Raw genomic sequence first — 115,343 nt, 5'->3', positions numbered from 1 at the left:
AAGGCCATTCGTTCTCCGATTCACTATCACAATTTCCAGTTATTTTTAATTCACTATACAGATCTATGATTGCTGCAGGTGAACTATCAGGTTATTTAGGTTTAGTACTATCTAAGCTTGCCGATCATATAGAACAGGCATATAAAGTGAAAAATAAAATAGCTCAAGCGCTAGTCTATCCTGCTATTTTAATTTTAATATCTATCGGAGTTATAATAACACTGTTATCTGTAGTAGTCCCTAATATAATTGAACAGTTTGTTTCTTATGATAAAGTATTACCATTGTCTACTAGAGTCCTAATAATGACGACTCATTGGCTTGAAGATAATATATTATTAATTACTATACTTTTTATTATTGTTTTTTGGGGAGGGTGTGGATTATCAAAAATAAAAATGATAAACATGTTCTTTGCATCTTTTTATTTGAAAACCCCGTTTTTAGGTAAGGTAATATTTATTTTAAATATATCTAGGTATTTAAGACTGATGACAATTTTGAGTTCTAATGGTGTTAATTTGATCAAGTCGATGGAAATTAGCAGTTCTGTGGTAACTAACTTATATATAAAGCAGGGGTTAGAAAATGCTGCAAAATTAGTTAGCGAAGGTGGGAGTTTGTCATCGTCTCTAGCTAATAGTAATGGATTCTCCCCTATGATTTTACATATGATTATATCTGGTGAGCGTAGCGGGACGTTAGATATTATTTTGGAAAAAATAACAGATATTCAAGAGCAGGAATTAATTGATAATATAAATATATTTGTAATATTACTAGAGCCAGTAATAATGATTTTAATGGCCGGGTTTATATTTTTTATTGTTTTGGCAATTTTTCAACCAATACTGGAAATGAATAGTTTGATTTTATAATTACTGTCTAAGGAGAACTATGAATAATATTAAATATAATGGTTTTACATTATTAGAAATGATGGTGATCGTTATTATTTTAGGCTTGCTTGCTAGTTTGACAGTACCCAGCCTAATGGAAAATAAAAATAGAGCTGACCAGCAAAAAGCATTAAGTGATATTGCGGCGATAGAGAATGCACTAGATATGTATAAGTTGGATAATGGTCATTATCCAACTGAGTCACAAGGGGTTATTTCATTAGTTATCAAACCAACAGACCTACCGATTCCACGTACTTACCCTAATAGTGGATATATTAGACGATTACCAAAAGACCCATGGGGTAACTCATATCAGATGAATAATCCCGGCCGATATGAAGATATTGATATATTCTCATCTGGACCAGATAGAGAAGTAGGGACTGAAGATGATATAGGCAATTGGTTAACATCATTAGTAAAAAATGACACGAACAACGATTTATAAATTATGGAATTTTTAGGGTTTAATAGGTGATGACTTGCGATATTATTCGGGTTTCACATTGCTAGAATCCATGCTCTCAATGGCGATTTTTTCTGTTGTTGGTATCGGAATCATGGCCATTATTAGTGAGCAATTACTATGGGTCAAAACACTTGAAAATAGGGTCTCGGCTTCTTGGGTTGCGGAGAATACTTTAGCTGAAATTAAATTGAAAAGAATAGAGCAAACTGAAAGTTGGATAAAAGGAAGCGATTTTGTTGTTAACAAATTATGGTATTGGCAATCAAGAGAAATAATAAATGAAACTATAGGTATTGTGACGGTTGAAGTCCGTAGCCAAGAAAATAGTAAAGTTCCTATATTTATCCTGGAAGGATATCGTGTTATTAATGAATAAACGTCCCACTCAAGGTTTTACATTATTAGAGGTTTTATTGGCTGTAATCATTTTCACTTTGATAAGTTTAACTGTTTACCAAGCTATGACTGTTGTTAGCAAAGGAAGTAGTGCAGTTAATAAAAAGTCAAAACAAGTTAATAAATTGCAGAGGGTAGTAAATACACTAGATCATCAACTTTCACATACAATGATATATGCTTATTCACACCATAATAAAAAACTTAATAATGGTATTAGGGTTGGTAAATTTTTATTGGGTAGTGATGACTTTGGCATTTACTTTTCGTGTGACATTGGCGTTAATACTAGCTTCACCTATCACATGGAATCACAAATTTTAGGGTATAGGTTAAGGAGTAATATTTTGGAAAAACTATCGTATCACTTAAATGAAGATCAACCGACAGTATCAAAAATTCTAGATGGTGTGACAGAATTTCGCATTAGAGTCTTTCATGAAAATAAATGGATAAATGAGTGGGACGAAATAGCCATTTTACCTGAAGGAATTGAGTTGATTATTGAGCTGGAAAATATAGGCACTATAAGAAAAGTTATTGTTTTATTAAATAATAATATATAACTAAGGATAATAGAGTGAAACAACGTGGTGTTGCTTTATTACTCGTTTTATCTGTCACTCTACTGATGAGTACAATGGTTTTTACTGCCTATTTTTATCTAAATGATACATTTTATTTTGTGGCTAATAGTGAACGTAATAAATCTGAAAAAAATTTACTGCTGGGTTCTGAAGGTTTTTTTCTAAAAAATATAATTGAAAAAATGCCAACTAAATTACATTTTGAAGCTATCTCATCGCTATTATTAACATCGAAATCAGTTATAAAAATAAATAATAGAGATGTGCGTTATAAGCTAATTGATAGAACAAACTGTTTTAATGTAAACACTCTTCGCTACAATAATAGTTATATTAATAAGGATGACTATATCTATCATTGGTTAGTGTTAAAGTATCTTTTTCAACTAAATAATATTACTTCGACAGTGCTCAATGAGTTAATAATGGATTTCAACCATGCTAGTCAAGACAATTCAAAACAGAACAATATAAATAATGAACATAGCTATTCCATATTAGCTATAAGGAATGCTCTCTTAGTGGGTGACTCAATAGGCGATCTACTTAATATTAATGATGAGGATTTTTTGAAGATAATTCCATTTCTTTGCTATAGAAATGACACTAAATTATTAATCAATGTAAACATGCTTGACGTTAATCATATCCAGTTATTACAAGCAATATTTATGAATGAAATTAGTGAAAGCGATATTACCAAAGCGATATCATTTAAATATAATAATGAATTTGAAAATGTTGAGTCTTTCTTTGATTTTCTTGTAAATAATGCAACTGTTAATATAGATAAGATTAATGAAATAAGAAATATTGACGGATTGAGTTTTTTGCATAATGAATATTATTTTTCATCTATCTTTAGGTTAGAAAGCAAAGGGGGGGGGAATCAGTTAATGAGTCTTTTTCATGTAAATGAGAAAGATATTATCGTATTACAACGGAGACTGAGTTTTAGTGAAGAATATCAAGAGAGTAGATTCCCCTCGAACAACACTAGTTATTAGATTAGGAAGTCATGCAAGTGATCCCATTTACTGGTATGCCAAGATAGAAGGGGCGGAAAATGTAAAATATGGAAAACTAGATCATCATACTGAATTGAAAAGTATTTCTCTATGGTTTAATAGTGATGTGAGAATATTAATACCCGCTAGTTTTGTGATTTTTAGGCGAGTTAGAATAAAAAATAAAGAAATATTAAATAATAAAAAATCCCTTGCATTCTCTATTGAACGTTCAATTATTAGTAATATAGATGATTTCCATATAGTGACACTAAAAGTAGATAGTGCTTTTTGTTACATAGCAGCTATTGAGCATGAGTTAATGAATGTTTGGCTAGGCTGGTTAAAGGATGCGGGCATATCTGCAACGGCTATGATACCGGATGTACTAACATTACCATTTAGTGATGAAGAGTGGTTTTCAATAAAGCTGGGTAATGAATGGTTAATAAGAAACGGTGATATGTCTGGTTTTTCAATCAAGGAAGATATATTTGAAGTTTTATACCGGTCAAAGTCATTATCTCTCCCTGAAAATTTACTTAGTCACCCTGATGTTCAAACTCTTAGCTCTCATTCAACACATTATTGCGAAGTGTTACGCATTATGGCTAATAATCTTGAACATAATAATGTTAATTTATTGAGTGGAAGATACTATCGGCATAGAAAAAAAATTGCTCATAATACACCTGTGTTAAGAACTGGTTACTTGTGCTTTTTATTATCTATCGTAATGTGTTTAAATTCTTGGCTTCATAATATTGATATATTACGGGATATTCATATGTTAAATGTAGTTTTGCAGGATTTTTATACTCAATACCCAGTAATAAAAAAATATGAAAACACAGAAAGCATTAATGTTCATAAGGGAATATATAATATTCATATGATAGATCATGACTTTATTGGTTTTTTGCATATGTCGAGTGAAGTCTTTGGCAAGACTGATGTCGCTATAAATAGCCTTGTTTTTGATAAAGAGAAAAATAAAATTAGCTTTAATGTAACTGCACCTAAGGGGCGAGAGATAAATTTGGCATTAAACGAAGTAGATGATGAAAATAAAAGGTTTAGTATATCTAAAGTTATTAATGATAATGGAACTAACGATATAACATTTGAATGTTGTTTATGAATTTTAAAAAAAATATTTTATATTTATTGTTGTTCAAACCGAGTTTTGTTTTTTTTATGGCATTTATTCTATTTTGTTTTGCTATAAAATCAATGTTGGAAAATGAAATTTATTTACAACAATATGATATATTAAATGATAATGTTATTAATCTATCATCTCTTGCTGAAAGGCTAAAGATGAAAAGAAATTCAAATACTGTATTTAGTAGCCATTCTAGTGGAGGTTTTAAGGATGGGTTAATAACATTGCTTAATGAAAACGCTATCGCATTCAAAATTACTGACTTACAAAAAGAATCTATTTTAGTGAACATTGAAAGTGCTGATTCTTATCAATTTCTGAATGTATTTCTTATGTTATCACAAGATGAAAGGATTGAAGTAAGTAACGTGAATATAACTATTGATAAAGATGGCGATTATATTACTGGCGATATTGTTTTGTTAAATAAACTATAGAAAGGTATAGAATACAATTATGACTGATATGCATTTTTTGCCCTGGCTTTCACTTTATATTTTTCTTGGATTATGTGTGGGAAGTTTTTTAAATGTTATTATTTATCGTCTTCCTATTATGCTTCTGAGTTGTGTTCCTGAAGATACTATAGACAAAAAAAATTCTGATATCTTTAAATGTGGATTTAATCTGTGTCTCCCTCGATCCTTTTGTTCACATTGTTATAGCCCTTTGCCGCTTAGATATAATATCCCCATATTAGGTTGGTTATTTTTGCAAGGAGTGACTAAATGTTGTAACCGAAGAATAAATCCTCGATACATTATCGTCGAACTGTTGACTGCATTCCTAACACCTATTATTGGTTTTATTTTTCAAGATACTTATTTAGTCTTTTGTAGTTTGTTATTAGTTTGGGCTCTTATTGTTCTGACCTTTATTGATCTTAGTTACTATATTCTTCCTGACTGTATTACAATGCCATTACTCTGGTGTGGGCTTATTTTAAATATAAATGATACCTTTTCACCATTGTCATTTTCTGTTTTTGGTGCAGTAATAGGATATTTATTTTTATGGTCGCCTTATTGGATATTTAAGCTATTAAAAGATATTGATAGTATGGGACATGGTGATTTTAAGTTAATGGCAGCCTTGGGGGCTTGGTTTGGTATAACTGCTATACCCTTTCTAGTTTTAATTTCTTCTAGCCTGGGGATCATTGCCTATATACTTATTGATGTTTTTTCAAATGAGAAAAGAAAGTTTATTGCATTTGGACCTTATATTTCGTTATCTGGCATTGGGTATATTTTTTGGGGTGAGTATATTACGAGCTTACTATTTTAATAAATCGTTTAAGAATGCTTTCAAGTTCATGGCATTTTTTTTTGTCATCTGTTTTATGTGATTTTATTTCTTCATATCTGATCTTAGTTAGAGTTGCTATTTTAGTCTTAAACTCACGATTGTTTACCGCTTTATCTTTTTTTAGTGCCTTAATTGCTATATTGACTATTTCATTTTCATTGGGTAGGTTTTTTCTATCACATATTTCTTTTAGGAAGTGGATACCCGATGTCAGGGCCGTTACTTTTCCTATTACATCCCTATCAAATGAGTTTTTTTTATTATGTGATTCACATCCAAAAATAGTTGGTATGATTAATAAAATGACTTTGTATTTTTTTGTTTTCATATATGCCTTCTATAGAGTAAGTTTATTTTTATTACTACTTTATAAATTGTATCTTAAAGTCTATGTCTAAATAATTTACATTTTTTATTAATAATGGTTTTTTTTTGATAGATTGATAAAATCAAGTAACCGATTTTTTTTATGACTATTTGATTTTTATTGAAATTATTGTATTTGATTTTTTTATTTTCTTCAGTTAAGGCCTAATGTTGTCATTTCTGTTACTTTCTTAAGTTATATTTAAAAGTGTGAGAAATGAAATGGATGAAATAATTCTTGGTGATATTGTTTTTACTCCGAGAAAGAGAATTATTAATAATAGAGGGTGTATTACAAAAATAAGAAACAAAGAGTCTGAAGTTTTGTCTTTGTTGTGTTCTCACTATCCGGAGGCTATTTCTCGTGAGGATATCGAGAAGAAAATATGGCTAGGAAGTTATGTTACTGACAATACATTAACTCAAACTATTAGTAACTTACGGAATGCTTTGGATGATAAAAAACATGAGTTGGTTACCACAATTCCTAAAAAAGGATATAGTATTGGTATTAAACCTGATTTTACTGCCAATAATCTTGCGCCAAACTTATTAATTACTGAGGTTGATTCTGTCGATCACCTTAAAGATAAAAGTATCTATTCACCCTCGGAGTCTATTGGTTTTACTTGCAAAATTATTATTTTTATTACTTTTTGTTTTTTTTTATTGGTTTCATTCAATATGACATCTAACTATTATCAAGTGAAACTTATTGATGTGAAAAAACTGCCTATATTAGTGAATTTAGATGAAGTTCGCGATAAAGATTTTTTGTTTTCCTATAATAAAGAACCCTATGTATTTTTAAAAAAACAAAAAAATGGTGATTACACTATCTGCAAATGTCAGAGTATGGGGCTAGTATGCGAAAAAAAATAACGAAAATATTATATCTTGGAATTTTATTTAGTATTGGATTAGGATATGTATTTGGACGTTTTTACTCCTGCTTTCATCCCATGAAAGATATAGAAGGCTACTGGACAGTCAATCATGATTTTAATAATCTAACAGAGAATTATCATGTTTGTTCAAGGGTTAGTATTATTGGACGAGAGGTTAAATCATCTGCGGATGTGTATGGTAGTGATGGTTATGTAAAAGCAAGAAGAAATATTGCTTTTAATGTGGTAGATGTTAAGGCTAATATTTTTATCGGTAAAATATTATCTCTAACAATTATAGAGGGTGAGAATCGTTATCTGGATGACCTTCTGAATACGCCCTATGCGGTAAGTCACCCTATCTTCTATCGACTGAACGAAGATATGATGTTGATAGAACAGTCCGAAGGGCATCCTGTTAATAATTTACGTTTACTGACTCGTAATGATATATAAATATATCTTTCTATTTATTGAGATATATCTGTCCTACTTGATGGGTAATATTGTTATGCCAATCATCGTTAACTGTAATAAAAATATTCTCTCGCATTATATCGCCAGCCAAGGTGGAGCATGATGTCGAGCGTGGTGAGTTCGATGGCTGATATTTCTGCGGGTTCGCAGGCGATAGCTGAGGTTATCACCTTGATTGAATCAGTTGCTTTCCAAACCAATATTCTGGCTTTAAATGCTGCTCATGCAGGTGAACACGGGCGGCGATCCTCCATTATTGCATGGGAAGTGGGGATGTTAGCGCACTGGTCATTCAGCACTGAATATTAAGCGCCTTATTGGGAACTCTTCAACTTACATTCCAGCAGGGGCCGGTTTGGTGGGTCGCTCTGGTGACAACTTACGCGCTTTTATTGACGTGGTTATAAAAGTGATGGATTTGATGATAGAAATATCTGCTGTATCACATGCACAAAGTAAAGGTATTGAGGATATAACTGCGCGGGTAGGGGCGATTAATGAAGTTACAAAACTAAATGCTGAATTAGTCGGCCAATCTACTCGCGCCTCTGAGGTTTTACAGCAACAAACTTTTCAACTCAATTAATCTGTGGCTCGCTTTTGTTTGCCAGCCACAGTACAACCTCCTCACCATATTAATAAGGCGGTCGCAGTTAGTTTTTAATGTGCCGTAATACTTTTTAACAACTCACCCCAGCCAGACGGATTTCCATAATATTCATTTGCGGGCAGGGGCGTTATTTTCCCTTGTTCGTCTTCCAGTGCAAAAGTAGGGAAGCCGTGTCCATGTACTTTAGCCAGTAATGCGCGGCTTTCAGCAATATGCTGGCTGGATGTTGTTAAAGCGCTATTGTAGGCGTTTATAAATGAATCCTTATCTAGCCCAAGTTCCACAGCAAGTTCCGTTAACACAGGAGTATCTGCAATGCGGCGGCCTTCAACATAATGAGCGTGTTGGATGCGGTGCAGTAGTTCTGCACCCCGGCCTGCAAATGCCTCCGATGCCAGAATAGCGGCGATCGGCGGTGTGGAATCCATAATAACTGAAGTATCTTTCAGTAAATTATTAAAGTAATCATCACCAAAAATTTGCCCGGTTAGCTGTGAAATGCGTTGGTCATGGGGCATAACATAGCTACGCCATTGGCTATCTATTTGGCGACGATTAGCTCCTGACATCATTCCACCACCGTGCAATACCAGAGTGAGATTAGGAATATTTTGTGCAGCTTGTACCAGCGGCGCGGCACCATAACACCAGCCACATAATGGATCAAAAATGTAATGTAACTTTGTACCGGCCATTGTGTTTTCCTAAAATTATATTTTCTGATGAGCTTATTCAGTGACAATTAATGTTAATGGCTTTTATTGCGGCCATTTCATTTCGTTTTTAAGCACCTTGGCACTTAATTCCAAACTAGATTCATCTTTCAGTTCAGGGTAATGTTTTTTCATCGCTGCAATGAGTTCAGCTGAGTCTTTTGCTTTAGGAATTTCTGCATTTAACGTCGTTAAATAACGTTGAGTAAAGGTCACTGATTCTAATGTTTGTGGTGCGTTATCAAGATAATGCCCTGGAACCACGGTGACTGGTTTCAATGCTTTGATTTTATCTAGTGTTGTCAGCCAGTTTTGGCGTGACTCAGTTGTTTGAGTATCAGCGACCCATAAATGAATATTACCCGAGACGGCAACACCACCGACGACCGCTTTTAATGATGGGATCCAGACAAATGTTTTTTCTGGCGATGGCCCATCTAAGCCTTCAATATTAATTTCCTGTCCATCAACCGTAAAACTTTTGCCTTGCAGCTCTTGCGGGACAATGACACGGGTAGGGGCATTTTCTTTCAAAATCGGGCCCCAATAGGCCATTTTCCCGTCTTTGGTGGCTTTAATTTCTTCAATGGTTTGCGGGGTTGCGATCACTTTAGCTTGTGGAAAAGCCTTGGTAATCACATCCAGGCCGAAATAGAAGTCAGGATCTGCCTGGCTGATATAAATAGTGGTCAGTTTCTTACCACTTTGCTGAATTTTCTTCACCAGAGCTTCGGCATCATTGCGCTGAAATTGAGTATCAATCAGCACCACTTCAGTTTTTCCGCTGATAATTTCAGACGATACCGGGAAGATGCTTTTTTCACCGGGGTTATAAACTTCCATTTTGAGCTGTTCAGCTGCATTAGCCGTTGATACAGCAGCGAAAGTTGTCAGGCCAGCAAAGGCCATTTGTAATAGAGTTTTATTTAACATGTTCATTTTCCTGAGAGTGACTGGGGTATGGGCTAGATAATAGATTGCTTATATCGATAGAAAAACCCGATAATAGGCAATTGTTTGTTGCTTAAATCGAGCTAATAATGGATAGGATTACCGCAGCAGAGGTGTTTGTCGCTATTGTTGAGCGGGGCAGTATGATTGCCGCTGCCGAGACTTTGGATATGTCGCGGGCCATGGTGACACGCTATTTGGCGCAGATGGAGCAATGGGCCGGAGCACGTTTATTGCACCGCACAACTCGAAAATTGAGTCTGACTCATGCTGGGGAGTCCACACTCACGCGTTGCCGACATATGCTTGAATTTGCTAAAGATATGGATTTAGTTGAGGGGCAAGAAAATGATGAACTGCGCGGTTTGTTGCGTATCAGTTGCTCTCAATCGCTAGGACAAAGTGCAGTGGCGATCGCCGTTACTGAGTATTTACGCCGTCATCCTCAGGTCGCAGTGGATTTACAAATGAATAACCGAACTGTCAATCTGGTGGAGGAACGTATTGATTTGGCACTGCGTATTACCAATGATTTAGATCCCAATTTAATCGCTCGTCCGCTCTCCATTTGCCATTCAGTGGTTTGCGCTTCGCCGAGTTATTTATCTGCTAAAGGAACGCCGAAAATCCCATCTGACTTGGCAGTTCACAACTGCCTGACCTATTCCTATTTTGGTAAAAGTTTATGGCATTTTGATCAACAAGGAATTAAATCATCTGTTGCGGTCGGGGGGAATCTCAGTGCCAATGAATCGGTCGTTTTGCTCAGCGCAGCATTAGAAGGTGCCGGTATCACTTTGCAACCCTGCTACTCCGCCGCGCCTTATATTGCCCGTGGTGAGCTAATAAGATTATTGCCAGATTATCAACCACAGGCGATGGGAATTTATGGAATCTATACCTCACGTCGGCAAATGCCAGCGACATTAAGGTCGATGTTGGACTTTTTGGTGGAGTGGTTTGCCACTCACCCCCTGCCTATTTGAAACCGCAGCGGTGTTAGCTGCATTCACTCACCCGAATCACTGACTTGAGTCAGCTCATCGAGATTCGTTTATTTGCTGCCTTGCTGCGTCTTCAATTAGTTTGTGGGCCTGCCTATTTGAAACCGCAGCGGTGTTAGCTGCGCGGTTACATTCTCAAACATATTTTTATTGTTGGCGATGTGTCTAAATCATTATTTATTTCATTTGGTTATCGCTAAAAATGATAAATTATTACTTATCAGGCTAGTTATAACTCTGTTCATTACTGGTCATCATTCCTCAACTCATGTTATTTCTATCTATGCCTGTCATGTTGAAGTTGATTGGGTATGGCAAGTTGAGAAATTAAACAATTATAAATAATAGGGTTATTGCTGCATTATTCGGCAATTGGCCGCTTTCTTTTGCCTTTTTTCTACTTACTGCTACATGTCGGTTAATTATTACTGGCAACAATTTGATCTGCCTGTGACCTACGACGGGGAGATATTATCTGACTGGGAGCTTTGATTATGCCTGTTGCGCTCTTGGCATTAGCACTGAGTGCTTTTGCTATTGGTACCACTGAATTTGTCATTATGGGATTGTTGCCGCAGGTGGCGGGTGATTTGCACATCTCGATTCCAACTGCAGGTTGGTTAATCAGTGGCTATGCGCTGGGGGTGGCTATCGGCGCACCTATCATGGCGGTTTTGACGGCTAAGTTACCGCGTAAAAAGACATTATTGTTATTAATGGTTATCTTTATCATTGGTAACCTGATGTGTGCACTGGCATACAGTTATGATTTCCTGATGTTAGCCAGGGTCATTACCGCGCTGAGCCACGGGGCCTTTTTTGGTATTGGTGCTGTGGTGGCTTCTAATCTGGTGGCCCCCAATAGACGGGCGTCTGCGGTGGCGCTGATGTTTACCGGCCTGACACTGGCGAATGTGTTGGGCGTCCCCTTGGGAACCGCTTTGGGGCAAGCTTTCGGCTGGCGTTCGACATTTTGGGTCGTCTCGGTCATCGGCTTATTCTCACTGGCAACACTTTATAGCAAGCTGCCTTCTTCTCAGGAGGAAGCGCCGACCGAGTTACGCAAAGAGATTGCGGCGCTGCGCGGTGGCGGCATCTGGTTATCTTTGCTGATGACGGTCTTTTTTGCTGCGGCGATGTTCGCCCTCTTTACTTATATCGCGCCAATTCTAACTGAAGTGACTCAGGTTTCTGAGCACGGTATCAGTTGGACATTGTTGTTGATGGGGGTGGGTCTGACATTGGGCAATATTGTTGGTGGGCGGTTAGCTGATTGGCGATTATCGGTGAGTCTGACCATGACGTTCTTGCTCATCGCGATTTTTTCAGCCCTCTTTAGCTGGACAAGTAACTCATTCTTGGCGGCGGAAGTGACCTTATTCTTGTGGTCAGCTGCGGCATTCTCAGCCGTGCCAGCTTTGCAAATTAACGTCGTCACTTACGGCAAAAAAGCCCCTAATTTGGTATCAACCCTCAATATTGCGGCCTTTAATGTCGGTAATGCTTTAGGGGCGTGGGTTGGGGGCGTGGTGATCGCCAAAGGGCTGGGATTGACGGCCGTTCCGCTGGCCGCCGCCGGACTCGCAGTGATTGGTTTGCTGCTGTGTCTGTTTACTTTCTCTCGGGCGCGCGCCAGTAAGGTCACAGCCGTTTAATTAACCGCTTAATACTGTTGGGCAATCACCGCGGCCAGACGTTGTTGGAAGGTGATTGCCTGTTGTTTCAGATGCTCGATAAAGGTCTCCACCAGAGTTGATGATGGGCGATGCATTGGCTGTATCAAACTGATAGTAAAGGGAATCTCAACACTGAATGGCCGTATGCAAACGCCGTCAGCGGCCCCTTTGCCGATATAATCCAGCGCGGTTAATGGGTTAACAATGGAGACCCCCACCCCCTCCCGCACCATGGCGCAAACTGATGCCGCGCTGTGAGTTTCCAAAACTAATCTTCGATTAATACCTTGTTCCGTAAAGAGATTGTCCAACAATTGGCGATAACTGTCGGTGACTGACAGGCTGATAAAATTCTCGCCCTGGAAATCTTGCGGTGTGAGAACCCTTTTTTCCCGCAACGGGTGATCATTGGGTAATACACAAACTTCATTCACCGTCATCAGCGCATGACGCACCGTGCCTGCTGGGGTCTGCGTATTTTCTGTCAGGCCGAGGTCGTGCCGCTGGGCTGAAAGCCATTCTTCCAATAAAGGTGATTCTTGCGGAATAACACTGAGGCTAACTTCCGGATAGCGGTCAATAAAGGGTTTGCACACTGCCGGTAGCAGTGATTGAGAAAATACCGGCAGGCAAGCAATAGAAAGCTGTGCATGCTGGAATTGGCGGATTCCCTCGGCGGCTTGTTTAATACGATCAAGCCCATAATAAGAGCGCTGAACCTCTTCAAATAAGCGCAAACCTTGCACTGTGGGATACAACCGCCCGCGCACTCGATCAAACAGCTTTAACTGGACTAATTGCTCAAAACGAGCCAATTCACGGCTGACGGTCGGTTGTGATGTCTGGAGCAATAATGCGGCTTCAGTCAGATTACCGGTGGTCATAACAGCATGAAAAATTTCTATTTGTCGTAGAGAAATAGCGGGCATCACAGCGCTCCGGCGGTGGTGTAAAAATCATCTAATCCATATCATAAATGAATAGACTAAGGGTAAATAGATATTTTCCTCACCGCCACTCTGTCGTTAATAATAAGTCATCCGCGAAATCCTTATTTTCGCCCCTATATTGACCATCCATTATTAGGACATACCTATGCCGCGCGCACTTAACGATATTTCTACGGCACTGACTGCCCAAAATCTGATTGCTTTACCAGAGCGTTTTGGTTGCCCGGTTTGGGCCTATGATGGTGAAATCATTACTCAAAAAATCAATCAATTGCGTCATTTTGATGTCATTCGTTTTGCTCAGAAAGCCTGTTCAAATATTCATATTTTGCGGTTGATGCGTGAGCAAGGGGTCAAAGTTGACTCGGTATCACTGGGCGAGATAGAACGCGCATTACAGGCTGGTTTCCAGCCGGGACAGGAACCCGCTGAGATTGTCTTTACTGCCGATTTGCTGGATCAGGCCACATTATTGCGAGTGACGGAATTAAACATCCCGGTGAATGCTGGCTCCATCGATATGCTTGATCAACTGGGGCAGCATGCGCCCGGCCACCCTGTCTGGCTGCGGGTCAATCCGGGGTTCGGCCATGGACACAGTCAGAAAACCAATACCGGCGGTGAAAACAGCAAACACGGTATTTGGCATGAGGATTTGCCGCAAGCCATTGATAAAATTCAGCAATATGGTTTAACGCTGGTGGGCATTCATATGCATATTGGCTCCGGTGTTGATTATCAGCATTTGGAACAAGTTTGTGATGCTATGGTGCAGCAAGTTATCGCGCTTGGGCAAGATATCAGCGCTATTTCGGCTGGTGGCGGGTTATCTATTCCGTACCAATTTGGTGATGATGAGATTGATACCGAACATTATTATGGTTTATGGAATCGCGCTCGCGAGAAAATTGCCGCCCATTTGGGCCATGCTGTCAGTCTTGAAATTGAACCCGGCCGCTTCCTGGTGGCAGAGTCCGGTGTGCTAATCGCGCAAGTTCGGGCGGTGAAAAATATGGGCCGCCGACACTATGTTTTGGTGGATGCGGGCTTTAATGATTTGATGCGGCCGGCCATGTATGGCAGTTACCATCATATTTCGTTGCTACCTGCCGATGGGCGCTCACTAGCGGGCGAGCCACTGCTTGATACTGTGGTCGCTGGCCCGCTTTGCGAGTCTGGGGATGTGTTTACTCAAGAAGCCGGTGGTGGGTTAGAAACCCGTGCATTACCTACCGCCAAAATTGGCGACTATTTGGTATTCCATGATACCGGGGCTTATGGCGCATCAATGTCTTCTAACTACAATAGTCGCCCATTATTACCAGAAGTTTTGTTCGAGCAGGGGCAGCCGCGTTTAATTCGCCGCCGCCAAACCATCGAAGAACTTATTGCATTAGAGCTGATTTAATCATAGTGACCCAATGCTTCACTCATCTGCCAGTGGGGAGTTAATATTAGTTTGTGGGCTAGCGACTGAATGGCGGCGCACCAGTGTTGGGCTGAACATATTAGTGATTTCGGGCAGTGGCGTGTTATTGGCGAGCGCCAATGCTAATTCTGCCGCCTGAGTTGCCATCGCTACCACCGGATAGCGAATGGTGGTCAGGCGAGGGCGCAAATAACGCGAGATCAACACATCGTCAAAACCGATCAGTGAGATCTCTTGCGGCACCTCGATACTGTTATCACTGAGCACGGATAATGCTCCAGCCGCCATCGAATCATTGTAACAGGTGACCGCGGTGAAGTGTTTGCCGCGGCCAAGTAGCTCGGTCATGGCTTGCTCACCGCCGATTTCATCTGGCGTACTGTAGGAGATTAAGCGGTCGTCAACCGGCAGACCAAACTCTTCCAGTGCATCCAGATAACCTTGCAGCCGATCAATAGCATCTGAAATCTGATGATTGGAGCAAATAATCGCAATCCGTTTATGACCTTGTTGAATCAGATGGCGGGTTGCCAGCCAGGCACCGTAACGATCATCCAATGCGACACAGCGAGCTTCAAAACCGGGTAAAGTGCGGTTAATCAACACCATACCGGGAATTTGCTGCATTAATGATGTCAATTCTTCATCGGATAATTTTTTGGCATGGACGACCAGCGCGGCACAGCGATGGCGGATCAGTTGTTCGATAGCCTGGCGCTCTTTTTCCTCTTCATGGTAACCGTTTCCAATCAATAGAAAATTACCGGTGGCATAAGCCACTTGCTCGACGGCTTTGACCATTGAGCCAAAGAAGGGGTCGGATACATCAGAGACAATCATACCGACGGTTTCTGTTGATTGTTGCGCCAGCGCCCGAGCATTGGCATTCGGGTGATATTGCAACTGCTCCATAGCGTCACATACCGCTTTTCTTGATGTTTCACTGGCCTTGGGCGAATTATTGATAACACGAGATACCGTCGCGACGGAAACACCCGCCAGCTTGGCAACATCCTTAATAGTGGCCATTTTTCTTCCAGAAATTTTCAGGGTAATCGCTTACATCACCCAGTTTTGCGGAAAACAGGGCGCTCCGCAAGGGGGGATGATCGCAACTTAGTGAGAAAAAAGCGCAGCATCGAAAATTAGGAACATTACCCCCGGATGGGCGACAAAAAAAGTCACACCGCCAGACAGCGAACAAAAAAACATCAGTACCTGCTTAGTCCAAAACATTTAGGTTTAGTCAAAATTGTGCTTTGGGTTTACTGCTGGGTAAATGTTACTTTTATGATCTATTTAATTGTTTGAGATAGCTATGTCCATCACCCGTTACCCCCAGCTTGCCCACTGGGGCGCATACACCGCCGTCGTTGAGGATGGCAAATTAATTCGCTGCGAACCTTTTGCCGATGACTCCAATCCGTCACCCTTGCTGGATTCCATTGTCCCAATGGTCTATTCCGACAAACGTATCCGCAAACCCGCAGTACGTCGCTCGTGGTTACAGCACCGGGAAAAAAGTGACCGCACTTTGCGTGGACGGGAAGATTTTGTTGAGGTGGACTGGGATGTTGCACTGGATTTAGTCGCAGCAGAGAATCGCCGTGTGAGGGATAAATATGGCCCATCAGGGCTATTTACCGGCTCCTATGGCTGGTCTTCTGCTGGGCGTTTACATCACGCTCGCTCATTAGTTCGGCGTTTCTATTTCGGTGGCGGTGGGGGGGTTGATCAACTTGGTAACTACAGTTGGGGTTCGGCGCAGTTTTTCTTACCCTATGTGATAGGGACTTTTAGCCCACTGACCGGCAGAGTGACGTCTTGGCCGAGTGTGGTCGAGCACTGCGAGCTGTTTATCGCCTTTGGTGGATTAGCCTTGAAAAATGCTCAGGTATCCTCTGGCGGTTCAGCGGAGCACTCATTAAAACCCTGGCTGGAGAAATTGGCAAAAAAAGGGACGCCGGTGATTAACATCAGCCCGATGCGCGATGACTGCCCAGACTTTGTTAATGCGGAATGGATACCCATTCGCCCGAATACCGATGTGGCATTGATGCTGGCGCTGGCATATGAAATTCAGCGGGTTGGGGGAGAAGACCGTGCTTTTCTGGCTAGCCACTGTGTGGGCTATGAGCAATTAGCCGATTACATTCGTGGAGTGAGTGATGGCGTCGCGAAAACGCCAGACTGGGCCAGTGAAATCACCGGTATTCCGGCGGCAAGAATAAGTCAGTTAGCACAGCAACTTATTGGTGTGCGTAGCTTTATGACTTGCTCCTATTCAGTTCAGCGCGCACACCGTGGTGAACAACCTTACTGGATGGTAATCGCGTTATCCGCCATGTTAGGGCAAGTGGGCTTGCCTGGTGGCGGTTTCTCATTTGGTCACGGCTCAATGAATGGCGTGGGTAACCCCAGAATTGATACCCCAGGGCCAACTATGTCGGTGGGGAAAAATCCATCTGGGCTGGCGATCCCGGTGGCGCGGATTTGTGACATGTTGCTGCAACCGGGGCAACCTTATCAATTTCAGGGCGAAACTCATACCTACCCCGACATTCATCTGGTGCACTGGGCGGGTGGCAACCCTTTCCATCATCATCAGCAATTAAACCGGCTGGTGGAGGGCTGGCAAAAGCCGGATACTGTGATTGTGCAGGATATCTGGTGGACACCCGCGGCTAAAATGGCCGATATCGTGTTGCCGGTGACCAGTTCGCTGGAGCGCAATGATATTGGTGGCTCGTCTCGAGACCGCTATGTCTTGGCGATGCATCAGGCCACTGCCCCGCAGCATCAAGCCCGGCACGATTTCGATATTTTTGCTGATTTGGCTGAGCGGCTCGGTTATCGCGACACCTTTACTGAGGGGCGCGATGAAATGACGTGGATCAAGCATATCTATCAAGAATGTGGTGCCGCGCAACAGCCTCATGGGGTGGAATGGCCTGATTTCGATACTTTCTGGCAACGGGGGCATGTGGATTTACCGGCTCCACAGAAAGAGTTTGTTTTCTTTGATGCTTTCCGATCTGATCCGCAGGTTAATCCACTGCAGACGCCGAGTGGTAAAATTGAGCTATTCAGTGAAAAAATCGCCAGTTATCAATATGATGATTTTGCTCCGCATGCACAATGGAAGCCCCCTATTGAATGGCTGGGCGCACCGCAGGCGGAACAATGGCCGCTGCATTTGATCTCTATCCAGCCGAGTGACCGCTTGCACAGCCAGCTTGATCCGGCCCCTTTGGCGCAGGGGAATAAAACTGCAGGGCGCGAAACTCTTTATATGCATCCGCAGGATGCGGCCAGCCGTGCAATAACTGAGGGCAGCCAGGTGAAAGTGAGTAACTTACGCGGTAATTGTCTGGCGGGGGTGCGCATTACTGATGGTGTGACTCGTGGCGTAGTGCTGATGGCTACAGGGGCATGGTTTGACCCCGGCTTTGGTAGTCAGCAACCTATTGATAGTCAACAACATCAGGTTGAGCAATCCGGTAACCCGAATGTCCTGACATTGGATATTGGGACTTCTCGTTTGACGCAAGGCCCGAATGCGATGAGTTGCCTGGTTGAGGTGGCGCTGTACTAATGCGCAGAATGTACCCTAATGAATTACAAAACTTTTCGGCTTACTCACAATGTTCACTCCTGGTTACACTTTGCACGTAAATGTTGCGATTGCTTGCTGGCTGAGGGTTCGCAGAAACAGATACAGTAGTGATCCCAGAGGTATTAATTGGTGAATAATCAACATACGCTGTATGTTAAAGCCAGTTTTTTATTTGCACCGACCTACGCAGATGCGTAGGTTTTTTTTTATTTGTTCTTTCACCGCGTATTTCCAGCCTCCTCTTACAGATAAATCAGCCACTATTATAGTATTCTCTTCTTATCATATTCATCGAGTTATAGAGAAACAGATATGGCTTATCGCTTGTTACGTGCTCTTTTTCGTGGGTTGTTTCGCGTCACCATCGAGGGTATTACTGACCAGTTTTCACACCAAAAGCTGATTATTACCCCTAATCATGTCTCTTTCCTTGATGGTGCGTTGTTAGCGCTGTTTCTCCCAATAAAACCAGTATTTGCGGTCTATTCCAACATCACTGAAAGCTGGTATATGCGCTGGTTGCGGCCCTATGTGGATTTTGTCGCGCTTGATCCGACCAAGCCGATGGCCATCAAACACTTGGTCAGAATGGTCGAGCAGGGCAGGCCGGTGGTGGTATTCCCTGAGGGCCGAATTACCGTGACCGGCTCATTGATGAAAATTTATGATGGCGCTGCATTTGTGGCCGCGAAATCAGGCGCTATGGTGGTTCCTATCCGTTTAGAAGGCCCGGAATTTACTCATTTTGGCCGATTGGGCGACGTGCTAAAAGTCCGTTGGTTGCCAAAAATCAGTATTCATGTGTTGCCCGCAACCCCCTTACCCATGCCGCAAGCTCTGCGTGCTCGTGACCGCCGAGTGTTGGCGGGTGAGCGTTTACACACCATTATGATGGCGGCGCGTATGGCTATTGTGCCGCGCGAAACGCTATTCGAAGCGCTGCTATCCGCACAAACGCGCTATGGGCGCTTTAAACCCTGCATCGAAGACATTTCCTTTAAAGAAGATAGCTATCAAACACTGCTAAAGAAAATCTTAGGTGTCAGCCGTATTCTGCAACGTTTTACCGCGCAGGGAGAGCATGTTGGGATGCTTTTGCCCAATGCCACAATCACGGCTGCGGCGATTTTCGGCGCTACTTTGCGGGGCCGTATCCCAGCGCTGCTCAACTACACTTCCGGCGCTAAAGGCCTAAAAAGCGCCATTACCGCAGCTTCATTGAAGACTATCGTCACTTCGCGCCAGTTTTTGGAAAAGGGCAAACTGACACATTTGCCTGAGCAGGTAACAGAGGCTAATTGGGTCTATCTGGAAGATTTAAAAGACACTGTGACTCTGGCCGATAAGCTATGGATTTTATTCCATTTATGTTGCCCTCGTCGGGCGATGGTGCCACAGCAGGCTGACGATAGCGCCTTGATTTTATTCACCTCCGGCTCAGAGGGTAATCCTAAAGGTGTGGTGCATTCGCATGCCAGTTTATTGGCAAACGTCGAGCAGATCCGCACCATCGCAGACTTCACACCGCGTGATCGTTTTATGTCGTCACTGCCGCTGTTCCATGCTTTTGGCCTGACGGTTGGTTTATTCACCCCGTTAATGACCGGCAGCCGTGTATTCCTCTACCCCAGCCCGCTGCATTATCGGGTAGTACCTGAACTGGTGTATGACCGCAACTGTACCGTGCTGTTTGGCACGTCCACATTCTTGGGCAATTATGCCCGCTTTGCCCATCCTTATGATTTTGCCCGCTTGCGTTATGTGGTGGCTGGCGCTGAAAAGTTAGCCGATAGCACCAAACAGATTTGGCAGGATAAATTTGGTATTCGTATTTTGGAAGGTTATGGCGTCACGGAATGTGCGCCAGTGGTGGCCATTAATGTGCCGATGGCGGCCAAAGTGAATACTGTGGGCCGCATTCTACCCGCGATGGAATCCCGCGTGATTCCGGTCCCCGGTATTGAGCAGGGCGGGCGTTTACAATTGCGTGGCCCGAATATTATGCGCGGCTATCTGCGGGTAGAAAACCCAGGGGTGCTGGAGCAACCCACAGCCGAAAATGCTCAGGGTGAGCAGGAAGCCGGTTGGTATGACACCGGGGATATTGTGGCAATTGATGAACAAGGATTTTGTGCCATTCGTGGCCGGATGAAGCGCTTTGCTAAATTAGCCGGAGAAATGGTCTCACTGGAGAGTGTCGAGCAGCTTGCACTGCGAATTTCACCGGCTGAGCAACATGCAGCAGCCACGAAAACAGACAGCGCCAAAGGGGAAGCCTTGGTGCTGTTTACCACCGACAGTGAAATAACTCGCGAGAAACTACTCAAAGCAGCACGGGAAAACGGGGTTCCTGAACTGGCCGTCCCGCGTGATATTCGGCTGGTGAATGCCTTGCCCTTGCTGGGGAGCGGCAAACCTGACTTTGTGACATTAACTAAAATGGCGGAAGATCCGGAGATGAGCGCATGAGTCAGCAAGCATTAGCAGATAAGCCACTGTTATCAAAAGGGATGGTCGCGGTTCTCTGCGCACAGTTTTTCTCGGCTTTTGGCGATAACGCACTGCTTTTCGCCACATTGGCATTAATTAAGCAGCAGCTATACCCCGACTGGAGCCAGCCAATTTTACAAATGGCATTCGTCGCGACCTATATCATTCTAGCGCCGTTTGTCGGGCAATTTGCCGATAGCTTTGCCAAAGGGCGGGTGATGATGGTGGCGAACGGCTTGAAACTGGCCGGTGCGTTGGTTATCTGCTTTGGCTTTAATCCGTTTTTGGGATATAGCCTGGTGGGCGTGGGGGCTGCGGCCTATTCACCCGCTAAATATGGGATTTTGGGAGAAATTACCTCCGGAGAACAGTTGGTTAAAGCCAACGGCATGATGGAAGCTTCCACCATCGCCGCCATTTTACTCGGCTCGGTTGCCGGGGGCGTGCTGGCTGATTGGCATCTGGGGGCGGCATTGGGGGTGTGTGCGCTGGTTTATGCTATTGCGGTGGTCGCGAATATGTTTATCCCAAGGCTAGCCGCCGCTCGCTCCGGTAGCTCATGGCGGCCGCGGGCAATGACTGGCAACTTCTTTGCGGCTTGCCGGATTTTATGGCGCGATGGCGAAACCCGTTTTTCACTGGCGGGAACCAGCTTGTTTTGGGGCGCGGGGGTCACATTGCGTTTCCTGTTGGTGCTCTGGGTGCCTATTGCGCTAGGGATTACCGATAACGCGACTCCGACACTACTCAATGCCATGGTGGCGATTGGTATTGTTGTCGGGGCGGGGGCTGCGGCTCGTTTTATCACATTGAAAACGGTGAAACGCTGCTTACCGGCCGGGGTATTGATTGGTGTGGCAGTCGCGATTTTTGCTCTGCAACACAGCATGGCAATGGCTTATCTGCTGTTGATTATCATCGGGATTTTAGGCGGATTCTTTGTGGTTCCGCTCAATGCTTTATTGCAGGAGCGCGGTAAAAATAGTGTCGGTGCGGGCAATGCCATTGCGGTGCAAAATCTTGGTGAAAACACCGCGATGCTGCTGATGCTGGGCTTGTTCTCGGTGGTGGTGAAACTCGGCGTGCCAGTGGTGGCGGTAGGGGTTGGTTTCGGCGTGATATTTGCACTGGCGATAGCGCTGCTCTGGGGTTGGCAGTGGCGGCAACAGCGGCGCAAAGCGGTGTAATAACTTAAACCTACTTATCACCCTGTAATAGAAGGATTTACCGCACCTAGGGCACTTCGGTGGCTTACGCCACTACGACCCCAACGGCACGATTCTCCTTCATTTTACTTTGTCAGCAATCTGAAGGCCGCCTAAGCGGCCTTTTTGCTATTTGGACTGCGCTGATATTAAGGTGCAGGGAAGGTAAAGCGGGTATGAATCTCTTCCAATGCATCCAATACTTCCTGACTCAACACCACATTTTGGCTATCAATATTACTTTTCAGTTGTTCCAGAGTGGTTGCGCCCAACAATGTGCTGGCAACAAAAGGTTGCTGGCGCACGAAAGCCAGTGCCATTTGCGCGGGATCCAGCCCATGATGTTTGGCTAGCGCCACATATTCAGCTATTGCTAACTGAGCTTGTGGCCCGGTATAGCGGGTGAATCGGCTGAATAAAGTATTACGCGCCCCAGCAGGTTGTGCGCCATTCAGGTATTTACCGCTCAGAGTGCCAAACGCCAAACTAGAATAAGCCAGCAGCTCCACACCTTCGTGTTGGCTTATCTCGGCTAAACCCACTTCAAAGCTGCGGTTAAGCAAACTGTAGGGGTTTTGAATCGACACGATACGCGGTAAATCATGTTTTTCAGCCAGTTGCAGATAACGCATCACACCCCAAGGTGTTTCATTCGACACGCCGATATAACGGATTTTACCGGCGCGCACCTGTTCGTTCAGGGCTTCCAGTGTCTCGAGCAAGGTGACAACCGCGGTTTGTTCACTGTAACGATAATTCAACTTACCAAAGCAGTTGGTTTCTCGCTGCGGCCAATGTAACTGATAGATATCAAGATAATCGGTATTGAGGCGTCGGAGGCTATCTTCCAACGCGACACGAATATTTTTCCGATCCAGCGCCATATTGGGGCGAATGGGTTTATCGCTCCCACGTGATGGCCCGGAGACTTTGCTGGCTAAAATGATTTTGTCTCGGCTACCGCGAGCTTTTATCCAGCTACCAATGTATTGCTCAGTTAACCCTTGGGTTTCTGGCTTTGGGGGGACCGGGTACATTTCTGCGGTATCAATCAAGTTAATACCGGCTGCAACGGCGTAATCCAGTTGAGCATGGGCATCGGCTTCACTGTTTTGTTCACCAAAAGTCATGGTGCCCAGACCCAGCAGGCTTACTTCTAATGAACTGTGGGGAATACGATGATATTGCATTGCCGACCTTCCTTTGTGTCTGAAGTTATCAGGCTAAGTCAAACCCGCCTTATCCGACTATAACTAAGCACTGCGGCAGGGGGAAGAGGACAAGGAGAAAGTGCAGAAAATAGTGGGAAACGGGGGCGACGAATCGCACCCCCGATATTTTTATTTCGTTGGCTTATTTTTCTTCCCGCGCATGAGATTAAGGGTTTCAACACCCATCGAGAAGAACATGGCGAAATAGATATAACCTTTCGGAATGTGAATCTGAAAACTTTCCAACATCAGGGTAAACCCGACCAGAATCAGGAAAGACAAGGCCAGCATTTTGACGGATGGGTGACGGTTAACAAACTCACCAATCGGCCGGGCGGCAAACATCATCACGCCCACGGCGATAACAACAGCAGCCATCATAATAAATAAATGGTCTGACAGCCCCACCGCGGTTATCACTGAGTCCAGGCTAAAGATGATATCCAACAGCATGATTTGCACGATAGCCGCAAAGAAAGAGCTGACATTGCTGCTGTGCTCTGTATCACTGCCCTCAATGGTTTCATGAATTTCTTTGCTAGCTTTCCAAATCAGGAATAAGCCACCCAGCAGCAAAATGAGATCTCGCATGGAAATGCTATGGCCGGCCACTGTAAACAACGGCTCCGTCAGGCGGATCACCCAAGCAATAGAAGCAAGTAATGCCAAACGCATTAACATTGCTCCGGCCAAACCAATTCGGCGAGCTTTGTTTTGCTGCGCTTTAGGTAATTTTGCGACCACTAAAGAAAGGAAAATAATATTGTCTATACCGAGAACGATCTCGAGGATAGTCAGTGTGCCTAGCGCCAACCAAGCATTTGGATCGGCAATCCATTCAAACATTGTGCCTTACACCTTACGGAAATTACGGAAACACAAAGATACAATTATATACCTTTCTTACATGAAGTTGCAGGGGGTTAGCTATGTTTACTCACCCGAATCACTGACTTGTCGTTGACCTTATATAAGTAAGCTCATCGGGATTAATGAGCCTCATCCTTGAGGCTCACCCTACGGCTAGCATAAATGCTGTTCAAATCGGTTCCCGACCGATTTGTTATTCACTTGCTGCCTACCTGCAACACCATGTTCTTTGGCTATTCTCGTTTATTCATTAAGCGGAATAATCAGATTCGTCTGTTAAAGCAAAAAGTGTCGGGCGAGCATCGGGCCGGTAAAGGTTTTTTTCAGGTAAAAACCACGAGGTAACGTCATGATAGGCTGCCCATGTTCGCCGATGGCTTCAGTCAATGCACGGCTGTTGGCCGCTTTCGGACGCAACTGCAATACTTCGCCATGACGAGCGGTGATGGTTTCCACTTTGCCCAAAACGATGAGATCCATTAACTCTTCCCAATCGCACCGCAGTAATTCTTCCTCTTCCTCATTAGGGCTCCACAATAAAGGCGCGCCCACACGGCGTTGCGCTAACGGAATTTGCCGCTCCCCTTCGACAGGCACCCACAACACGCGGGCGAGCTTGTGCCGCACGTGGCTGCTTTCCCAGGTGATACCGCTATTACCGGTCAGTGGGGCGACGCAGACGAAAGTGGTCTCCAGCGGCTTGCCTTGGGCATTGATAGGAATGGTTTTCAGCTCGATACCAATATCGGCAAAATCCTGTTCAGGTTTACTGCCCGCACTGGCCCCCAGATAGAATTCTAACAACATACCCACCCAGCCTTTGACGCGTTTTAAATCAGCTGGAATGTTCCAACCCGCTCTGATAGCCAATTCGCCGAGGGTAAAACCTGATAATGCCTCAGCACGTTGAAAAAGTTGATGTTCATCAGTGGGTGGTGCCGGGGGCAGTGAATAAACAGACATAGAGTGGAAACCTGCTAAAGTCGGTTAAAAAACAAGCTGAAATAAAAGTGACCGTAGATGTATTGTTATCCAGTCCAGCAGAAATGAATAATAGCATGATTTAACGGAAGTTTTCTTTCCATCCTTCCTGAAAATACTTTTATTTTGGCTATCTTGTACACCTGCTAACAGGAATAATGAACAGGATCTTACACCTATTTATCCACAGATTTATTGGATAACCCCAATAAATCATGATCACTGGTTCAATTTACAGCCTTGACGACAGGTTTATTTGCGAGTTTTGCTCTTTTTTGCACAACTTTGCCTCATTATCTGTGGATAAAAACTGCATTGATGGATCTTTAGCCAGCCTCAGATCTAAAGCGGATAAAGATCACATTTCTGGGGTATGTATACCTGTGGGAAACCTGTTATTTCATTGAAATTAATCACTTATTTTTTTGAATATTTTTAGCGTATAATTGCGTTAAAATGAGTTGTACCTGCTTTTCCCTAGAGTTCTGCACACCTATATCCACAGAAAAAGTGAATAAAATAGCGAGTGTAGACCCTAGGGTGTTTATAACTTTGCCAATATCTGTGAGTTATCCCAGAGTTATCAGGTTTCGCTGGCGGATAAGCAGTGGTTTACCGCCTGTTGCTAGTGTGAAACAATCAGAGCATCTTTGAGTTTTAAGCTTATCGAGGTAGTCCGGTGATCGATGATGATGGCTACCGCCCGAACGTGGGTATCGTAATTTGTAATCGGCAGGGAGAAGTGTTGTGGGCCAGACGTTACGGTCAGCACTCTTGGCAGTTTCCTCAAGGCGGGATAAATCCCGGTGAAACACCAGAGCAGGCAATGTATCGTGAACTTTTTGAAGAGGTAGGACTTAACAAAAAGGATGTCCGAATTCTGGCTTCAACCCGTAACTGGTTACGTTACAAATTACCAAAACGTTTGGTGCGTTGGGATACAAAGCCGGTGTGCATCGGCCAAAAACAGCGATGGTTTCTACTACAGTTAATGTGTAATGAAGCCGATATCAACATGCAGCGCAGCAGCACCCCGGAGTTTGATGGCTGGCGATGGGTCAGTTATTGGTATCCGGTGCGTCAGGTGGTGTCTTTTAAACGGGATGTTTATCGCCGCGTGATGAAAGAGTTTGCACCTACTGTAATGCCTGTGCAGGAGATTGCTCCGCCACGGGTACCGCCCGCTTATCGCCGTAAAAGAGGTTAAGTTAAGCCGATCATGCTCACGCGTTTGCGAGAAATAGTTGAGAAAGTGGCGATGGCAACCAGCCTAACGGATGCGTTAGAGCTGTTGGTCAATGAAACCTGTCTGGCGATGGACACGGAAGTTTGCTCGATTTATCTGGCAGACAATGACCGCCGTTGTTATTACCTAATGGCGACACGAGGTTTGAAAAAACCTCGTGGCCGCACTATTACGCTGGCCTTTGACGAAGGCATCGTCGGGCTGGTCGGGCGTCTGGCCGAGCCAATCAACCTGGCAGATGCTCAGAGCCACCCCAGTTTTAAATATGTTCCCCAAGTCAAAGAGGACCGCTTCCGGGCGTTTCTCGGGGTTCCTATTATTTATCGCCGTCAATTGCTCGGTGTGCTGGTGGTTCAGCAACGTGAGCATCGTCAGTTTGATGAGAGCGAAGAGTCGTTCATGGTCACGCTGGCAATGCAACTGGCGGGCATCCTTTCTCAATCTCAGCTAAATGCTATTTTTGGCCAATATCGCCAGACGCGGATCCGCGCACTCGCTGCGGCTCCGGGAGTCGCGGTAGCTGAGGGGTGGCAGGATACTTCGCAGCCTTCGCTGGATTTGGTTTATGAAGCCTCGACACTCGATACCGCCCAAGAACGCGAACGTCTAACCCAAGCGCTGGAAGAGGCTGCGGCTGAATTCCGCCGTTTCAGTAAGCGCTTTGCCGCCAGCTCACAAAAAGAGAGCGCGGCGATTTTCGATCTCTATTCCCACTTACTTAATGATGCCCGCCTAAAGCGCGAGCTTTTTGCTCAAATTGATGCCGGATCTGTGGCGGAATGGGCCGTTAAGCAAGTGGTCGAACAATTTGCTGCACAGTTTGCCAGCTTGCAAGACACTTATATGCGCGAGCGCGCCAGTGATCTGCGAGCATTAGGTCAGCGCTTGCTATTTCATCTCGACGACAGCACCTCTGGGGCCAGCCAGTGGCCTGAGCGTTTTATTCTGGTGGCTGATGAGCTAACCGCCACACTTCTGGCCGAAGTACCACAGGATCGCCTCGCCGGTGTTGTGGTGCGTGATGGCGCGGCTAACTCTCATGCCGCCATTTTAGTGCGCGCCATGGGGATCCCGACAGTCATGGGCGCGGATATTCAACCCGCGTTACTGAATCAGCGGTTACTGATTGTTGATGGTTATCGTGGCGAAGTGCTGGTTGATCCTGAGCCGGTGCTGGTCAAAGAGTATCAACGGCTGGTCACGGAAGAGATTGAACTTAGCAAACTGGCTGAAGATGAGGTTGAACAACCTGCCGCCCTGAGAAGTGGTGAGCGGGTTCAGGTGATGCTGAATGCGGGTCTTAGCCCGGAACATGAGCAACTACTGGGGGGACGAGTGGATGGCGTGGGCCTATATCGCACCGAAATCCCATTTATGCTGCAAAGCGGCTTCCCATCAGAGGAAGAGCAAGTGGCGCAGTATCAGGGCATGTTGCAGCTTTACCCGAACAAACCGGTAACACTCAGAACACTGGACATTGGTGCGGATAAACAGCTTCCTTACATGCCTATCAGTGAAGAGAACCCCTGTCTGGGCTGGCGCGGCATTCGTGTCACTCTCGATCAGCCCGAGATCTTTTTGATCCAAGTCAGAGCGATGCTTAGAGCCAATGCTGGAACCGGTAATCTGGGGATTTTATTGCCGATGATCACCAGTTTGGAAGAAGTCGACGAAGCAAAACGCCTGATTGATCGTGCGGGTCGTGAAGTTCAAGAACTTCTGGGCCATGAATTACCTCAGCCAAAACTGGGCGTGATGGTTGAAGTGCCAGCCATGATATTTATGCTGCCGTATCTGAAGTCGCGGGTCGATTTTATCTCGGTCGGCACCAACGACTTGACCCAATATTTGCTGGCGGTAGACCGCAATAATACCCGCGTGGCTTCACTGTATGACAGTTTACATCCCGCGATGCTACAGGTGCTTAGCCACATCTTGGCGCAGGCGACCCAATCTGGCCTGCAAGTGAGTTTGTGTGGTGAAATGGCCGGTGATCCGATGGGCGCTTTATTGCTGGTCGGGTTGGGTTATCGCAATCTCAGCATGAATGGCCGCAGTGTTGCGCGCATTAAATACCTGCTACGGAATATCGATTTAGTGGATGCGCAAGCTCTGGCCGAGCGGGTATTAAGCGCGCAAATGACCACTGATGTGCGTCATTTAACCGCGGCATTTATGGAGCGTAAAGGGCTAGGGGGCCTGATTCGCGGGGGTAAATAACTGTCGCGATGGTAAATAACTGTCGCGATGATAAATAGCATCGGCCGGGTTTACAGAACTTTTCTGTTTGGTGCAGCCCAGACCCCCCCAGCCCTATGCTATTATGCGCTACCTGTCGCCCTAACCGGGCAAGAACATTAATTTTCTCAAAATATGAGATATTTCGTGGTGATAGATGAGCAATAGCTATCTGGCGTTTCCTAAATTTGATCCGGTCATTTTCTCCATTGGCCCGGTTTCCCTGCATTGGTATGGCCTGATGTATTTGGTGGGCTTTGTCTTCGCGATGTGGTTGGCAGTCCGTCGGGCCAATAAACCGGGTAGTGGCTGGACTAAAGAAGAAGTCGAGAATCTACTTTACGCCGGTTTCCTCGGGGTGTTTGTTGGTGGCCGTGTCGGTTATGTTTTGTTCTATAACCTGCCGATGTTCCTCGATAATCCATTGTATCTGTTTAAGGTATGGGATGGCGGCATGTCATTCCACGGTGGTCTGATTGGTGTTATCTGTGTGATGCTGTGGTTTGCTCGCCGCACCAAACGCCATTTCTTCCAAGTTGCTGATTTTATGGCTCCATTGATTCCATTTGGTTTAGGTGCCGGCCGTTTGGGTAACTTTATCAATGGCGAGCTGTGGGGCCGAGTCACGACAGATACTCCATGGGCAATGCTGTTCCCGACCTCTCGGGGCGAAGATATTGCGATTGTTGCCGCCGACCCAGCTAAATGGCAGGCGATTTTCAATCAATACGGTGTATTGCCGCGCCACCCTTCGCAATTGTATGAAATGATTCTGGAAGGGGTGGTGCTGTTTATCATCCTGAACTTGTTTATCCGTAAGCCGCGCCCTATGGGCAGTGTTTCCGGCCTGTTCCTGATTGGTTATGGCGCGTTCCGTATTATTGTTGAATGTTTCCGCCAGCCAGATGCCCAGCTCGGCTTGTTCGACGGCGTGATCAGCATGGGGCAGATTCTTTCTGTGCCTATGATTCTGGCCGGTATCATTATGATGATTTGGGCGTATCGCCGTCCTGCGCAACAACTTTCGTGAGGTAACATGAAACAGTATCTGGATTTGATGAAAAAAGTGCTGGAAGAAGGCACTCCTAAAGATGACCGCACCGGTACCGGAACGGTGTCAATTTTTGGGCATCAGATGCGTTTCAATTTACAAGATGGTTTCCCACTGGTGACCACCAAGCGCTGCCATTTACGTTCCATCATCCATGAGCTGTTATGGTTCCTCAATGGCGATACCAATATTGCTTATCTGAAGGAAAATAATGTCTCAATCTGGGATGAATGGGCGGATGAAAACGGCGACCTTGGCCCGGTTTATGGTAAGCAATGGCGCGCTTGGGGCGCTGCTGATGGCCGCCAGATTGACCAATTGAGTAAAGTGGTGCAACAGCTCAAGCAAGACCCAAACTCCCGCCGAATCATTGTTTCTGCATGGAATGTCGGTGAATTGGATCAAATGGCTTTGGCGCCGTGCCATGCTTTCTTCCAGTTCTATGTGGCTGATGGCAAGCTGTCTTGCCAGCTATATCAACGTTCTTGCGATGTGTTCCTCGGCTTGCCATTTAACATCGCCAGCTACGCATTATTGGTGCATATGATGGCGCAACAATGTGATTTGGAAGTGGGTGATTTTGTCTGGACGGGTGGTGATACACACTTATACAGCAACCATATTGAACAGACACATCTGCAATTGAGCCGCGAACCACGGGCATTACCGAAACTGATTATCAAACGTAAACCTGATTCATTGTTTGACTATCGTTTCGAAGATTTTGAAATTGAAGGGTATGACCCTCACCCTGGCATTAAAGCGCCGATTGCTATTTAACTATCTCGCCTGCTGACCGGAGCTATTACGGCTCCGGTCAGGTTGATGTCAAATCTATCCTCTCCTCTCCATTACCATCATTCTCTCAATTACCATCATTCTCCCTGCTGTAAAAATGCGAGCTGTGCCGCACCCCTTTTTGTATCTCTGTCGCCACTAAAAAAATTTTGCGCACCTCTTCCAGCCTGAGTAAACAGCTACTGGATATCAAAATTTCACGACGTAAACTCACCTCATGAAAACCAATCTACGGCTCAATATACTGCGATGTATAAAAACAATTTTCTTAAAAAACAAAATGGTATCAGTCTTATTGAACTGCTATTGGTCATTGCCTTAGCCGGTATTATGGCCGTGTGGGGGACGCAAAATTGGCATCATTATCGGCAACGGGAGAGGCTCGCGGACAGTGCTCGCCAGTTACTTGCCTTTCTTACTCATTTACAGGCCAAAACTAATCGCAGTAACAGCACGGCATGGTTATGGATACAGCAAGAAGGTCAGGGGTGTTTAGGCAGTGGTGATAAGCCCGTGATGCCCTGTTCACCATTAGATAATTCAGTGTTTATTCCACCTTATCCCGATGTTTCTATTGCGATTCCTTTGAAGAAAAAAATGGGTTTCTTTGGTGTAAGAAATACAGCACAAGCAGGAAATATAATGCTCAATAATCCGGCTGGGCGTATTCGGCTAATTATCTCCAGCCGCGGGCGAATGAGGCTATGCAGCGATGAGCAATCAATATCGGGTATTCATTTATGCTAGCAATGATAAAAAAACCAGAGGTTGCTGTATCAGATTACTTTTTACATAAATGTATTACGGGGTTTACCCTGCCAGAAATGATGCTGGCGCTGAGTGTTGGTAGTTTGATTATTATGGCTGCTACCCAGACCTTCCCCCGTTTACACAAGCAAATAGCAACATTACAGCAGCACTATCATCTGGAGTTAGCGCTGAGCCAGACTATGGCTGCACTGGAAAAAGACCTGAGGCGGGCTGGATTTTGTCACGGTGAGTGTCAGGGCAACGCGATTGCTACACAACATTATCCAGGGGAAGTGGCAAACTCTTGCTTGATTGTTGCTTATGACCTCAACCGCAATGGTCGGTGGGAAGGGGAGAAACATCAGGAATCTGAATACTTTGGTTACCGGCTACGCAATAAAGCATTAGAAGGTCAGCGCGGCGAGCTGAATTGTTCTGGCAGTGGTTGGGAAAAACTGTTTGATCCACACAACATCACCATAACGCATTTTTCTGTTACGCCATTACCGCAGCAAGCTCCGGGCCAGGTTTATAGCGTGCAACTGGCGGGGCAAAACGCCAGGAACCCGGCAATATATCGGCAACTGAATTATACCATCCGTGGGAATAATTTATGAAATGTGACCATCAACGGGGAACAAGTACCTTGGCGGCTGTTGCTACCCTTTTTTCTCTGGGGCTATTTCTGTTATCAGCTTTACACCGGCAATTGGATAATATTCAGCATATTACAGCGGAGGAACAACACCATTTACGGGCCTTTAATCAGGCGGCGTCATCACTGAGTTGGGGGATGGGGCAGAGGTGGTTATTCAGTATGCCGTGGCTGGCCAGTTCAACATGGCATTGCAATGAGCACCTGCAATATGGCTTAAAAGCCTGTCTTAAACCAGCCTCGCTGCCCGGTTTTTTTATCCTCAAGGGGGAGAGTCAATCTTCCGAAACACTATCGCCGCTGATGCTTTATCAACGTGTCAAACTACACTCCAGTCAGGGGGCTAGAGGAGAACATCGGTTGGTTAAGGTTGCTCATGGTTGGTCAGATTTTTGCCCGGATAAGGATGCGAAATTTTGTCTTTAGCCAGATATCGCTATACCAAAAAGTTAGGGGGTTCCCATTCTCAACAAGGGTTTAGTCTCCCAGAGGCCTTAATTGCGGCACTTTTTTTCTCAGTCTCACTTCTGGGGTTACTGCAATACCATCAGGCACTTTTGCAGGGTTTTTCCTCTCTGTGGCAGCAACGTCAGGCATGGTCTTTGCTTAATCAACATATTGAAAGTAGCGGCGGCGAACCCACCAAAGCGCTTACCTTAGGAATGAAGCCTAACTGGCAATATCACCAGCTTATAAATCGAATTGATGGTGAGTGTACGGAGTTTACATTCATCCTAAAAATGCAATCTACACAGCAGGCAGAATTAAGTCGGTGGTTTTGCATTGTGAGTGAGGGCGGCTAACCGCGCAGCTATAAATATGATAATGAAGATAACCTATTGCACTCACTCATTATCAAGTTAGAGTATTAAACTTCAGGATTTATCCGCAAGTGGTGGTCAGTTGGTTTAATCATTTATGGATATTCTTCATAGAGTTTTAAGGGAGCCACCATGTTCACGGTTTATCATTCTAATCAATTGGATTTACTCAAAGCGCTAACGACTGCGCTGATAGAACGAGAACCGTTGGATAATCCTTTCCAGCAAGAAGTTGTGCTTGTTCAAAGCCCAGGTATGGCTCAATGGCTGCAAATGCAATTGGCTCAACAATTTAGTATTGCAGCCAATATTGAGTTTCCACTGCCCGCTACCTTTATCTGGGACATGTTTACCCGTGTGTTACCCGGCATCCCGAAAGAAAGCGCATTTAGCAAAGATGCAATGACATGGAAACTCATGTGGTTATTACCAGAATTACTGGAAAACCCGGTATTTTCTGCGATGAAACGCTATTTAAGTGACGATAGCGATAAACGTAAGATTCACCAACTGGCGGCACGAGTCGCCGACCTTTTTGACCAATATTTGGTGTATCGCCCAGAATGGCTGGAGAGTTGGGAACGAGGCCAACTGATTGATAATTTGGACGATGCTCAGCAGTGGCAAGCTTTACTGTGGGTCGAATTAACTCGCTATACTCGCCAGTTAGAACAACCTGAATGGCATCGCGCCAATCTCTATCAGCGTTTTATCCGCACACTTCTTGAATCAGACTTTTGCCCGGCAGGATTGCCCAAACGAGTATTTATTTGCGGCATATCTGCATTACCCCCAATCTATTTACAAGCTTTGCAAGCTCTGGGTAAACACATTGATATTCACTTGATGTTTACTAATCCATGCCGCTATTTTTGGGGAGATATTCAGGATTATACATTTTTAGCTAAATTACAAAGCCGCAAACGCAGGCATTACCGTGAATCGGCTGAAAGTGCGTCGATGGAAGTAAAACTCTTTCGTCGCCCTGAACAGGCCGAACAGCTATTTAATGATGATGGTGAGCAAAATCTTAGTAATCCGCTGTTAGCCTCATGGGGCCGGCTTGGTCGTGACCACATGTATTTATTATCTCAGGTTGATGAGATCCAAGAGGTTCATGCTTTTGTTGATATTGAGCCGGATAATCTCTTACATGGTATTCAGCATGACATGCTGGAGCTGGAAGACCACGCTATTATTGGCATCACTCCAGAAACCTTAGCTCATAGTCACCAAAAGCGTGTTTTGGAACTCACGGACCGCTCCCTTAGCTTGCATGTGTGCCACAGCCCGCAACGCGAAGTGGAAGTTTTACAAGATAACTTGCTGAAATTACTGGAGGACTCACCGGAGCTGACTCCGCGCGACATTATTGTGATGGTCGCGGATATTGACAGCTACACTCCTTATATTCAGGCGACATTTGGTAATGCTACCGGGGAGCGTTATTTACCTTTCGCCATTTCAGACCGTAAGGCTAGCCAGGCTCATCCCGCACTTCAGGCTTTTATTACTCTGCTTGATTTACCCCAGAGTCGTTTTACTTCTGAGCAGGTATTAGCACTGCTGGAAGTGCCCGCTTTAGCCAATAAATTTGGTATTAGCGAAGATGGATTGCGCCGTTTGCGGCAATGGGTTGGCGAGTCTGGTATCCGTTGGGGATTAGATGATGACAATGTGCGCGAATTATCTCTGCCCGCCACCGGCCAACATACCTGGCATTTTGGCATAACCCGCATGCTACTTGGCTATGCTATGGATAGCGCCGCCGGTGATTGGCAAGGGGTTCTGCCCTATGATGAGTCCAGTGGTCTGGCTGCTGAACTTGCCGGACAATTAGCTGAAATGTTGATGCAATTGAGCCAGTGGCGGCAGCAATTAAGAGAATCCCGTTCACTCAGTGAATGGCTGCCATTGTGTCGCCAATTATTAGATACTTTCTTTGAACCCGATAACGATACGGAAGCAGTGCTGGTACTGATTGAACAGCAATGGCAGAAGGTCATCAGCTATGGCATTGCTGCCCAATATCCGGATATCGTGCCACTGAGTCTTCTACGGGATGAACTGGCTTCGCGCCTGGATAATGAGCGCATTAGTCAGCGTTTTCTCGCAGGGCCTATCAATTTCTGTACGCTAATGCCTATGCGCTCCATCCCGTTTAAAGTGGTGTGTTTATTGGGAATGAATGATGGTGTTTATCCACGAACCTTACCGCCGTTGGGCTTTGACTTAATGGCTAAACAGGTTCGCCGTGGTGACCGCAGCCGCCGTGATGATGACCGCTACCTATTCCTGGAGGCATTACTCTCTGCCCAGCAACAGCTTTATATCAGTTATATCGGGCGCTCGATTCAAGACAACAGTAAACGCTATCCTTCGGTGCTGGTTAGTGAGTTGATTGAATACATTTCGCAAAGTTATCACTTACCTGGTGATGAAGAACTCAGTGCTGATGACAGTGCCAAACGGGTTATTGAACATTTGCTATGTTGGCATCCACGTATGCCGTTTTCAGCAGAAAACTTTATTCAAAACAGTGAGCTACAGAGTTACGCCGCTGAATGGCTGCCTTCTGCGGAATCCAAGGGACTGGCACACCCAGAATTTAATCAACCTTTACCACCCGAACCTTTGCCTGAAATCACTCTTGATGAATTAATCCGTTTCTATCGCCATCCTGTGAGGGCATTTTTCCAACGTCGGCTGGGGGTAAATTTCGTTATTGAAGAAACGGAGTTACCGGATGAAGAACCTTTTACCTTAGATAACCTCAACCGCTATCAGTTTAATACTCAACTACTGAATGCGCTGATAGAAGAAAGTGATATTAATACAGTATTCAGTCGTGCCCGTGCGGCGGGTAACCTTCCTTATGGTTCTTTCGGCGAGCTTTACTGGGAAAGTCAGCAAGAGGAAATGGTGCCATTAGCTGAACAAATTCGTGCTGAACGTAAAGAGAGCCACAGTATTGAGCTGAATATTGAGTTTGGAGATACCACGCTAACAGGATGGATTCATCAGATTCAGGAGGACGGCTTAATTCGTTGGCGGCCAGCGGCATTAACTGCGGTCGATGGGCTTTTGTTGTGGGTTGAGCATTTGGTGTATTGCGTCGCCGGCGGTGAGGGTGAAAGCAGAATGTATGGACGTAAAGGAACGGCATGGCGTTATGCCCCATTGGATTGTGACGAAGCACGGCAATATTTACAGCAGCTAATTAGTGGCTATCAGCAAGGTATGTGCGAACCTTTATTATTGTTGAGTAAAAGTGGCTGGGCTTGGTTGAGTCAGTGTTTTGATAGCGAATCTGGTCAAATTTTGTGGGATGAAGAAACACAAACCAAAGCTCGAATGAAACTTTTACAGGTTTGGCAAGGTGACCAACGGATTGCCGGGGAAGGTGAGGATAACTATATACAAAGAGTATTCCGCCTGATGGATAATCAACATCTCGATATGATATTACACGAAACTGAACGTTATTTATTACCAATAGCCCGCCATAATAAGGCGTGATAGCTGCACATGACTAAACAAGATTTTCATACATATTGTATACAAGAAGCCGGATACACGTTTTAGCGGCAACTTTAAGGGGTTAGGGGAGAAACGGAATGCATAAACAGTTTGCCCGCATTATTGGCATATTTTTCTTATTAGGTTTGCTGGCCCCACTGAGTTGGGCTGACACTCCTGCATGGCAACCACTGGCAGAAGCTATTCATAAAAGTGAACACGACCTGCGCAAATATCAGGCAATAAAATTGCCTAATGGTATGACCGTGTTGTTGGTTTCTGATGAGCAAGCACCCAAATCCTTAGCTGCCTTGGCATTGCCTGTTGGATCTTTGGAAGACCCTAATAATCAATTGGGATTAGCTCATTATTTAGAACATATGTTATTGATGGGCTCTAAACGTTTCCCTGAACCCGGCAGTTTCTCTGAATTCTTGAAAAAGCATGGTGGTAGCCATAACGCTAGCACGGCTTCTTATCGAACCGCTTATTATCTTGAAATTGAAAATGATGCATTGGCCTCGGCGGTTGACCGTTTGGCTGATGCAATTGCTGAGCCGCTGTTAGACCCCATTAATGCCGACCGTGAACGTAATGCGGTAAATGCTGAATTGACGATGGCCCGCTCCCGCGATGGTATGCGTATGGCGCAAGTGAATGCGGAAACCTTAAACCCGGCTCACCCCAGTGCGCGTTTTTCCGGCGGAAATCTGGACACACTGAAAGATAAACCTGACGGAAAATTACATGATGAGCTACTGAGTTTCTATCACCATTATTACTCAGCTAACCTGATGGTGGGCGTGCTGTATAGCAATCAGTCCTTAGAAAAGTTGGCACAATTAGCCGCTGATACCTTTGGTCGAATCCCTAATCGGGACGCAAAAGTACCCGCGATTACAGTACCTGCGGTCACTCCGGATCAAACCGGCATTATTATTCATTATGTTCCAGCCCAACCTCGCAAGCAGCTAAAAGTAGAATTCCGCATTGAGAATAATAGTGCAGAATTCCGCAGTAAAACAGATACCTACATTAGTTATTTGATAGGAAATCGTAGCAAAGATACTTTGTCTGACTGGTTGCAAAAACAAGGGTTGGCTGATGCCATCAATGCCGGGGCTGACCCGATGGTGGATAGAAATGGTGGTGTATTCTCTATTTCTGTATCACTTACCGATAAAGGTCTGGCAAACCGTGATGTCGTGGTGGCCGCTATTTTTGATTACATCAACATGCTACACAAAGACGGCATTAAAAAGAGCTATTTCGATGAAATTGCTCATGTATTGAATTTGGATTTCCGCTACCCTTCAATCACTCGGGATATGGATTACATCGAGTGGCTGGTAGATATGATGTTGCGGGTACCTGTTGCACATGTACTGGATGCACCTTATCTGGCTGATCACTATGATCCGAAAGCCATTGCTGCGCGACTGGCTGAGATGACACCGGAAAATGCGCGTATTTGGTTTGTCAGCCCAGAAGAACCCCACAATAAAGTCGCCTATTTTGTTGATGCCCCTTATCAGGTCAATAAAATCAGCCCACAAGAGATGCAAGAATGGCAAAAGTTGGGGAAAGACATCACGCTGAGTTTACCAGCACTTAACCCCTATATTCCGGATGATTTCTCTTTAATCAAAGCTGATAAAAATATCACCCGACCACAGCAAGTGGCAGAGCAACCGGGACTGCGGGTGTTCTATATGCCAAGTCAGTATTTTGCTGACGAACCGAAAGCCGATATCTCTGTTGCTTTCCGTAACCCACATGCTCTGGATACTGCTCGTCATCAGGTTCTTTTTGCTTTGACTGATTACCTGGCAGGACTATCACTTGATGAGCTGAGTTATCAGGCCTCAATCGGTGGGATTAGCTTCTCTACTACGCCGAATAATGGTTTGTATGTCAGTGCGAATGGCTTCACACAGCGGATGCCGCAGTTGCTGACTTCTTTGGTGGAGGGTTACTCCAGTTTCACTCCGACAAAAGATCAATTGGCACAGGCTAAGTCTTGGTATCGTGAACAACTGGAAGTTGCCGAGAAAGGCAAAGCTTATGAGTTGGCAATTCAGCCAGCCAAGTTACTGTCTAATGTTCCTTATTCAGAACGTAGCGAGCGGCGTAAGTTACTAGACACCATCAGTGTGCAAGATGTCATAACCTATCGCGATGATTTGCTCAAACAGTCTGCGGTAGAAGTATTGGCGGTGGGTAATATGACAGCCCAGCAGGTAACTTCCTTGGCCGAGTCATTGAAAAAACAACTCAATTTGACTGGGACAATCTGGTGGACTGGTGAGGATGTTATTGTTGATAAAGCTCAGCTTGCCAACATGGAACGGATTAGCAGTAGCTCAGATGCGGCGCTGGCTGCCGTCTATGTGCCGACCGGCTATACAGAAATTGAGGGCATGGCGCGCAGTGCTTTGCTGGGGCAGATTGTTCAACCGTGGTTCTATGACCAGCTTCGTACAGCAGAGCAACTCGGCTACGCGGTATTTGCCTTCCCAATGTCAGTTGGGCGTCAATGGGGCTTAGGTTTCTTACTGCAAAGTAATAGCAAACAGCCTGATTATCTTTACCAGCGCTATCTTGCGTTCTATCCGCAAGCTGAGAAGCGGTTGCGTGAAATGAAACCGGCTGATTTTGAACAATACAAACAGGCACTTATTAACCAATTACTGCAACGTCCACAAACGCTGGATGAAGAAGCCAGCCGTTATAGTAATGATTTTAATCGCAATAATTTTGCCTTTGATAGCCGCGAGAAAATGATTACTCAAGTGAAGCAGCTGACAAACCCTGCATTGGCGGATTTCTTCCAGCAAGCTGTTATTAAACCACAAGGTTTGGCGCTGCTTTCTCAGGTTAAAGGCCAAGGGCAAACTGAGGGAGGATATGCGGTGCTTAAAGGATGGACGACCTACCCAACAACTTCAGCCTTGCAAGCAACCTTGCCGCAGAAGGTATTGGCTCCATGACATCAATGACTCCTCAGCGGCTGGAACCGCTAACGCTACCCTTGTATGGCGAGAGGCTAATTGAGGCCTCAGCCGGTACAGGTAAGACTTTTACCATTGGGGTTCTTTATCTCAGATTGCTGCTTGGATTAGGTGGAGAGGCGGCGTTTCGTCGCCCTCTCATGGTCGAAGAGATCTTGGTAGTGACCTTTACCGAGGCGGCAACTGAAGAATTGAGAGGGCGAATTCGTGACAATATCCATGAGTTGCGTATCGCCTGCGTACGGGGAGTCAGCTATGACCCAATGCATCAGGCTTTATTAGCTGAAATCATTGATCTGAGTGAGGCCGCAGCACAATTGCTGGCGGCTGAGCGCCAGATGGATGAAGCCGCAATTTATACTATTCACGGTTTTTGTCAGCGTATGTTGGCTAACAATGCTTTTGAATCTGGCATCTTATTTGAGCAAACTTTGGTGCAGGATGAACTGCCATTACGCCGGCAAGCTTGCGCCGATTTCTGGCGGCGTCATTGTTATCCGCTGCCTCTGGCTATCGCCAGGGCGGTTAGTCAAGAGTGGAGCGGGCCAGAGGCCTTACTCAAGGATCTTTCTGCTTATTTACAGGGGGAAACGCCAAAATTTCGGCAAGCCCCTGGTGATGATGAAACGATACTCAGTCGACATCAGCAGATAGTGGAACAAATTGATGCAGTCAAAGCACAATGGCGCGCAGTGGCCCCGGAGTTAGAGGCGCTGATTAGCGGATCTGGTGTCGATAAACGCAGTTACAGTGCCCGATATTTACCTAACTGGTTGGAAAAGGTTGGTATCTGGGCGGAACAAGAAACCGGCGATTACCAGTTACCTAAAGAGTTAGAGAAATTTCGGCAGTCAGTATTATTTGAAAAAACCAAAAAAGGGGAAGCTCCTCAGCACGATATATTCAATGCTATAGACCGTATATTCGAGCAACCTCTGACACTCAGAGATCTGATTTTAGCCAGAGCGATCAGTGAAATACGAGCCTCTGTACAGCAAGAGAAACGGCAGCGGGCAGAATTAGGTTTTGATGACCTGCTCAGTAAATTGGATGCAGCATTGCAGCAACCGGGCGGAGAATTGTTGGCTCAATCTATTCGCATTCGTTATCCCGTCGCAATGATTGATGAGTTTCAAGATACTGACCCACAGCAATACCGTATTTTCCACACACTTTATGGTGGGCAAGGAGAGTGCGGCCTATTGTTGATTGGGGATCCTAAACAAGCTATTTATGCTTTCCGTGGTGCTGATATTTTCACTTATATTCGGGCTCGCTCGGAAGTAAGTGCACACTACACACTAGAGACTAACTGGCGCTCATCTTTCCCGATGGTGCAATCAGTCAATCGGCTTTTTAGTTTGGTCGACATTCCTTTTTTGTTTAAGCAAATTCCCTTTATAAATGTGGCTCCCGCGCAAAAAAATAAACAGTTATCATTTGAAATAAAAGGGAAAAAACAGCCAGCGATGTCTTTCTGGTTGCAGCCGGGCGAGGGCGTTGGGGTTAGTGAGTACCAACAACTAATGGCGCGGCAGTGTGCTGCCCAAATCCGTGACTGGCTCACCTCGGGCCAGCAGGGATTAGCTCAATTAGTGACGGCCACAAGCTCAAGACCGGTTCAGGCATCAGATATCACGATATTAGTGCGTAGCCGGGCAGAGGCGGCATTAGTGCGCGATGCTTTGAGTGCATTGGCTATCCCATCTGTTTATTTATCTAATCGTGACAGCGTATTTGATACTGCAGAGGCCAAAGATCTACTGTGGCTATTGCAGGCCGTTCTGGCTCCTGAACAGGAACGGGCATTACGCAGTGCCATGGCGACAGGTATGCTGGGGCTAGATGCACAAATGCTGGATGGATTGAACCATGATGAGCGGGCTTGGGATGCTTTGGTTGATGAGTTCGATGGCTACCGCCAACATTGGCAGCGCCGTGGCGTGCTCCCGATGCTACGGGAGATTATGGCTCATCGCCATTTAGCTGAAAACTTGTTAGCAACTCAGGGCGGTGAACGGCGGCTGACAGATTTGCTGCATTTGGGAGAGTTATTACAAGAAGCCGCATCGCAGCTTGATAGTGAGCACGCACTAATCCGTTGGTTGGCACAACAAATAGCCCAGCCGAATCATCAGTCTGATAACCAACAATTACGTTTGGAAAGTGATCGTCATTTGGTGCGGGTGATAACTATCCATAAATCGAAAGGGCTGGAATACCCGCTGGTATGGTTACCTTTTGTGGGTAATTTCCGCCAACAGCAAGACGTTCTTTACCATGATCGTCACAGTTTTGAGGCCTTACTTGACCTGAACGCCGATGAAGAGAGTCAGGCTTTGGCAGAGGAAGAGCGGCTGGCAGAAGACTTACGGTTATTATATGTCGCACTCACCCGTGCGGTTTATCATTGCAGCATAGGTATTGCTCCGCTGATTAAAGGCGGGCGAAAAAAACAGGGTGAAAGTGACATGCATCTCAGCGCGCTAGGCTATTTGGTGCAACAAGGCCATGCGGGAGATGCGCAGTATCTTGCTGACAAACTCGCAGAGTTAGCAACCCTAGCCGGTGGGGATATTTCTGTTTCGCAAGCTGGGCAACTGGACGAAACGCCTTGGCATCCACTGCGGGAAGAGTTACCAGCCCTTGCTGCCCGTCAGTTTAGCCGTCAAATACACGATTTTTGGCGAGTCACCAGCTATTCCGGTCTACAGCAGCATGGTTCGAGTAAAAGTGGGGTATCACCAGCACTGAATGTGCCATTACAGGAGTTATTACCACGGCTGGACACTGACGCCGTTGGTGAGCAAGCATCAACTAGCGAGAGCCAGTTAACCCCTCATACTTTCCCTCGCGGCGCGGCCCCTGGGACTTTTCTGCATGATTTACTCGAACCCTTGGATTTTAGCCAGCCTATTGAGCAAGACGGGTTGACGGAGCAACTTCAGCAACAAGGTTTTGGCGAGCAGTGGTCACCTATGCTGTATCAGTGGCTAAATGACATTGTACAAACTCCTCTGAATGAAACCGGCGTGACATTGGCGGGATTGACCCCACAGAGTAAGCAGGCCGAGTTGCAATTTTATTTGCCGATAGATGCGCTGTTGCAAGCCCGAGAGTTAGATACCTTAATCAAGCAGTATGACCCACTTTCCCGTCAATGCCCTGCGTTGGATTTTCAGCAAGTCCGAGGGATGCTCAAAGGATTTATTGACCTGGTTTTCTGTTGGCAGGGGAAATATTACTTGTTGGATTATAAGTCTAACTGGTTGGGGGAAGACAGCAGCGCTTATACCAATGAGGCGATGGCCCAAGCAATGGCAGAGCATCGCTATGACTTGCAATATCAGCTTTATACCTTGGCATTACATCGCTATTTACGTCATCGGCTGGGTAATTATGACTATCAGCGCGACTTTGGTGGTGTCATTTATCTCTTCCTGCGCGGCATTGATAGCCAACATCCTGGAAATGGTATTTTTAGTTGCCGCCCTGAATGGGCGCTGATCGAAAAAATGGACTGTTTATTCAGTGGTCGTGAGGTAGAGCCGTACATTAGTGATAAAAGTGGAATTGTTATAACCGGTGAGGGCACATCAATATGATGACGTTACTGGAGCAGGCGGTTCGTGACCACTTACTACGTCCGCTGGATGTTCAGTTCTCACGAATGATAGCCGGTGATAATGACCCCATGATGCAATTGGCAGCGGCTGTTCTCAGTGCTGAAGCTGGTGCTGGGCATGTATGTCTGCCACTCAATTATTTGCAGCCAGAAAAGCTATTTGGCGGGCGACAGCCAGCGCTAGCGCTAGCGCTGTGGCAGGTAATTGGTGCACCGGATCAATTACAGTGGATGCAAACACTCAATAACTCTCCAGCAGTAAGTGATGGCACACAGCCCACACCATTAGTTTTGCAAAATGACCGTTTGTATCTACAACGGATGTGGCAATACGAAGGGGATGTGGTGCGTTTTATGGCCAGCGACAATACGGCGTCGCTTATCAAGGAAGACAGTGACGGCAACGAAGCTAGAGACGTCAACGAAACATTATTAAGAGAGACGCTCGATCGCCTATTTGGGCCAGCAGGCACTGAGGTCGACTGGCAAAAGTTGGCTGCTGCTGTTGCAGCTACCCGCCGTATCTCCGTCATTTCCGGTGGCCCAGGGACAGGTAAAACGACCACCGTTGCCAAATTATTGACTGCGCTGATACAACTTAGCCAAGGGCAACGATTGCGTATTCAACTTGCCGCACCCACCGGTAAAGCGGCTGCGCGCTTGACGGAATCACTGGGCAAAGCCATTCGCCAACTCTCACTGACTGACGATGAACGCAAGTTATTCCCCGACCAGGCATCCACATTGCACCGTTTGTTGGGCGCGCAACCTAATAGTCAGCGCCTACGTTATCACCGTGGTAACCCCCTAAACCTTGATGTGTTGGTGGTCGATGAAGCATCAATGGTGGATTTGCCTATGATGGCGCGGCTAATTGCAGCATTGCCAGCCAAAGCCCAGGTGATTTTTCTCGGTGACCGTGATCAATTGGCTTCGGTAGAAGCAGGGGCCGTGCTGGGTGATATATGCCGCTTTGCTGAGTTGGGTTACAGTGGATCACGAGCAGAGCAGCTAACTCGCTTAACAGGATGCATATTGGTGGGAAACATCCCGATTGGTGATGTGCAGACAGATACAGTCAATGTCCGTGATAGCTTGTGTTTACTGCGTAAAAGCTACCGCTTCGATGAGAAATCGGGGATTGGACAGCTTGCTTTAGCAGTTAATGCCGGAAAGTATCGGGATGCATTATCTGTTCTAAATGGCACATATTCCGATATTGAAAATTTCTCTCTGGCAGATTCAGATGATTATCAGGTATTGCTGGAAGACTGTGTTGCGGGCTATCAGCACTATCTTGAACTGGCCGCCGCAGGTGCTCATGCGGTTGAGGTGCTGGCTGCATTTGGGCGCTATCAACTACTGTGTGCATTACGGTCTGGGCCATTTGGTGTCAGTGGCTTAAATGAGCGCATTGAGCAGCTACTGCACCGCAAGCGGTTAATTGAGCGAGCACCAGGGCCGTCGGGGCGTTGGTATGTTGGCAGGCCGGTGATGATAGGGCTGAATGACAGTGCGCTGGGTTTATTCAACGGCGATATTGGCATTGCTTTGTATGATAGTGAGGGGGAGCTACGGGTACATTTCCAATTGCCAGACGGCAATATAAAATCTGTGCAGCCGAGCCGTCTTCCCAGCCATGAAACCGCTTATGCTATGACGGTACATAAATCTCAAGGTTCGGAATTTGAACATACGGCATTGGTTTTACCCAATACGTTCATGCCAGTGTTAACTCGCGAATTGGTCTATACCGCCATTACCCGTGCCCGTCAGCGTTTGACATTGTATTGCAGTGATACAGTATTGAGCCACGCGATCCGGACACCTACGCTTCGTGTTAGCGGATTGGTAGAACGTCTGAATCAATTGACCTGAAAATATTGAAGGGGCGAATGCCCCTTCAGATTACAAATCTGCCAGCAGAATTTTTGAGCGGCGTTGATAGTTATACAATTCTTGCTTCTGAATCGGTAACACATCAACTTCGGCGGGAGTAAAACCGCGCTCTTGGAACCAGTGAATACTGCGGGTAGTCAATACAAACAGCTTTTTAAGGCCCATTTGCCGCGCTTGATTGGCCACCCGTTTTAACAGCATTTCCCCTCGGGATGAACTGCGATAATCCGGATGTACCGCGACACAGGCCATTTCACCGATTTGTTCTTCGGGGAAAGGATAAAGCGCGGCGCAAGCAATGGTCAAATTATCCCGCTCGATAATGGTGAACTTGTCTATCTCCATTTCAAGCTGCTCACGTGAACGGCGCACCAAAATACCTTGTTGCTCCAGCGGGCGAATCAGCTCCAATATGCCGCCAATATCATTAATGGTTGCGCGACGAACTTGTTCCGCACTCTCCATCACAATCTGGGTACCGATACCATCACGGGAGAACAGTTCTTGCACCAGCGCCCCATCTTCCTGATAACTCAGTAAATGGCTGCGGCGTACCCCACTGCGGCAAGCTTTCACTGCCCCACGCAGAAAACGGACCGTCCCCGAGTTGTAATCACCCTCTTGCTCCAGATCTTCAATCCGTTTTTGCGCATCATTCGGGAACAGTTCTGAAATAATATTGCCTTCGTTATCTGTCACCCCTTGGGATGAGCAAAAACCAATCATTTTTTCAGCTTTCAGTTTGATAGCTAGCTGAGTCGCCACTTCTTCTGAGGTCAGATTAAAGCTCTCGCCGGTGACTGACACCGCAACTGGCCCCAGCAACACAATCGCGCCATTGTCTAATTGGCGATGAATTGCTTCTTCATCAATCCGGCGGATACGGCCACTGTGGCAATAATCTACACCATCATCTACACCCAAGGGCTGAGCAATAATAAAGTTGCCGCTGACCACATTGATATGCGCGCCTTGGAGCGGAGTATTATTCAAACTCATTGATAATCTTGCGGTGATATCTAATTGCAATAAACCCGCTGCCTGCTTGACCATTTCCAACGTCCGGGCATCAGTGACTCGGGTATGCTTGTGATAAATAGGTTCGTAGTGATGCTGTGCCAGATTGCTGTCGATTTGTGGACGAGCGCCATATACCACAACCAGCCTGATCCCAAGGCTATGCAATAAGCCTATATCGTTAACGATACTAGAAAAGTTTTCATGCTCAATCGCCTCGCCACCCAGCATGACAACAAATGTCTTGCCGCGGTGCGCATTGATATAGGGAACTGAGTGACGAAATCCCTGGACCAGTTCTGTACTACGTTCCTTCACGGCAGATCCTCTTTGAATTTTTATTCGGTATTTTTGTATTTTTATTCTTTTTTGACCAAGATGGCAAGCAAGAAATTGCTATTAAATGCATATGTATGGCGTATTTGTATTAATGAGTTGAATCACATAAAAATGTTTTTCTAATGACAGCATGGGATCGATTCGTTAAAGTTTTTCCTCGTGATTTTTTTTGTTCTATTTTTATTCATATTTTGGTCGTTACTTTGGAGTTACATGGCAGATTCAAATCATAATTCTGGGCGTCGCCGTCTACTACACGGGGCTGCTGCAGCATGGCTACTGAGTGTCAGCCGGGTTGGATTTGCTGCTTCTTCACATATTATTGCCGTCAGGATTTGGCCCTCTTCAACCTATACCCGGGTAACGCTGGAATCCAATACACCACTTAAGTATCGTCAATTTGCGTTGACGAATCCGGACCGGATTGTGGTTGATATTGAAGGCGTGCATCTCAATAGCGTACTAAAAGAGATTACCAAGCAAGTTCAGTCTGGTGACCCTTACCTCAAGCAGGCGCGGGTAGGGCAGTTTGATAAAAATACTGTTCGGCTGGTTTTGGAGTTGAAGCAAAGTATTAGCCCACAACTTTTTACTCTTAAACCTTTTGCTGAGTTTAGGAATCGTTTGGTGGTGGATCTTTATCCGCAAGAGGGGAAAACCTCGGCTGAAGATGATCCGTTGCTGGCACTATTAGAAGATTACAATAAAGGCAATGTGGAGCGCACTTTACCTGTAGAAGCACCCAAAGCAGGTAAAGCAGGGCGAGATAGGCCGATTGTTATCATGTTAGACCCAGGGCACGGCGGGGAAGATCCTGGGGCTATTGGCTATAATAAAACCCGTGAGAAAGATATTGTGTTGCAAATTGCCCGCAGATTGCAGGCTTTAATAAAGAAAGAATCGAATATGCGGGTATTTATGACTCGCAATGAAGATGTCTTTATTCCCTTGAAAGTGCGGGTGGCTAAAGCCCGTAAGCTCCGTGCGGATTTATTCATTTCAATCCATGCCGATGCCTTTACCAACCGGGCCGCTAAAGGTTCGTCGGTTTTTGCGTTATCGACCAAAGGGGCAACCAGTACCGCTGCGCGTTTTCTGGCGCAAACGCAGAATGAGTCAGACCAGATTGGTGGGGTGAGCAAGAGTGGTGATCGCTATCTTGACCATACCATGATTGATTTGCTGCAAACCGCAACTATCAATGACAGTCTGAAATTTGGTAAAGAAGTGCTGAATCGTATGGGGAAAATTAATAAACTCCACAAAAACCGTGTTGATCAAGCGGGTTTTGCCGTCTTGAAAGCGCCTGATATTCCATCAATTTTGGTGGAAACGGCATTTATCAGCAATTTGGAAGAAGAGAGAAAGTTACGAACCAGCCATTTTCAGCAGCAAGTGGCTGAGTCCATCTTTGCCGGTATCAAAGCTTATTTTGCTAATGGTGGGGCGATGGCCCGACTTTAATGCACCCGTCATACTTCAAGCTGCATGTGCGTTGGCTGTCTTCGTTCACCCCAGTCACTTACTTGTGTAAGCTCTTGGGGATTCGCTCAGTTACCGCCTTCCTGCAACTCGAACTATTTAGGGTGTAGATCATTAATTGATAAGCAGCAGATGAGTATACAGCAGGGGCTGAATAGCTCTTGCTTTGGGGCATTCAAATACTAGAAACAAAAAAACACCCTTAAGGGTGTCTGATGGCGATATGAAATGATTAAGAATTGGTTGCGGGGGCCGGATTTGAACCGACGACCTTCGGGTTATGAGCCCGACGAGCTACCAGGCTGCTCCACCCCGCGTCCGTCTTAATACTTTTCTATCTGACTTAATCATGTAATTGGTTGCGGGGGCCGGATTTGAACCGACGACCTTCGGGTTATGAGCCCGACGAGCTACCAGGCTGCTCCACCCCGCGTCCGTCATTACATTTTTACTGCTTTACTACTTAACTAGCATTCTACCTAATTCATCTTAACTTTCAAGACTATCGGACAATGATTGATACTGCTGGTAGCCAGTATCGTTTGGTTGCGGGGGCCGGATTTGAACCGACGACCTTCGGGTTATGAGCCCGACGAGCTACCAGGCTGCTCCACCCCGCGTCCGATTGAGCGCACTATACTCTGGATGAGATCTGTTGCAAGTAGTTTTGCCACTTAATTAGGGTAAATAGGTTTTTTCGATTAATTTATCAACTATCTGTTTCCTTTTTCCCCACAATGGTGTCAGGGGATTTTTTTCTGCATGCTGATTCCTTTATCTATAGGCGTTTGTTATCGTTCGCCGGTAGATAAAATCCGGTAGATAAAAGTAAGTAAGAGAAGAGAAGGCGTGAAATGACAAGTCGTTGGGGCAAATACCTACTGAGTGGAATAATGATTGCTGTTTTGGCTGGTTGCCAATCCCGGCCAACCGATCGTGGGCAGCAATATAAAGATGGGCGTCTGGAGCATCCACTAGAGTTGGTGAATGAACCACACGCAACAGGTAAGCCAGTCAACGCCAAAGATTTTTCTGATCAGGTGAAAGTGATTAACCAATCTTCACCAGGTCTGTATAACCGCAACAGCAGCACCTTTAATGCGGTTGAAAACTGGATGTTAGCCGGGGCAGATACCAGTAAGTTAAGTCTGTTTGGTCTGAATGCCTATCAGATGGAAGGGGTGGATAATTTCGGTAATGTACAATTTACCGGTTACTACACGCCGGTACTGCAAGCCCGCTATACACGACAAGGCGAATTCCGCCATCCACTTTATCGTATGCCTGCTAAAGGAAAGCGCCGTCTACCCGATCGCGCGGCGATATATTCAGGTGCATTGGATAACAACAATTTAATTATCGCGTACACCAATTCGTTGGTAGATAATTTTATGATGGAAGTGCAGGGGAGCGGTTATATTGACTATGGTGATGGGCGGCCACTGACTTTCTTCGGGTATGCGGGTAAAAATGGGCATGCTTACCGCAGCATTGGCAAAGTGCTGATTGACCGCGGTGAAGTCGCCAGAGCGGATATGTCGATGCAAGCTATCCGCCATTGGGCTGAAACTCACAGCGAAGCTGAGGTCAGAGAGTTATTAGAGCAGAATCCGTCCTTTGTCTTCTTCAAACCGGAAATGTATGCGCCGGTGAAAGGGGCCAGTGCGGTTCCATTGATTGCCAAAGCTTCGGTTGCCTCTGATCGTTCACTGATTCCACCGGGTACCACACTGTTAGCGGAAGTCCCCTTATTGGATAATCAAGGTAAATTCACTGGCCACTATCAGATGCGTTTGATGGTGGCGCTGGATGTGGGTGGCGCAATTAAAGGCCAGCATTTTGATATCTATCAAGGGATTGGGCATGAAGCCGGTCAAGCCGCTGGTTTCTACAACCATTATGGACGTGTTTGGGTGTTAAAAAATGCGCAAAGTAATGGGCCGCTATTTACCGCTTATCAAGGGGAGAAAACGGCCTCTCCATCCGGTAATGGCTCTTCGCTGTTAGTGAAGAATCAGGGCCAATAAGCTAGCGGTGATGTAACCTATTCAACCCTTTCTCTGGCGGCCAATTGGCCGCTTTTGTATTCGTATTATTTTTCCAGGCTATAAAGGTAATAAGTTATGAAGGTAACAAGTCGATGAGCACCGCCTATTCAGAAGCTTACCAACAGCGATTTGGTGGTATTGCTCGCCTTTATGGGCAGCAGGCACTCACACTTTTTTCGCAGGCGCATATTTGTGTCATCGGTATTGGCGGCGTGGGTTCATGGGCGGCCGAAGCACTGGCGCGTACTGGGATTGGTGCGATTACATTAATTGATATGGATGATGTTTGCGTCACGAATACCAATCGCCAGATTCATGCTTTACGGAGCAATGTCGGACAGGCTAAAACAGAAGTCATGGCTGAACGTATTCTGGCTATCAATCCTGAATGCAAAGTGACGTGTGTTGATGATTTTATTACTGCGGATAATGTTGCGGAGCTTTTAGATAAAAACTTTAGCTATGTTATTGATGCCATTGATAGTGTTCGCCCCAAAGCCGCGCTGCTATCTTATTGTCGTCGGTATAAAATCCCGGTGGTGACGACGGGTGGCGCTGGTGGACAGATAGATCCAACTCGCATTGAGGTAGTGGATTTGGCGAAAACAATTCAAGACCCTTTAGCCGCGAAGTTACGTGAAAGACTGAAAAGTGATTTTAACGTGGTGAAAAACAGCAAAGGTAAGCTGGGGATTGACTGTGTTTTCTCCAGCGAACCCTTAGTTTACCCGCAGAGTGATGGTTCGGTGTGTGCATCGCGCAGCACTGCCGAGGGGCCAAAAAAGATGGATTGCACATCAGGTTTCGGCTCGGCCACCATGGTCACCGCGACTTTTGGTTTTGTTGCGGTGTCCCATGCATTGAAGAAAATGATGGCGAAAGCTGCCCGTCAGGGGCAGTCACTATCATGACACGTATTTAGCTGCAATCGCCTGCACACCTTGCGCCAGTGCTTGTAAACCGCTGGCGCGAGAGGTACTTAATTGTTGCCGTAACCCCAATTGGTCAAACAGGGCCAGGGGATTTTCTGCCAATATTTGTAGCGGCGTTTTACCTTCCACAGCTGTCAGAATAACAGCCAGCAACCCACGAACAATGCGCCCCTCGCTGTCACCGTAGAAATGTAAGCGCCCATCCGGCAAACACTCATGCCCCAACCACACCCGGTTTTCACATCCTGTCAATTCCAACTCATTTTGCTTTAATGATTCTGGTAATGGCGGGAGCTGCTTCGCCAGCAAGATTAACTGGCGGTAGCGATCTTCCCACTGTTGATGAGCACTGAATGTCTCAAGCAGAGTAGAGGCCGTAATATCGTGACCAAAGGGGTGTGGAGCAATCATTATTTTTTTCTCTTATTAGCGAAATTATCATCTACCAGTCGTTAATCTTGTAATAATTCCAGCGCCTTGGCGATCGCTGAACACAGCACTTCAACATCGTTTTCGGTATTATAAGGCGCAAATGAAGCACGCAAACTACCACTTACTGCCAGCGCCGCCATTAACGGTTGTGCGCAATGTTGGCCAGCCCGCAGCGCGATCCCTTGTTCGGCCAATAACGTCACTAAATCACTGTGGTGAACACCATCAAAAGTGAATGCTAGCAAGCTTGATTGCTGGCAACGAAAGCTACGGAAACCCGGTAATTGAGCCAGTTTATTCTCCGCTAAAGTCGCCAGTTTTTGGCTGTAAATTTCGGCCTCGTCCAGATCAATCTGTTCCAGCCAACTCAATACCGCCGATAAACCAATCACCCCCGCAATATTAGGTGTACCGGCTTCAAAGCGGTAAGGCACTTCATGGGGTATAAAACCGCCGAATGAGGCATGAGTTAGCATTTTACCGCCACCTTGCCAGGCGGGCATTTCTTTCAGCAGTTCAGATTTGCCATACAACACGCCAATACCGGTGGGGCCATATAGCTTGTGAGCAGAAAAAGCATAAAAATCAATATCAAGCGCTTGAACATCTGCCGGGCTATGAACAATTCCTTGTGCACCATCGACCATCACGATGCAGTCATGTTGATGGGCGAGTTCAATGGCTTCTGCTAATTGCGGGCTACCGCCTGTCACATTAGACATCTGGCCTAGCGCCAATATGCGGGTTTTATTGCTGAATAACTGAGGTAATAGTTGTAAGTCGGGCAGATGGTCGAGGCCGATGGGTAATTTAATGATTCTGGCACCCGTTTGTTCAGCAACCATAAGCCAGGGTATTAAATTGGCATGATGTTCTGCTTCGCTGACAATAATTTCATCCCCAGTCTGTAGGCGAGGGCGAGCATAACTTTGCGCTACCAGATTAATGGCTTCGGTTGTGCCGCGTGTCCAAACAATATTTTCTGCGTCCGGCGCATTAATAAAGTCGGCTACCTGCTGGCGGGTTTCTTCAAAACGAGCGGTCAATGACAATGCAGATTGATGTTGGCTGCGATGCACTGTCGCGGAATCTTGCTGATAAAACAACTGGGTAGCGTCAATCATGGCGCGCGGTTTCAGGGCCGTCGCTGCACTGTCCAGATAGATTATTTCATCGTTAATTGCCGGGAATTCCTGGCGAAAATCCGTTGGATTAAAAGACTTCATTCTGTTGTTTGTATCCTTTGGGTCACTTCGGAACTGTCTCATTTTAGCCACAACTAGCCGACTAATGGCCCTGATGGCTGGCAATATGACTCAAGAGGGTTATGCTAAATAATAACGGACATAACCATTTGTCTGGTAATGGAAACGATTTTTTTAGCATTTTAATCTGCAAGGAGTCACCCATGAAAAAGACAGCTGCCGTAATTTCTGCACTTATGCTCACTTTTACCTTAGCAGCCTGTTCAAGCAACTATGTTATGCACACTAATGATGGTCGCACTATCGTTGCTGATGGTAAACCTAAAGTAGATGATGACACTGGGATGATAAGCTACACCGATGCCAATGGCACCGAACAGCAAATTAATCGCTCAGAAGTCAAAGAAATGGCTGAGGGCAAGTAGTTAAGCCGCCAAGTTATTTTCGACAGAAATCTGATATGTCCTGGAGTCCTCTGCAACAACTTAAATTTAAGCTTAACTCTGCGCAATACAAAGTGGCGCTTACATTTAGGTTATTAACTTACATTTAGGTTCTTAAAAAGAAGTCAGTGCTGGGAATGGAGCAAAAAAAAGCACCGCAAAAATTGCGGTGCTGCATAAAATCACTATGGACAGACAGGGTAAATGTACAGGAAGTGAAAAAAAACAGTAGCTTAGCTACTATGTCTGGCACACCAGACCATTTGCAAACACAACATCACAACCACAAAGCCAAAAGCAATTCGGTACCTGGATACTAAATCTACTTTTCGTTCCGGCTTGGGAAGTGCCAACACTATAGGTATTTGCTGGCGCATCATCAACGGACAATTTATAATGTCTCGGATTACAAAAACTAATAAGTAAACAAAGGGTTTCATCTGAAGATGAGCCGTTATAAAAAAGTATCCAATTCATGTCAAAACGATTACCACCACTGAATGCCTTGCGGGTCTTTGATGCGGCCGCGCGTCACCTGAGTTTTACTAAAGCTGCTGATGAATTATTTGTCACGCAAGCGGCGGTTAGTCACCAGATAAAGTCACTGGAGGATTTCCTCGGGCTAAAACTGTTTCGTCGGCGTAACCGCTCTTTGCTGCTGACAGAAGAAGGACAGAGTTATTACCTCGACATCAAAGAGATTTTCACCTCCATCAATGAAGCCACTCGCAAATTGCAGGCACGCAGCGCCAAAGGTGCTCTGACTGTCAGTCTTCCCCCTAGTTTTGCTATTCAATGGTTGGTTCCCCGCCTTTCTGGATTCAATGCTGCTTATCCGGGTATTGATGTCAGGATCCAGGCAGTGGATCGGGAAGAGGATAAACTGGCTGATGATGTAGATGTGGCGATATTTTATGGTCGGGGAAATTGGACCGGTTTGCGCACTGAACGTCTGTATGCCGAATTCTTGCTTCCTGTTTGTGCGCCTAGCCTATTAATGGGCGATAATGGATTAAAAGTACCAGCAGATCTGGCTAATCATACCTTGTTGCATGATACTTCCCGCCGAGATTGGATGGCGTATACCCGTCAATTGGGTGTACCGCAGATTAATGTGCAGCAAGGCCCAATATTTAGTCACAGTGTAATGGTGGTTCAGGCCGCTGTTCATGGTCAAGGTATTGCGCTGGTGAATAATGTTATGGCGCAATCTGAGATTGAAGCCGGGCGGTTGGTGTGCCCGTTTAATGAAGTGCTGGTAAGTAAAAATGCTTTTTATCTGGTTTGTCATGACAGTCAGGCAGAACTGGGTAAAATAGCCGCCTTTCGTCAGTGGATACTGGCAAGAGCAGCTAGCGAACAGGAAAAGCTCCGTTTTCGCTACGACAACTAATTTTAATTATTACCAGGCGATATTAATTTAAGGTTAATGACGATGAATGGTCGTTTAATGCTGATATTTGCCGCTCTGAGCGGTTTTTTCTATGTTGCTTTCGGTGCCTTTGGGGCTCATGTATTGAGTGCCTCTTTGGGGGCGAATGAAATGGCTTGGATTCATACCGGGCTGGAGTATCAGGGGTTCCATACATTGGCTATCCTGGCACTCGCGGTTGCAATGCAACGGCAGATTAGTATTTGGTTTTACTGGAGTGGAGCCTTGTTAGCGCTCGGAACGCTACTCTTTAGTGGCAGTTTATACTGCCTGGCTCTATCACACCTGAAACTGTGGGTATATATCACGCCAGTGGGCGGAGTATGTTTTCTGGCGGGATGGATTTTGATGTTGATTGGCGCGCTGCGTCTAAGAAAAAGGGCAGAACGCCATGAATAATAAAATTGCTTTATATTGCCGCTCAGGTTTTGAGAAAGAGTGTGCGGCGGAAATTACCGCCAAAGCAGCACAGCTTGAAATCTTTGGTTTCGCGCGAGTAAAAGACAATAGCGGTTATGTGCTATTTGAATGCTATCAGTTAGAAGATGCAGATCGTCTGATTCGTGAAGTACCATTCCGCGAATTGATTTTCGCCCGTCAAATGATGGTCGTGGGCGAGTTATTGAAAGATTTACCGCCGGAAGATCGGGTATCGCCTATTGTTGGCATGTTGGTCGGTGTTGTCGAAAAAGCCGGTGAACTGCGAGTTGAAGTTGCTGACACTAATGAAAGCAAAGAGTTACTTAAGTTTTGCCGTAAGTTGACAGTGCCGCTGCGTAGCGCAATGCGTGAACAAAAAATTCTGTCTGTCCGCGAGAATGCACACCGGCCAGTGGTGCATGTGTTCTTTATTGCATCGGGCTGTTGTTATGTCGGTTATTCTTACAGTAACAATAACTCCCCGTTCTATATGGGGATTCCGCGCCTTAAGTTCCCATCAGACGCACCAAGTCGCTCAACTTTAAAGCTGGAAGAAGCTTTCCATGTATTTATTCCACAAGATGAATGGGAAGAGCGATTGGCCAGTGGTATGCATGCTGTTGATTTAGGTGCTTGCCCCGGAGGTTGGACTTATCAGCTAGTGCAACGCAGCATGATGGTTCAGGCCATTGATAATGGCTTGATGGCACAAAGTTTGATGGATACCGGGCAGGTTACGCATCATCGTGTTGATGGTTTTAAATATGAACCAACGCGCAGCAATATTTACTGGTTAGTGTGCGATATGGTGGAGAAACCGGCTAAAGTCACCCAACTTATTATCAAATGGTTGGTTAATGGTTGGTGCCGTGAGGCGATTTTTAACCTGAAATTACCGATGAAAAAACGTTTTGAAGTTGTTTCGGAGAATCTGGAAATGATTGATGAGCAGCTAAAAGAAAATGGCATCAATGCCCATATTCAGGCCAAACAACTCTATCATGACCGTGAAGAAGTGACGGTACATGTGCGCCGTATCTGGTCTGGCGCGCCGGGCCGCCGTGATGAGCGTTTTTAAATTTTAGTGATAGACCTGTATGTATTATGCACAAGGGGCCAATTGGCCCCTTTGTTTTTATGCTGATATCATCGATTCAAACGTAATTGCTGCAAATTGCCGCTTAATGGCAAATCAGTTTTTAGTGTCGCAATTTGCTTACAAATAAAAGCCATCTCTTGGTGCTGTTGCAACTTTTTGTGCCATTTCTCCGGCACTGAATCTAGCTCTTGATAGAGTTCTTCCAGATTACTGATTTGCTGCAATAACAGCGCGGCAGTTTTTGCTCCAATGCCGGCGACACCCGGAATTTTACTACTGCTGACCCCAGCAAGTCCCCAGTAATCAGGCAATTGGTGCGGTAACACACCAAATTCTTGTTTTACGAACGGCATATCCAGCCAGCGTTTTTGAAAGTAATCACGAATTTGTACATTCGGTGCTAACAGCTGGCAATAGCCTTTGTCGGTTGAAACAATAGTCACTTGATGCCCAGCCCCACCGATTTTTGTCGCCAATGTCGCAGCAAGGTCATCAGCTTCATTGCCCGGAGAGCTCCAGCAATCAACACCCAATGAATGGAATGCTTCACGGATTAGCGGCATTTCTTGTTGCAGATTGTCTGGCATCGGTGAGCGGCCCGCTTTGTAATCGGGCAAGAGTTGATGCCGCCAACTATCCGAGCGGTCATCTTCATCAAAAACGGCGACGGCGTGAGTTGGTTGGCTATGTGAAATCAGCTGTTGCAGTGCATGCTGACAAGCATTCACACAAGGTGAACCTTGCACCGCGTGAATGCGGCGAATCAGGTTAAGGGCGTCGACGATAAGAAGGTGAATTTGCATGGACTGTCTTAAAACCTATCCCGTGAGGGCTATTTTATTGGCCATTCTTTACTATAAAGAGCGAACCTGCAGGGATTCAAATAACTTTCAGGTAGCGCCAGCCGGGGGATCCTGCTCGCACTACCGGTGAAAGTTACTTATTTTTTAACTACAGATTTCATAGCAAGGTGTGTAGTCACTGCCCGGTAGCTTCATCCGTTGCTGGATAATAAAGCTTTGCAGCAATTGATCCATTTGCTTCATCAGTAGCGGGTCACCGTGCAATTTGAATGGCCCATGAGCTTCAATTGCATGAATCCCGACCTCTTTGACGTTACCCGCCACAATACCGGAGAAAGCACGGCGTAATGCTGCCGCTAGCTTCTCTGGGGCTTGATTATGGGATAAGTCCAGATTCGCCATATTTTCATGGTTTGGCTCGAAAGGATGCTGTAAATCTGGCTCGATACGAATAGACCAGTTAAAGCTATAAGCATCCCCGGTATTACGGCGATTCTCTTTCACCAATGGCATTGCTTTCTTCATTTGACGCGCGACTTCATCGGGGTCATCAATAATTATTTGGTAGTATTTACGTGCTTCATCACCCAGCGTGTTCATGATGAACTCGTCCACGACCCTGAAATAATCCGCACTCTCTTTAGGCCCCGTCAGGATCAGGGGTAAAACCTGCTCCTTATTATGCGGGTTCATCAGAATACCTAATAAATAAAGCAATTCTTCTGCTGTCCCCACACCGCCAGGGAAAATAATAATGCCATGGGCGATACGGACGAAAGCTTCTAGCCGTTTTTCAATGTCTGGCATGATAATCAGCTCATTGACTAATGGGTTTGGCGGCTCTGCAGCAATGATTGACGGCTCGGTCATCCCGATAAAGCGGCCTTGTCTGTAGCGTTGTTGGGCATGGCCAACAGCGGCGCCTTTCATCGGTGCTTCCATCGCCCCTGGCCCACAGCCGGTGCAGATATTCAATTCACGCAAACCCAATTGGCTGCCAACTTTACGGGCATACAAGTATTCGGTTTCATTGATTGAATGGCCGCCCCAGCACACAATCATATTTGGATCTTCATCAAGATGTAGGGCACGGGCATTACGCAAAATTGAAAAGACCAGGTTGGTCAAATGGCTGGAGCTTTCCATATTGAGATGTTGGAAACGCCCAGCATTGACGATTTGACCATTCACAAACAAGATGTCACGCAACACCGCAAACAGGTTTGCTTGCAAAGAGCGGATAATTTTACCATCAACAAAAGCATGCTCTGGTGGGTTAACCAGTTCGAGTTTTACACCGCGTTCGCGGCGAAGCACATTGATATCAAAGGTTTCATAGCGAGATAAAAGCTCTTTGCTGTTATCGGTCAGGCTGCCTGAATTGAGAACAGCTAATGAGCAATTGCGAAATAAACGGTACAGATCACTGCTGGCTGTACGCTTGAGCATATCCACTTCGAGCTGTGATAACAGATCCATTGAACCGAGTGGACTGACATGTGTAATCAAAGTTACTCCTTTACACCCTTGAGGGTGGTAGTGCCTGTGTATCAGAGTGTTGCTTTCTGTTTTCCGTGGAATATCAGAGGCCACTAAGTATTCATTACTGATTCTTATACTAAAAATAGCATGAGGAACCTATAAATAACCTTAACGTTGTCGCTCATTTTTTGCCAATACTAACGTACAACCGGTGATAAAGTTGCGCATCTGTACGCATTTATTGCCGTGCCAGGCGGCCAGTTGATGGCACAAAATCAGTATTGGAACGCCAGGGATTAATATCCAGCCCGCCGCGACGGGTATAGCGCGCATAAACTGATAATGTTTCTGGCTGACAGAAATGCATAATGTCATTGAAAATACGCTCGACGCACTGTTCGTGGAACTCATTATGATGGCGGAAAGAGACCAGATAGCGCAGTAGGGCTTCCCGGTTAATCTGTGGGCCGCTGTAGCTGATTTGGACTGAACCCCAATCTGGTTGGTGGGTTATCAAGCAGTTGGACTTAAGCAAGTGGCTGACCAGGTTTTCTTCCACGTGGTTTTTACCCGCTGCACCTTGCAGATAATCGGCACTGAACTCATAGCTATCAATGCGAATATCTTGCTCGTCCAGACATTCCCCCGTGAAATTGGCAATCGGTTGATGTGTTATTTCATCTAGCCGGTATAGCCTGACATTCACATCTCCTTGAGCACAGGCGGATAAATCCTGTTGCAAAGTTGTTCGTACATTTTCCCAGTCAGTAAACGTGGTTTGGTTAAAACTGTTGAGATAAAGTTTGAAACTCTTTGATTCAATGAGATTAACGCTATCAGCATTTAGGCTAATTTCACCCACAGCAACTTGTGGTAAGCCCTTACTGTTTAGCCACGACAGCTCATACAATGTCCAGATATCCGCGCCATGAAAGGGCAGATTATCAGGATATAAACCGAGGGGTTCGCGGTTCATACTGCGTGGTACGGCCTGCAATAAGGTTACGTCATAGTGGTCGCGATATGCAGTAGGTTTGCCTAGCGTCAGTTCCGCCAGAGCTTCGTGGTCTTGATATGAAGACATGCTGTTCCCATGATGAGAGAAAGGTACAATAGCTGTAGTTTATCAATTAATGCCGCGTTTAACTGCATTTCTGAGTGAGAGCTATGCCCTCCAGGGTGCAGAGCAAGCCGCCGCGATACAGAGAATAATAATGGACCAGAACGTTTCAACGGCACTCAAGGGTTTTACCCAGCGCTATATTGATTTATGGCAGCAGCAAACTGGGCGGCCACCTGCCAGTGAGGAACTTTATGGGGTTCCTTCTCCGTGTAATATAGAAACTGAGGATAATCAGGTATTTTGGTTACCACAGCCTTTTGTCACGGGTGCTAATCTCGCTAATATTGAACGGGCACTGGAGATTCAACTTCATCCCGATATTCATGAGTTTTATACCCAGCAATATGCCGGAGATATGAAAGCAGATTTAGGTGATCACCGCTTTACCTTGCTGCAAGTTTGGAGTGAAGATGACTTTATCCGTTTACAGGAGAATCTCATTGGTCATTTGGTGACACAAAAAAGGCTAAAACTCTCACCGACACTGTTTTTGGCGACAACAGAATCGGAAATGACCATGGCCTCATTGTGTAATGTTACTGGCAATGTGGTGTTAGAGGAGTTTGGTAGCGGAAAACGGACATTGTTGGCATCGACTCTCACTCATTTTCTGGATGCATTACGACCAGTATTTCCTGAATAAATAAATGGTTATTGTTTTTTCCAATACAGCCCGTGTGCGAGATCTCGCACACGGGCTGTGAGACATCACTTCTATTCATTTTATGTGAAATTATTGTGTCGGGTTTATCTTCAATAAAATCATTTCGTTATAAACATTCATTTTTTTATATATAAAAGCATCTCCTCATTATTCTGACGGTACCTTGTCTCTCTTTGTTGATTAAGCGATCCTTTACTTGCTGGATAGGATCTGGTCGAGAAGGACGGTATCGGGATGATGCCACTTCAGGATGAAGAATACAGGGACTGCTTAGGATGAGTGAAGGGATGTTTCAGGACGAAACAAAGGACACCTCCAGGATGGAGATTGAGAGCCAGTTCAGGATGATTGGTGGGTTAGGATAACTTCAGGATTAGCGCCGGGATGGTGTAGGACAACGCGACGGATTGCTGGTTAGGATAACCGCACGGAAAAGTTTTCAAGGATTGAGCAGGGAGCATCACTTTTAGCTGGATTGCTATGAAACGAATAGAGGGGTACTGGTAAAACAGTACCCCTTTTTTTATCTGTATCTTGTTCAACCTATTCCTATCGTTTAGGGGGTATTTGGGCATCTTCTTCTTCAATGGTATGCTTGGCCGCCGTTGAACCAGCCCGGTGAATAGTTATTTTTTGGTTGAGAGCATAATCATGAATACAGAAAATCAGGTGCGCCAGAGCCTACAAAATATCGAGCTTGCCATGCGGGCAATTGACCTTTGGCAATCTGTTCCACCGTTAGTCGAGGCTTTTGAAAGTAATGAGCCTTTCAGCATTGATACCATGGATGCTGAGCAGTGGTTGCAATGGGTACTTATTCCTCGGATGTATGCATTGCTGGAATCGAAAGGGCCACTCCCTACTCGTTTTGCCATTACACCCTACTTTGAAGAGGCGCTGAGTGGTGAGGGCCGTCCAGATTGCACCTTACTGCTGGTTGAATTACAGCGCCTCGATGACCTGCTGAATAAAGAAAGTCACTAATGTTGGAAATACTTTATCAAGATGAACATATAGTTGCGGTCAATAAACCGGCTGGCTGGCTTGTCCACCGCAGTTGGTTGGATAGCAACGAAACTGTATTTGTAATGCAAACAGTACGCGACCAGATTGGCCAGCATGTTTATACCGTCCATCGACTGGATCGCCCGACATCAGGTGTGTTGCTGATGGCGCTGTCCAGTGATGTGGCCCGTGCCCTTTCATTACAATTTGAGCAGCATCAAATTCAGAAAACATATCATGCGGTTGTACGTGGATATGTACTGGAAGATGGCACGATTGATTACGAGATGACCGAAGAGTTAGACAAAATTGCGGATAAATTTGCCCGGCCAGATAAAGCCCCGCAGCCTTCGGTTACCCATTATCACGCACTGGCTCAAGTGGAAGTTCCCATTGCCATTGGGCGCTATGACACTGCGCGCTTTAGTTTAATGGAATTAAAGCCAGAAACAGGGCGTAAACACCAGCTACGGCGGCATATGGCGCACATTCGCCACCCTATCATCGGTGACAGCACCCATGGCGATTTACGCCAAAATCGTGGAATTGCTGAGCATTTTGATTGTTCACGGCTCATGCTTCATGCCAGCCATTTGCATCTGAATCACCCTGTCACCGGAGAGCCACTCAATTTGACCGCGCGTTGGGATGATTCCTGGCAACAGCTGATGTCACATTTTGGCTGGCGGGGTATTACCCCTCATCTTGAAAGGGTTGAGTTTCCAGCAACTGCAGGTCAGGATAGTGCGTAATTTTTCTCGTTAAAAGGAAATATTTTTTATGGCTCAGGTCGGGATTTTTGTCGGCACGGTCTACGGTAACGCGCTATTAGTTGCGGAAGAAGCTGAAAATATACTGAAAAAACAGGGGCATGAGGTCAAAGTGTTCGATGAGGGCACTTTAGAGGCCTGGCAGTATTATCGTCAACATTATGCGCTGGTGGTGACCTCGACAACCGGGCAGGGGGATTTCCCTGACAGTATTGCTTCGCTCTTTGCCGCTGTGCGCGATCAAGTTGGCTTCCAGCCAGAGTTACGCTATGGCGTGATTGCGTTGGGTGACAGCAGCTATGATAGCTTCTGTGGTGCCGGGCGTGCATTTGATGAATTGCTGCAAGAGCAGGGTGCTACGAGAATTGGCGAAAGGCTGGAGATTGATGCCACCGAACACCCAGAGCCAGAGGTGGTTTCAGCTTCGTGGGTAGAGCAGTGGGGCCGCCTACTTCAATAACTATTTATTTCAATAACTATACCCGCCATACTTCAAGCTGCATGTGCGTTGGCCGCTTTTCCGCAACTCGAATTATTTAGGGTATATATCTCTATCCGTGAAATTGCAGGTGAGAGCGATGTTTATTCACCTGCAACTCCAGTGACTTTAGCAATATTAAAAACCAGATTTAGCGGCCGTTGGTCAGTTTTTCCAGGTCAGCTTCAATTTCAGCAATCTTATTGGTCACTACACTCTCTAAATGACGCAAGTCATCTAGAATTTTACGTTTCAAATCAACTTCAACTTGATCGCGCTTGCACAGTTGATCAAGCTCATCAATGACATAGCGTAGATTTGGGTTGATTTCATTGATTTCTTTATAGCCATGACCAGCATTATCAGCAACCACAGTTTTGCGCTGGCGTGGGTATTTGAACTTCACACTCTTAGCAAAAAATTCACCTTTATCTTTGCGGAAGTAAATTTTCAGAATGTCGTTATTGGCCTCCTGACGCAGGCTATAGCGATCGACATCTTCTGGTTGTGTGATTCCTAAGCTTTTCAGATTGTCATACATAGCGCCACCTTTTTAGTTTTATCCCTTTCATATTTGGAATTGCTGGGGATTAGCTTGCGGTCTCCCTGTAAATGCCAATTACTTTAGGTCTATATTCCACAGATTATGATTATGACGGTAATTTTCGCCAAAAAATGTGATTAACTCACCAGGCAAAAAAATAGCGGGTAATTAGCCCGCTATCTTCAATCTTAGTCGATAGTGCGTAATAACTCATTAATGCCGACTTTTCCACGGGTTTTCGCATCGACTTTCTTCACGATGACCGCGCAGTACAGGCTGTAGCTACCGTCTTTTGATGGGAGATTACCTGAAACGACGACAGAGCCAGCGGGAACACGACCATAATGGATTTCGCCAGTTTCGCGGTCATAAATACGGGTGCTTTGACCAATGAAAACGCCCATAGAAATAACCGAGCCTTCTTCAACAATAACCCCTTCGACCACTTCTGAACGCGCGCCGACAAAGCAGTTGTCCTCGATAATGGTTGGGTTAGCTTGCAGTGGCTCCAATACGCCGCCAATGCCAACGCCGCCAGACAGATGAACATTCTTACCGATTTGTGCGCAAGAACCTACTGTTGCCCATGTGTCGACCATGGTGCCCTCATCAACAAAAGCACCGATATTAACGTAGGAAGGCATCAGTACAGTATTACGCGCAATGTATGCGCCTTTACGCACGGTTGCCGGAGGTACAACACGGAAACCTTCACGTTGGAAACGGGCTTCGTCATAGCCTGCAAACTTCATCGGGACTTTATCGTAGTAACGCGTTTCTGCGCCTTCCATGACTTGGTTGTCATTGATGCGGAAAGACAGCAGCACGGCTTTTTTTAGCCATTGGTGAGTGACCCACTGGCCATCAATCTTTTCTGCCACCCGCAGCGCGCCGGTATCCAGCAGATCAATCACGTGGTTAATCGCTTCGCGCGTTACGGTGTCAACATTTGCCGGGGTGATATCTGCACGGCGCTCGAAAGCGGTTTCAATAACGTTCTGTAGTTGCTGCATCCTGTTTTTTCCCATCGTAAGAAAAATTAATGACTAAAAAGATATTTGTATCACAGTTTATCGTTCGGATTGAGGGTATCTGTCAACCGTTGTGCTAATTCACGACGAGTTTCAATGCTTAAAGCACGGCGATCCTTATCTGCTAACACAAACAAATCCTCCACCCGCTCGCCGATTGTGGTGATACGCGCACTATGCAGTGATAGCCCTAAATCAGCAAAAATGTCACCAACACGCGCCAGTAAGCCCGGCTGGTCGAGCGCAATGAGTTCCAGATATGTCCGGCGTTCATTGTGCGTTGGCAAGAAGTTGGTTTCAGTCGGTACGCTGAAATGCCGTAATTTGGGTGATAACCGCCTGACACGTGGATGTTGGTAGTTTTGTCGCGTCATTGCTTGCTGCAAAGCATGGATGATAATAGGGTGTCGGTCTTGTGCCAATGGGCTGCCATCCGGCTCCAACACAATAAAAGTATCCATCGCCATGCCATCTCGATTAGTAAAAATCTGTGCGTCATGGACACTTAGGTTTCGGCGATCCAACTCACCGACAACAGCGGCAAACAATGACGGGCGATCAGGGCACCAAATAAAGATTTCAGTCCCACCCCGTGTGGCCTGACGGCTGACCAGCACCAGTGGTTTGGTTGAGTCATGCTCCAGTAAATGGCGGGCATGCCAGGCTAATTGATTGGGTGAATGGCGCAGGAAGTAATCTGCTCTACAGCGGCTCCAGATACGGTGCAGCGCTTCTTCATCAATATTATCCATGCGCAGCAATGCCAGCGCTTGTAGCCGATGATGGCGGACGCGCTCGCGTAAATCTGGGCTGTTTTGCATGCCGCGGCGCAGTTGCTTCTCTGTGGCGAAATAAAGTTCGCGCAACAAACTTTGTTTCCAGCTATTCCACAGGTTTTCATTGGTGGCACAAATATCGGCCACAGTCAGGCTGACTAAATAACGCAGGCGGGTTTCACTTTGCACTTCTGCTGAGAATTGCTGAATAACCGCCGGGTCTTGAATATCTCGGCGTTGAGCTGTAACTGACATTAATAGATGGCAACGGACTAGCCAGGCAACTAATTGGGCCTCGCGTGAGTTCAGCCCATGTTGCTCGGCAAATTCCAGCACATCGTGAGCGCCTAATATTGAATGGTCACCCCCTCGTCCTTTGGCGATATCGTGGAACAGTGCTGCAAGCAGCAGTAATTCAGGCTGAGGTAGGCGCGGATAAAGTTCGACACAAAGAGGGTGACGCGGGCGGGTTGTTTCATCGGCGAAACTTTCGAGTTTAAGTAACACTCGGATAGTGTGCTCGTCGACGGTATAAGCATGAAACAGGTCAAACTGCATCTGCCCGACAATACTGCCCCATTGCGGCATATAGGCCCATAGTACGCTGTGGCGATGCATAGGTAACAATGCCCGAGAAACCGCCCCTGGGTGGCGTAAAATGGCCATAAACAGCCTGCGGGCTTCAGGGATATTGCATAATGGCTGTTTCAGGTGCCGGCGGGCGTGGCGTAAACGGCGCACGGTAGTGGAGTAAATGCCCTTGATGTCCTGATTGCGCACCATGAGATAAAACATGCGCATTATAGCTTCAGGTTTATCAACAAAGAGATTTTCATCACGCAGATCAATTAAATCACCACGCAACTGAAACTCATCATCCAGTGGCCGTGGTTTCTCATTGGCATCCAGCGCTAAAATGGCTTCATCAAATAACTGCAACAGCATGTTATTCAGTTCGCTGACCCGGCGTGTCATGCGATAAAAATCTTTCATCATACGTTCGACCGGCTCATTACCTTCGCCCTGATATTGCAAAAGTTGAGCAACGCTCAGTTGGCGATCAAATAACAGGCGGTTGTCGTAGCGGTTCAGTACCAAATGTAAAGCAAAGCGGATGCGCCATAAAAAACTTTGGCTTTCAATCAGTTCGTTGCGCTCGGCTTTAGTGAGAAAACCAAAATCAACCATTTCACTTAAAGATGTGGCGCCAAAATGGCGGCGGGCAACCCACTGTAAAGTATGAATATCCCTTAAGCCGCCGGGGCTACTTTTGATATCTGGCTCGAGATTATAACTGGTGCCGTGATAGCGTTTATGCCGCTCTTGTTGCTCAACCTGCTTGGCATGGAAAAATTGGGGGGAGGGCCAGAAATTTTCGCTGAAAATATGTTTTTGCATCTGTAGGAACAGCGCGACATCGCCACAAATTAGACGCGATTCAATCATATTGGTGGCAACAGTGAGGTCGGCTAAACCTTCCAGCAAACACTCTTCCAGTGTGCGCACACTATGACCGACTTCCAGCTTCAAATCCCATAACAACGTAATTAATTGGCCGACTCGCGGAGCTTGTTCGTCGTTCAGGCGTTGTTTGGTCAGAATCAGGACATCGATATCAGATAATGGGTGCAATTCACCACGACCATAACCGCCGACGGCAACCAGCGCGGTTTCTGGCACATCATCAAAGCCATAGAATGTCCACAGTCGCCGCAACAAGCGGTCGATGTAATCACTGCGCGCAGCAATTAATGTCTCTGCACTGATTCCGCCATTGAATGCATCAGCCAACCAAGACTGGAAAGTCTCTAGCCGTTGCTTGAGTATCGGGCAATTCAGCTCGCTATCAAGATAGGTGGTCGGTGATGCGGGTTGCTCAGGAATGACCAGTGTGGGTATCAGCGATAGAGTATGCTCGGAGTGATTGTCAGACATATATTCCCCGTTGATAAAAAGACGCAACCCATAAAAAAGCCGGCGGATGCCGGCTTGTCATATTACTCGTGCGTTATGATGTTGGGGATGGTGTCATCCTTGCGCAACGTCATTATTTCGCAGCCGTTATCAGTTACCACAATAGTATGCTCATACTGCGCCGACAAGCTGCGATCTTTAGTTTTTACTGTCCAACCGTCTTTCATGGTGCGGATGCGGTAATCACCCGCATTCACCATAGGTTCAATAGTGAAAGCCATACCCGCTTGCAGGACAACGCCACCGTCATCAGCGTCGTAGTGCAGAACTTGTGGCTCTTCATGGAAACCTTCACCAATGCCGTGGCCACAATATTCACGGACGACAGAGAAGTTTTCTGCTTCTACAAACTTCTGAATTTCTTTACCCAAGGTGCGCAGACGGATACCCGGTTTGACCATTTTGATAGCCAGATACAGGCTTTCTTGGGTCACTCGGCACAAACGCTCACCAAGGATGGTTGGTTTGCCGACAATAAACATTTTTGACGTGTCGCCATGGAAGCCGTCTTTAATCACGGTCACGTCGATGTTCACGATATCGCCATCTTTCAGGACTTTGTCGTCACTTGGAATGCCGTGGCAGATAACTTCATTGACCGAAATACACACTGACTTCGGAAAACCGTGATAACCAAGACAAGCTGAAATCGCTTGCTGGTGGTTGGTAATATGGTCGTGACAAATACGATCAAGCTCGCCGGTGGTGACGCCTGGTTTTACGTGAGGCTCAATGATTTCCAGCACTTCAGCAGCCAAGCGGCCAGCAACGCGCATTTTTTGAATATCTTCAGGTGTTTTGATTGAGATTGCCATGCAAAAGTGTCCGTAGGGGCTGTAAGTATCAACCAGCCGCCGTGATATGAATAAGCAGGTAAGTATCATATACCCTAAAAAAGCTGTTGCTAATGGTACCAGCCCTGTAATTTGCTGCCAAACTTTCCTTTGTAGTGACGGCATTAAATACAACAAAAGTTGGTGTGTTGTGGCTGTTTATGGTATAAAGCGCGCCGGCGAATCGTACTATTTTCTTTGTTAAGAAATTATTCTTGGGTCTCTCTAGGGAGCCTGTGCATGTTCTAATAAGAAAGTACTGTTTAGTCGAGCAATACCAATCGCACTCATATGTGTAAATAACACACACGTGTCGACACATACGCCGGGGTGCCCTAAAGTTTTTGATTATTATCAATTTCTTATGGGGTCGGCGTTATGGGACACGTGGAGGCATAACCCCAACTGATACTATAGAGGTTTTAATCATGGCAACTGTTTCCATGCGCGACATGCTCCAGGCCGGTGTTCACTTCGGTCACCAGACCCGTTACTGGAACCCGAAAATGAAGCCTTTCATCTTCGGCGCACGTAACAAAGTTCACATCATCAACCTGGAAAAGACCGTACCATTGTTCAATGAAGCTCTGGCTGAATTGAAAAAGATCTCTTCCCGTAAAGGTAAGATCTTGTTCGTTGGTACTAAACGCGCAGCAAGCGAAGCGGTAAAAGAAGCTGCCAACAACTGCGACCAGTTCTTCGTGAACCATCGCTGGTTGGGCGGGATGCTGACTAACTGGAAAACTGTTCGTCAGTCCATCAAACGTTTGAAAGATTTGGAAATCCAGTCTCAAGACGGCACCTTTGACAAGCTGACCAAAAAAGAAGCGCTGATGCGTACTCGTGAACTGAACAAGCTGGAAAACAGCCTGGGCGGTATCAAAGACATGGGCGGCTTACCAGACGCACTGTTCGTTGTTGATGCTGATCACGAACACATCGCTATCAAAGAAGCTAACAACCTGGGTATCCCGGTATTCTCTATCGTTGATACTAACTCCGATCCAGATGGCGTTGACTTCATCATCCCAGGTAACGATGACGCAATCCGTGCAGTTAAACTGTACCTGAGCGCTGTTGCTACTGCCGTCACTGAAGGTCGTTCTCAAGATCTGGCCGTTCAAGCGGAAGAAAGCTTCGTAGAAGCTGAATAATAAGTCAGGCTCGTCGTGAGCCCTTATTAACCAGGTATTGAAATATGTTGGTTAGGGGGCCTTTTATAGGCCCCCTTTGCGTATCTAATGTGAGATCTTGTTTTCACAAGAGAACCGAGGAAATTGAAATGGTTGCTATTACCGCTGCTTTGGTAAAAGAACTGCGTGAGCGTACTGCTGCAGGCATGATGGAATGTAAAAAGGCGTTGGTTGAAGCTAACGGCGACATCGAGCTTGCCATCGACAATATGCGTAAATCTGGTCAGGCTAAAGCTGCCAAGAAAGCAGGCCGTATCGCTGCTGAAGGTATTATCCTGGCTAAAATTTCAGCCGACGGCAAATTCGGTGTGATTCTGGAACTGAACTGCGAAACTGACTTCGTTGCTAAAGATGCTGGCTTCAAAGCATTCGGCGAAGAAGTTATCAACGCAGCTTTGGCTGACAAAATCGCTGATATCGACGTTCTGAAAGCTAAGTACGAAGAACAACGCGCTAACCTGGTGGCTAAAATCGGTGAGAACATCAACATTCGTCGTGTTGCTGTTCTGGAAGGCGATGTTCTGGGTACTTATCTGCACGGTGCACGTATCGGTGTTCTGGTTGCGGCAACTGGCGCTGATGAAGAGCTGGTTAAGCACATTGCTATGCACATCGCTGCAAGCAAGCCTGAATACGTTAAGCCAGAAGATGTTCCTGCTGAAGTTGTTGCTCGCGAGCACCAAATCCAGTTGGACATCGCTATCGAATCCGGCAAACCGCGTGAAATTGCTGAGAAGATGGTTGAAGGCCGTATGCGTAAGTTCACCGGCGAAGTTTCTCTGACTGGTCAGAACTTCGTTATGGACCCAAGCAAAACTGTTGGCGATCTGTTGAAAGAGCACAAAGCTGACGTTGTAAACTTCATCCGCTTCGAAGTGGGCGAAGGCATTGAGAAAGTTGAGACTGACTTTGCTGCTGAAGTTGCAGCAATGAGCAAACAGTCTTAATGCTAAAAATGGGGCCGCCACCAGGCGGTTCCATTTTATCCACTCGATACCCGTCATACTTCAAGCTACAGGTGCGTTGACTGCTTTTGTTCACCTCAGTCACTGACTTATGTCGGCTCCTGAGGATTCACTCAGTTGTCGTCTTCCTGTCACTCGAATTATTGAGGGTATAAGCTTAGGCTAGTCAGTTTTCAACGCCCAATATTGCCTTGAAATCCTGACGGTCAAGTCCCCAATATTATTACTGCTGCTTAGGACAGAACACCATGGCAACCAATGCAAAACCCGTATATCAGCGTATCCTGCTTAAGCTTAGTGGCGAAGCCCTGCAAGGCGCAGAAGGTTTTGGTATCGACGCAAGCGTTTTGGATCGCATGGCTCAAGAAGTTAAAGAGCTGGTCGAATTGGGCATTCAAGTCGGTGTGGTGATTGGCGGCGGTAACTTGTTCCGCGGTGCCGGTTTGGCACAAGCTGGGATGAACCGCGTAGTGGGCGACCACATGGGAATGCTGGCTACCGTAATGAACGGCCTGGCAATGCGAGATGCACTGCACCGTGCCTATGTGAACGCCCGCCTGATGTCTGCTATTCCACTTAATGGTGTGTGTGATAATTACAGCTGGGCCGAAGCAATCAGCCTGCTGCGCCACAACCGCGTAGTCATTTTTGCTGCGGGTACCGGCAACCCATTTTTCACTACAGACTCCGCAGCTTGTCTGCGTGGCATCGAGATTGAAGCTGATGTTGTGTTAAAAGCAACAAAAGTCGATGGGGTGTACTCCGCAGATCCGGTGAAAAATCCTGATGCAACACTGTACGAACAGTTAACCTATCAGGACGTTTTAGAGCGAGAGCTGAAAGTTATGGATCTGGCGGCCTTCACTTTGGCCCGTGACCACAACCTGCCAATTCGTGTCTTCAACATGAATAAGCCTGGCGCTCTGCGCCGTGTGGTGATGGGTGAGAACGAAGGGACATTGATCACTAAAGAAGTGATACCGACAGTTAAATAAGCGACTGCCCGTGTTATCGAGGGGCTGCTCCTACGCCAGCAACTGTTGGTTTGTATATTCACTGGCTATACTCAAGGTATGGCCTGCCAAGTAACCAGTTTTCAAGGGTTCACAACGTGATTAACGAAATTAGAAAAGATACCGAAGTGCGTATGGAAAAATGCTTAGAAGCATTCCAGAATCACATCAGTAAGATCCGCACCGGCCGCGCTTCTCCAAGTATTCTTGATGGCATCCAGGTTGAGTATTATGGCACTGCAACGCCATTGCGCCAGTTGGCTAACATCGTCGTTGAAGACTCCCGGACTTTGGCTTTGACTGTTTTTGACCGCAGCCTCAGTGCCGCAGTTGAAAAAGCGATCATGACCTCTGATTTAGGCCTAAACCCTTCTTCTGCGGGCACCGTTATCCGTGTTCCACTGCCAGCATTGACAGAAGAACGCCGTAAAGACTTAATCAAAGTTGTTCGTGCAGAAGCCGAGCAGGGCCGCGTTTCTATTCGTAACGTGCGCCGTGATGCTAATGATAAAGTAAAAGCTTTGTTGAAAGATAAAGAGATCAGCGAAGATGAAGATCGCCGCTCTCAGGAAGACATTCAAAAACTGACCGATGCCTTTATCAAGAAAGTTGATGCTGCGTTGGCTGCTAAAGAAACCGAGTTGATGGATTTCTAATCCTCACTCGCAATGACAAAGCGCCGCTTAGTTGGCGCTTTGTTTTAGCGGGTTCAATATTTTGTTAGATTGATGCCGCGCCTATCATAATACCCTAAATAATTTGAGTTGCAGGAAGGCGGCTATTGAGCTAATCCCCAAGAACTTACACCGGTAAGTGGCTGGGGTGAACAAAGCAGCCAACCTACATACAGCTTGAAGTATGACGGGTATAAACACAGTTATTCAGAGCACTCTCATGAAGCAACTGACTATTCTTGGTTCTACAGGTTCCATCGGCAACAGCACTCTGGGTGTTGTGCGCGCTAATCCCGAATTATTCAAAATCACCGCATTGGTTGCTGGTCGCAATGTTGATCAGATGGCCCAACAATGTCTCGAATTCGCTCCCCGTTATGCCGCTATGTCCGATGAAACTTCGGCTAAAGCATTGCGCCGGTTGTTGGCAGAAAACGGTTCAAGAACAGAAGTTTACTCCGGCGAAAAAGCCGCGTGTGAGCTGGCGGCTATAGGCGATGTTGATCAGGTGATGGCGGCGATTGTCGGCGTCGCAGGTTTACCGTCAACACTGGCGGCTATCCGCGCAGGCAAGCAAGTATTACTGGCCAACAAAGAGTCACTAATTACTTGTGGCAAGCTCTTTATGGATGAAGTGAAGCACAGTCGTGCACAACTGCTACCCATCGACAGCGAACATAATGCTATTTTTCAGAGTTTACCTGAAAAAATTCAGTCTCAATTAGGCTATTCTTCACTGAGTGAGAATGGTGTTTCCCGCATCATCTTAACGGGCTCTGGTGGCCCACTGCGTGAAACGCCATTAGCACAGTTTGTAGATGTCACCCCGGACCAAGCTTGTGCCCATCCAAACTGGTCTATGGGACGCAAGATTTCGGTCGACTCAGCGACAATGATGAACAAAGGGCTGGAGTATATCGAAGCGCGGTGGTTATTTAATGCTAGCGCAGAACAGGTGGAAGTTATTTTACATCCTCAATCTGTCATTCATTCAATGGTGCGCTACCATGATGGTAGCGTATTGGCACAGATGGGGACGCCAGATATGCGAACACCGATTGCACATGCGATGGCTTATCCAATGCGGGTGAGTTCAGGTGTGGCACCACTGGATTTCTGCAAGATACGCGAGCTGACTTTTGCAGAGCCAGATTATCAGCGTTATCCGTGCTTGAAATTGGCTATCGATGCATCAAATACAGGGCAAGCCGCCACTACCGCCCTGAATGCAGCCAACGAAGTTTCTGTCATGGCGTTCTTGGATTCGCAAATTCGTTTCACTGATATTGCAGTGATTAATCGTACTGTTGTGGAGCAGTTATCATTACCAGAGCCAGCCAGTGTGGATGAGGTGTTGGTGATTGACCGTAAAGCCCGCGATATGGCTGTTCAAGTAATAGCGAAATTGAATAATTAAAAGCCTCCTTGGCTAATGTGGGAATTTGTTAGGATAAGGCTGAGATGATATAGTCTGCACCGTCAATGGGTAGATAGACTGTTGATTAGTGGCCCAATAGGTATTTAAACCGTCTATTTTGGCTGTCACTGAAGAAGCCGTGACTTGGTACACGGCTTTTTTTGTGCGCTTGCTGCCTAATGTTCGGGATGAACAATTGATTTATTGAGGAAATGAGTTCGCATTATGTCGTCTGTAAATGAAGATAGGGCTAACTTGTCCCCCCTAACCCCTCGCCATGTTGCTATCATTATGGATGGCAATGGGCGTTGGGCAAAAAAACAGGGTAAATTAAGGGTTTTCGGTCATAAAGCGGGAGTGAAATCAGTTCGCAGAGCGGTCAGTTTTGCTGCTACTCATCAGTTGGATGCGCTCACGCTTTATGCTTTTAGCAGTGAAAACTGGAACCGCCCTGCTCAAGAAGTCACCGCATTAATGGAACTTTTTGTTCATGCGCTGGACAGCGAAGTAAAAAGTCTGCATAAACATAAGGTTCGGTTATCGGTCATTGGTGATATCAGTCGCTTTAGTGAACGTTTGCAGAAACGGATCCGTCGCTCAGAAGAGTTAACGGCAAATAATGACGGTCTGAGACTTAACATTGCTGCCAACTATGGTGGCCGTTGGGATATTATTCAGGGAGTGCGTCACTTAGCTGAGCAGGTACAGCGAGGGGAATTGCAACCCACAGATATTTGTGAAGAATCGCTAAATTCGCATATCTGCCTGCATGAGCAATCTGAGGTAGATTTAGTGATCAGAACCGGTGGTGAACATCGCATCAGTAATTTCTTGTTGTGGCAAATCGCCTATGCTGAACTTTACTTTACTGATGTACTCTGGCCTGATTTTGATGAACATGTCTTTGAAGGTGCGCTGAATGCATTTGCACAACGCGAGCGTCGCTTCGGGGGAACTACACCTATCGATGCAACTGCATCCTAGGGGGAACTTTTGCTGAAGTATCGTCTCATAACTGCTTTAATCTTGATTCCGGTTGTCATTAGTGCACTGTTCCTGCTTCCGCCGGTTGGTTTTGCTATTGTCACTCTTGTTGTCAGCATGCTTGCCGCTTGGGAATGGGGGCAATTAGCCGGGTTTGCCAGTCGTTCTCAGCGTATTTGGCTAGCCATACTGTGTGGTTTTTTACTGGTCTCAATGTTGCTTAGCCTCCCGGCCTACCAACATTCAGCTCATCTTCCACAAGTGAGCGTGCCTCTCTGGCTTTCTATGGGCTGGTGGATCGCTGCATTGCTGTTGGTGCTTACTTACCCACGCTCTGCGGTATTTTGGCGCGATTCACGTCTGTTGCGTATAGTTTTCGGCATCCTGACCATTGTCCCATTCTTCTGGGGAATGGTCGCACTACGCCAGTATGGCTACGAGCTGGACCATAATATTGGTGCTTGGTGGCTGCTTTATGTGATGCTGCTGGTGTGGGGCGCTGATTCTGGCGCCTACATGTTCGGTAAATTGTTCGGTAAACATAAATTAGCGCCTAAAGTCTCACCGGGTAAAACGTGGGAAGGATTAATTGGCGGTTTACTGACATCAGCTCTGATATCATGGTTGTTTGGTCGATATGCTCCATTGGATATCATCCCCGAAAAACTGTTAATCTGTTCCGTGGTCGCTGCATTGGCCTCGGTACTCGGCGATTTGACCGAAAGTATGTTTAAACGTGAAGCGGGAATCAAAGACAGTGGTCATTTGATTCCTGGTCATGGTGGGATACTGGATCGTATCGATAGCCTGACCGCAGCTGTGCCGGTATTTGCCTGCTTAATGCTGTTAGTGTTTTAATCCGTCACTGACGGGGAGTTTAGGGAATATGATGAGCATACTCTGGAGCCTGGCCGCGTTTATTATCGCACTGGGGATCTTAATTACAGTGCATGAGTTTGGCCACTTTTGGGTGGCACGGCGCTGTGGTGTCCGTGTCGAACGCTTTTCGATTGGTTTTGGTAAAGCGTTATGGCGTAGAACTGATCGTCAGGGAACCGAGTATGTTATCGCCCTCATCCCATTGGGTGGTTACGTTAAAATGTTGGATGAGCGCGTAGAGGCTGTTGCTCCGGAGCTCCGCCATCAATCTTTTAACAATAAAACCATTTTACAACGTGCGGCAATCGTCAGCGCGGGCCCTATTGCTAACTTCCTTTTTGCTATCATTGCTTACTGGCTGGTGTTTATCATTGGCGTGCCAAGTGTGCGTCCGGTTGTGGGTGATATTTCGCCACAATCCATTGCTGCGCAAGCCAATATTTCTCCAGGAATGGAACTTAAGTCTGTAGATGGCATCGAAACGCCTGATTGGGATTCTGTTCGTTTGGCTTTAATCAGTAAAATTGGCGATAAGCAAGCACAAGTCGGTGTTGCTCCATTTGGCACTGCTAACGTGGTGCAAAAGACCTTGGATTTGCGTCAGTGGCAATTTGAGCCAGATAAACAAGATCCCGTGGTTGCGTTGGGCATTATTCCGCGTGGCCCGCAGATTGAATCCGTCTTGGCAGAAGTCCAACCAGGGTCAGCGGCACAAAAGGCGGGTTTACAAGCAGGGGATAGGATAGTTAAAGTTAACGGCCAGTTGCTGGATCGTTGGCAATCATTTGTTTTACAAGTTCGAGATAACCCCGGTAAAGCGCTGGTGTTAGATATTGAAAGGGGTGGTACCCCCTTGTCTTTAACCTTGATACCAGATACAAAATCGGTTGGAGAAAACCGCAGTGAAGGTTTTGCGGGTGTAGTGCCGAAAGTTATACCGCTTCCGGATGAATATAAAACGATTCGCCAATATGGCCCGTTCACCGCACTCTACCAAGCTGGGGATAAAACCTGGCAGTTGATGCATTTGACGGTAAGCATGTTGGGTAAACTGATTACTGGTGATGTTAAGCTGAATAACTTGAGTGGCCCGATATCTATTGCACAAGGTGCTGGGGTTTCAGCTGAGTACGGGTTGGTGTATTACCTGATGTTTTTGGCACTTATCAGTGTCAACTTGGGCATTATCAATTTGTTCCCGTTACCGGTGTTAGATGGTGGACATCTGCTCTTCCTGGCGATAGAAAAGCTGAAGGGTGGGCCGGTTTCTGAGCGAGTACAGGACTTCAGTTATCGCATCGGCTCGATTTTGCTGGTGTTATTAATGGGGCTTGCACTTTTCAATGATTTCTCCCGTCTTTAACGGCAGGGGATAGGTTAGGAAGAACGCATAACAACGATGGCGATGAAAAAGTTGCTCATAGCGTCGCTGCTGTTTGGCAGCGCCACCGTATACGGTGCAGACGGGTTCGTAGTGAAAGATATTCATTTCGAAGGCCTGCAACGGGTCGCCGTCGGTGCGGCGTTACTTAATATGCCGGTTCGCGTAGGCGATACCGTCAGTGATGATGACATCGGTCAAACTATCCGTGCGTTGTTTGCTACAGGCAACTTCGAGGACGTTCGCGTCCTGCGCGATGGTGATACGCTGATTGTTCAAGTCAAAGAACGCCCAACGATTGCCAGCATCACTTTCTCCGGTAATAAAGCGGTGAAAGATGACATGCTTAAGCAGAATCTGGAGGCCTCTGGCGTCCGGGTTGGCGAAGCCCTGGACCGTACCACTATATCCAACATTGAAAAAGGACTCGAAGACTTCTACTACAGTGTGGGTAAATACAGTGCTTCAGTGAAGGCTGTTGTTACTCCATTGCCACGTAATCGTGTTGATCTAAAATTGGTCTTTACCGAGGGTGTCTCTGCAAAAATTCAGCAGATCAACATCGTAGGTAACCACAGTTTCACAACTGATGAACTTATCTCGCGCTTCCAATTGCGCGATGAAGTGCCATGGTGGAACGTGGTCGGTGATCGTAAATATCAGAAGCAGAAACTGGCTGGTGACCTTGAAATCTTACGCAGTTTCTATCTGGATCGTGGTTATGCTCGGTTTAACATTGATTCAACCCAAGTGAGTTTGACGCCAGATAAAAAAGGCATCTATATCACAATCAATATTACTGAAGGCGACCAATACAAGCTTAACAGCGTGGTGGTGAGCGGTAATCTTGCGGGCCATCAATCTGAAGCGGATAAGCTGACCAAGATTGAACCGGGTGAACTGTTTAACGGCAGTAAAGTGACGCGCATGGAAGAAGACATCAAGAAGATGTTGGGCCGCTATGGCTATGCTTATCCGCGTGTCGTGTCTCAGCCTGAAATTAACGATGCTGATAAAACAGTTAAATTGCATATCAATGTTGATGCGGGTAACCGTTTCTATGTCCGTAATGTCCGTTTCGAAGGCAATGACACCAGTAAAGACTCAGTGTTGCGCCGTGAAATGCGTCAAATGGAAGGTGCATGGCTGGGTAATGATCAGGTCGAAGCCGGTAAAGAACGTCTGAACCGTTTAGGCTATTTCGAGACTGTTGATGTTGAAACTCAACGCGTCCCAGGAACGGCTGATCAGGTCGATGTGACTTACAAAGTTAAGGAACGAAACACGGGCAGCCTGAACTTTGGTATCGGGTACGGTACTGAAAGTGGTGTGAGCTTCCAGGTTGGCGTGCAGCAAGATAACTGGTTGGGTACGGGTAACACTGTCGGTATTAACGGCACGAAAAACGACTACCAGACCTATGCTGAGTTTACCTTAACTGACCCATACTTCACCGTTGATGGTGTCAGTCTGGGTGGGCGTATCTTCTATAATGACTTTAAAGCAGATAACGCAGACCTGTCCGGTTATACCAACAGCAGTTACGGTGTTGACGGTACTTTAGGCTTCCCAATTAATGAGAATAACTCATTGCGTGTTGGCTTAGGTTACGTCCACAACGACCTGTCTGATATGGAACCGCAAGTTGCGATGTGGCGTTATCTAGAGTCAGTAGGCCAACGTCCTGACTATACTGGTCGTGCGGGCTTTACTACTGATGACTTTACGCTGAATCTGGGTTGGACATACAACAATCTTGACCGTGGCTTCTTCCCAACTTCGGGTGTGAAATCCTCGGTGAATACGAAAGTGACTGTACCTGGCTCAGATAATGAGTTCTACAAAGTGACTTTCGATACATCAGCATACCAGCCATTAGATGACGATCGCTCATGGGTGCTGTTGGGCCGTGGTCGCTTGGGTTACGGTGGCGGCATCGGTTCGAAAGAAATGCCATTCTATGAGAACTTCTATGCCGGTGGTGCCAGCTCTGTTCGTGGTTTCCGCTCTAATAACATTGGTCCAAAAGCGGCGTATTATGCCAATAATGGAACTACAGTTAATAACTCTACCGATGCGGTAGGGGGGAACGCCATGGCGGTGGCCAGTTTAGAACTGATTACACCGACACCGTTCATTAGTGAGAAATACTCGAACTCTGTACGCACTTCAGTCTTCATTGACTCAGGTACCGTATGGGATACCAATTGGGAAAATACCGCTCAAACACGAGCAGCAGGTATTCCTGATTACAGTAAAGCCAGTAATATTCGTGTCTCGGCCGGTGTGGCACTACAATGGATGTCACCATTGGGGCCTTTAGTGTTCTCATATGCTAAACCAGTTAAAGATTACGAAGGCGATAAGTCAGAGCAATTCCAGTTTAACATCGGTAAAACTTGGTAATTGCTTGGCGAAGTAATTGATTAGCTAAGTAGCACTGAATTTTAAAGACAGCACTGGTAGTTGAAATAACCTAAAGTAGCGTTGGCTCAGGTTGGCGCTATCTTAGGTATTATTCAGTATTAAGTGCACTTCAAGGTGTCTCTGACACAAACGGGTAATGGTAAGGAGTTTATAGTGAAAAAGTGGTTGTGTGCCGCAGGTCTTGGTTTAGCATTGGCAGCTTCTGCCAGCGTTCAAGCCGCAGACAAGATTGCTATTGTTAACGTTTCCAGCATTTTCCAACAATTACCTGCGCGTGAAACCGTAGCTAAACAGCTGGAGAATGAATTCAAAGGCCGTGCAACCGAACTGCAAGGAATGGAGCGCGATCTGCAGACTAAAATGCAGAAACTGCAGCGCGACGGTTCTACCATGAAAGCTAGTGATCGTACTAAGCTGGAAAACGACGTAATGAAACAGCGTGAAACTTTCTCTACTAAAGCCCAGGCTTTTGAGCAAGATAATCGCCGTCGTCAGATGGAAGAGCGTAACAAAATTCTGAGCCGTATTCAGGATGCTGTTAAATCTGTTGCTAGCAAAGGCGGTTATGACGTAGTGATTGATGCAAATGCTGTTGCATATGCAGATCCTTCTAAAGATATCACTGCTGACGTGCTGAAACAGGTTAAATAAAACATGCCTTCAATTCGACTGGCTGATTTAGCCCAGCAGTTGGATGCACAGGTGCACGGTGATGGCTCTCTGGTCATCACCGGCATCGCTTCTATGCATTCTGCCGAGCCTTCGCAAATCACATTCTTGTCAAACAGCCGTTATCAAGAACAACTCGCAACTTGCAATGCAGGTGCGGTGGTGTTGACTGAGGCTGACTTACCTTTCTGTAAATCTGCTGCCCTGGTGGTTAAAAATCCATATTTAACCTATGCACGCATGGCACAGATAATGGATACCACACCTCAACCTGCGCAAGATATTGCCCCAAGTGCGGTGATTTCTCCGCAGGCAACGTTGGGCGAGAACTTATCTATCGGTGCAAATGCAGTGATAGAGTCTGGTGTTGTGCTGGGCGATAACGTAGTTATCGGTGCTGGCTGTTTTATTGGTAAGAATACTCACATTGGTGCAGGTAGCCGTTTGTGGGCCAATGTCTCCGTTTATCATGAAGTTGTAATTGGGCAAAACTGTCTGATTCAATCCGGTACGGTCATTGGTGCAGATGGTTTTGGCTATGCAAATGATCGTGGCAACTGGATAAAAATACCGCAGCTTGGTTCTGTACATATTGGCGACCGTGTTGAGATTGGCGCTTGTACAACAATTGACCGTGGTGCGCTGGATAATACGATTATTGGTAATGGCGTCATCATTGATAACCAATGTCAGATTGCACATAACGTTGTGATTGGCGACAATACTGCGGTTGCGGGTGGTGTTATCATGGCAGGTAGTCTGAAAGTTGGACGCTATTGTATGATAGGCGGCGCAAGTGTGATCAATGGTCATATGGAGATTTGTGACAAAGTCACAATCACCGGAATGGGAATGGTGATGCGTCCAATCACTGAACCTGGGTTATACTCCTCCGGTATTCCGCTGCAACCCAATAAAGTGTGGCGCAAAACAGCTGCTTTAGTGATGAATATTGATGGAATTAATAAACGCTTAAAAGCGATTGAGCGCAAAATCGATAAAGAATAATCACTTAAGCCCGAAACTCTGAGCAAATAATCAAACTTATTGGCAATTGATGCCAAAAGTAAGTGTAAAGAGTTCCTAATTTGCGGCCTGCCTAATGCCTCCCTTTTGGGGCAGTGCAGGCCGTGTTGTTGATAGCATCAGTTTTTAGACAGGAAGAGTATTTTGACTACTGACACTCATACTCTGCACATTGAAGAGATTCTGGATCTACTCCCGCACCGTTTTCCGTTTTTGCTGGTAGATCGCGTCCTTGATTTTGAGGAAGGGAAATTTCTGCGTGCAGTGAAGAACGTCTCTTTCAACGAGCCATTTTTCCAAGGCCATTTCCCAGGTAAGCCCATCTTCCCTGGTGTGCTGATATTAGAAGCTATGGCTCAGGCTACCGGGATTTTGGCGTTTAAGAGCCGCGGTAAACTTGAACCAGGTGAGCTTTATTATTTTGCTGGTATTGATGATGCTCGCTTTAAACGTCCAGTAGTGCCTGGCGATCAAATGATCATGGAAGTTGAGTTTGTTAAAGAGCGCCGTGGTCTGACTCGTTTTACTGGTGTTGCGAAAGTTGATGGTGAAATCGTTTGTACGGCAACAATGATGTGTGCTCGCAGCAAACCAGCAACAGCTGTAGTTGCAAAGTCTGAAGTTGCAAAGTCTGACGTTAAGGAGTCCTGATACGTGATTGACAAAACCGCCGTTATCCATCCAAGTTCTATCGTCGAAGAAGGTGCAGTTATTGGCGCCGGCGTTCGTATTGGCCCTTTTTGCTTTGTCGGATCCCAGGTGGAAATCGGCGCTGGCACGGAACTGAAATCCCATGTCGTCGTTAATGGAATAACAAAAATCGGCAGTGATAATCAGATTTATCAGTTTGCTTCGATTGGTGAAGCAAATCAGGATCTGAAATATGCTGGCGAGCCTACTCGCGTAGAAATCGGTGACCGTAATCGTATCCGTGAAAGTGTTTCTATCCACCGAGGCACCGTGCAAGGTGGTGGATTAACGAAAGTAGGCAACGATAATTTACTGATGATTAATGCCCATATTGCCCATGACTGTATCATTGGCAATCGTTGTATTCTTGCGAATAATGCAACATTGGGTGGTCATGTAGAAATCGACGATTTTGCCATTATTGGCGGAATGACTGCCATTCATCAATTCTGCGTGATTGGTGCGCATGTGATGGTGGGCGGTTGTTCTGGTGTAGCTCAGGATGTGCCTCCTTTTGTCATTGCTCAAGGTAACCATGCGACACCATTCGGTATCAATATCGAAGGGTTAAAACGCCGTGGTTTCGACAAAGAATCACTCCATGCTATCCGCAATGCATACAAATTATTGTATCGCAGTGGCCGGACATTGGATGAAGTGAAACCTGAAATTGCTGAATTGGCGGAACAACATCCATCAGTTCAAGCATTCATTGATTTCTTTGCGCGTTCGACTCGCGGCATTATTCGCTGACTTATGCAAAATAGCCCATTATCTGTTGATCGACCGTCAAGTGGCGGGCGTCCTTTAACTATAGGTTTAGTCGCCGGTGAAACCTCCGGCGACATCTTAGGTGCAGGATTGATTCGTGCACTGAAAGCTCAGGTTCCTGATGCCCGCTTTGTTGGTGTGGCTGGGCCTCTGATGCAAGCTGAAGGATGCGAAGCCTGGTTTGAGATGGAAGAATTGGCAGTGATGGGCGTTGTTGAAGTGTTAGAGCGCCTGCCACGTCTACTGAAAATCCGAAAGGAGCTGACTCAACGCTTTAGCGAGCTATCGCCGGATGTTTTTGTCGGTATCGATGCTCCTGATTTCAATATTACCCTCGAGGGGCGCTTGAAGCAGCGTGGCATACGAACCGTTCATTATGTCAGCCCATCGGTGTGGGCCTGGCGGCAAAAACGTGTTTTCAAAATTGGCAAAGCGACCGATATGGTGCTCGCCTTCCTTCCTTTTGAAAAAGCGTTTTACGATCGTTTTAATGTTCCCTGCCGTTTTATCGGCCATACCATGGCGGACACTATGCCATTGGCTCCCGATAAACACGCGGCAAAAGCTGAGCTTGGCATTGCACCCAATACACCTTGTCTGGCTTTATTGCCGGGTAGTCGCCATTCTGAAGTAGAAATGCTCAGTGGTGATTTTCTGCGCACAGCAGCTATTCTGAAGCAACAATTGCCCAATCTGGAAGTGCTGGTTCCGCTGGTAAATAGCAAACGTCGTGAGCAATTCGAGCGAATTAAGGCCGAAGTTACACCGGATTTGTCAGTACATTTACTTGATGGCAATGCCCGTCTGGCGATGATTGCTGCTGATGCGACGTTATTGGCTTCCGGGACTGCTGCATTAGAATGCATGTTGGCCAAGTGCCCAATGGTCGTTGGTTATCGTATGAAACCTTTCACATTCTGGTTAGCCGAGCGGTTGGTTAAAACTCCTTATGTCTCATTGCCCAATTTGTTGGCTGGTGAAGAGCTAGTGACAGAGTTGCTGCAACAAGAGTGTCAACCGCAGAAACTAGCTGATGCGCTGCTGCCTTTATTGCAAGGTGGAGAGGCGGTTGAGGCCTTAAAAGAGCGTTTCCTGATCTTACATCAGAGCATCCGCTGTGGTGCGGATGAGCAGGCGGCACAGGCTGTATTGGAGTTAGCAGGACGATGACTGATATCTTTATTTACCCACAAGCAAACCTGATTGCGGGTGTGGATGAAGTGGGCCGTGGCCCGTTAGTGGGTGCCGTTGTTACTGCTGCAGTTATTCTCGATCCGAAACGGCCAATTGTGGGCTTAGCCGACTCGAAAAAACTGAGTGAAAAGCGCCGTTTATCACTTTATGACGAAATTACAGACAAGGCCTTATCATGGAGCCTTGGTCGTGCTGAGCCAGAAGAAATTGATCATCTCAATATATTGCACGCGACTATGCTGGCAATGCAAAGGGCGGTAGCAGGGCTGCACATAGCCCCCGATTATGTCTTGATTGACGGTAATCGGTGTCCGAAGCTGGCTATGCCGTCATTGGCTGTAGTGAAAGGTGACAGTCGGGTCGCTGAGATAAGCGCCGCTTCAATTCTGGCCAAAGTAACCCGTGATCGCGAAATGACTGAGCTGGACCTTCAATTTCCCGGATATGGTTTCGCGCAACATAAAGGTTATCCAACCGCTGTCCATTTGGAAAAATTGGCAGCTTTGGGTGCAACTGAACATCATCGGCGCAGTTTTGGCCCGGTTAAGCGTGTGCTGGGTTTAGTGTAAACAGCGACTTGCATCTATAAAATAAAGCAACATCCATAATGTATGGGTATGATTCCTTGGCAATGAATTGCTTGGGATATGATTCAATCCACTAATTTCTGGTATCTGGATATGGCCGAACCTCGTTTTGTCCACCTGCGTGTTCACAGCGATTACTCCATGATCGATGGATTAGCCAAGATTGGACCCTTGGTGAAGAGAGCTGCTGCCCTAGGCATGCCCGCTCTGGCCATTACCGACTTTACCAACCTATGTGGCTTGGTAAAATTCTACGGTAGCGCTCATGGTGCTGGGGTTAAACCCATCATCGGCGCAGACTTCTACGTGCAAAGTGAAATTCTAGGTGATGAATTAGCTCACCTCACTGTTCTGGCACGTAATAATGAAGGTTATCAAAACCTTACCTTGCTTATCTCTGAAGCTTATCAACGCGGATATGGTGCCGCTGGCCCTATCATTGACCGTGATTGGCTGATTAAGCACAAAGAAGGTCTGATTCTGCTGTCTGGTGGCCGGATGGGGGATGTTGGCAAGTTCATTCTGCGGGGTAATCAGGCTCAGGTTGATTTGTGCCTTGAATTTTATCAAGAGCATTTCCCTGACAGCTACTATCTGGAGTTAATTCGGACTGGCCGCCCGGATGAAGAAAACTATCTGCATGCCGCTGTAGCATTAGCAACCGAGCGTGGCTTGCCGGTAGTCGCGACTAATGATGTGCGTTTTATCAATGAATCTGACTTTGACGCCCATGAGATCCGCGTGGCTATCCATGACGGCTTTACATTGGTTGACCCTAAGCGGCCTAAGAATTATAGCCCTCAGCAATTTATGCGCGATGAAGAGCAAATGTGTGAGCTTTTCGCGGATATTCCTGAGGCGCTGATTAACAGTGTTGAAATAGCCAAACGTTGTAATGTGACTATCCGGCTTGGTGAGTATTTCCTACCGCAATTCCCCACCGGCGATATGAGCACAGAAGACTTTCTGGTTGAAAAGTCTAAACAAGGTTTAGAGGAGCGGCTGGAATTCCTATTCCCAGATCCTGAAGTTAGGGTACAAAAACGCCCTGAATATGATGAACGTCTGGAAATTGAACTAAAAGTCATTAACCAGATGGGTTTTCCTGGTTACTTCTTGATTGTAATGGAGTTTATCCAGTGGTCAAAAGATAACGGCGTGCCGGTAGGGCCGGGGCGTGGTTCTGGTGCGGGTTCTTTGGTGGCTTATGCGCTGAAGATTACTGACCTTGATCCGCTGGAATTTGACCTGCTGTTCGAACGTTTTCTAAACCCCGAACGTGTATCAATGCCCGACTTCGACGTTGACTTCTGCATGGAAAAACGCGATCTGGTCATTGAGCATGTGGCTGAAATGTATGGCCGTGATGCTGTTTCTCAGATAATTACCTTTGGTACCATGGCAGCCAAAGCGGTCATTCGCGATGTGGGCCGAGTCTTGGGCCATCCTTATGGCTTCGTTGACCGAATCTCAAAGTTAGTCCCGCCTGATCCGGGCATGACGCTAGAGAAAGCATTCGCTGCGGAACCGCAACTGCCTGAAATCTATGAGGCAGATGAAGAGGTTAGAGCGCTAATTGATATGGCGCGCAAGTTGGAAGGGGTAACGCGTAACGCCGGTAAACATGCCGGTGGGGTAGTTATTGCACCAACAAAAATTACCGATTTTGCCCCGCTATACTGCGATGCAGAAGGCAATAACCCGGTTACGCAATTCGATAAGAATGATGTGGAATATGCCGGGTTGGTGAAGTTCGACTTCCTAGGTTTGCGAACACTTACTATCATTAACTGGGCATTGGAGATGATCAATGCCCGGCGTGCGAAAACCGGGTTAGAGCCGATTGATATTGCCTCTATTCCACTGGATGATAAAAAAAGCTTCGATATGCTGCAACGTTCTGAAACGACGGCGGTATTCCAGCTTGAATCCAGAGGCATGAAAGATCTTATCAAGCGCCTAAAACCTGACTGCTTCGAAGATATGATCGCGTTGGTGGCATTATTCCGCCCCGGCCCATTGCAATCAGGGATGGTTGATAACTTCATTGACCGTAAACACGGCCGTGAAGCAATATCCTATCCTGATATTGAATGGCAGCATGAATCACTAAAACCAGTTCTTGAGCCAACCTATGGCATCATTTTATATCAAGAACAGGTTATGCAGATTGCTCAGGTTCTGTCTGGTTATTCACTCGGCGGCGCGGATATGTTGCGGCGTGCGATGGGTAAGAAGAACCCAGAGGAGATGGCGAAACAGCGCTCTATATTTGAAGATGGTGCGAAAAGCCAGGGGGTCGAGGGTGAACTGGCGATTAAGATTTTTGACCTGGTAGAGAAATTTGCTGGTTACGGTTTTAACAAGTCACACTCCGCCGCCTATGCTTTGGTTTCTTACCAAACTTTGTGGTTGAAAGCCCATTATCCTGCGGAGTTTATGGCGGCGGTAATGACCGCCGATATGGACAACACCGATAAGGTGGTGGGCCTGGTCGATGAGTGCTGGCGCATGGGGCTGAAAATTCTGCCACCTGATATCAATAGCGGCCTGTATCATTTCCATGTCAATGATGAAAATGAAATTGTTTATGGTATCGGCGCAATTAAAGGTGTCGGCGAGGGGCCGATTGAGGCGATGCTGGAGGCCCGCAAAGAAGGCGGCTACTTCAAAGAGCTGTTTGATTTATGTGCCAGAGTTGATACTAAAAAACTTAATCGCCGGATTTTAGAAAAACTTATTATGTCCGGTGCCTTTGACCGTTTGGGGCCGCACCGCGCTGCATTGATGAGTTCGCTGGGTGAAGCATTAAAAGCCGCAGACCAACATGCTAAGGCAGAAGCCATTGGTCAGGTTGATATGTTTGGTGTATTAGCAGATGCTCCTGAGCAGGTTGAGCAATCTTATGCTAATGTGCCGCCGTGGCAGGAACAGATTGTTTTAGACGGTGAGCGGGAAACGTTGGGGCTGTACCTGACCGGCCACCCAATCACCCAATATCTTAAGGAAATAGAACGTTATGCCGGCGGGCTGCGTTTGAAAGATATGCACCCGACGGATCGGGGCAAAATGACCATGGCTGCGGGGTTGGTTATCGCTTCTAGGGTTATGGTGACAAAACGCGGAAATCGTATTGGCATTTGTACATTGGATGACCGTTCTGGGCGTCTTGAAGTTATGCTATTCACCGATGCGTTGGAAAAATATCAGCATTTGTTGGAAAAAGACCGTATCCTGATAGCCACCGGACAGGTCAGCTTTGATGACTTTAGTGGTGGACTTAAAATGACCGCCCGTGAGTTAATGGACATCAGTGAAGCTCGTGAAAAATATGCCCGTGGGCTTGCTATATCGCTGACCGACAGGCAAATTGATGACCAGCTTTTGAACCGTCTCCGTCAGTCGTTGGAACCCCATCGAGCGGGGACGATCCCAGTGCATCTTTATTACCAACGGGAAGATGCTCGCGCCCGGCTGCGGTTTGGAGCCACATGGCGCGTGACGCCCACCGATCGCTTATTGATAGATTTGCGAACGTTGGTAGGTAATGAGCAGGTGGAACTGGAATTTGACTAAAATAGGAATGCTATGAGTCTGAATTTTCTTGATTTTGAACAGCCGATTGCAGAGCTGGAAGCGAAAATTGACTCGCTGACCGCAGTCAGCCGTCAAGACGAAAAATTAGATATTAATCTGGACGAAGAGGTTCAGCGTCTACGTGAGAAAAGTGTCGAGCTGACGCGGAAGATATTCTCGGATCTCGGTGCATGGCAAATTGCCCAATTGGCACGCCATCCTCGTCGTCCTTATACCCTGGATTATATCGCTAATATCTTTACCGATTTCGAAGAGCTGGCCGGTGATCGCGCCTATGCTGACGATAAAGCTATCGTTGGTGGGATTGCACGTCTGGACGGTCGCCCGGTGATGATCATTGGTCACCAAAAAGGCCGTGAAACCAAAGAGAAGATTCGTCGTAACTTTGGGATGCCAGCACCAGAAGGTTATCGTAAAGCATTGCGTCTGATGGAAATGGCTGAGCGTTTTAAACTGCCAATCATTACTTTCATTGATACACCAGGGGCATACCCTGGTGTCGGCGCAGAAGAACGCGGGCAATCTGAAGCCATTGCACGTAATTTACGCGAAATGTCACGCCTGAATGTGCCTATCGTTTGTACTGTCATTGGCGAAGGTGGTTCTGGCGGTGCGCTGGCAATCGGTGTGGGTGATAAAGTGAATATGCTGCAATACAGCACTTATTCTGTTATCTCCCCAGAAGGCTGTGCGTCTATTTTGTGGAAAAGTGCTGATAAAGCACCATTAGCCGCAGAAGCCATGGGCATTACCGCTCACCGTTTGAAAGAACTGAAGATGATCGACTCCGTCATTCCTGAGCCTTTAGGAGGAGCGCATCGTGATTACCTGGCGATTGCCGCTTCACTGAAAGCACAGCTTCTGGCTGATCTTAGTGATCTGGATGTTCTGAATGACGAAGAGTTATTAAATCGTCGTTATCAACGTCTGATGAATTACGGTTATTGCTGAGTCAATGGCATAAAAATGATATTTGAAAATCCGGTGCTGAGTTAGCGCCGGATTTTTTATATTTAATTATGATTAGATTTATTATAGGGCGGCCATTGAATGGTTGTATCAGTCACCGCTATATCAACTATTGTACTGGCATAGTCTGGGTTAGAGTTTTCCTGAGCATTAATAGTGATATTTTTCCCTAACACATAAGCTAACTGTGCTAATTTACAGATTTTCTCTTTCTCTATGTAGTGCCAAATATTACTGTAGCCAGATATAGTGTTGGTTTTAATTGAAATGTGACAGTTATCTTCTGAATGACGAAGGCCATTAACTTTTCCCGATAATTTATATTCTGAAAAAGCAGGGTGGCATAATAATATCATTACGGTGGCGGCGATTAATTTAATCATAAAGTATCCTTATCAGTTTAAGTGAATAAATGGTTATTATTTTCAAATCATTAATTTAAGGTTAGTAATAGTAATATAGAAGCCAGTGCTTTCTTATTGTAAAAATATTTAATAGTGGAAAATTTTTCATTAAGACATGTGCTTTTAGTAAAACTTTCTCTTTTCATTATTAAGTGATTTATATTTTGGCTATCATTACATGCAGTTCCTGTCACCACTGGCAGTGGTAATTGTTGCCCGGCCTCATTCTGGGCCATAATAATGAACCCATTCGGCGTACCAACGGTTGGGTAAGGTATGGAGGAACTCTGATCATGATCAAATTGAGGCGAGTATGATGGGTTAGAATGCCAACGTGTAGCCCAAAAAACGTCTGAATTCATAGCGCCAGATTGGTAATACTGATTCAGTAAAGCAGCATTAATGGGGGCATACGCTATAATCCGGGTGTGAGCAAAACCACCATATGCCACCCATTCTTCCATGCCACCCCACTCTTCCAGAGCATCACGCAACATCGTGTACTGATAGGCGTTTTGAGGTGAGGCATCTCTGGCATGGCTAATGGACTCGTCGACATTATAGAAGTTATCAGCCGGGCGAATAGCATATAGATAAGTCTCAAAATTATCTATATATAAACCTTCATCGTCAATATCGAATTCAAAAATAGAATGATCGATTGCGTGCTCTAATAAAGAGGTGGTTGAAACAAATCCACTGGTATAACCCATAGGTGCCTCTCCTGTGAAATGCTCTAATAAATCATTGCTATGAAGTAAATGAAAATAGGGGATCATTCCCCCCGCCAAGGTGATTTCTTCTGGGGGGCGGCTATCTACTCGATAAACAATATTCACTGGATTAATGGCAGAGGCCGATAAACTGGTAAAAACAAGGGTAATTAAAGATAGTTTTCTGATGAAATATATATTCATTCTGTTTGTATTTAACATGTTAACCTCGGTTTTTTTATTTTTTAGTTTCATTTTAATAATATTGTTTTCAAAGTTAGAAAGTAGCACGTGTTACTGATAGGGGGTTTATATAAAAACAATTATTCACATGTCATCAAATGTGTTTTTATGTCGAGTTGTATTTTTTTATATTTTAGTGAATGAATAATTATGAATATTTTGTTTTTAGTATTATTCTTGTGCAAGAATAAAATGGACTAACCGATGGCACCAATGGGATAATATAGGAGATATATGTTAGCAATACGTCAGGTTCACCATATTGCAATCATTGGATCAGATTATCAGGCAAGCAAAAAATTCTACTGTGAAATACTGGGTTTTAGCCTCCTGAGTGAAGTTTATCGTGAAGCGCGGGACTCGTGGAAAGCTGATCTGGCGCTAAACGGCCAGTATACGATTGAGCTATTCTCTTTCCCCTCTCCGGCACCACGGCCTAGCCGCCCAGAAGCATGCGGTTTACGGCATTTGGCTTTTCAGGTCGATGATATTGAACTGGCGATGCAGGAACTTGACGCTGCTGGTGTGATTTGCGAAGCAGTTCGCATTGATCCCTATACACAATCACGTTTTACTTTCTTTAATGACCCAGATGGTTTACCTCTGGAGCTCTATGAATTGATAGCGGAATAAGATGAACGCCACTCCTGCGACACCCAATGTTTTACTCAACCCACTGTTCGCGCAATTGGGTGAACAGCGCCATGTCCTGGTGGGGTTTAGTGGTGGCTTGGATTCCAGTGTGCTACTGCATCTATTGGTTTGCCTGCGCGATCAGCTTATTCCTGATTTGATCATTCGTGCTATTCATATTCATCATGGTTTAAACCCACTGGCAGATAGTTGGGTAACTCATTGCCAGCAACAATGTAAGCAATGGAAAATTCCACTGAAAGTGGTGCGCGTTAATATTGATACGCGTCATGCGGGTATTGAGGCGGCGGCGCGAACCGCTCGTTATGAGGCTTTTACCTCACATTTAGCCGCCAATGAAGTACTGCTTACCGCCCAGCATTTAGATGACCAGTGTGAAACCTTCTTACTGGCACTCAAACGCGGCAGTGGCCCGGCGGGTTTATCTGCCATGGCGGCTAAAATGCCTTTTGCTCACAGCCAACTATGGCGGCCATTATTGGCATTTTCTCGTGAAATGTTAGAAAACTATGCTCGAACACAGCACTTACAATGGATTGAAGATGACAGTAATCAGGACGATCGTTTTGATCGCAATTTCCTGCGATTAAGAATCTTACCTTTGTTGACTCAGCGCTGGCCACATTTTGCTCAAGCGACGGCGCGCAGTGCCAGTTTATGTGCTGAACAAGAGCAACTATTGGATGAGTTGCTGGCTGATAATCTGCAACAACTGCAAAATGAAGAGGGAGCGCTGTCTGTCGAGGGGTTACTACTTGCCTCCGAGGCTAAACGCGCTGCGATATTGCGCCGTTGGTTGGCTGGACGTGGTGCTTCAATGCCATCACAAAGCCAACTGCAACGTTTGTGGTTGGAAGTGGCGATGGCCAGACAGGATGCCGAGCCTCAATTGACTCTTGGCATATATCAGGTTCGCCGTTTTAGGCAATATTTGTACCTGCTATCACCACTGGTAGAGATACGAACACCGCATCTGTCTTGGGCTAAAGTTCAGGTCGCACCTGACGAGGCGGTGGCTGTACCCGCGCCTTTGATTTTGCCCGCCAATCTTGGGGTGCTGAGTTTTACGCGCGAGGGCGGGCAAGCTATTAAGCCTCCCGCTCTTGGCGAAGAAATAAGTATTCGCTTTGGTTTACAAGGGGATATAAAAATTGTCGGGCGGCACCACTCTCGTCAAGGCAAGAAAATATGGCAGGAGTTAGGTATCCCGCCGTGGCAACGGGAACGTATTCCTCTGCTGTATTTTGGCGAACAATTAATTGCCGCTGCCGGTGTATTTGTCACTCAAGCGGGGCAAGTTAATGAAGGCGACCCGTGCTGGCATCTACATTGGGCCAAACCGGCATTAAATAATAAGAAGAAATAAGATTGTTGATTCTTGAGGAGCAATGATGAAATTAGTCGTTAGTATAGTGGCACTTAGTTTATGTAGTTTTTCGGCATTGGCAAAAAATGATATAGAAGCCGGTCGTGTGAAGTCAGCCAGCTGTGTGGCTTGCCATGGTGCACAGGGCAAAGTTTCAGTGCCTATGTATCCTAATCTTGCAGGGCAAAATGCTATGTATTTAGAACAATCACTGGCAGCTTATAAGAAAGGGACGCGTACCGGTGGACAGGCGGAAGTGATGCGCGCCTATGTTGCTAATTTGTCTGATGAGGATTTTTCAGATTTGGCGGCTTATTATGCGAGTTTGAAACCTTAATTAGCCTGCCCTGAATGCAAAACGGGCCACTTTTCAGTGGCCCGTCGTTAAAGGTGCAGAATTATGATGCACTTACTACTACAGTCCCTATCTCGGGGTGACTGAAGCTGGCTATGTGGTCAAGACGTAACTCACGCATTGTCCCCTCTTGCTCGACAATCAGGTATTCGACCTTTTTTCTCAGCAGCAGGTCACTAGCTTTACCTTCTACAAGCTCACCGCCTCTCAACTTCAACGTCAGTATCAGGTGATGTTGGCAGGCGAGTTCCAGATTATCGTAGTCATCACAATTGATGGGTTGATACTCTTCACTCATCGACATAATCGCTCACCAATAAGTTAGCGGCGGCATAGGCCGCCTGTTCCCTAACGGAGGACGGGAGTGCGTCGTTAGCCGCAACTTCGTCCAATGCTTTCAATACACAGCGCAGGGCGTCTGGCACGTAGCCAAGGTCACCACTTCCAATTTCGGCATAAAAACGGCGTACTAATTCACAGTATTGCTGCACAGTAATCCTCCCGGAAAAGTTTAACCCGGTAGATTCTCAGCACAAATACCACACTGTTAACCTACGAAGATAAACTCTGAACTTATAAGGACTATAGCACAGGAGTGTTGGAGATATCAGCGCCAGAACAAAGCTTTCTTTTTAGTATTGATACAATTAATAACTCACTTTATACCGGGCTGGCTGCTAGCAGACTTAATCAAGTACACTATAAGCCAGATAATTAAGAGGTCACCCATGGCACTAAAAGCAACCATCCATAAAGCTGCCGTTAACATCGCTGATATGGACCGTAATTTTTTTCAGGATATTAACCTGACCATCGCGCAACACCCATCTGAAACTGACCAGCGCATGATGTTGCGTTTATTGGCATGGATTTGTCATGCTGATGAGCGTTTGTTGTTTACCAAAGGCTTGAGTGCTGATGACGAACCTGAAATTTGGCGTCACAATGATCACAATGGCATTGAACTATGGGTTGAATTGGGGCTGCCAGAGGAAAAGCGGTTGCGTAAAGCTTGTAACCAGTCACAGCAAGTTGTGCTCTATGCTTACAGCGAAAGGGCCGCTAAAGTGTGGTGGCCACAGGTGCAGGAAAAGTTATCGGGGCATCGTAATCTTCGGGTGCGTTTCCTGGATGATGAAAAAATGGCAAAGTTGGCCGCGCTGTCTCAGCGCAATATGTCATTGCAAGTCACGCTGCAAGAGGGAACTATTTGGTTATCAGATGATAAGAATAATCTGGAAATTAGTTTTGATGAATGGCAAGGCGATGGGCAATAAGCGTGTTGATTATATCCAATAATGTCAGCTTACCCGACAGCGAGATTGAACTGACGGCTATTCGGGCCCAAGGTGCGGGTGGGCAGCATGTGAATAAAACCTCAACAGCCATCCATTTGCGCTTTGACATTAAGGCCTCAAGCCTGCCAGAGTATTATAAAGAAAGGCTATTATTGCTCAATAGCCATTTGATGACCGCTGAGGGGGTCATCATTATTAAAGCGCAAGAATACCGTAGCCAGGATATGAATCGTGAGGCTGCATTAGCGCGGTTGGTAGCATTAATCCGTCAGGCGATGGTGGTAGAAAAAACTCGCAGGGCGACGAAACCGACCAAAGGTTCAAAAATCAGGCGAGTTGAAAGTAAAGTCCGCAAAGGAGCGACAAAAGCGCTGCGCGGTAAAATACATCAGGATTGATGCTGATATCAGCCCCAATAGTGACTGATGCGGCTTCATCCTTTTATATCGGACACAGTATGGGAGAATGACTGTGAGTAAATTAACAATAACGCTATTTTTGGCAGTAGGTGCACTGTCATTATTAGGTTGTAATAATCGGCATCAGCCGGTTGAGCAGGTTTTACAACCCATGCAGCAAAGTTATCAGGGTGTTTTACCTTGTGCAGATTGCAGCGGCCTGGATACTTCTTTGTTCCTCGATAGTGATGGAACTTTTATTTTGAAAGAAGTTTATCTTGGTAGCAAAGATGGTGACCAAGCATTTGCAGAATATGGTCACTGGGCGCGTACGGCGGATAAATTAGTGTTAACCACCGGGCAGGGGGAAAAACGTTATTTCCGACCTGTTGGTAAAAACCTTGTAATGCTTGATCAACAAGGCCTGCCGATTGAATCTAAATTGAATTATCAGTTAGTACCCAGCGCTCAGCCTTTACCTAAAACGCCGATGCCACTTAGCGGCATGTATAAATACTTTGCTGATGCGGCAGTATTTACCGATTGCGCAACGGGCAAAACTTTCCCAGTGGAAAATAATATCGCCTTGGAAAAGGGATATTTAAAAGCGCGTAAAAATGTGGGGGAACCAGTATTCCTGACCCTTAATGGCCATTTTGATATTCGGCCGTCAATGGAGGAAGGGCAATCAGATAAAACACTGATCCCGGCAGGCGATATTCAGTTCAATGCCAATAAGAGCTGCGACAGTCAGTAGAATCTGACTTTTGCTGCAATAAAAAAGCCGCCAGCTGTTATTCACATTCTGGCGGCTTTCTATTTAGAGCTAATTAGCGTTTGATTTGGCTCAGCAAGAAATCAATGATTTCACTGGTTTTAATCATTTGCTTTTCACCAGCACGGCGATTTTTATATTCCACTTCTTCGCTGTCGAGATTGCGGTCACCAATAACGATATTGTGTGGCACGCCAATTAATTCCATATCAGCAAACATCACGCCAGGGCGCTCTTTACGATCGTCGAGAATAACGTCAATGCCATGAGAGCGCAGGGTCGTATATAACTCTTCTGCCAGTTCTTTGACGCGGAAAGATTTATGCATATTCATTGGCAAAATAGCCACCTGGAATGGTGCAATAGCATCCGGCCAAATAATACCGCGGTCATCATGATTCTGTTCAATGGCAGCAGCAACCACACGGGAAACCCCAATACCGTAACAACCCATGGTCATCACTTGGTTGCGGCCATCTTCACCTTGAACTGTGGCTTTCATGGCTTCCGAGTATTTCGTCCCTAACTGGAAGATATGACCCACTTCAATGCCGCGTTTGATAAGCAAAGTGCCTTGACCATCTGGGCTAATATCGCCTTCAACCACATTGCGCAAGTCTGCAATGTGTGGCAGCGGCAAATCACGCTCCCAGTTAATGCCAAAGTAATGTTTGCCATCGATATTCGCGCCTGCGCCAAAATCACTCATCACCGCGACACTGCGATCAGCGACAACAGGCATTGGTAGATTAACCGGGCCTAATGAACCTGGGCCTGCACCAATAACTGCACGAATTTCTTCTTCTGTCGCGAAAGTTAATGGCTTGGCAACTTGCGGCAATTTTTCAGCTTTAATCTCATTCAGTTCGTGATCACCACGAACCAGCAGGGCAACCAGCTTATGGCCACTCTCTTCATGAGCATGAACGATTAAGGTTTTCACGGTTTTTTCAATCGGCAGTGTGAACTGCTCGACTAATTCAGCGATGGTTTTTGCATTCGGAGTATCAATGATACGCAGTTCTTCTGCCGCAGCTGCTCGTGGTTCAGCCGGTGCCAGCGCTTCAGCGAATTCAATGTTAGCAGCATAATCAGAACCGGTTGAGAACACGATATCGTCTTCACCACTGTCTGCCAGCACTTGGAACTCGTGGGATGCACTGCCACCGATGGAGCCAGTATCTGCCAGTACCGCACGGAAATTCAGGTCCATACGGCTGAAAATTTTACTGTATGCGGCATACATTGCGTCATAAGTTTCCTGCAATGATTCCTGAGTGGTATGGAAAGAGTAAGCGTCTTTCATCAGGAACTCACGGGCGCGCATCACGCCAAAACGTGGGCGAACTTCATCACGGAACTTGGTTTGAATTTGGAAGAAATTCAGTGGCAACTGCTTGTAAGAGTTGATCTCGCCACGAATCAGGTCAGTAATGACTTCTTCATGAGTTGGGCCGAGTACAAAAGGGCGCTCACCGCGGTCAACAAAACGTAACAGTTCAGGGCCATATTGTTCCCAACGGCCACTCTCTTGCCATAAATCAGCCGGTTGCACGACAGGCATTGAAACTTCGATTGCACCGGCGTTATTCATTTCTTCGCGCACGATGTTTTCGACTTTCTTCAACACCCGGACTCCGGTCGGCAACCAGGTATAAAGACCTGAGGCCAGTTTACGGATCATCCCGGCGCGGAGCATCAACTGGTGGCTGATCACTTCAGCATCAGCAGGTGTCTCCTTCAGAGTGGAGAGCAAATATTGGCTAGTACGCATGATGTTTTGGTTCCATTGGCACTGCAACAAATAGAGGCAGCCAAAAAAGTAAAAAGTAATTTAGTTTACCAGCGAGTGCGGGTTGTCAAAAGAGAGCTGGGTGAAATTTAGTATGGGTCGAGTGATAACACTTCCGTTTGGCCGGCAATAACCCGCCAGCGCACGTTAAATTCTAGTAGTAGAACCGCATATTCTCGGCTTTCATTATCACTTTTTCGGTAGGCTGGGCGCGGGTCTTGCGCTAAAACCTGAGTGATAAAACGCCGCAAATGTGGATAACGTTGTTGTTGCTGTATTAACTGTTGTTCGGCGGTAGGAGAAAAACTCACCGGCATGTCTGCATCGGGTGCTGTTTGAGCAAAACCCGCGCGCGCGTGGGGTTGGCTCTCCGCAAAAGGCAAATAAGGTTTGATATCAATCACTGGCGTGCCATCAACGAGGTCCAGACTGCCTAGCGTCAAAATGACTTGTCCTCCTTGGCAATGCACCCCTTTCAACTCTATGAGGGACATGCCAATCGGGTTAGGCCGAAAGGTGGAGCGGGTGGCAAATACCCCCATTCGAGTATTACCACCTAGGCGCGGAGGGCGAACCGTAGGCCGCCAACCACCATCCATGGTTTGATGGAAAACGAACATCACCCATAAATGGCTAAAATCAGCCAAACCTCGCACAGCTTCCGCTTGGTTATAGGGAGCTAATAGGTGCAATTCGCCACCACCATCTTCAATCAGACCCGGCTGGCGCGGCACGGCAAACTTTTCTTTATAGGGTGAGCGGATGACGCCAATCTGATTAAAGGAGAAAACACTCATTTTGATGAAACATTCAGTGCAGAGCCTTGACACACGGCTTGTTGATAACAGCCGGGGACACCACTTTGTATTTCACATTGATGCAGTAAAACTGCATTGGCTTTCATATAGGATGCTCGAGTCTGCATTCTCTTACGGGCGGTTGCAATACTCGGTGGGGAGTCCTGAACGGTGGATTGGCAAGATTCACCGGACACTTCGCCTAAATCGCGGAAAGGCTTACCAACAAGCTCTTCTGCACTTTTATACAGTTTTACCGGAGCCGGACGAGGGGCAACGGTAGGGCTGGATTTGATAACCGGAGACGGTTGCTTAACCGGATTTTCTGTGGTGGATGGCTTTGATTGAAGCACGGAACACCCAGTTAGCGAGAGAGCTAACAGACACAGAGGTAACGCACGCATAGAAATTCCTCAGCCTTTTTATTTAAGAGGCGCTATTGAAGCAATCTATTATGCAAATAACAAGACGGGCTATAGCCCGTCTTGCAATATATTTAGCAAACAGTGAATTTAGGAAACCTATATTCAGCAAATTCAGTATTCAGCAAAATAGCTAACTGACTATTACCAGCCTTTAACTGCACCACCATTGAATGCTTTGTTTGCTGCGTCGTAAACTTCGTCAGATTGATAAGCTTGAACGAATTTCTTCACGTTTTCCGCATCTTTGTTGTCTTCACGGGCCACGATCAGGTTAACGTAAGGTGAGTCTTTATCTTCGACAAACAGGCCATCTTTAGCCGGTGTCAGGCCAATTTGGCTAGCATAAGTGGTGTTGATGATTGCCAATGCGATCTGTTGGTCATCCAAAGAACGTGGCAACTGAGGCGCTTCCAGTTCAATCAATTTCAGGTTTTTAGGGTTCTCAACCACATCCAGCACTGTTGGCAGCAGACCAACGCCGTCTTTCAGTTTAATCAGACCGACTTTTTGCAGCAGCAACAGTGAGCGGCCCAGGTTAGTCGGGTCATTTGGCAATGCTACCTGAGAGCCAGGTTGTAGTTCTTCCAATGATTTGATTTTTTTAGAGTAACCAGCAATCGGGTAAACGAATGAGTTACCAACAGAAACCAGTTTGTAGCCACGATCTTTGATTTGCTGATCCAGATAAGGTTTATGCTGGAAAGCATTCAGGTCAATATCGCCTTTGCTCAGTGCTTCATTCGGTAATACATAATCATTGAAGGTGACCAATTCAACATCCAGGCCATATTTGTCTTTTGCTACTTTTTGTGCAACTTCAGCAACTTGCTGTTCAGCACCCACAATTACACCGACTTTAATATGGTTTGGATCTTTTTCCGCTGGGCCGCAACCCACCAGTGCCAGAGTACCGATTAATGCACTAACTGCCGCAATAGATTTGAATTTTAAAGACATATCCTTTCCTCTATAAACACTTGTTAAGATGCGCCGCTGTGTGAGGCCGTCGCTATACCCTTCGTACTTTGGGCTACAGGGTTGTTCGCTACGTTCACTCACCTGAATCACTTACTTGATAAGCTCATCAGGATTCATTCGCTTGCTGCCTACCTGTAGCTCCAAGTCCTTTGGGTAATATATGTATCAATAACTACTTGTGGGTAACGGCTTTTACGATCCGATCGCCACTTAACTGAATCAGATAAACCAAAATAACTAATAGCACCAACACTGTATTCATTACCGTGGCATTATAACCAATGTAACCATACTGATAGCCGATTTGACCTAAACCACCGGCACCGACTGCGCCCCCCATAGCGGAATAACCCACTAAGGTAATTAAAGTAATTGTGGCCGCATTTACCAAACCTGGTAGCGCTTCGGGTAACAACACTTTTTTGATGATTTGCATGGGTGTAGCACCCATAGCACGGGCTGCCTCAACCAATCCTGATGGAATTTCCAAAAGAGCATTTTCCACCATGCGAGCAATAAACGGAGCGGCACCTACCGTTAACGGGACTATTGCCGCCTGCAAACCAATAGAGGTGCCGACGATCATCCGAGTGAATGGAATCATCCATACCAATAAGATAATAAAAGGTATGGAGCGGAAGATATTCACTACCCCAGACAAGGTGCGGTAAATCTTATTGTTCGCAATAATTTGCCCTGGGCGAGTGACATACAATAGAACCCCGACAGGCAGCCCCAACACAAAACCAAAGAAGCCAGAGACAAACGTCATCATTAGAGTTTCCCAGACGCCTCGGCCCATTAACCACATCATTGCCTCAGACATAACCCAGAACCTCTACTTTTACATGATGATCTTGCAAGAATTTGATAGCTGCGAGGCCATCATGATTGTCGCCATGCAGCTCAGCCAGCATGACACCAAATTTAACACCGCCGGCATAGTCCATTTGCGAGCTAAGGATACCAATATCAATATTAAAGCGACGCACAGCCTGTGAAATCAACGGCGCATCAACAGATTTACCGGTGAACTCCAGTTTAAGCAGCGGGACTCGGTCTGTGGTTGGCTCTTGGGTCATACGCAGTGCGTAATCTTCTGGAATATCCAAATGTAGGGTTGATTGAATAAATTGTTGCGCCAGTGGTGTTTTCGGATGAGAAAACACTTCACTGACACTGTCTTTCTCAATCAATTTGCCATCACTGATAACCGCAACTTGATCACAAATGCGTTTCACCACATCCATTTCATGGGTAATAAGCAAGATGGTCAGACCCAAACGGCGATTAATATCTTTTAGCAATTCCAGAATTGAACGGGTGGTTGCAGGATCCAGCGCACTGGTGGCTTCGTCACACAGCAGAACCTTAGGATTACTGGCCAAAGCGCGGGCGATAGCAACGCGTTGTTTTTGCCCACCGGACAGATTTGCAGGGTAAGCATCTTGCTTATCGGCAAGCCCGACTAAATCCAGCAACTCAGTGACTCTCTTCTTTATATCTGCACGTGATGTGTTGTCCAGTTCAAGTGGCAACGCGATATTGCCATACACTGTGCGCGAGGAGAGCAAATTGAAATGCTGGAAAATCATGCCAATCTGACGACGAGCGCGTGTCAGTTGGCCTTCAGATAAAGTTGTCAGATCTTGCCCATCAACCAATACTTGTCCGCTGGTGGGGCGTTCTAACATATTGGCGCATCGGATCAAGGTACTTTTACCGGCACCTGAGGCACCAATAACGCCATAAATTTGCCCAGCTGGGACGTGCAAACTCACGTCTGAAAGCGCGGTAATGGTGCGCGAACCCTGCTGGAATACTTTGCTGATATGAGAAAGTTTAATCATATTATTCTTATTTTATCGTCATTTCCGTGGCTAGATAAAAAGTAAACTTTGGCAGAACCCAAAGTATAGATTGGATGTTAAGGCGTCTAGACGGCTAAGTCAACTGGCAACACTGATTCTCTGCCATTCTCAATCGGTAAGAAAACATGCGATACTAACCAAGTTTACAGCCCTCAGGAGCAGATAAGTGACTCAGCCCGTCCCCGCAATATTTTTAGATCGTGATGGAACAATTAATGTTGATCATGGTTATGTCCACGAAATTGATAATTTTCAGTTTATCGATGGTGTTATTGATGCTTGCCGTGAATTGAAAGAAATGGGTTTTGCTCTGGTTTTGGTTACCAACCAATCAGGGATTGCGCGCGGTATTTTTACCGAAGAGCAATTTTTGAGCCTCACCGAATGGATGGATTGGTCTCTTGCTGATCGTGGTGTTGATTTAGATGGTATCTATTTCTGCCCACATCATCCCGATGGCAGTGTAGCGGAGTTTCGCGAAACATGTGAATGCCGTAAGCCATTGCCAGGCATGTTACTGCAAGCACAAAGTGAATTGAACATCGATATGGCTTCTTCTTATATGGTTGGCGACAAAATTGAAGATATGCAGGCAGCACTAGCGGCAAATATCGGTACTAAAGTGTTAGTCCGCACCGGTAAGCCTGTGACTGCAGAAGGTGAAGCAGCGGCAGATTGGGTGCTAAATAGCCTAGCTGACCTGCCAAAAGCGATAAAAATGCGTCACAAATAGTCGTTTCGTTTAAATAGTCAGCAAACGGAAAAAACTTTAATATAAACCCTTGCCATTCTGAAGCAGCTCCCTATAATGCGCATCCATCGACACGGCGCTGTGAGCAACTTCACAGAGTGGCCGGGGAGAGCAGAGAAAATTAACTGATTAAGTGGTTGACTCTGTAGCGGGAAAGCGTATTATTTGCCTCCCGCGTTACCGTAAGATTCGCCGAAAGGCAAACGGGTAACGAACGCTCTTTAACAATTTATCAGACAATCTGTGTGGGCACTCGCAAGACGATATCGAAGCCTGTTTCGGCAGGCAGAAGAAATATCAAAGTCTTGAAGAGTGACCAAAGCAGTACACATTTGAACTTCGGTTCGAATGCATATTTGCAGAAAGTAATCTTTGAGCATCGCTATGTTAACTCATAGCAAATCAAACAAATCTTAAATTGAAGAGTTTGATCATGGCTCAGATTGAACGCTGGCGGCAGGCCTAACACATGCAAGTCGAGCGGCAGCGGGAAGTAGTTTACTACTTTGCCGGCGAGCGGCGGACGGGTGAGTAATGTCTGGGAAACTGCCTGATGGAGGGGGATAACTACTGGAAACGGTAGCTAATACCGCATGACCTCGCAAGAGCAAAGTGGGGGACCTTCGGGCCTCACGCCATCGGATGTGCCCAGATGGGATTAGCTAGTAGGTGGGGTAATGGCTCACCTAGGCGACGATCCCTAGCTGGTCTGAGAGGATGACCAGCCACACTGGAACTGAGACACGGTCCAGACTCCTACGGGAGGCAGCAGTGGGGAATATTGCACAATGGGCGCAAGCCTGATGCAGCCATGCCGCGTGTGTGAAGAAGGCCTTCGGGTTGTAAAGCACTTTCAGCGAGGAGGAAGGCAGTCGTGTTAATAGCACGATTGATTGACGTTACTCGCAGAAGAAGCACCGGCTAACTCCGTGCCAGCAGCCGCGGTAATACGGAGGGTGCAAGCGTTAATCGGAATTACTGGGCGTAAAGCGCACGCAGGCGGTTTGTTAAGTCAGATGTGAAATCCCCGCGCTTAACGTGGGAACTGCATTTGAAACTGGCAAGCTAGAGTCTTGTAGAGGGGGGTAGAATTCCAGGTGTAGCGGTGAAATGCGTAGAGATCTGGAGGAATACCGGTGGCGAAGGCGGCCCCCTGGACAAAGACTGACGCTCAGGTGCGAAAGCGTGGGGAGCAAACAGGATTAGATACCCTGGTAGTCCACGCTGTAAACGATGTCGACTTGGAGGTTGTGCCCTTGAGGCGTGGCTTCCGGAGCTAACGCGTTAAGTCGACCGCCTGGGGAGTACGGCCGCAAGGTTAAAACTCAAATGAATTGACGGGGGCCCGCACAAGCGGTGGAGCATGTGGTTTAATTCGATGCAACGCGAAGAACCTTACCTACTCTTGACATCCACAGAACTTAGCAGAGATGCTTTGGTGCCTTCGGGAACTGTGAGACAGGTGCTGCATGGCTGTCGTCAGCTCGTGTTGTGAAATGTTGGGTTAAGTCCCGCAACGAGCGCAACCCTTATCCTTTGTTGCCAGCACGTAATGGTGGGAACTCAAGGGAGACTGCCGGTGACAAACCGGAGGAAGGTGGGGATGACGTCAAGTCATCATGGCCCTTACGAGTAGGGCTACACACGTGCTACAATGGCAGATACAAAGTGAAGCGAACTCGCGAGAGCAAGCGGACCACATAAAGTCTGTCGTAGTCCGGATTGGAGTCTGCAACTCGACTCCATGAAGTCGGAATCGCTAGTAATCGTAGATCAGAATGCTACGGTGAATACGTTCCCGGGCCTTGTACACACCGCCCGTCACACCATGGGAGTGGGTTGCAAAAGAAGTAGGTAGCTTAACCTTCGGGAGGGCGCTTACCACTTTGTGATTCATGACTGGGGTGAAGTCGTAACAAGGTAACCGTAGGGGAACCTGCGGTTGGATCACCTCCTTACCTAACGATACGCATTGCGCAGTGTCCACACAGATTGTCTGATAGAAAGTAACGAGCAAATAAGGCCGGGCTGAGAAATTAGTCGGGCTTTAGTACCTTGTTGGGTCTGTAGCTCAGGTGGTTAGAGCGCACCCCTGATAAGGGTGAGGTCGGTGGTTCAAGTCCACTCAGACCCACCAACTCATCCTCATACTGCGTTACAGACACACTCGTTTATAACAATAAACGTCGCGTGACTGCGCCTTGTCTGAGAATGAGTTATGCCGATAAGGTATTTTGCTTTTTATATGGGGCTATAGCTCAGCTGGGAGAGCGCCTGCCTTGCACGCAGGAGGTCAGCGGTTCGATCCCGCTTAGCTCCACCATATAAAACTATTTCAAAACGTACTGCGGTCGCAAGACTCAGTGTGTTGTGAAATATTGCTCTTTAACAATCTGGAACAAGCTGAAAATTGAAACAATACAGCTGAAACTTATCTCTCCGTAGATGTACTGAGATAAGGATTAACCTGTATTAGAGTCTCTCAAATAATCGCAACGCAAGTTGTCTGCAAAGACACCTTCGGGTTGTGAGGTTAAGCGACTAAGCGTACACGGTGGATGCCTAGGCAGTCAGAGGCGATGAAGGGCGTGCTAATCTGCGAAAAGCGTCGGTAAGGTGATATGAACCGTTATAACCGACGATACCCGAATGGGGAAACCCAGTGCAATTCGTTGCACTATTGCATGGTGAATACATAGCCATGCAAGGCGAACCGGGGGAACTGAAACATCTAAGTACCCCGAGGAAAAGAAATCAACCGAGATTCCCCTAGTAGCGGCGAGCGAACGGGGAGGAGCCCAGAGTCTGAATCAGTTTGTGTGTTAGTGGAAGCGTCTGGAAAGTCGCAGGGTACAGGGTGATACTCCCGTACACAAAAACACACTTGCTGTGAACTCGATGAGTAGGGCGGGACACGTGACATCCTGTCTGAATATGGGGGGACCATCCTCCAAGGCTAAATACTCCTGACTGACCGATAGTGAACCAGTACCGTGAGGGAAAGGCGAAAAGAACCCCGGCGAGGGGAGTGAAATAGAACCTGAAACCGTGTACGTACAAGCAGTGGGAGCACCTTCGTGGTGTGACTGCGTACCTTTTGTATAATGGGTCAGCGACTTATATTTTGTAGCAAGGTTAACCGAATAGGGGAGCCGTAGGGAAACCGAGTCTTAACTGGGCGTCTAGTTGCAAGGTATAGACCCGAAACCCGGTGATCTAGCCATGGGCAGGTTGAAGGTTGGGTAACACTAACTGGAGGACCGAACCGACTAATGTTGAAAAATTAGCGGATGACTTGTGGCTGGGGGTGAAAGGCCAATCAAACCGGGAGATAGCTGGTTCTCCCCGAAAGCTATTTAGGTAGCGCCTCGTGAACTCATCTTCGGGGGTAGAGCACTGTTTCGGCTAGGGGGCCATCCCGGCTTACCAAACCGATGCAAACTCCGAATACCGAAGAATGTTATCACGGGAGACACACGGCGGGTGCTAACGTCCGTCGTGAAGAGGGAAACAACCCAGACCGCCAGCTAAGGTCCCAAAGTCATGGTTAAGTGGGAAACGATGTGGGAAGGCATAGACAGCCAGGATGTTGGCTTAGAAGCAGCCATCATTTAAAGAAAGCGTAATAGCTCACTGGTCGAGTCGGCCTGCGCGGAAGATGTAACGGGGCTAAACCATGCACCGAAGCTGCGGCAGCGACACTTAGGTGTTGTTGGGTAGGGGAGCGTTCTGTAAGCCGTTGAAGGTGACCTGTGAGGGTTGCTGGAGGTATCAGAAGTGCGAATGCTGACATAAGTAACGATAATGCGGGTGAAAAACCCGCACGCCGGAAGACCAAGGGTTCCTGTCCAACGTTAATCGGGGCAGGGTGAGTCGACCCCTAAGGCGAGGCTGAAAAGCGTAGTCGATGGGAAACAGGTTAATATTCCTGTACTTGGTGTTACTGCGAAGGGGGGACGGAGAAGGCTAGGCTAGCCGGGCGACGGTTGTCCCGGTTTAAGCATGTAGGCGGAGCGACTTGGTAAATCCGGTTGCTTATCAACGCTGAGGTGTGATGACGAGTCACTACGGTGATGAAGTAGTTGATGCCAAGCTTCCAGGAAAAGCCTCTAAGCATCAGGTAACATTAAATCGTACCCCAAACCGACACAGGTGGTCAGGTAGAGAATACTCAGGCGCTTGAGAGAACTCGGGTGAAGGAACTAGGCAAAATGGTGCCGTAACTTCGGGAGAAGGCACGCTGGCATTAGGTAAAGGGACTTGCTCCCGGCGCCGAAGCCAGTCGCAGATACCAGCTGGCTGCAACTGTTTAATAAAAACACAGCACTGTGCAAACACGAAAGTGGACGTATACGGTGTGACGCCTGCCCGGTGCTGGAAGGTTAATTGATGGGGTCAGCCGCAAGGCGAAGCTCTTGATCGAAGCCCCAGTAAACGGCGGCCGTAACTATAACGGTCCTAAGGTAGCGAAATTCCTTGTCGGGTAAGTTCCGACCTGCACGAATGGCGTAATGATGGCCAGGCTGTCTCCACCCGAGACTCAGTGAAATTGAACTCGCTGTGAAGATGCAGTGTACCCGCGGCAAGACGGAAAGACCCCGTGAACCTTTACTATAGCTTGACACTGAACATTGAGCCTTGATGTGTAGGATAGGTGGGAGGCATCGAAGTGTGGACGCCAGTCTGCATGGAGCCAACCTTGAAATACCACCCTTTAATGTTTGATGTTCTAACTCGGCCCCGTAATCCGGGGTGAGGACAGTGTCTGGTGGGTAGTTTGACTGGGGCGGTCTCCTCCCAAAGAGTAACGGAGGAGCACGAAGGTTAGCTAATCACGGTCGGACATCGTGAGGTTAGTGCAAAGGCATAAGCTAGCTTGACTGCGAGAGTGACGGCTCGAGCAGGTACGAAAGTAGGTCTTAGTGATCCGGTGGTTCTGAATGGAAGGGCCATCGCTCAACGGATAAAAGGTACTCCGGGGATAACAGGCTGATACCGCCCAAGAGTTCATATCGACGGCGGTGTTTGGCACCTCGATGTCGGCTCATCACATCCTGGGGCTGAAGTAGGTCCCAAGGGTATGGCTGTTCGCCATTTAAAGTGGTACGCGAGCTGGGTTTAGAACGTCGTGAGACAGTTCGGTCCCTATCTGCCGTGGGCGTTGGAAGATTGAGAGGGGCTGCTCCTAGTACGAGAGGACCGGAGTGGACGAATCACTGGTGTTCGGGTTGTCATGCCAATGGCATTGCCCGGTAGCTAAATTCGGAAGAGATAACCGCTGAAAGCATCTAAGCGGGAAACTTGCCTCGAGATGAGTCTTCCCTGGGGCTTTAAGCCCCCTGAAGGAACGTTAAAGACTATGACGTTGATAGGCTGGGTGTGTAAGTGCAGCGATGCATTGAGCTAACCAGTACTAATGATCCGTGAGGCTTAACCTTACAACACCAAAGGTGTTTTGGTGATTTGAGAGAAATTAAGATTTTCAGCGAAGTTCCGAGATTGGATTGGCTGGCTGTGTGATATTGCATAGCGGGTTAATTGAAACAGAATTTGCCTGGCGGCCATAGCGCGGTGGACCCACCTGATCCCATGCCGAACTCAGAAGTGAAACGCCGTAGCGCCGATGGTAGTGTGGGGTCTCCCCATGCGAGAGTAGGACACTGCCAGGCATCAAATAAAGCCGAGACCCCATGCCAAAAGCGTGGGGTTTTTGCTATGTGGAAAAGAAAAAGAGAAAAGCCTTCTGCTGCGCAGAGGGCTTTTTTTATGCATCCACTTAAAACAAAATACAATATGAGTATATTGAACGGTTAGACTAGCGCCAGTAGTTCTATAGGTAATCTTAGTTAACTGCCTGATAAAGACTATAGCCAGTGACTGCGCCAGCGACATCCCAGGCAAAATCTTTCCAACTCCAGCCCGTGCCAGCTTGGCGGCTATCATATAGCTCTTTAGCTGCGCCGATACTTATCGAAAATAGTAAACCGAAATTGCGGCTTTTGGCATCTGACCAATTCTGATGTTCACCATAAGCTGTACCCGCAGCGGCTAGTGCTGCAGAGGCAAAAAAATGTTGGGCTTTATCTTTTCCCGTCCAGCTATCGTTGGCCATATGGGTACATGCAGAGCTGGTGAAAAGTAGCGGGGCAATAATTAAAGGGCGAAGATAAGGTGGGCACCACATGCCGTTCCTCCCCTGGCTGGAGACAGAAAACCCGGCAATAGAACCGGGTTTTTTGTTTGAATTTTACAGAATACGACTAATGAGTCGGTCGATACGAATTCTGCGTAAGCGGCGGATCAGTTTACGCACCTTGACCGGATACTGCTGAATATTCTCAAGTTCAAGGTAGTGTGAAACAACTTTAGTATGAGTTCGAATACATTCCAGCTCTTTTGCACGCTGCTCATGCATCTCATGCTTAGGATCGTGGATCAAAATGGCATTTTCCAGATCCAGACGCCATGCACGTGGATTCAGATTGTTCCCCGTGATCAACTGCCAGTTATTATCTACCCACATCCCTTTCAGATGATAAGTATTGTCGCCATCTTTCCATAAACGAACAATCAGTTGACCATTATCTACAAAGCGCTGTAAGCGGCTAAGGAAGCGGCGCAAGTTGATTTCATATAGGTATGGTAAAGCACCAATGATTTTAAACGGCTGATCTTCGGGAATATAAAAGTCGTTCGCTGTTTTGTCACCAACAATAATCTCAACCTGTTTACCTTCGCGCAGTAGATAAATGATATTACGAACTAACAATGCGGGCAGGTTGAAATAGGGCGTACAAATAGTGAGGCGTTCATCAGCGGAAGCCATTAAATGATGAATAGTTTTGTTGAGTTGGCTTTTTTTACCTAGCCCAACCAACGGAGTGACTGCTAATTCATCATTGCCAGCTTGTGCTGGAAATTGATAACCGATATCTCGCAGTGATGATCGAAACTGCCGAGTTTCGTTTTTGATCTCAGGATTAGTGGGGCGATCAATGCGATCGAGACGCTGAACGGCACCTGCACTCAGAACTCGTTGCTTCACATAATCAACCATAATATCGGCTAATGATTGATTCGTAATTAATTGATAACGGTCATAACGATATTTATCGTTTTGATAGAGATAGACATCATTGATGCTGGCACCACTGTAAATTACGGTATCATCAATGATAAAACCTTTCAGATGCAACACACCAAGGGCTTCGCGGGTATTCACCGGGACACCGTAAACCGGAACACAGATGTCTGGGTGCTTGTTTGCCATCTCACAATACCAATCTGCATTAGTATTAACAGCGGCGGCCCCGATGCGGCCTCGTTGGGCGCGATGCCAATCCACTAATACACAAATTTCCAGCTCAGGATGCCGCTGTTTGGCCTGATAGAGAGCGCTCATCACATCACGGCCTGCATCATCCTGCTCAAGGTAAAGCGCCACCAGATAGATACGTTTGGTCGCCTGGCCTATTAGTTCCAGCAGAGTTGAGCGGAAAACTTTGGGGCAATAAAGCGTTTGGACATCATCAACTGACTGGGGGAGTTTGGGCAGTTGTGCAAGGTGTTGTTGATGTTTGCTACGTTTGAATTTTGACAACATCACAGTGCGCTTCTTCTCTTGTTATTTGATGGCAGAACCGCCATATCAAAAAAAACACTAATCCATAGAGTCGGGCGATAATACCACTACTTTTCTGGATTGTGCGCAAGTTTTGCCAACCGTAGACCGAATCACTTATCTATGTGGCCTATATCACAGCGATTCAGGTGATTGAAATCAAAGTGTCAGCTCCAGGTTAACAATGCCATCTTCCATTTGCACATCAATACTAAAACCCAGTTTCTTCGCCAACCCAATCATACCCCGATTATTGGGCATGGTGACTGCTGTTAGCCGAGTTAACCCATGGCTGCGGGTGTACTGGATCATTTTCTCGAGCAACTCCCGCCCCAGCCCCAGTCCTTTTAAATCTGAGCGCACCAAGACAGCGAACTCCGCATCAATATTGTCAGGGTCAGATAGCGCGCGCGTGACACCAATAATTTCCGAGCCAGTTGCATTTTGACGCACCGCAACAAAGGCCATTTCCCGATCATAGTCAATCTGTGTCATGTTCGCCAAATCATCGTGGCTGAATTCGTTGATTTCACTGAAGTAGCGATAGTAGAGATCTTCTTTAGTGACTTGATCAATAAACAGTTTTAGCAGCGGCTCATCCTCCGGCAAGATAGGGCGGAATAAGCAATGAGAGCCGTCTTTTAGTATCACGGTTTGTTCCAACTCGTGCGGGTAGGGGCGGATAGCCAGTCGCGCTTGTGGGTCGCCAGTGACGGGAGCTAACTGCATTGATACATCCAGCAGCGTGAACTCACTGCCAGAAGCAAGCACGGGGTGAATATCTAAACGCGAGATTTCAGGGCAGTCGAGAATCAAGTTGGAAACTTGTACTAGCAAACGGCTCAGGCCAGGAATGTCGAGAGGTTGCAGTGAGCCGCGGCTGCGGATTTTTCCACCTTTGACCGCCTGGATTATCAGATAGCGAGCTAATGCCATATTGAGGGGCGGTAATGCAACTGCGGCCTGCGTTTCATGGTGCCATTCAATGCCGCCTTCCCCCAGCATAATGAGTGGGCCAAAAATGGCATCTTGTTCCACAGCAATCCGTAGCTCCTGCGCCCCAGCGCGGTTTGCCATACTTTGCACCAATAAACCGTCGATACGGGCTTGGGGATAAGTGCGTTTCACGCGATCAAGAATATCGTCCGCTGCCCGTTGCACTTCGATTGCGGTACGCAGGTATAACATGACTCCCTGAACTTCGGATTTATGCGCAATATCTGGCGAGCGTAATTTGATGGCAACCGGATAGCCCAACCGCTCAGCAATGTGTACTGCTTCGACACTGTCACTGGCAATCCAGGTTGGCAACATGCTGAGGCCATAGGCTTCAAGGATTGGCTGCACTTCATGGGTATCAAGTTGGGTCGTACCTTCTGCCAGGGCCTGGCGAATTAACTGGTGCACATGGGCGGTATTGGCCGTGAGGCCGATAGGCAAGGCTGGAGTTTCTTTTAACTGCTTTTGGTTACGGCGATATTCAACCATGTGCATAAAGGCGGTTATCGCGCCTTCTGGGGTGCGATAGGTCGGAATACCGGCCTCCGTGAATAAACGACGGGCATCTTGTGATGAATATTCACCGCACCAATTAGTTAGCAAGGTAATGCGCTTACCGCGCGGGTGCTGGCGGATGGCCGATATCAATAACTCAGCGGTTTTACCGCCCGGTGCCGCTGCGCTCGGTGAGTGGATAAGCAACAGCGCGTCGTAATCGGTGCTGTCCAATAAGGGTTTAAGCGCCGCTAAATAGCGCTCAGCGCTGGCATCATCCCGCAGGTCAATCGGATTTCGTAAGGAAACAAAAGGCGGTAGTGCCGCGCTCAGGGCGGATTGCGTGGTATCAGACAGTGTTGCCAGCTTGCCATTACGGCTAATCAACTCATCCAAGGCCATTGCCGCCGGGGCTGCGCCATTGCTGACAATCAGTAACCGCTCCCCGCGCAATGGGTGCATATGGCTTAGTGTTTCGACTGCCGAAAATAGCTCGTGAGTATCTTGAACCCGCAACAGACCCGCGCGCTGAATGGCTGCGTCATAGGCAGCATCCAACCCTTGTTGGCCATTGAGTAATTGTTGGGCGCGTTGGCTGCGGCCGCTTTTGACCACCAGAATGGGTTTATTGCGCGAGGCACTGCGGGAGGCGGATAAGAAGCGGCGCGCATCACTGATATGCTCAATATACAACATGATAGCGCTGGTTTTCCCATCTCTGGCGAGGAAGTCGAGCAAGTCATCGACATCAATGTCCAGGCTATCACCGAGAGCAATGAAGTAAGAGAATCCCACTTCGCGTTGCTGCGCCCAGTCCAAAATGGTGTTGGCAACTGCCGCTGATTGGGAGATAAACGCCAGCCGCCCTTTTTTGATAGGCACTGGCGAGAAGCTGGCATTTAACCCTTGCCACGGAGCCAGTAAACCCAGACTGTTTGGGCCAAGTAAGCGCATATGGTGGCGTTGCGCACAGGCTTTCAGTTCAGGGAATTGTTCAGTTGCCGCCGACAGGATAATCACCGCTTTACAACCCCGAGTCCCTAAGTCTTCCAGCAGTGATAGATTACGGCGGTCATGGGTGCACAAAATAGCCAGGTCGGGGGTAATGGGTAGGCTGGCGATATTTGCGTAAGCCAGCACACCACAAACGGCTTTATGAGTAGGAGTAACAGGTAGAATCGGGCCATTAAAGCCGCCATCGAGCAAATTACGCATCATTAGAAAACCCGCGCGCTCCGGTTTTTCAGATGCGCCAATGACCGCAATAGACTTGGGGCGTAGTAGGGCTTCTAATCCACGTTGGCTCATATTATCCCCGTCATCTTTCAAGTTGCAGGAGTGTTGATTGCGTCCGGTTACTCAGCCCATTCATGGCCATCGCCTCTACGAGGTTGCCGCAAACAGCGTTCAAATTTGTTCCCGAATCACTGACTGGTCAGTGACCTTAAAATAAATAGACTTATCGGGATGCACTTACTTGCCGCCTTCCTGTCCCCTCAAATCTATTGGGGGTCAGTCAAAGACAGCTTTATTGATTTTATGCGATTTTTTCGGTATTTGCTGTGACTCGGCCCACTGGATGGTGAGGTTTTCCTGCTAAATATTGCTGGCGGAAATAATGAAAATGGGCAGTTAATCCATCGGCGGCATGAATATCACCAGCTTGCTGGAGTAGGGCTGCAGCAACTTCGACGGTGCAATGTTGTTCCGGGCGTGCTGCTTCTCGCAGCATATAATCCGAGGTATTGCTGACATTCAGCGACAATATCGGTAGTCCGCTAAGATACGGGCTTCTACGAAACATTTTTTTAGCTTCAGTCCAGGTACCGTCCAGCAGAATAAATAACGGTGGTTTATCGCTGACAGGTAATTGATTGAAGACTTGCCGCTCGGGGTCGGCATATTTTTCTGGGAAAACCACATAAGGTTGGCGCTGAGGGTCGCGTATCGCGGCTAACAGCTCAGGGGAAACTTCTGTTCGCGCCCAGAGAAAAGCTTGAGTGTTTGGCAGAATATCAGCAATTAAGCGGCCAGTATTACTGGGCTTGAGGGGTTCAGTATCAAACATTATCAGGCAAAAACGGCTGTTGGCCGGCTGTTGTTTGATGGTGTCACACAAGCAAAATCGCTCAGTTAACAGACAGCCTTGGCAGCGAATAGCACGGCAACCACGGGCGCGATAAGGGCGGGTGGATGCGGATAACCGCTGCTGGCGCAAACGCAATACTGCATTTTCTGTCGGTAAAGCATTTATGACCGTCGGTAAAATAGGGTCGGTGGTGGATGATTCAGTCACGACGGACTCCTGAAGAAATAGCGCTATTCTAATCAACCCTTGTGCCCAGTCATACCATAAAAGAAAAAACAACACTCCAACAGAAAACTGTCAGGGTGCTGTTTTGGATTATAACCAAACTTTATCGGGCACTTGAGTGGCCCCGAAGGGTGATAAATGAGTTAAACTAGCTTAGCGCGCGGTAGGTTCCACTGATAATTGCTCATTTAACCAATTATCAAAAGGTGCCTTTGGTAATGCGCCGCTAAGCATGTCGACCATTTTGCCGTTCCGATACAGCATAATGGTGGGAATGCTGCGGATACGGAAACGCGCGCTGAGTGCGGGTTCTGCTTCAGTATTGATTTTAACGAAGCGAACTTTTCCGGCACGCTCTGCGGCAACATCTTCAAAGATGGGCGCGAAGCTGCGGCAAGGGCCACACCATGGTGCCCAGAAGTCTATGACCACCGGCAGGTCATCTTGCAGCAGTTTATCCAGTGTTTCGGCGGTGGCGTTAATGACTTCGCCATCAAATAAAGAGTGGCCGCAGCGCCCACATTTAGCGCCGTCATCAATACGTGTTTCCGGTAGGCGATTGGTCGCCATACAAGCTGTACATACCGTATTCATAAATTAGCCTTTATTGAGTATCTGAGTAGATTAAGGGAAACCATACAGTCAATGTGACCTGAATTGTTTCGTTGCTGTTATCTATTATGGGTATAAATGAGCTCAGAGCCAAAATGGTTTATTCGATGAATACGATAGTTGCTAGCTTTTAGTGCTTGCTTATGGCTAACCGGGCGGACATCAGGTAATCTTCGCGCCCTGCGCGTTGGTGGAGAAGACAATGAACGATTCATTTAGTGGCAAAAACGGCAAAGTTAAAGTGATGTACGTCCGCAGTGACGAAAACAGCAGCGACGACCGTAGTAATAATAACCGTGGTAAAAACCAGCGTCCGGCAGGCAAAGGCCGCCCGGGTGATAGTGCCAGTCGCGGCAGCTCATCGCGTAATAATGACTCACGTCGTAATGATTCAGGCCGTAATGAACGCACGAGTCCTAGCCGTCCGGCGCGTTCTGACAGCAGTGGCCCTTACGATTCACCGTGGAAAACGGTGTCTCGCGCCCCCTCTGAAGAGCCCGAGTTTGATCACGGCGGTATCAGCGGTAAAAGCCATGTAGACCCAGCGCAATTGCGCCGTCAGCGGGCTGAAGAAACACGCGTTTATGGCGAAAATGCCTGTAAAGCGCTGTTTGAAAGCCGTCCTGATGCTATTGTGCGCGCTTGGTTTGTGCAGTCAGTTACCCCTCGTTTCCGTGAAGCGTTGAAATGGATGGCGGCTAACCGCAAGGCTTACCATGTGGTTGAAGAAGATGAACTGGCGAAAGCATCTGGCACTGAACACCACGGTGGCGTGTGCTTCCTGATTAAAAAACGTCAGGGTTTGGATGCAGAAACTTATCTGCAACAACAGACTCAGGCGAAAGATTGCGTGTTGGCACTGGAAGATGTGGGTAACCCACATAATCTGGGCGGCATTATGCGGACCTGTGCGCATTTTGGTATCAATGGCGTGTTGCTGCAAGACCCCGCAGTGTTGGAGTCTGGTGCGGCTGTTCGTACAGCAGAAGGCGGTGCAGAGCATATCAAAGCAATCAATGCTGATGACTTCCTTTCTGTGTTGGATACTTTCCGTAAAGCGGGCTACACCATAGTGACCACCTCAAGCCATAAAGGTGTCAGTCTGGCGAAAGCTGAGCTACCAGCCAAAATGGTGTTGGTCTTAGGGCAAGAGAGTGATGGCCTGACTGACAGCGCTTGGCAGCAGGGCGATGTGAGTGTCTCTATTGGCGGTACTGGCAAAGTTGAAAGTTTGAATGTGTCAGTGGCGACCGGTATTTTGCTGTCGGAGTGGTGGCGTCAAAATCAGGCTTAATTCATTCGTCGTTGCAATAGCTAAAATATAAAGTAACAAGTTGATAAGCGGGGAAATGTGCCGAATGGGTCGTAACGGCGTAAGCCGTCGGAGCGCCCATTGGTGCAGTCACCCCGCTAATCTCCGAACTATAAAATAGCTTTGTTGATAACCTTAAAGGGCGCTGATGATAAGTCAGCGCCCTTTTTTTATTAGTCAGTTTTTGCTGCTAGTGCGCGCCACCGCCTCCGCCGCCGGAGGTAAATGGCGGTTTAGCAAACCACACCAGTGCCAGTAGCAGTAGGAACACGCCCGCCGAGAGCCAGAAAATCTCATTAGCCGAGATAATCAGCCCTTGATTGGTAATTTCCCGTGCCAGATAAGCCGATGCTTGCTGCTGATTCATCCCCAGTTTCTCGAGATCCTGATACATTTGCGTGGCATTCGGGTTAAACGGGTTAACAAATTCCGTCAACTGTGAATGGTGCATCGATTCTCTTTGCGTCCACAAAGTGGTGGTGATTGAAGTACCAATCGACCCCGCCAGTGTTCGCAGGAAGTTAGATAAACTGGATGCCGCCGCCATACGCTCTGGCGGTAAACCGGACAAAGTAATCGCCGTCAGTGGCATAAAGAAGCAGGCAATAGCAAAACCTTGCACAAACTGCGGCCACGCCGAGGCACCAAAATCCATTCCCGGTTCGAATGTATATGCTCGCCAGTAGAAACAAACTGCATACATAATGAAGCTGAATGTGACTAATTGACGCATATCAATTCGATGTGAGAAGCGCCCAATTATGGGTGACAATAGCACCGGTAATATCCCCACCGGCGCTGATGCCAAGCCGGCCCAGGTGGCGGTATAGCCATATACCTCCTGTAATAGCTGTGGCAGCAAGACTATCGCGCCGAAGTACAACATATAGGCCAGGCTGATACACAAACAACCAATGGTAAAGTTTCTCGATTTGAATAATGACAAATCGATCACCGGATGGTCGTCGGTTAGCTCCCACACTATCAGGAAGATAATGGCGATCACGGCAATGACCGTCAGGACGATTATCTCGGTCGAGTTAAACCAGTCCAGCTCCTTACCTTGGTCAAGCATGATTTGTAGGGCACCGATACCCACCACCAATAATACCAACCCCACGGTATCAATAGGTTTGATTTCGGTTTTGGTCTCGCGCCCTTTCAGGGTGCTGCCCGCCACTAAAATGACCACCAGCCCGATTGGGATGTTGATAAAGAAGATCCAGCCCCAGTGATAGTTGTCGCTGATATAACCGCCGAGGATCGGCCCAAAGATTGGGGCGACAACAATCGTCATCGACCACAATGCCAGGGCCATACTTCGCTTCGCGGGCGGGTAGTTATTCAGTAGCAAACTTTGTGACAACGGGATCAATGGGCCTGCGACCAACCCTTGAATAACCCGGAAGAAGATAAGCATCCCCAGGCTGTTTGACACGCCGCACAGCCATGAGGCCAGTGCGAATAACCCCGTCGACCACAGGAACAATCTGACTTCACCGATGCGTTTTGCCAGCCA

98 protein-coding genes, 5 tRNA genes, 3 rRNA genes and 1 pseudogene (2 of these 107 cut by a window edge) are annotated in these 115,343 nt (G+C 46.6%); 70 read left to right on the top strand and 37 right to left on the bottom strand.

The window, feature by feature from the left end; genetic code table 11:
* The 8 genes from OP863_RS15495 to OP863_RS15460 form a co-directional block, all read left to right on the top strand.
* Positions 1 to 878, top strand: partial view of a type II secretion system F family protein gene (locus OP863_RS15495; RefSeq protein WP_265525501.1) — the 3' portion only. Its footprint begins 331 nt before the window's first position; only the last 878 of its 1,209 coding nucleotides appear in the window; the start codon falls outside the window, past its left edge; the stop codon is at positions 876 to 878.
* A 19-nt stretch (positions 879 to 897) separates the two neighbouring features.
* The gene (gene gspG, locus OP863_RS15490) at positions 898 to 1,350 is read left to right on the top strand and encodes a type II secretion system major pseudopilin GspG (protein WP_038631143.1); all 453 of its coding nucleotides are present in this window, start codon (positions 898 to 900) and stop codon (positions 1,348 to 1,350) included.
* A gap of 79 nt (positions 1,351 to 1,429) precedes the next feature.
* Positions 1,430 to 1,747, top strand: a complete 318-nt coding sequence (locus OP863_RS15485; protein WP_265525500.1) for a type II secretion system protein GspI — start codon at positions 1,430 to 1,432, stop codon at positions 1,745 to 1,747.
* The gene (gene gspJ / locus OP863_RS15480; RefSeq protein WP_265525499.1) at positions 1,740 to 2,333 is read left to right on the top strand and encodes a type II secretion system minor pseudopilin GspJ; all 594 of its coding nucleotides are present in this window, start codon (positions 1,740 to 1,742) and stop codon (positions 2,331 to 2,333) included. The genes OP863_RS15485 and gspJ overlap by 8 nt, the downstream gene beginning before the upstream one ends.
* Positions 2,334 to 2,347: 14 nt before the next feature.
* Complete coding sequence (locus OP863_RS15475) at positions 2,348 to 3,361, top strand: type II secretion system protein GspK (RefSeq protein WP_265525498.1); 1,014 nt, start codon at positions 2,348 to 2,350, stop codon at positions 3,359 to 3,361.
* The gene (gspL, locus tag OP863_RS15470; protein WP_265525497.1) at positions 3,312 to 4,502 is read left to right on the top strand and encodes a type II secretion system protein GspL; all 1,191 of its coding nucleotides are present in this window, start codon (positions 3,312 to 3,314) and stop codon (positions 4,500 to 4,502) included. Before OP863_RS15475 ends, gspL begins: the two co-directional genes overlap by 50 nt.
* Positions 4,499 to 4,963: a hypothetical protein gene (locus OP863_RS15465; RefSeq protein ID WP_265525496.1), complete on the top strand. Its 465-nt coding sequence runs from the start codon at positions 4,499 to 4,501 to the stop codon at positions 4,961 to 4,963. Before gspL ends, OP863_RS15465 begins: the two co-directional genes overlap by 4 nt.
* 19 nt (positions 4,964 to 4,982) lie before the next feature.
* Positions 4,983 to 5,813 (top strand): prepilin peptidase, encoded by an 831-nt coding sequence (locus tag OP863_RS15460; RefSeq protein ID WP_265525495.1) that lies wholly within the window; start codon positions 4,983 to 4,985, stop codon positions 5,811 to 5,813.
* Here the strand turns inward: OP863_RS15460 and gspS are convergent.
* Positions 5,794 to 6,162: a type II secretion system pilot lipoprotein GspS gene (gspS, locus tag OP863_RS15455; protein ID WP_265525494.1), complete on the bottom strand. Its 369-nt coding sequence runs from the start codon at positions 6,160 to 6,162 to the stop codon at positions 5,794 to 5,796. The genes OP863_RS15460 and gspS overlap by 20 nt on opposite strands.
* A gap of 260 nt (positions 6,163 to 6,422) precedes the next feature.
* Here gspS and OP863_RS15450 point away from each other — a divergent pair, with 260 nt between their 5' ends.
* From OP863_RS15450 to OP863_RS19965, 3 genes and pseudogenes are all read left to right on the top strand, one after another.
* Positions 6,423 to 7,082, top strand: a complete 660-nt coding sequence (locus OP863_RS15450) for a winged helix-turn-helix domain-containing protein (protein ID WP_042562466.1) — start codon at positions 6,423 to 6,425, stop codon at positions 7,080 to 7,082.
* A complete protein-coding gene (locus OP863_RS15445) occupies positions 7,067 to 7,543 on the top strand; it encodes a hypothetical protein (RefSeq protein ID WP_265525493.1) in 477 nt (158 codons plus the stop codon). Before OP863_RS15450 ends, OP863_RS15445 begins: the two co-directional genes overlap by 16 nt.
* Positions 7,544 to 7,646: 103 nt before the next feature.
* Positions 7,647 to 8,228: pseudogene (locus tag OP863_RS19965) on the top strand (methyl-accepting chemotaxis protein); the annotation flags it as partial.
* Here OP863_RS19965 and OP863_RS15430 read toward each other — a convergent pair.
* Together OP863_RS15430 and OP863_RS15425 are read right to left on the bottom strand one after the other, a co-directional pair.
* Positions 8,225 to 8,869 carry a DsbA family protein gene (locus tag OP863_RS15430; RefSeq protein ID WP_145589230.1) on the bottom strand — a complete coding sequence of 215 codons (645 nt, stop codon included), beginning with the start codon at positions 8,867 to 8,869 and terminating at the stop codon, positions 8,225 to 8,227. The pseudogene OP863_RS19965 and the gene OP863_RS15430 sit on opposite strands and share 4 nt — an antisense overlap.
* A 63-nt stretch (positions 8,870 to 8,932) precedes the next feature.
* The gene (locus OP863_RS15425) at positions 8,933 to 9,820 is read right to left on the bottom strand and encodes an MBL fold metallo-hydrolase (RefSeq protein ID WP_145541343.1); all 888 of its coding nucleotides are present in this window, start codon (positions 9,818 to 9,820) and stop codon (positions 8,933 to 8,935) included.
* A 107-nt stretch (positions 9,821 to 9,927) separates the two neighbouring features.
* Here OP863_RS15425 and OP863_RS15420 point away from each other — a divergent pair, with 107 nt between their 5' ends.
* Complete coding sequence (locus OP863_RS15420; protein ID WP_145591001.1) at positions 9,928 to 10,824, top strand: LysR family transcriptional regulator; 897 nt, start codon at positions 9,928 to 9,930, stop codon at positions 10,822 to 10,824.
* Positions 10,825 to 11,336: 512 nt separating this feature from the next.
* Entirely contained in the window at positions 11,337 to 12,497 is a 1,161-nt protein-coding gene (locus tag OP863_RS15415) for an MFS transporter (RefSeq protein ID WP_145591000.1), read from the top strand.
* Positions 12,498 to 12,505: 8 nt separating this feature from the next.
* Here OP863_RS15415 and OP863_RS15410 read toward each other — a convergent pair whose 3' ends face one another.
* Positions 12,506 to 13,447, bottom strand: a complete 942-nt coding sequence (locus OP863_RS15410; RefSeq protein WP_145590999.1) for a LysR family transcriptional regulator — start codon at positions 13,445 to 13,447, stop codon at positions 12,506 to 12,508.
* A gap of 166 nt (positions 13,448 to 13,613) precedes the next feature.
* On the opposite strand from OP863_RS15410, the gene lysA reads away from it, so the two are divergent.
* Positions 13,614 to 14,876 carry a diaminopimelate decarboxylase gene (gene lysA, locus OP863_RS15405; protein WP_145590998.1) on the top strand — a complete coding sequence of 421 codons (1,263 nt, stop codon included), beginning with the start codon at positions 13,614 to 13,616 and terminating at the stop codon, positions 14,874 to 14,876.
* Positions 14,877 to 14,894: 18 nt separating this feature from the next.
* Here the strand turns inward: lysA and galR are convergent, their stop codons facing one another.
* Positions 14,895 to 15,926, bottom strand: coding sequence for an HTH-type transcriptional regulator GalR (galR, locus tag OP863_RS15400; RefSeq protein WP_038631166.1), 1,032 nt, complete (start codon positions 15,924 to 15,926; stop codon positions 14,895 to 14,897).
* Positions 15,927 to 16,215: 289 nt separating this feature from the next.
* Here galR and OP863_RS15395 point away from each other — a divergent pair, with 289 nt between their 5' ends.
* The 3 genes from OP863_RS15395 (at position 16,216) to lplT (ending at position 22,190) form a co-directional block, all read left to right on the top strand.
* The gene (locus OP863_RS15395) at positions 16,216 to 18,492 is read left to right on the top strand and encodes a molybdopterin guanine dinucleotide-containing S/N-oxide reductase (protein WP_265525491.1); all 2,277 of its coding nucleotides are present in this window, start codon (positions 16,216 to 16,218) and stop codon (positions 18,490 to 18,492) included.
* Between the two features lie 333 nt (positions 18,493 to 18,825).
* Positions 18,826 to 20,982 (top strand): bifunctional acyl-ACP--phospholipid O-acyltransferase/long-chain-fatty-acid--ACP ligase, encoded by a 2,157-nt coding sequence (gene aas / locus OP863_RS15390; RefSeq protein ID WP_265525490.1) that lies wholly within the window; start codon positions 18,826 to 18,828, stop codon positions 20,980 to 20,982.
* Positions 20,979 to 22,190: a lysophospholipid transporter LplT gene (lplT, locus tag OP863_RS15385; protein ID WP_265525489.1), complete on the top strand. Its 1,212-nt coding sequence runs from the start codon at positions 20,979 to 20,981 to the stop codon at positions 22,188 to 22,190. The genes aas and lplT overlap by 4 nt, the downstream gene beginning before the upstream one ends.
* 167 nt (positions 22,191 to 22,357) lie before the next feature.
* On the opposite strand, the gene OP863_RS15380 is transcribed toward lplT, so the two are convergent.
* The 3 genes from OP863_RS15380 to mutH all read right to left on the bottom strand — a co-directional run bounded on the left by OP863_RS15380 (position 22,358) and on the right by mutH (position 25,252).
* The gene (locus tag OP863_RS15380) at positions 22,358 to 23,398 is read right to left on the bottom strand and encodes an NADP(H)-dependent aldo-keto reductase (protein WP_145589223.1); all 1,041 of its coding nucleotides are present in this window, start codon (positions 23,396 to 23,398) and stop codon (positions 22,358 to 22,360) included.
* 150 nt (positions 23,399 to 23,548) lie between these two features.
* Complete coding sequence (locus tag OP863_RS15375) at positions 23,549 to 24,265, bottom strand: TerC family protein (RefSeq protein ID WP_038631178.1); 717 nt, start codon at positions 24,263 to 24,265, stop codon at positions 23,549 to 23,551.
* Between the two features lie 300 nt (positions 24,266 to 24,565).
* The gene (gene mutH, locus OP863_RS15370) at positions 24,566 to 25,252 is read right to left on the bottom strand and encodes a DNA mismatch repair endonuclease MutH (protein WP_038631180.1); all 687 of its coding nucleotides are present in this window, start codon (positions 25,250 to 25,252) and stop codon (positions 24,566 to 24,568) included.
* Positions 25,253 to 25,949: 697 nt separating this feature from the next.
* Here mutH and rppH point away from each other — a divergent pair.
* From rppH to recD, 12 genes are all read left to right on the top strand, one after another.
* Positions 25,950 to 26,477 (top strand): RNA pyrophosphohydrolase, encoded by a 528-nt coding sequence (rppH, locus tag OP863_RS15365; protein ID WP_005272897.1) that lies wholly within the window; start codon positions 25,950 to 25,952, stop codon positions 26,475 to 26,477.
* A gap of 12 nt (positions 26,478 to 26,489) precedes the next feature.
* Positions 26,490 to 28,736 (top strand): phosphoenolpyruvate--protein phosphotransferase, encoded by a 2,247-nt coding sequence (gene ptsP, locus OP863_RS15360; protein WP_038631183.1) that lies wholly within the window; start codon positions 26,490 to 26,492, stop codon positions 28,734 to 28,736.
* Positions 28,737 to 28,911: 175 nt separating this feature from the next.
* Positions 28,912 to 29,784: a prolipoprotein diacylglyceryl transferase gene (gene lgt, locus OP863_RS15355; RefSeq protein WP_004391739.1), complete on the top strand. Its 873-nt coding sequence runs from the start codon at positions 28,912 to 28,914 to the stop codon at positions 29,782 to 29,784.
* A gap of 6 nt (positions 29,785 to 29,790) precedes the next feature.
* Positions 29,791 to 30,585 (top strand): thymidylate synthase, encoded by a 795-nt coding sequence (gene thyA, locus OP863_RS15350; RefSeq protein WP_038631185.1) that lies wholly within the window; start codon positions 29,791 to 29,793, stop codon positions 30,583 to 30,585.
* A gap of 267 nt (positions 30,586 to 30,852) precedes the next feature.
* A complete protein-coding gene (locus OP863_RS15345) occupies positions 30,853 to 31,350 on the top strand; it encodes a prepilin peptidase-dependent protein (RefSeq protein WP_038631188.1) in 498 nt (165 codons plus the stop codon).
* A gap of 2 nt (positions 31,351 to 31,352) precedes the next feature.
* Positions 31,353 to 31,970 (top strand): prepilin peptidase-dependent protein, encoded by a 618-nt coding sequence (locus OP863_RS15340; RefSeq protein WP_186378195.1) that lies wholly within the window; start codon positions 31,353 to 31,355, stop codon positions 31,968 to 31,970.
* Entirely contained in the window at positions 31,967 to 32,434 is a 468-nt protein-coding gene (locus OP863_RS15335; RefSeq protein ID WP_145586222.1) for a YgdB family protein, read from the top strand. Before OP863_RS15340 ends, OP863_RS15335 begins: the two co-directional genes overlap by 4 nt.
* Complete coding sequence (locus OP863_RS15330) at positions 32,425 to 32,811, top strand: prepilin-type N-terminal cleavage/methylation domain-containing protein (RefSeq protein ID WP_145590992.1); 387 nt, start codon at positions 32,425 to 32,427, stop codon at positions 32,809 to 32,811. The genes OP863_RS15335 and OP863_RS15330 overlap by 10 nt, the downstream gene beginning before the upstream one ends.
* A gap of 150 nt (positions 32,812 to 32,961) precedes the next feature.
* A complete protein-coding gene (recC, locus tag OP863_RS15325; RefSeq protein WP_265525488.1) occupies positions 32,962 to 36,348 on the top strand; it encodes an exodeoxyribonuclease V subunit gamma in 3,387 nt (1,128 codons plus the stop codon).
* Between the two features lie 98 nt (positions 36,349 to 36,446).
* Positions 36,447 to 39,338, top strand: coding sequence for a pitrilysin (gene ptrA / locus OP863_RS15320; protein ID WP_265525487.1), 2,892 nt, complete (start codon positions 36,447 to 36,449; stop codon positions 39,336 to 39,338).
* On the top strand, positions 39,335 to 42,964 hold the full coding sequence (recB, locus tag OP863_RS15315; protein WP_265526269.1) for an exodeoxyribonuclease V subunit beta: 3,630 nt from the start codon (positions 39,335 to 39,337) through the stop codon (positions 42,962 to 42,964). Before ptrA ends, recB begins: the two co-directional genes overlap by 4 nt.
* Positions 42,964 to 44,862: an exodeoxyribonuclease V subunit alpha gene (gene recD / locus OP863_RS15310; RefSeq protein ID WP_373919174.1), complete on the top strand. Its 1,899-nt coding sequence runs from the start codon at positions 42,964 to 42,966 to the stop codon at positions 44,860 to 44,862. Before recB ends, recD begins: the two co-directional genes overlap by 1 nt.
* 30 nt (positions 44,863 to 44,892) lie before the next feature.
* Here the strand turns inward: recD and argA are convergent, their stop codons facing one another.
* Positions 44,893 to 46,218 carry an amino-acid N-acetyltransferase gene (argA, locus tag OP863_RS15305; RefSeq protein ID WP_038631207.1) on the bottom strand — a complete coding sequence of 442 codons (1,326 nt, stop codon included), beginning with the start codon at positions 46,216 to 46,218 and terminating at the stop codon, positions 44,893 to 44,895.
* A 234-nt stretch (positions 46,219 to 46,452) separates the two neighbouring features.
* Between argA and amiC the strand changes: the two genes are divergently transcribed.
* Positions 46,453 to 47,703 carry an N-acetylmuramoyl-L-alanine amidase AmiC gene (gene amiC, locus OP863_RS15300; RefSeq protein ID WP_038631209.1) on the top strand — a complete coding sequence of 417 codons (1,251 nt, stop codon included), beginning with the start codon at positions 46,453 to 46,455 and terminating at the stop codon, positions 47,701 to 47,703.
* A gap of 258 nt (positions 47,704 to 47,961) precedes the next feature.
* Here amiC and OP863_RS15295 read toward each other — a convergent pair.
* The 3 genes from OP863_RS15295 to OP863_RS15285 form a co-directional block, all read right to left on the bottom strand.
* Positions 47,962 to 48,038: transfer RNA gene (locus OP863_RS15295), tRNA-Met, on the bottom strand.
* A 39-nt stretch (positions 48,039 to 48,077) separates the two neighbouring features.
* Positions 48,078 to 48,154: transfer RNA gene (locus tag OP863_RS15290), tRNA-Met, on the bottom strand.
* A 110-nt stretch (positions 48,155 to 48,264) separates the two neighbouring features.
* Positions 48,265 to 48,341 (bottom strand) — tRNA-Met (locus tag OP863_RS15285).
* Positions 48,342 to 48,575: 234 nt separating this feature from the next.
* Here OP863_RS15285 and mltA point away from each other — a divergent pair.
* Together mltA and tcdA are read left to right on the top strand one after the other, a co-directional pair.
* A complete protein-coding gene (mltA, locus tag OP863_RS15280; RefSeq protein WP_265525485.1) occupies positions 48,576 to 49,748 on the top strand; it encodes a murein transglycosylase A in 1,173 nt (390 codons plus the stop codon).
* A 113-nt stretch (positions 49,749 to 49,861) separates the two neighbouring features.
* Positions 49,862 to 50,680 carry a tRNA cyclic N6-threonylcarbamoyladenosine(37) synthase TcdA gene (gene tcdA / locus OP863_RS15275; RefSeq protein WP_145589210.1) on the top strand — a complete coding sequence of 273 codons (819 nt, stop codon included), beginning with the start codon at positions 49,862 to 49,864 and terminating at the stop codon, positions 50,678 to 50,680.
* On the opposite strand, the gene csdE is transcribed toward tcdA, so the two are convergent.
* Both csdE and csdA read right to left on the bottom strand, forming a co-directional pair.
* Positions 50,675 to 51,112, bottom strand: coding sequence for a cysteine desulfurase sulfur acceptor subunit CsdE (gene csdE / locus OP863_RS15270; RefSeq protein WP_172667619.1), 438 nt, complete (start codon positions 51,110 to 51,112; stop codon positions 50,675 to 50,677). The genes tcdA and csdE overlap by 6 nt on opposite strands.
* A 41-nt stretch (positions 51,113 to 51,153) precedes the next feature.
* A complete protein-coding gene (csdA, locus tag OP863_RS15265) occupies positions 51,154 to 52,359 on the bottom strand; it encodes a cysteine desulfurase CsdA (RefSeq protein WP_265525484.1) in 1,206 nt (401 codons plus the stop codon).
* Between the two features lie 182 nt (positions 52,360 to 52,541).
* Here csdA and OP863_RS15260 point away from each other — a divergent pair, with 182 nt between their 5' ends.
* The 4 genes from OP863_RS15260 to rlmM all read left to right on the top strand — a co-directional run bounded on the left by OP863_RS15260 (position 52,542) and on the right by rlmM (position 55,711).
* Positions 52,542 to 52,763 (top strand): YgdI/YgdR family lipoprotein, encoded by a 222-nt coding sequence (locus OP863_RS15260; protein WP_032820367.1) that lies wholly within the window; start codon positions 52,542 to 52,544, stop codon positions 52,761 to 52,763.
* A gap of 493 nt (positions 52,764 to 53,256) precedes the next feature.
* Positions 53,257 to 54,174, top strand: a complete 918-nt coding sequence (locus tag OP863_RS15255) for a transcriptional regulator GcvA (RefSeq protein ID WP_038631218.1) — start codon at positions 53,257 to 53,259, stop codon at positions 54,172 to 54,174.
* Positions 54,175 to 54,216: 42 nt separating this feature from the next.
* Positions 54,217 to 54,612, top strand: coding sequence for a DUF423 domain-containing protein (locus tag OP863_RS15250; RefSeq protein ID WP_072076318.1), 396 nt, complete (start codon positions 54,217 to 54,219; stop codon positions 54,610 to 54,612).
* Positions 54,605 to 55,711, top strand: coding sequence for a 23S rRNA (cytidine(2498)-2'-O)-methyltransferase RlmM (gene rlmM / locus OP863_RS15245; RefSeq protein ID WP_038631220.1), 1,107 nt, complete (start codon positions 54,605 to 54,607; stop codon positions 55,709 to 55,711). Before OP863_RS15250 ends, rlmM begins: the two co-directional genes overlap by 8 nt.
* A gap of 68 nt (positions 55,712 to 55,779) precedes the next feature.
* Here rlmM and xni read toward each other — a convergent pair whose 3' ends face one another.
* The 3 genes from xni to queF all read right to left on the bottom strand — a co-directional run bounded on the left by xni (position 55,780) and on the right by queF (position 59,101).
* On the bottom strand, positions 55,780 to 56,535 hold the full coding sequence (xni, locus tag OP863_RS15240) for a flap endonuclease Xni (RefSeq protein WP_265525483.1): 756 nt from the start codon (positions 56,533 to 56,535) through the stop codon (positions 55,780 to 55,782).
* Between the two features lie 144 nt (positions 56,536 to 56,679).
* Positions 56,680 to 58,044: a nucleotide 5'-monophosphate nucleosidase PpnN gene (ppnN, locus tag OP863_RS15235; RefSeq protein WP_145590983.1), complete on the bottom strand. Its 1,365-nt coding sequence runs from the start codon at positions 58,042 to 58,044 to the stop codon at positions 56,680 to 56,682.
* 211 nt (positions 58,045 to 58,255) lie between these two features.
* Positions 58,256 to 59,101, bottom strand: a complete 846-nt coding sequence (gene queF, locus OP863_RS15230; RefSeq protein WP_038631227.1) for an NADPH-dependent 7-cyano-7-deazaguanine reductase QueF — start codon at positions 59,099 to 59,101, stop codon at positions 58,256 to 58,258.
* Positions 59,102 to 59,231: 130 nt separating this feature from the next.
* Between queF and syd the strand changes: the two genes are divergently transcribed.
* The 4 genes from syd (at position 59,232) to OP863_RS15210 (ending at position 62,039) form a co-directional block, all read left to right on the top strand.
* Entirely contained in the window at positions 59,232 to 59,783 is a 552-nt protein-coding gene (gene syd / locus OP863_RS15225; protein ID WP_038631229.1) for a SecY-interacting protein, read from the top strand.
* Between the two features lie 672 nt (positions 59,784 to 60,455).
* Positions 60,456 to 60,788 (top strand): YqcC family protein, encoded by a 333-nt coding sequence (locus tag OP863_RS15220; RefSeq protein ID WP_265525482.1) that lies wholly within the window; start codon positions 60,456 to 60,458, stop codon positions 60,786 to 60,788.
* A complete protein-coding gene (gene truC, locus OP863_RS15215; protein ID WP_038631233.1) occupies positions 60,788 to 61,561 on the top strand; it encodes a tRNA pseudouridine(65) synthase TruC in 774 nt (257 codons plus the stop codon). The genes OP863_RS15220 and truC overlap by 1 nt, the downstream gene beginning before the upstream one ends.
* Before the next feature lie 28 nt (positions 61,562 to 61,589).
* Entirely contained in the window at positions 61,590 to 62,039 is a 450-nt protein-coding gene (locus OP863_RS15210) for a flavodoxin (protein ID WP_265525481.1), read from the top strand.
* A gap of 169 nt (positions 62,040 to 62,208) precedes the next feature.
* Here the strand turns inward: OP863_RS15210 and OP863_RS15205 are convergent, their stop codons facing one another.
* From OP863_RS15205 to map, 4 genes are all read right to left on the bottom strand, one after another.
* Positions 62,209 to 62,598: a DUF3461 family protein gene (locus tag OP863_RS15205; RefSeq protein WP_004391709.1), complete on the bottom strand. Its 390-nt coding sequence runs from the start codon at positions 62,596 to 62,598 to the stop codon at positions 62,209 to 62,211.
* Between the two features lie 191 nt (positions 62,599 to 62,789).
* Complete coding sequence (gene dapD, locus OP863_RS15200) at positions 62,790 to 63,614, bottom strand: 2,3,4,5-tetrahydropyridine-2,6-dicarboxylate N-succinyltransferase (RefSeq protein WP_050113922.1); 825 nt, start codon at positions 63,612 to 63,614, stop codon at positions 62,790 to 62,792.
* Positions 63,615 to 63,664: 50 nt separating this feature from the next.
* Complete coding sequence (gene glnD, locus OP863_RS15195; RefSeq protein WP_145589206.1) at positions 63,665 to 66,343, bottom strand: bifunctional uridylyltransferase/uridylyl-removing protein GlnD; 2,679 nt, start codon at positions 66,341 to 66,343, stop codon at positions 63,665 to 63,667.
* A gap of 62 nt (positions 66,344 to 66,405) precedes the next feature.
* Positions 66,406 to 67,197 carry a type I methionyl aminopeptidase gene (map, locus tag OP863_RS15190; RefSeq protein ID WP_145589205.1) on the bottom strand — a complete coding sequence of 264 codons (792 nt, stop codon included), beginning with the start codon at positions 67,195 to 67,197 and terminating at the stop codon, positions 66,406 to 66,408.
* 446 nt (positions 67,198 to 67,643) lie between these two features.
* Here map and rpsB point away from each other — a divergent pair, with 446 nt between their 5' ends.
* The 17 genes from rpsB to accA all read left to right on the top strand — a co-directional run bounded on the left by rpsB (position 67,644) and on the right by accA (position 87,633).
* A complete protein-coding gene (rpsB, locus tag OP863_RS15185; RefSeq protein ID WP_004391704.1) occupies positions 67,644 to 68,369 on the top strand; it encodes a 30S ribosomal protein S2 in 726 nt (241 codons plus the stop codon).
* Positions 68,370 to 68,497: 128 nt separating this feature from the next.
* A complete protein-coding gene (gene tsf, locus OP863_RS15180) occupies positions 68,498 to 69,355 on the top strand; it encodes a translation elongation factor Ts (protein WP_038631245.1) in 858 nt (285 codons plus the stop codon).
* Positions 69,356 to 69,621: 266 nt separating this feature from the next.
* On the top strand, positions 69,622 to 70,368 hold the full coding sequence (pyrH, locus tag OP863_RS15175; protein ID WP_038631247.1) for a UMP kinase: 747 nt from the start codon (positions 69,622 to 69,624) through the stop codon (positions 70,366 to 70,368).
* 116 nt (positions 70,369 to 70,484) lie between these two features.
* On the top strand, positions 70,485 to 71,042 hold the full coding sequence (frr, locus tag OP863_RS15170; RefSeq protein ID WP_004391701.1) for a ribosome recycling factor: 558 nt from the start codon (positions 70,485 to 70,487) through the stop codon (positions 71,040 to 71,042).
* A 238-nt stretch (positions 71,043 to 71,280) separates the two neighbouring features.
* Positions 71,281 to 72,477, top strand: a complete 1,197-nt coding sequence (gene ispC / locus OP863_RS15165; protein ID WP_145589204.1) for a 1-deoxy-D-xylulose-5-phosphate reductoisomerase — start codon at positions 71,281 to 71,283, stop codon at positions 72,475 to 72,477.
* 225 nt (positions 72,478 to 72,702) lie between these two features.
* Positions 72,703 to 73,461, top strand: a complete 759-nt coding sequence (ispU, locus tag OP863_RS15160) for a (2E,6E)-farnesyl-diphosphate-specific ditrans,polycis-undecaprenyl-diphosphate synthase (RefSeq protein WP_038631252.1) — start codon at positions 72,703 to 72,705, stop codon at positions 73,459 to 73,461.
* A 9-nt stretch (positions 73,462 to 73,470) separates the two neighbouring features.
* Positions 73,471 to 74,319 (top strand): phosphatidate cytidylyltransferase, encoded by an 849-nt coding sequence (gene cdsA / locus OP863_RS15155; protein ID WP_038631254.1) that lies wholly within the window; start codon positions 73,471 to 73,473, stop codon positions 74,317 to 74,319.
* A 28-nt stretch (positions 74,320 to 74,347) separates the two neighbouring features.
* The gene (rseP, locus tag OP863_RS15150) at positions 74,348 to 75,703 is read left to right on the top strand and encodes a sigma E protease regulator RseP (protein WP_145589203.1); all 1,356 of its coding nucleotides are present in this window, start codon (positions 74,348 to 74,350) and stop codon (positions 75,701 to 75,703) included.
* 36 nt (positions 75,704 to 75,739) lie between these two features.
* Positions 75,740 to 78,127 (top strand): outer membrane protein assembly factor BamA, encoded by a 2,388-nt coding sequence (bamA, locus tag OP863_RS15145; protein ID WP_145585911.1) that lies wholly within the window; start codon positions 75,740 to 75,742, stop codon positions 78,125 to 78,127.
* A gap of 174 nt (positions 78,128 to 78,301) precedes the next feature.
* Positions 78,302 to 78,799, top strand: a complete 498-nt coding sequence (gene skp / locus OP863_RS15140; protein ID WP_011816966.1) for a molecular chaperone Skp — start codon at positions 78,302 to 78,304, stop codon at positions 78,797 to 78,799.
* A gap of 3 nt (positions 78,800 to 78,802) precedes the next feature.
* Positions 78,803 to 79,825, top strand: a complete 1,023-nt coding sequence (gene lpxD, locus OP863_RS15135; RefSeq protein ID WP_038631262.1) for a UDP-3-O-(3-hydroxymyristoyl)glucosamine N-acyltransferase — start codon at positions 78,803 to 78,805, stop codon at positions 79,823 to 79,825.
* Between the two features lie 162 nt (positions 79,826 to 79,987).
* The gene (fabZ, locus tag OP863_RS15130) at positions 79,988 to 80,494 is read left to right on the top strand and encodes a 3-hydroxyacyl-ACP dehydratase FabZ (protein ID WP_038631264.1); all 507 of its coding nucleotides are present in this window, start codon (positions 79,988 to 79,990) and stop codon (positions 80,492 to 80,494) included.
* A gap of 3 nt (positions 80,495 to 80,497) precedes the next feature.
* Positions 80,498 to 81,286, top strand: a complete 789-nt coding sequence (gene lpxA, locus OP863_RS15125) for an acyl-ACP--UDP-N-acetylglucosamine O-acyltransferase (protein WP_265525480.1) — start codon at positions 80,498 to 80,500, stop codon at positions 81,284 to 81,286.
* 3 nt (positions 81,287 to 81,289) lie between these two features.
* The gene (gene lpxB, locus OP863_RS15120) at positions 81,290 to 82,474 is read left to right on the top strand and encodes a lipid-A-disaccharide synthase (protein ID WP_038631266.1); all 1,185 of its coding nucleotides are present in this window, start codon (positions 81,290 to 81,292) and stop codon (positions 82,472 to 82,474) included.
* Entirely contained in the window at positions 82,471 to 83,067 is a 597-nt protein-coding gene (gene rnhB / locus OP863_RS15115; protein WP_038631268.1) for a ribonuclease HII, read from the top strand. Before lpxB ends, rnhB begins: the two co-directional genes overlap by 4 nt.
* 111 nt (positions 83,068 to 83,178) lie before the next feature.
* Positions 83,179 to 86,661 (top strand): DNA polymerase III subunit alpha, encoded by a 3,483-nt coding sequence (gene dnaE, locus OP863_RS15110; protein WP_038639355.1) that lies wholly within the window; start codon positions 83,179 to 83,181, stop codon positions 86,659 to 86,661.
* 12 nt (positions 86,662 to 86,673) lie between these two features.
* Positions 86,674 to 87,633, top strand: a complete 960-nt coding sequence (gene accA / locus OP863_RS15105) for an acetyl-CoA carboxylase carboxyl transferase subunit alpha (RefSeq protein WP_004391685.1) — start codon at positions 86,674 to 86,676, stop codon at positions 87,631 to 87,633.
* 62 nt (positions 87,634 to 87,695) lie between these two features.
* Here accA and OP863_RS15100 read toward each other — a convergent pair whose 3' ends face one another.
* Both OP863_RS15100 and OP863_RS15095 read right to left on the bottom strand, forming a co-directional pair.
* On the bottom strand, positions 87,696 to 88,034 hold the full coding sequence (locus OP863_RS15100) for a hypothetical protein (protein WP_145589201.1): 339 nt from the start codon (positions 88,032 to 88,034) through the stop codon (positions 87,696 to 87,698).
* A 50-nt stretch (positions 88,035 to 88,084) separates the two neighbouring features.
* Positions 88,085 to 88,990, bottom strand: a complete 906-nt coding sequence (locus tag OP863_RS15095) for an enterotoxin A family protein (protein ID WP_265525479.1) — start codon at positions 88,988 to 88,990, stop codon at positions 88,085 to 88,087.
* A 255-nt stretch (positions 88,991 to 89,245) separates the two neighbouring features.
* Here OP863_RS15095 and OP863_RS15090 point away from each other — a divergent pair, with 255 nt between their 5' ends.
* Genes OP863_RS15090 through OP863_RS15080 form a run of 3 tightly spaced genes read left to right on the top strand, consistent with a single transcriptional unit; the run spans position 89,246 to position 91,368 of the window.
* Positions 89,246 to 89,644 carry a VOC family protein gene (locus OP863_RS15090; RefSeq protein WP_038631274.1) on the top strand — a complete coding sequence of 133 codons (399 nt, stop codon included), beginning with the start codon at positions 89,246 to 89,248 and terminating at the stop codon, positions 89,642 to 89,644.
* 1 nt (position 89,645) lies between these two features.
* Positions 89,646 to 91,031 (top strand): tRNA lysidine(34) synthetase TilS, encoded by a 1,386-nt coding sequence (gene tilS / locus OP863_RS15085; RefSeq protein ID WP_265525478.1) that lies wholly within the window; start codon positions 89,646 to 89,648, stop codon positions 91,029 to 91,031.
* Positions 91,032 to 91,053: 22 nt separating this feature from the next.
* Complete coding sequence (locus OP863_RS15080) at positions 91,054 to 91,368, top strand: c-type cytochrome (protein ID WP_145589885.1); 315 nt, start codon at positions 91,054 to 91,056, stop codon at positions 91,366 to 91,368.
* A 61-nt stretch (positions 91,369 to 91,429) separates the two neighbouring features.
* On the opposite strand, the gene rof is transcribed toward OP863_RS15080, so the two are convergent.
* Together rof and OP863_RS15070 are read right to left on the bottom strand one after the other, a co-directional pair.
* Complete coding sequence (rof, locus tag OP863_RS15075) at positions 91,430 to 91,690, bottom strand: Rho-binding antiterminator (RefSeq protein ID WP_038631280.1); 261 nt, start codon at positions 91,688 to 91,690, stop codon at positions 91,430 to 91,432.
* Positions 91,677 to 91,877 carry a YaeP family protein gene (locus OP863_RS15070; RefSeq protein ID WP_002212152.1) on the bottom strand — a complete coding sequence of 67 codons (201 nt, stop codon included), beginning with the start codon at positions 91,875 to 91,877 and terminating at the stop codon, positions 91,677 to 91,679. Before OP863_RS15070 ends, rof begins: the two co-directional genes overlap by 14 nt.
* A 237-nt stretch (positions 91,878 to 92,114) precedes the next feature.
* On the opposite strand from OP863_RS15070, the gene OP863_RS15065 reads away from it, so the two are divergent.
* The 3 genes from OP863_RS15065 to nlpE all read left to right on the top strand — a co-directional run bounded on the left by OP863_RS15065 (position 92,115) and on the right by nlpE (position 93,839).
* The gene (locus OP863_RS15065; protein WP_265525477.1) at positions 92,115 to 92,663 is read left to right on the top strand and encodes a YaeQ family protein; all 549 of its coding nucleotides are present in this window, start codon (positions 92,115 to 92,117) and stop codon (positions 92,661 to 92,663) included.
* A gap of 2 nt (positions 92,664 to 92,665) precedes the next feature.
* Positions 92,666 to 93,082: an alternative ribosome rescue aminoacyl-tRNA hydrolase ArfB gene (gene arfB, locus OP863_RS15060; protein WP_038631286.1), complete on the top strand. Its 417-nt coding sequence runs from the start codon at positions 92,666 to 92,668 to the stop codon at positions 93,080 to 93,082.
* A 73-nt stretch (positions 93,083 to 93,155) separates the two neighbouring features.
* Positions 93,156 to 93,839 (top strand): envelope stress response activation lipoprotein NlpE, encoded by a 684-nt coding sequence (gene nlpE, locus OP863_RS15055; protein ID WP_038639358.1) that lies wholly within the window; start codon positions 93,156 to 93,158, stop codon positions 93,837 to 93,839.
* A 73-nt stretch (positions 93,840 to 93,912) separates the two neighbouring features.
* Here the strand turns inward: nlpE and proS are convergent, their stop codons facing one another.
* The 6 genes from proS to metN all read right to left on the bottom strand — a co-directional run bounded on the left by proS (position 93,913) and on the right by metN (position 99,699).
* Positions 93,913 to 95,631 carry a proline--tRNA ligase gene (gene proS, locus OP863_RS15050; protein WP_145591545.1) on the bottom strand — a complete coding sequence of 573 codons (1,719 nt, stop codon included), beginning with the start codon at positions 95,629 to 95,631 and terminating at the stop codon, positions 93,913 to 93,915.
* A 107-nt stretch (positions 95,632 to 95,738) separates the two neighbouring features.
* A complete protein-coding gene (gene tsaA, locus OP863_RS15045) occupies positions 95,739 to 96,446 on the bottom strand; it encodes a tRNA (N6-threonylcarbamoyladenosine(37)-N6)-methyltransferase TrmO (protein WP_038631291.1) in 708 nt (235 codons plus the stop codon).
* A complete protein-coding gene (gene rcsF, locus OP863_RS15040; RefSeq protein WP_120011423.1) occupies positions 96,443 to 96,850 on the bottom strand; it encodes an Rcs stress response system protein RcsF in 408 nt (135 codons plus the stop codon). Before rcsF ends, tsaA begins: the two co-directional genes overlap by 4 nt.
* A 162-nt stretch (positions 96,851 to 97,012) precedes the next feature.
* Positions 97,013 to 97,828 (bottom strand): MetQ/NlpA family lipoprotein, encoded by an 816-nt coding sequence (locus OP863_RS15035; protein WP_004391674.1) that lies wholly within the window; start codon positions 97,826 to 97,828, stop codon positions 97,013 to 97,015.
* Positions 97,829 to 98,021: 193 nt separating this feature from the next.
* Complete coding sequence (locus OP863_RS15030) at positions 98,022 to 98,675, bottom strand: methionine ABC transporter permease MetI (RefSeq protein WP_032813821.1); 654 nt, start codon at positions 98,673 to 98,675, stop codon at positions 98,022 to 98,024.
* Positions 98,668 to 99,699 carry a methionine ABC transporter ATP-binding protein MetN gene (gene metN / locus OP863_RS15025; RefSeq protein ID WP_050292055.1) on the bottom strand — a complete coding sequence of 344 codons (1,032 nt, stop codon included), beginning with the start codon at positions 99,697 to 99,699 and terminating at the stop codon, positions 98,668 to 98,670. The genes OP863_RS15030 and metN overlap by 8 nt, the downstream gene beginning before the upstream one ends.
* A gap of 187 nt (positions 99,700 to 99,886) precedes the next feature.
* Between metN and gmhB the strand changes: the two genes are divergently transcribed.
* From gmhB to rrf, 6 genes are all read left to right on the top strand, one after another.
* Positions 99,887 to 100,453, top strand: coding sequence for a D-glycero-beta-D-manno-heptose 1,7-bisphosphate 7-phosphatase (gene gmhB, locus OP863_RS15020; RefSeq protein WP_038631301.1), 567 nt, complete (start codon positions 99,887 to 99,889; stop codon positions 100,451 to 100,453).
* A gap of 433 nt (positions 100,454 to 100,886) precedes the next feature.
* Positions 100,887 to 102,429: ribosomal RNA gene (locus tag OP863_RS15015) — 16S ribosomal RNA — on the top strand.
* A gap of 102 nt (positions 102,430 to 102,531) precedes the next feature.
* Positions 102,532 to 102,608 (top strand) — tRNA-Ile (locus OP863_RS15010).
* 110 nt (positions 102,609 to 102,718) lie between these two features.
* Positions 102,719 to 102,794, top strand: a tRNA-Ala gene (locus OP863_RS15005).
* Positions 102,795 to 103,002: 208 nt separating this feature from the next.
* A 23S ribosomal RNA gene (locus OP863_RS15000) occupies positions 103,003 to 105,909 on the top strand.
* A gap of 115 nt (positions 105,910 to 106,024) precedes the next feature.
* Positions 106,025 to 106,140, top strand: a 5S ribosomal RNA gene (gene rrf, locus OP863_RS14995).
* Together the 16S, 23S and 5S rRNA genes with 2 tRNA genes alongside form the textbook arrangement of a ribosomal RNA operon.
* A gap of 173 nt (positions 106,141 to 106,313) precedes the next feature.
* Here rrf and OP863_RS14990 read toward each other — a convergent pair.
* The 5 genes from OP863_RS14990 to trxC all read right to left on the bottom strand — a co-directional run bounded on the left by OP863_RS14990 (position 106,314) and on the right by trxC (position 112,494).
* The gene (locus OP863_RS14990) at positions 106,314 to 106,655 is read right to left on the bottom strand and encodes a YfiM family lipoprotein (protein WP_038631304.1); all 342 of its coding nucleotides are present in this window, start codon (positions 106,653 to 106,655) and stop codon (positions 106,314 to 106,316) included.
* Positions 106,656 to 106,718: 63 nt separating this feature from the next.
* Positions 106,719 to 108,071, bottom strand: coding sequence for a CDP-diacylglycerol--serine O-phosphatidyltransferase (pssA, locus tag OP863_RS14985; RefSeq protein ID WP_373919588.1), 1,353 nt, complete (start codon positions 108,069 to 108,071; stop codon positions 106,719 to 106,721).
* Between the two features lie 180 nt (positions 108,072 to 108,251).
* On the bottom strand, positions 108,252 to 110,894 hold the full coding sequence (locus tag OP863_RS14980; protein WP_145591859.1) for a bifunctional acetate--CoA ligase family protein/GNAT family N-acetyltransferase: 2,643 nt from the start codon (positions 110,892 to 110,894) through the stop codon (positions 108,252 to 108,254).
* Between the two features lie 229 nt (positions 110,895 to 111,123).
* Entirely contained in the window at positions 111,124 to 111,882 is a 759-nt protein-coding gene (locus OP863_RS14975; RefSeq protein ID WP_038631310.1) for a tRNA-uridine aminocarboxypropyltransferase, read from the bottom strand.
* 171 nt (positions 111,883 to 112,053) lie between these two features.
* Positions 112,054 to 112,494: a thioredoxin TrxC gene (gene trxC / locus OP863_RS14970; protein ID WP_145588110.1), complete on the bottom strand. Its 441-nt coding sequence runs from the start codon at positions 112,492 to 112,494 to the stop codon at positions 112,054 to 112,056.
* Between the two features lie 220 nt (positions 112,495 to 112,714).
* Here trxC and OP863_RS14965 point away from each other — a divergent pair, with 220 nt between their 5' ends.
* Positions 112,715 to 113,806 carry a tRNA/rRNA methyltransferase gene (locus OP863_RS14965; RefSeq protein ID WP_145588108.1) on the top strand — a complete coding sequence of 364 codons (1,092 nt, stop codon included), beginning with the start codon at positions 112,715 to 112,717 and terminating at the stop codon, positions 113,804 to 113,806.
* A 208-nt stretch (positions 113,807 to 114,014) separates the two neighbouring features.
* On the opposite strand, the gene emrB is transcribed toward OP863_RS14965, so the two are convergent.
* Positions 114,015 to 115,343 carry the 3' portion of a multidrug efflux MFS transporter permease subunit EmrB gene (emrB, locus tag OP863_RS14960; RefSeq protein WP_230852378.1) on the bottom strand. Its footprint extends 168 nt past the window's final position, so the window shows 1,329 of its 1,497 coding nt (coding positions 169-1,497); its start codon lies off the right edge, out of view; its stop codon occupies positions 114,015 to 114,017.

The sequence above is a fragment of the Yersinia sp. SCPM-O-B-9106 (C-191) genome (assembly GCF_026183365.1).
GTDB classification, from domain to species: Bacteria; Pseudomonadota; Gammaproteobacteria; order Enterobacterales; family Enterobacteriaceae; genus Yersinia; species Yersinia rochesterensis.
The sequence above is the reverse complement of the archived record's forward strand: the minus strand, read 5'-3'. Positions and strand labels throughout refer to the sequence as shown.

What these genes read in the sequence shown, in the direction of transcription:
- gspG (WP_038631143.1), top strand. Translation starts at nt 898, where the DNA reads ATGAATAATATTAAATATAATGGTTTTACATTATTAGAAATGATGGTG.
- OP863_RS15410 (WP_145590999.1), bottom strand. Translation starts at nt 13,447, where the DNA reads ATGCCCGCTATTTCTCTACGACAAATAGAAATTTTTCATGCTGTTATG.
- queF (WP_038631227.1), bottom strand. Translation starts at nt 59,101, where the DNA reads ATGTCTTCATATCAAGACCACGAAGCTCTGGCGGAACTGACGCTAGGC.
- ptsP (WP_038631183.1), top strand. Translation starts at nt 26,490, where the DNA reads ATGCTCACGCGTTTGCGAGAAATAGTTGAGAAAGTGGCGATGGCAACC.
- tilS (WP_265525478.1), top strand. Translation starts at nt 89,646, where the DNA reads ATGAACGCCACTCCTGCGACACCCAATGTTTTACTCAACCCACTGTTC.
- OP863_RS15035 (WP_004391674.1), bottom strand. Translation starts at nt 97,828, where the DNA reads ATGTCTTTAAAATTCAAATCTATTGCGGCAGTTAGTGCATTAATCGGT.
- csdE (WP_172667619.1), bottom strand. Translation starts at nt 51,112, where the DNA reads ATGATTGCTCCACACCCCTTTGGTCACGATATTACGGCCTCTACTCTG.
- OP863_RS14980 (WP_145591859.1), bottom strand. Translation starts at nt 110,894, where the DNA reads ATGAGCCAACGTGGATTAGAAGCCCTACTACGCCCCAAGTCTATTGCG.
- OP863_RS15260 (WP_032820367.1), top strand. Translation starts at nt 52,542, where the DNA reads ATGAAAAAGACAGCTGCCGTAATTTCTGCACTTATGCTCACTTTTACC.
- rlmM (WP_038631220.1), top strand. Translation starts at nt 54,605, where the DNA reads ATGAATAATAAAATTGCTTTATATTGCCGCTCAGGTTTTGAGAAAGAG.
- dapD (WP_050113922.1), bottom strand. Translation starts at nt 63,614, where the DNA reads ATGCAGCAACTACAGAACGTTATTGAAACCGCTTTCGAGCGCCGTGCA.
- recB (WP_265526269.1), top strand. Translation starts at nt 39,335, where the DNA reads ATGACATCAATGACTCCTCAGCGGCTGGAACCGCTAACGCTACCCTTG.
- rpsB (WP_004391704.1), top strand. Translation starts at nt 67,644, where the DNA reads ATGGCAACTGTTTCCATGCGCGACATGCTCCAGGCCGGTGTTCACTTC.
- OP863_RS15485 (WP_265525500.1), top strand. Translation starts at nt 1,430, where the DNA reads ATGGCGATTTTTTCTGTTGTTGGTATCGGAATCATGGCCATTATTAGT.
- OP863_RS15210 (WP_265525481.1), top strand. Translation starts at nt 61,590, where the DNA reads ATGGCTCAGGTCGGGATTTTTGTCGGCACGGTCTACGGTAACGCGCTA.
- amiC (WP_038631209.1), top strand. Translation starts at nt 46,453, where the DNA reads ATGGCAGATTCAAATCATAATTCTGGGCGTCGCCGTCTACTACACGGG.
- bamA (WP_145585911.1), top strand. Translation starts at nt 75,740, where the DNA reads ATGGCGATGAAAAAGTTGCTCATAGCGTCGCTGCTGTTTGGCAGCGCC.
- OP863_RS15425 (WP_145541343.1), bottom strand. Translation starts at nt 9,820, where the DNA reads ATGTTAAATAAAACTCTATTACAAATGGCCTTTGCTGGCCTGACAACT.
- lpxB (WP_038631266.1), top strand. Translation starts at nt 81,290, where the DNA reads ATGCAAAATAGCCCATTATCTGTTGATCGACCGTCAAGTGGCGGGCGT.
- dnaE (WP_038639355.1), top strand. Translation starts at nt 83,179, where the DNA reads ATGGCCGAACCTCGTTTTGTCCACCTGCGTGTTCACAGCGATTACTCC.
- lysA (WP_145590998.1), top strand. Translation starts at nt 13,614, where the DNA reads ATGCCGCGCGCACTTAACGATATTTCTACGGCACTGACTGCCCAAAAT.
- OP863_RS15220 (WP_265525482.1), top strand. Translation starts at nt 60,456, where the DNA reads ATGAATACAGAAAATCAGGTGCGCCAGAGCCTACAAAATATCGAGCTT.
- OP863_RS15335 (WP_145586222.1), top strand. Translation starts at nt 31,967, where the DNA reads ATGAAATGTGACCATCAACGGGGAACAAGTACCTTGGCGGCTGTTGCT.
- OP863_RS15065 (WP_265525477.1), top strand. Translation starts at nt 92,115, where the DNA reads ATGGCACTAAAAGCAACCATCCATAAAGCTGCCGTTAACATCGCTGAT.
- map (WP_145589205.1), bottom strand. Translation starts at nt 67,197, where the DNA reads ATGGCAATCTCAATCAAAACACCTGAAGATATTCAAAAAATGCGCGTT.
- ispC (WP_145589204.1), top strand. Translation starts at nt 71,281, where the DNA reads ATGAAGCAACTGACTATTCTTGGTTCTACAGGTTCCATCGGCAACAGC.
- recC (WP_265525488.1), top strand. Translation starts at nt 32,962, where the DNA reads ATGTTCACGGTTTATCATTCTAATCAATTGGATTTACTCAAAGCGCTA.
- mltA (WP_265525485.1), top strand. Translation starts at nt 48,576, where the DNA reads ATGACAAGTCGTTGGGGCAAATACCTACTGAGTGGAATAATGATTGCT.
- metN (WP_050292055.1), bottom strand. Translation starts at nt 99,699, where the DNA reads ATGATTAAACTTTCTCATATCAGCAAAGTATTCCAGCAGGGTTCGCGC.
- OP863_RS15095 (WP_265525479.1), bottom strand. Translation starts at nt 88,990, where the DNA reads ATGTTAAATACAAACAGAATGAATATATATTTCATCAGAAAACTATCT.
- OP863_RS15445 (WP_265525493.1), top strand. Translation starts at nt 7,067, where the DNA reads ATGCGAAAAAAAATAACGAAAATATTATATCTTGGAATTTTATTTAGT.
- lpxD (WP_038631262.1), top strand. Translation starts at nt 78,803, where the DNA reads ATGCCTTCAATTCGACTGGCTGATTTAGCCCAGCAGTTGGATGCACAG.
- OP863_RS15090 (WP_038631274.1), top strand. Translation starts at nt 89,246, where the DNA reads ATGTTAGCAATACGTCAGGTTCACCATATTGCAATCATTGGATCAGAT.
- thyA (WP_038631185.1), top strand. Translation starts at nt 29,791, where the DNA reads ATGAAACAGTATCTGGATTTGATGAAAAAAGTGCTGGAAGAAGGCACT.
- trxC (WP_145588110.1), bottom strand. Translation starts at nt 112,494, where the DNA reads ATGAATACGGTATGTACAGCTTGTATGGCGACCAATCGCCTACCGGAA.
- OP863_RS15030 (WP_032813821.1), bottom strand. Translation starts at nt 98,675, where the DNA reads ATGTCTGAGGCAATGATGTGGTTAATGGGCCGAGGCGTCTGGGAAACT.
- tsaA (WP_038631291.1), bottom strand. Translation starts at nt 96,446, where the DNA reads ATGAGTGTTTTCTCCTTTAATCAGATTGGCGTCATCCGCTCACCCTAT.
- glnD (WP_145589206.1), bottom strand. Translation starts at nt 66,343, where the DNA reads ATGTCTGACAATCACTCCGAGCATACTCTATCGCTGATACCCACACTG.
- OP863_RS15205 (WP_004391709.1), bottom strand. Translation starts at nt 62,598, where the DNA reads ATGTATGACAATCTGAAAAGCTTAGGAATCACACAACCAGAAGATGTC.
- ispU (WP_038631252.1), top strand. Translation starts at nt 72,703, where the DNA reads ATGTCGTCTGTAAATGAAGATAGGGCTAACTTGTCCCCCCTAACCCCT.
- OP863_RS15395 (WP_265525491.1), top strand. Translation starts at nt 16,216, where the DNA reads ATGTCCATCACCCGTTACCCCCAGCTTGCCCACTGGGGCGCATACACC.
- OP863_RS15080 (WP_145589885.1), top strand. Translation starts at nt 91,054, where the DNA reads ATGATGAAATTAGTCGTTAGTATAGTGGCACTTAGTTTATGTAGTTTT.
- mutH (WP_038631180.1), bottom strand. Translation starts at nt 25,252, where the DNA reads ATGTCTGTTTATTCACTGCCCCCGGCACCACCCACTGATGAACATCAA.
- OP863_RS15345 (WP_038631188.1), top strand. Translation starts at nt 30,853, where the DNA reads ATGTATAAAAACAATTTTCTTAAAAAACAAAATGGTATCAGTCTTATT.
- rof (WP_038631280.1), bottom strand. Translation starts at nt 91,690, where the DNA reads ATGTCGATGAGTGAAGAGTATCAACCCATCAATTGTGATGACTACGAT.
- OP863_RS14965 (WP_145588108.1), top strand. Translation starts at nt 112,715, where the DNA reads ATGAACGATTCATTTAGTGGCAAAAACGGCAAAGTTAAAGTGATGTAC.
- OP863_RS15420 (WP_145591001.1), top strand. Translation starts at nt 9,928, where the DNA reads ATGGATAGGATTACCGCAGCAGAGGTGTTTGTCGCTATTGTTGAGCGG.
- rnhB (WP_038631268.1), top strand. Translation starts at nt 82,471, where the DNA reads ATGACTGATATCTTTATTTACCCACAAGCAAACCTGATTGCGGGTGTG.
- tcdA (WP_145589210.1), top strand. Translation starts at nt 49,862, where the DNA reads ATGAGCACCGCCTATTCAGAAGCTTACCAACAGCGATTTGGTGGTATT.
- tsf (WP_038631245.1), top strand. Translation starts at nt 68,498, where the DNA reads ATGGTTGCTATTACCGCTGCTTTGGTAAAAGAACTGCGTGAGCGTACT.
- lgt (WP_004391739.1), top strand. Translation starts at nt 28,912, where the DNA reads ATGAGCAATAGCTATCTGGCGTTTCCTAAATTTGATCCGGTCATTTTC.
- OP863_RS15415 (WP_145591000.1), top strand. Translation starts at nt 11,337, where the DNA reads ATGCCTGTTGCGCTCTTGGCATTAGCACTGAGTGCTTTTGCTATTGGT.
- recD (WP_373919174.1), top strand. Translation starts at nt 42,964, where the DNA reads ATGACGTTACTGGAGCAGGCGGTTCGTGACCACTTACTACGTCCGCTG.
- OP863_RS15375 (WP_038631178.1), bottom strand. Translation starts at nt 24,265, where the DNA reads ATGTTTGAATGGATTGCCGATCCAAATGCTTGGTTGGCGCTAGGCACA.
- OP863_RS15380 (WP_145589223.1), bottom strand. Translation starts at nt 23,398, where the DNA reads ATGCAATATCATCGTATTCCCCACAGTTCATTAGAAGTAAGCCTGCTG.
- gspS (WP_265525494.1), bottom strand. Translation starts at nt 6,162, where the DNA reads ATGAAAACAAAAAAATACAAAGTCATTTTATTAATCATACCAACTATT.
- pyrH (WP_038631247.1), top strand. Translation starts at nt 69,622, where the DNA reads ATGGCAACCAATGCAAAACCCGTATATCAGCGTATCCTGCTTAAGCTT.
- accA (WP_004391685.1), top strand. Translation starts at nt 86,674, where the DNA reads ATGAGTCTGAATTTTCTTGATTTTGAACAGCCGATTGCAGAGCTGGAA.
- rcsF (WP_120011423.1), bottom strand. Translation starts at nt 96,850, where the DNA reads ATGCGTGCGTTACCTCTGTGTCTGTTAGCTCTCTCGCTAACTGGGTGT.
- OP863_RS15250 (WP_072076318.1), top strand. Translation starts at nt 54,217, where the DNA reads ATGAATGGTCGTTTAATGCTGATATTTGCCGCTCTGAGCGGTTTTTTC.
- syd (WP_038631229.1), top strand. Translation starts at nt 59,232, where the DNA reads ATGGACCAGAACGTTTCAACGGCACTCAAGGGTTTTACCCAGCGCTAT.
- OP863_RS15100 (WP_145589201.1), bottom strand. Translation starts at nt 88,034, where the DNA reads ATGATTAAATTAATCGCCGCCACCGTAATGATATTATTATGCCACCCT.
- OP863_RS15460 (WP_265525495.1), top strand. Translation starts at nt 4,983, where the DNA reads ATGACTGATATGCATTTTTTGCCCTGGCTTTCACTTTATATTTTTCTT.
- xni (WP_265525483.1), bottom strand. Translation starts at nt 56,535, where the DNA reads ATGCAAATTCACCTTCTTATCGTCGACGCCCTTAACCTGATTCGCCGC.
- OP863_RS15450 (WP_042562466.1), top strand. Translation starts at nt 6,423, where the DNA reads ATGGATGAAATAATTCTTGGTGATATTGTTTTTACTCCGAGAAAGAGA.
- lplT (WP_265525489.1), top strand. Translation starts at nt 20,979, where the DNA reads ATGAGTCAGCAAGCATTAGCAGATAAGCCACTGTTATCAAAAGGGATG.
- OP863_RS15255 (WP_038631218.1), top strand. Translation starts at nt 53,257, where the DNA reads ATGTCAAAACGATTACCACCACTGAATGCCTTGCGGGTCTTTGATGCG.
- proS (WP_145591545.1), bottom strand. Translation starts at nt 95,631, where the DNA reads ATGCGTACTAGCCAATATTTGCTCTCCACTCTGAAGGAGACACCTGCT.
- csdA (WP_265525484.1), bottom strand. Translation starts at nt 52,359, where the DNA reads ATGAAGTCTTTTAATCCAACGGATTTTCGCCAGGAATTCCCGGCAATT.
- aas (WP_265525490.1), top strand. Translation starts at nt 18,826, where the DNA reads ATGGCTTATCGCTTGTTACGTGCTCTTTTTCGTGGGTTGTTTCGCGTC.
- OP863_RS15340 (WP_186378195.1), top strand. Translation starts at nt 31,353, where the DNA reads ATGATAAAAAAACCAGAGGTTGCTGTATCAGATTACTTTTTACATAAA.
- gspJ (WP_265525499.1), top strand. Translation starts at nt 1,740, where the DNA reads ATGAATAAACGTCCCACTCAAGGTTTTACATTATTAGAGGTTTTATTG.
- OP863_RS15430 (WP_145589230.1), bottom strand. Translation starts at nt 8,869, where the DNA reads ATGGCCGGTACAAAGTTACATTACATTTTTGATCCATTATGTGGCTGG.
- rseP (WP_145589203.1), top strand. Translation starts at nt 74,348, where the DNA reads ATGATGAGCATACTCTGGAGCCTGGCCGCGTTTATTATCGCACTGGGG.
- OP863_RS14990 (WP_038631304.1), bottom strand. Translation starts at nt 106,655, where the DNA reads ATGTGGTGCCCACCTTATCTTCGCCCTTTAATTATTGCCCCGCTACTT.
- truC (WP_038631233.1), top strand. Translation starts at nt 60,788, where the DNA reads ATGTTGGAAATACTTTATCAAGATGAACATATAGTTGCGGTCAATAAA.
- galR (WP_038631166.1), bottom strand. Translation starts at nt 15,926, where the DNA reads ATGGCCACTATTAAGGATGTTGCCAAGCTGGCGGGTGTTTCCGTCGCG.
- ptrA (WP_265525487.1), top strand. Translation starts at nt 36,447, where the DNA reads ATGCATAAACAGTTTGCCCGCATTATTGGCATATTTTTCTTATTAGGT.
- OP863_RS15465 (WP_265525496.1), top strand. Translation starts at nt 4,499, where the DNA reads ATGAATTTTAAAAAAAATATTTTATATTTATTGTTGTTCAAACCGAGT.